The sequence below is a fragment of the Sphingomonas endophytica genome, from assembly GCF_014199415.1.
GTDB classification, from domain to species: Bacteria; Pseudomonadota; Alphaproteobacteria; order Sphingomonadales; family Sphingomonadaceae; genus Sphingomonas; species Sphingomonas endophytica.
In genome coordinates this window covers 450867-562056 of sequence record NZ_JACIJN010000001.1, presented here as the reverse complement: position 1 = coordinate 562056, position 111190 = coordinate 450867, and the positions used below count along the sequence as shown (strand labels likewise).

114 protein-coding genes and 1 tRNA gene (1 of these 115 running past the window's edge) are annotated in these 111190 nt (G+C 68.1%); 56 read left to right on the top strand and 59 right to left on the bottom strand.

Annotated elements, in window-relative coordinates; translation table 11 throughout:
- Positions 1 to 454: 454 nt before the first annotated feature.
- The 6 genes from FHS97_RS02660 to FHS97_RS02635 form a co-directional block, all read right to left on the bottom strand.
- Positions 455 to 1240: an SDR family NAD(P)-dependent oxidoreductase gene (locus FHS97_RS02660; protein WP_184032950.1), complete on the bottom strand. Its 786-nt coding sequence runs from the start codon at positions 1238 to 1240 to the stop codon at positions 455 to 457.
- A 135-nt stretch (positions 1241 to 1375) separates the two neighbouring features.
- Entirely contained in the window at positions 1376 to 2554 is a 1179-nt protein-coding gene (locus FHS97_RS02655) for a zinc-dependent alcohol dehydrogenase (RefSeq protein ID WP_184032948.1), read from the bottom strand.
- Positions 2551 to 3078: an SRPBCC family protein gene (locus FHS97_RS02650; protein ID WP_184032946.1), complete on the bottom strand. Its 528-nt coding sequence runs from the start codon at positions 3076 to 3078 to the stop codon at positions 2551 to 2553. Before FHS97_RS02650 ends, FHS97_RS02655 begins: the two co-directional genes overlap by 4 nt.
- Positions 3079 to 3278: 200 nt before the next feature.
- Positions 3279 to 4277 carry an SDR family oxidoreductase gene (locus FHS97_RS02645; protein WP_184032944.1) on the bottom strand — a complete coding sequence of 333 codons (999 nt, stop codon included), beginning with the start codon at positions 4275 to 4277 and terminating at the stop codon, positions 3279 to 3281.
- A gap of 74 nt (positions 4278 to 4351) precedes the next feature.
- Positions 4352 to 6514 carry a TonB-dependent siderophore receptor gene (locus FHS97_RS02640; protein WP_184032942.1) on the bottom strand — a complete coding sequence of 721 codons (2163 nt, stop codon included), beginning with the start codon at positions 6512 to 6514 and terminating at the stop codon, positions 4352 to 4354.
- A 615-nt stretch (positions 6515 to 7129) separates the two neighbouring features.
- The gene (locus FHS97_RS02635; protein WP_184032940.1) at positions 7130 to 7672 is read right to left on the bottom strand and encodes a hypothetical protein; all 543 of its coding nucleotides are present in this window, start codon (positions 7670 to 7672) and stop codon (positions 7130 to 7132) included.
- A 109-nt stretch (positions 7673 to 7781) separates the two neighbouring features.
- On the opposite strand from FHS97_RS02635, the gene FHS97_RS02630 reads away from it, so the two are divergent.
- Both FHS97_RS02630 and FHS97_RS17605 read left to right on the top strand, forming a co-directional pair.
- Entirely contained in the window at positions 7782 to 8150 is a 369-nt protein-coding gene (locus FHS97_RS02630; protein ID WP_184032938.1) for a PRC-barrel domain-containing protein, read from the top strand.
- A 10-nt stretch (positions 8151 to 8160) separates the two neighbouring features.
- Positions 8161 to 8292: a hypothetical protein gene (locus FHS97_RS17605; RefSeq protein WP_281391592.1), complete on the top strand. Its 132-nt coding sequence runs from the start codon at positions 8161 to 8163 to the stop codon at positions 8290 to 8292.
- A gap of 184 nt (positions 8293 to 8476) precedes the next feature.
- Here FHS97_RS17605 and FHS97_RS17600 read toward each other — a convergent pair whose 3' ends face one another.
- On the bottom strand, positions 8477 to 9223 hold the full coding sequence (locus tag FHS97_RS17600; protein WP_184032936.1) for an energy transducer TonB: 747 nt from the start codon (positions 9221 to 9223) through the stop codon (positions 8477 to 8479).
- Between the two features lie 223 nt (positions 9224 to 9446).
- Complete coding sequence (gene uvrB / locus FHS97_RS02620) at positions 9447 to 11630, bottom strand: excinuclease ABC subunit UvrB (protein ID WP_184032935.1); 2184 nt, start codon at positions 11628 to 11630, stop codon at positions 9447 to 9449.
- A gap of 98 nt (positions 11631 to 11728) precedes the next feature.
- On the opposite strand from uvrB, the gene FHS97_RS02615 reads away from it, so the two are divergent.
- The 8 genes from FHS97_RS02615 (at position 11729) to FHS97_RS02580 (ending at position 18642) form a co-directional block, all read left to right on the top strand.
- Complete coding sequence (locus FHS97_RS02615) at positions 11729 to 12160, top strand: hypothetical protein (protein WP_184032933.1); 432 nt, start codon at positions 11729 to 11731, stop codon at positions 12158 to 12160.
- 116 nt (positions 12161 to 12276) lie between these two features.
- Positions 12277 to 13107 (top strand): ferredoxin--NADP reductase, encoded by an 831-nt coding sequence (locus tag FHS97_RS02610; RefSeq protein ID WP_184032931.1) that lies wholly within the window; start codon positions 12277 to 12279, stop codon positions 13105 to 13107.
- A 208-nt stretch (positions 13108 to 13315) separates the two neighbouring features.
- Positions 13316 to 13540 (top strand): DUF1272 domain-containing protein, encoded by a 225-nt coding sequence (locus FHS97_RS02605; protein WP_184032929.1) that lies wholly within the window; start codon positions 13316 to 13318, stop codon positions 13538 to 13540.
- A complete protein-coding gene (gene thiD / locus FHS97_RS02600; RefSeq protein WP_184032927.1) occupies positions 13537 to 14364 on the top strand; it encodes a bifunctional hydroxymethylpyrimidine kinase/phosphomethylpyrimidine kinase in 828 nt (275 codons plus the stop codon). The genes FHS97_RS02605 and thiD overlap by 4 nt, the downstream gene beginning before the upstream one ends.
- Complete coding sequence (locus FHS97_RS02595; protein ID WP_184032925.1) at positions 14352 to 14960, top strand: ribonuclease HII; 609 nt, start codon at positions 14352 to 14354, stop codon at positions 14958 to 14960. The genes thiD and FHS97_RS02595 overlap by 13 nt, the downstream gene beginning before the upstream one ends.
- 184 nt (positions 14961 to 15144) lie before the next feature.
- Positions 15145 to 16278 (top strand): site-specific DNA-methyltransferase, encoded by a 1134-nt coding sequence (locus tag FHS97_RS02590; protein ID WP_184032923.1) that lies wholly within the window; start codon positions 15145 to 15147, stop codon positions 16276 to 16278.
- Positions 16279 to 16643: 365 nt separating this feature from the next.
- A complete protein-coding gene (gene folP, locus FHS97_RS02585) occupies positions 16644 to 17702 on the top strand; it encodes a dihydropteroate synthase (protein WP_184032921.1) in 1059 nt (352 codons plus the stop codon).
- A 52-nt stretch (positions 17703 to 17754) separates the two neighbouring features.
- A complete protein-coding gene (locus FHS97_RS02580; protein WP_184032919.1) occupies positions 17755 to 18642 on the top strand; it encodes a bestrophin family protein in 888 nt (295 codons plus the stop codon).
- A 100-nt stretch (positions 18643 to 18742) separates the two neighbouring features.
- Here FHS97_RS02580 and FHS97_RS02575 read toward each other — a convergent pair whose 3' ends face one another.
- Both FHS97_RS02575 and FHS97_RS02570 read right to left on the bottom strand, forming a co-directional pair.
- On the bottom strand, positions 18743 to 19498 hold the full coding sequence (locus FHS97_RS02575) for an SDR family NAD(P)-dependent oxidoreductase (protein ID WP_184032917.1): 756 nt from the start codon (positions 19496 to 19498) through the stop codon (positions 18743 to 18745).
- Positions 19499 to 19517: 19 nt separating this feature from the next.
- Positions 19518 to 20927: a sigma-54-dependent transcriptional regulator gene (locus tag FHS97_RS02570; RefSeq protein WP_184032916.1), complete on the bottom strand. Its 1410-nt coding sequence runs from the start codon at positions 20925 to 20927 to the stop codon at positions 19518 to 19520.
- 154 nt (positions 20928 to 21081) lie between these two features.
- Here FHS97_RS02570 and FHS97_RS02565 point away from each other — a divergent pair, with 154 nt between their 5' ends.
- The 6 genes from FHS97_RS02565 (at position 21082) to FHS97_RS17205 (ending at position 25764) form a co-directional block, all read left to right on the top strand.
- Positions 21082 to 21204: an aa3-type cytochrome c oxidase subunit IV gene (locus FHS97_RS02565; protein ID WP_184032915.1), complete on the top strand. Its 123-nt coding sequence runs from the start codon at positions 21082 to 21084 to the stop codon at positions 21202 to 21204.
- A 7-nt stretch (positions 21205 to 21211) separates the two neighbouring features.
- Positions 21212 to 22345 (top strand): Rossmann-fold NAD(P)-binding domain-containing protein, encoded by a 1134-nt coding sequence (locus FHS97_RS02560; RefSeq protein ID WP_184032914.1) that lies wholly within the window; start codon positions 21212 to 21214, stop codon positions 22343 to 22345.
- Entirely contained in the window at positions 22342 to 22824 is a 483-nt protein-coding gene (locus tag FHS97_RS02555; RefSeq protein WP_184032913.1) for a hypothetical protein, read from the top strand. Before FHS97_RS02560 ends, FHS97_RS02555 begins: the two co-directional genes overlap by 4 nt.
- Positions 22825 to 22838: 14 nt before the next feature.
- A complete protein-coding gene (locus tag FHS97_RS02550; RefSeq protein ID WP_184032912.1) occupies positions 22839 to 23132 on the top strand; it encodes an NAD(P) transhydrogenase subunit alpha part 2 in 294 nt (97 codons plus the stop codon).
- Positions 23133 to 23349: 217 nt separating this feature from the next.
- Positions 23350 to 24840, top strand: coding sequence for an NAD(P)(+) transhydrogenase (Re/Si-specific) subunit beta (locus FHS97_RS02545; protein ID WP_184032911.1), 1491 nt, complete (start codon positions 23350 to 23352; stop codon positions 24838 to 24840).
- Positions 24841 to 24843: 3 nt separating this feature from the next.
- The gene (locus FHS97_RS17205; protein ID WP_221233066.1) at positions 24844 to 25764 is read left to right on the top strand and encodes a winged helix DNA-binding protein; all 921 of its coding nucleotides are present in this window, start codon (positions 24844 to 24846) and stop codon (positions 25762 to 25764) included.
- Positions 25765 to 25769: 5 nt separating this feature from the next.
- On the opposite strand, the gene FHS97_RS02535 is transcribed toward FHS97_RS17205, so the two are convergent.
- From FHS97_RS02535 to FHS97_RS02525, 3 genes are all read right to left on the bottom strand, one after another.
- Positions 25770 to 25845 (bottom strand) — tRNA-Val (locus FHS97_RS02535).
- Between the two features lie 158 nt (positions 25846 to 26003).
- On the bottom strand, positions 26004 to 26702 hold the full coding sequence (locus tag FHS97_RS02530) for a hypothetical protein (protein WP_184032910.1): 699 nt from the start codon (positions 26700 to 26702) through the stop codon (positions 26004 to 26006).
- Positions 26699 to 27904 (bottom strand): toxic anion resistance protein, encoded by a 1206-nt coding sequence (locus FHS97_RS02525; RefSeq protein WP_184032909.1) that lies wholly within the window; start codon positions 27902 to 27904, stop codon positions 26699 to 26701. The genes FHS97_RS02530 and FHS97_RS02525 overlap by 4 nt, the downstream gene beginning before the upstream one ends.
- A 186-nt stretch (positions 27905 to 28090) precedes the next feature.
- Here FHS97_RS02525 and FHS97_RS02520 point away from each other — a divergent pair, with 186 nt between their 5' ends.
- The 3 genes from FHS97_RS02520 (at position 28091) to typA (ending at position 30547) form a co-directional block, all read left to right on the top strand.
- A complete protein-coding gene (locus tag FHS97_RS02520) occupies positions 28091 to 28396 on the top strand; it encodes an ArsR/SmtB family transcription factor (protein ID WP_184032907.1) in 306 nt (101 codons plus the stop codon).
- Between the two features lie 4 nt (positions 28397 to 28400).
- Positions 28401 to 28571, top strand: coding sequence for a metallothionein (locus FHS97_RS02515; RefSeq protein WP_184032905.1), 171 nt, complete (start codon positions 28401 to 28403; stop codon positions 28569 to 28571).
- A 155-nt stretch (positions 28572 to 28726) separates the two neighbouring features.
- Positions 28727 to 30547 carry a translational GTPase TypA gene (gene typA, locus FHS97_RS02510; RefSeq protein WP_184032903.1) on the top strand — a complete coding sequence of 607 codons (1821 nt, stop codon included), beginning with the start codon at positions 28727 to 28729 and terminating at the stop codon, positions 30545 to 30547.
- Here typA and FHS97_RS02505 read toward each other — a convergent pair.
- Entirely contained in the window at positions 30496 to 31632 is a 1137-nt protein-coding gene (locus FHS97_RS02505; protein ID WP_184032902.1) for an alpha/beta fold hydrolase, read from the bottom strand. The two genes, typA and FHS97_RS02505, sit on opposite strands and share 52 nt — an antisense overlap.
- A gap of 533 nt (positions 31633 to 32165) precedes the next feature.
- Here FHS97_RS02505 and FHS97_RS02500 point away from each other — a divergent pair.
- Positions 32166 to 32882: a hypothetical protein gene (locus FHS97_RS02500; protein WP_246346373.1), complete on the top strand. Its 717-nt coding sequence runs from the start codon at positions 32166 to 32168 to the stop codon at positions 32880 to 32882.
- A 19-nt stretch (positions 32883 to 32901) separates the two neighbouring features.
- A complete protein-coding gene (locus tag FHS97_RS02495; protein ID WP_184032901.1) occupies positions 32902 to 33597 on the top strand; it encodes an HAD family hydrolase in 696 nt (231 codons plus the stop codon).
- A 140-nt stretch (positions 33598 to 33737) separates the two neighbouring features.
- Here the strand turns inward: FHS97_RS02495 and FHS97_RS02490 are convergent, their stop codons facing one another.
- Both FHS97_RS02490 and FHS97_RS02485 read right to left on the bottom strand, forming a co-directional pair.
- Positions 33738 to 36077: a TonB-dependent receptor gene (locus FHS97_RS02490; protein ID WP_184032900.1), complete on the bottom strand. Its 2340-nt coding sequence runs from the start codon at positions 36075 to 36077 to the stop codon at positions 33738 to 33740.
- A gap of 191 nt (positions 36078 to 36268) precedes the next feature.
- Positions 36269 to 36661: an EVE domain-containing protein gene (locus tag FHS97_RS02485; protein ID WP_184032898.1), complete on the bottom strand. Its 393-nt coding sequence runs from the start codon at positions 36659 to 36661 to the stop codon at positions 36269 to 36271.
- A gap of 173 nt (positions 36662 to 36834) precedes the next feature.
- Here FHS97_RS02485 and FHS97_RS02480 point away from each other — a divergent pair, with 173 nt between their 5' ends.
- Both FHS97_RS02480 and FHS97_RS02475 read left to right on the top strand, forming a co-directional pair.
- On the top strand, positions 36835 to 37164 hold the full coding sequence (locus tag FHS97_RS02480; RefSeq protein ID WP_246346372.1) for a hypothetical protein: 330 nt from the start codon (positions 36835 to 36837) through the stop codon (positions 37162 to 37164).
- 81 nt (positions 37165 to 37245) lie between these two features.
- Positions 37246 to 37524, top strand: a complete 279-nt coding sequence (locus FHS97_RS02475) for a DUF3297 family protein (protein WP_184032894.1) — start codon at positions 37246 to 37248, stop codon at positions 37522 to 37524.
- A gap of 59 nt (positions 37525 to 37583) precedes the next feature.
- Here the strand turns inward: FHS97_RS02475 and FHS97_RS02470 are convergent, their stop codons facing one another.
- From FHS97_RS02470 to FHS97_RS02420, 11 genes are all read right to left on the bottom strand, one after another.
- Positions 37584 to 39449, bottom strand: a complete 1866-nt coding sequence (locus FHS97_RS02470) for an ABC-F family ATP-binding cassette domain-containing protein (RefSeq protein WP_184032892.1) — start codon at positions 39447 to 39449, stop codon at positions 37584 to 37586.
- A 105-nt stretch (positions 39450 to 39554) separates the two neighbouring features.
- Positions 39555 to 40640 carry an AI-2E family transporter gene (locus tag FHS97_RS02465; RefSeq protein WP_184032890.1) on the bottom strand — a complete coding sequence of 362 codons (1086 nt, stop codon included), beginning with the start codon at positions 40638 to 40640 and terminating at the stop codon, positions 39555 to 39557.
- A 94-nt stretch (positions 40641 to 40734) separates the two neighbouring features.
- Positions 40735 to 41670 carry an oxygen-dependent tRNA uridine(34) hydroxylase TrhO gene (gene trhO / locus FHS97_RS02460; protein WP_246346371.1) on the bottom strand — a complete coding sequence of 312 codons (936 nt, stop codon included), beginning with the start codon at positions 41668 to 41670 and terminating at the stop codon, positions 40735 to 40737.
- Positions 41667 to 42467 carry a LytR/AlgR family response regulator transcription factor gene (locus FHS97_RS02455; protein WP_159759347.1) on the bottom strand — a complete coding sequence of 267 codons (801 nt, stop codon included), beginning with the start codon at positions 42465 to 42467 and terminating at the stop codon, positions 41667 to 41669. Before FHS97_RS02455 ends, trhO begins: the two co-directional genes overlap by 4 nt.
- The gene (locus tag FHS97_RS02450) at positions 42467 to 43618 is read right to left on the bottom strand and encodes a sensor histidine kinase (protein ID WP_184032887.1); all 1152 of its coding nucleotides are present in this window, start codon (positions 43616 to 43618) and stop codon (positions 42467 to 42469) included. Before FHS97_RS02450 ends, FHS97_RS02455 begins: the two co-directional genes overlap by 1 nt.
- A 94-nt stretch (positions 43619 to 43712) precedes the next feature.
- A complete protein-coding gene (locus FHS97_RS02445) occupies positions 43713 to 47114 on the bottom strand; it encodes a TonB-dependent receptor (protein WP_184032886.1) in 3402 nt (1133 codons plus the stop codon).
- Between the two features lie 171 nt (positions 47115 to 47285).
- Positions 47286 to 48512 carry an ABC transporter permease gene (locus tag FHS97_RS02440; RefSeq protein WP_184032884.1) on the bottom strand — a complete coding sequence of 409 codons (1227 nt, stop codon included), beginning with the start codon at positions 48510 to 48512 and terminating at the stop codon, positions 47286 to 47288.
- Positions 48509 to 49435, bottom strand: a complete 927-nt coding sequence (locus FHS97_RS02435; protein WP_184032882.1) for an ABC transporter ATP-binding protein — start codon at positions 49433 to 49435, stop codon at positions 48509 to 48511. Before FHS97_RS02435 ends, FHS97_RS02440 begins: the two co-directional genes overlap by 4 nt.
- Positions 49436 to 49507: 72 nt before the next feature.
- The gene (locus tag FHS97_RS02430) at positions 49508 to 51286 is read right to left on the bottom strand and encodes an ATP-binding cassette domain-containing protein (protein ID WP_184032880.1); all 1779 of its coding nucleotides are present in this window, start codon (positions 51284 to 51286) and stop codon (positions 49508 to 49510) included.
- 199 nt (positions 51287 to 51485) lie between these two features.
- On the bottom strand, positions 51486 to 52853 hold the full coding sequence (locus tag FHS97_RS02425; RefSeq protein ID WP_184032878.1) for an HlyD family type I secretion periplasmic adaptor subunit: 1368 nt from the start codon (positions 52851 to 52853) through the stop codon (positions 51486 to 51488).
- Positions 52854 to 52856: 3 nt separating this feature from the next.
- Positions 52857 to 54626 carry a type I secretion system permease/ATPase gene (locus tag FHS97_RS02420; protein WP_246346370.1) on the bottom strand — a complete coding sequence of 590 codons (1770 nt, stop codon included), beginning with the start codon at positions 54624 to 54626 and terminating at the stop codon, positions 52857 to 52859.
- 343 nt (positions 54627 to 54969) lie between these two features.
- Here FHS97_RS02420 and FHS97_RS02415 point away from each other — a divergent pair, with 343 nt between their 5' ends.
- The 3 genes from FHS97_RS02415 to FHS97_RS02405 are packed head-to-tail and all read left to right on the top strand — an operon-like array spanning position 54970 to position 57120.
- The gene (locus tag FHS97_RS02415) at positions 54970 to 55272 is read left to right on the top strand and encodes a DUF3649 domain-containing protein (RefSeq protein ID WP_184032877.1); all 303 of its coding nucleotides are present in this window, start codon (positions 54970 to 54972) and stop codon (positions 55270 to 55272) included.
- Positions 55269 to 56834 (top strand): PepSY domain-containing protein, encoded by a 1566-nt coding sequence (locus FHS97_RS02410; RefSeq protein ID WP_184032876.1) that lies wholly within the window; start codon positions 55269 to 55271, stop codon positions 56832 to 56834. The genes FHS97_RS02415 and FHS97_RS02410 overlap by 4 nt, the downstream gene beginning before the upstream one ends.
- Entirely contained in the window at positions 56827 to 57120 is a 294-nt protein-coding gene (locus FHS97_RS02405; protein WP_184032874.1) for a hypothetical protein, read from the top strand. Before FHS97_RS02410 ends, FHS97_RS02405 begins: the two co-directional genes overlap by 8 nt.
- Before the next feature lie 48 nt (positions 57121 to 57168).
- On the opposite strand, the gene FHS97_RS02400 is transcribed toward FHS97_RS02405, so the two are convergent.
- The 3 genes from FHS97_RS02400 to FHS97_RS02390 form a co-directional block, all read right to left on the bottom strand.
- The gene (locus FHS97_RS02400) at positions 57169 to 58470 is read right to left on the bottom strand and encodes a cation:proton antiporter (protein ID WP_184032872.1); all 1302 of its coding nucleotides are present in this window, start codon (positions 58468 to 58470) and stop codon (positions 57169 to 57171) included.
- A gap of 67 nt (positions 58471 to 58537) precedes the next feature.
- On the bottom strand, positions 58538 to 58912 hold the full coding sequence (locus FHS97_RS02395; RefSeq protein WP_184032870.1) for a hypothetical protein: 375 nt from the start codon (positions 58910 to 58912) through the stop codon (positions 58538 to 58540).
- Positions 58909 to 59577 carry an EI24 domain-containing protein gene (locus tag FHS97_RS02390; protein WP_184033054.1) on the bottom strand — a complete coding sequence of 223 codons (669 nt, stop codon included), beginning with the start codon at positions 59575 to 59577 and terminating at the stop codon, positions 58909 to 58911. Before FHS97_RS02390 ends, FHS97_RS02395 begins: the two co-directional genes overlap by 4 nt.
- Before the next feature lie 87 nt (positions 59578 to 59664).
- Between FHS97_RS02390 and FHS97_RS02385 the strand changes: the two genes are divergently transcribed.
- The 6 genes from FHS97_RS02385 (at position 59665) to FHS97_RS02360 (ending at position 64982) form a co-directional block, all read left to right on the top strand.
- Complete coding sequence (locus FHS97_RS02385; RefSeq protein WP_184032868.1) at positions 59665 to 60657, top strand: adenosine kinase; 993 nt, start codon at positions 59665 to 59667, stop codon at positions 60655 to 60657.
- 197 nt (positions 60658 to 60854) lie between these two features.
- The gene (hrpB, locus tag FHS97_RS02380; protein ID WP_184032867.1) at positions 60855 to 63275 is read left to right on the top strand and encodes an ATP-dependent helicase HrpB; all 2421 of its coding nucleotides are present in this window, start codon (positions 60855 to 60857) and stop codon (positions 63273 to 63275) included.
- Positions 63276 to 63375: 100 nt separating this feature from the next.
- Positions 63376 to 63813 (top strand): copper chaperone PCu(A)C, encoded by a 438-nt coding sequence (locus FHS97_RS02375; protein ID WP_184032866.1) that lies wholly within the window; start codon positions 63376 to 63378, stop codon positions 63811 to 63813.
- Positions 63814 to 63874: 61 nt separating this feature from the next.
- Positions 63875 to 64084: a hypothetical protein gene (locus FHS97_RS02370; protein WP_184032865.1), complete on the top strand. Its 210-nt coding sequence runs from the start codon at positions 63875 to 63877 to the stop codon at positions 64082 to 64084.
- A 47-nt stretch (positions 64085 to 64131) separates the two neighbouring features.
- Positions 64132 to 64545, top strand: coding sequence for a vgr related protein (locus tag FHS97_RS02365; RefSeq protein WP_184033052.1), 414 nt, complete (start codon positions 64132 to 64134; stop codon positions 64543 to 64545).
- Positions 64542 to 64982, top strand: a complete 441-nt coding sequence (locus FHS97_RS02360) for a hotdog fold thioesterase (protein WP_311770233.1) — start codon at positions 64542 to 64544, stop codon at positions 64980 to 64982. Before FHS97_RS02365 ends, FHS97_RS02360 begins: the two co-directional genes overlap by 4 nt.
- A gap of 32 nt (positions 64983 to 65014) precedes the next feature.
- Here the strand turns inward: FHS97_RS02360 and gorA are convergent, their stop codons facing one another.
- From gorA to pgi, 4 genes are all read right to left on the bottom strand, one after another.
- Complete coding sequence (gene gorA / locus FHS97_RS02355; RefSeq protein ID WP_184032864.1) at positions 65015 to 66364, bottom strand: glutathione-disulfide reductase; 1350 nt, start codon at positions 66362 to 66364, stop codon at positions 65015 to 65017.
- Positions 66365 to 66606: 242 nt separating this feature from the next.
- The gene (gene vapC / locus FHS97_RS02350; RefSeq protein WP_184032863.1) at positions 66607 to 67002 is read right to left on the bottom strand and encodes a type II toxin-antitoxin system VapC family toxin; all 396 of its coding nucleotides are present in this window, start codon (positions 67000 to 67002) and stop codon (positions 66607 to 66609) included.
- Complete coding sequence (locus tag FHS97_RS02345) at positions 66999 to 67211, bottom strand: type II toxin-antitoxin system VapB family antitoxin (protein ID WP_184032862.1); 213 nt, start codon at positions 67209 to 67211, stop codon at positions 66999 to 67001. The genes vapC and FHS97_RS02345 overlap by 4 nt, the downstream gene beginning before the upstream one ends.
- A 44-nt stretch (positions 67212 to 67255) precedes the next feature.
- Positions 67256 to 68746, bottom strand: coding sequence for a glucose-6-phosphate isomerase (pgi, locus tag FHS97_RS02340; RefSeq protein WP_184032861.1), 1491 nt, complete (start codon positions 68744 to 68746; stop codon positions 67256 to 67258).
- Between the two features lie 95 nt (positions 68747 to 68841).
- On the opposite strand from pgi, the gene lepB reads away from it, so the two are divergent.
- Complete coding sequence (gene lepB / locus FHS97_RS02335) at positions 68842 to 69657, top strand: signal peptidase I (RefSeq protein WP_184032860.1); 816 nt, start codon at positions 68842 to 68844, stop codon at positions 69655 to 69657.
- 2 nt (positions 69658 to 69659) lie between these two features.
- On the top strand, positions 69660 to 70355 hold the full coding sequence (gene rnc, locus FHS97_RS02330) for a ribonuclease III (protein WP_343053346.1): 696 nt from the start codon (positions 69660 to 69662) through the stop codon (positions 70353 to 70355).
- Between the two features lie 160 nt (positions 70356 to 70515).
- Here rnc and FHS97_RS02325 read toward each other — a convergent pair whose 3' ends face one another.
- From FHS97_RS02325 to FHS97_RS02310, 4 genes are all read right to left on the bottom strand, one after another.
- The gene (locus FHS97_RS02325) at positions 70516 to 71112 is read right to left on the bottom strand and encodes an opacity protein (RefSeq protein WP_184032857.1); all 597 of its coding nucleotides are present in this window, start codon (positions 71110 to 71112) and stop codon (positions 70516 to 70518) included.
- Between the two features lie 221 nt (positions 71113 to 71333).
- Positions 71334 to 71681: an HNH endonuclease signature motif containing protein gene (locus FHS97_RS02320; protein WP_184032856.1), complete on the bottom strand. Its 348-nt coding sequence runs from the start codon at positions 71679 to 71681 to the stop codon at positions 71334 to 71336.
- A complete protein-coding gene (locus FHS97_RS02315) occupies positions 71666 to 72082 on the bottom strand; it encodes a YbaN family protein (protein ID WP_184033048.1) in 417 nt (138 codons plus the stop codon). Before FHS97_RS02315 ends, FHS97_RS02320 begins: the two co-directional genes overlap by 16 nt.
- 243 nt (positions 72083 to 72325) lie before the next feature.
- Positions 72326 to 75574 carry a glycoside hydrolase family 2 TIM barrel-domain containing protein gene (locus FHS97_RS02310; RefSeq protein WP_184032854.1) on the bottom strand — a complete coding sequence of 1083 codons (3249 nt, stop codon included), beginning with the start codon at positions 75572 to 75574 and terminating at the stop codon, positions 72326 to 72328.
- Between the two features lie 150 nt (positions 75575 to 75724).
- Between FHS97_RS02310 and FHS97_RS02305 the strand changes: the two genes are divergently transcribed.
- The gene (locus tag FHS97_RS02305) at positions 75725 to 77035 is read left to right on the top strand and encodes a sugar porter family MFS transporter (RefSeq protein WP_246346369.1); all 1311 of its coding nucleotides are present in this window, start codon (positions 75725 to 75727) and stop codon (positions 77033 to 77035) included.
- A gap of 59 nt (positions 77036 to 77094) precedes the next feature.
- Positions 77095 to 77472 carry a hypothetical protein gene (locus FHS97_RS02300; protein ID WP_184032850.1) on the top strand — a complete coding sequence of 126 codons (378 nt, stop codon included), beginning with the start codon at positions 77095 to 77097 and terminating at the stop codon, positions 77470 to 77472.
- 82 nt (positions 77473 to 77554) lie between these two features.
- Here FHS97_RS02300 and FHS97_RS02295 read toward each other — a convergent pair whose 3' ends face one another.
- Positions 77555 to 78307 (bottom strand): IclR family transcriptional regulator, encoded by a 753-nt coding sequence (locus tag FHS97_RS02295; protein ID WP_184032848.1) that lies wholly within the window; start codon positions 78305 to 78307, stop codon positions 77555 to 77557.
- Between the two features lie 154 nt (positions 78308 to 78461).
- Between FHS97_RS02295 and FHS97_RS02290 the strand changes: the two genes are divergently transcribed.
- Genes FHS97_RS02290 through FHS97_RS02270 form a run of 5 tightly spaced genes read left to right on the top strand, consistent with a single transcriptional unit; the run spans position 78462 to position 82900 of the window.
- On the top strand, positions 78462 to 79763 hold the full coding sequence (locus FHS97_RS02290; protein ID WP_184032846.1) for an aldo/keto reductase: 1302 nt from the start codon (positions 78462 to 78464) through the stop codon (positions 79761 to 79763).
- A complete protein-coding gene (locus tag FHS97_RS02285; protein ID WP_184032844.1) occupies positions 79760 to 80962 on the top strand; it encodes a UxaA family hydrolase in 1203 nt (400 codons plus the stop codon). Before FHS97_RS02290 ends, FHS97_RS02285 begins: the two co-directional genes overlap by 4 nt.
- Before the next feature lie 3 nt (positions 80963 to 80965).
- Positions 80966 to 81697 (top strand): SDR family oxidoreductase, encoded by a 732-nt coding sequence (locus tag FHS97_RS02280; protein WP_184032842.1) that lies wholly within the window; start codon positions 80966 to 80968, stop codon positions 81695 to 81697.
- Positions 81698 to 81707: 10 nt separating this feature from the next.
- Positions 81708 to 82553, top strand: coding sequence for a fumarylacetoacetate hydrolase family protein (locus tag FHS97_RS02275; RefSeq protein ID WP_184032840.1), 846 nt, complete (start codon positions 81708 to 81710; stop codon positions 82551 to 82553).
- Entirely contained in the window at positions 82550 to 82900 is a 351-nt protein-coding gene (locus FHS97_RS02270; protein ID WP_184032838.1) for an L-rhamnose mutarotase, read from the top strand. Before FHS97_RS02275 ends, FHS97_RS02270 begins: the two co-directional genes overlap by 4 nt.
- Positions 82901 to 83018: 118 nt before the next feature.
- On the opposite strand, the gene FHS97_RS02265 is transcribed toward FHS97_RS02270, so the two are convergent.
- Together FHS97_RS02265 and FHS97_RS02260 are read right to left on the bottom strand one after the other, a co-directional pair.
- Positions 83019 to 84656 (bottom strand): Na+/H+ antiporter, encoded by a 1638-nt coding sequence (locus FHS97_RS02265; RefSeq protein WP_184032836.1) that lies wholly within the window; start codon positions 84654 to 84656, stop codon positions 83019 to 83021.
- A 240-nt stretch (positions 84657 to 84896) separates the two neighbouring features.
- On the bottom strand, positions 84897 to 86084 hold the full coding sequence (locus FHS97_RS02260; protein WP_184032835.1) for a thiolase family protein: 1188 nt from the start codon (positions 86082 to 86084) through the stop codon (positions 84897 to 84899).
- Positions 86085 to 86162: 78 nt separating this feature from the next.
- Between FHS97_RS02260 and FHS97_RS02255 the strand changes: the two genes are divergently transcribed.
- Genes FHS97_RS02255 through FHS97_RS02245 form a run of 3 tightly spaced genes read left to right on the top strand, consistent with a single transcriptional unit; the run spans position 86163 to position 87585 of the window.
- On the top strand, positions 86163 to 86411 hold the full coding sequence (locus tag FHS97_RS02255; RefSeq protein WP_184032834.1) for a hypothetical protein: 249 nt from the start codon (positions 86163 to 86165) through the stop codon (positions 86409 to 86411).
- Positions 86412 to 86419: 8 nt separating this feature from the next.
- Positions 86420 to 87157 (top strand): prepilin peptidase, encoded by a 738-nt coding sequence (locus tag FHS97_RS02250; protein ID WP_184032833.1) that lies wholly within the window; start codon positions 86420 to 86422, stop codon positions 87155 to 87157.
- Positions 87154 to 87585 carry a hypothetical protein gene (locus FHS97_RS02245; RefSeq protein ID WP_184032832.1) on the top strand — a complete coding sequence of 144 codons (432 nt, stop codon included), beginning with the start codon at positions 87154 to 87156 and terminating at the stop codon, positions 87583 to 87585. Before FHS97_RS02250 ends, FHS97_RS02245 begins: the two co-directional genes overlap by 4 nt.
- 54 nt (positions 87586 to 87639) lie before the next feature.
- Here FHS97_RS02245 and FHS97_RS02240 read toward each other — a convergent pair whose 3' ends face one another.
- Positions 87640 to 87798, bottom strand: a complete 159-nt coding sequence (locus FHS97_RS02240; RefSeq protein WP_081668721.1) for a YdcH family protein — start codon at positions 87796 to 87798, stop codon at positions 87640 to 87642.
- A 166-nt stretch (positions 87799 to 87964) separates the two neighbouring features.
- Here FHS97_RS02240 and FHS97_RS02235 point away from each other — a divergent pair, with 166 nt between their 5' ends.
- Both FHS97_RS02235 and FHS97_RS02230 read left to right on the top strand, forming a co-directional pair.
- The gene (locus FHS97_RS02235) at positions 87965 to 88174 is read left to right on the top strand and encodes a DUF465 domain-containing protein (protein ID WP_184032831.1); all 210 of its coding nucleotides are present in this window, start codon (positions 87965 to 87967) and stop codon (positions 88172 to 88174) included.
- A 109-nt stretch (positions 88175 to 88283) separates the two neighbouring features.
- Positions 88284 to 88745, top strand: coding sequence for a DUF1465 family protein (locus FHS97_RS02230; protein WP_184032830.1), 462 nt, complete (start codon positions 88284 to 88286; stop codon positions 88743 to 88745).
- 50 nt (positions 88746 to 88795) lie between these two features.
- Here the strand turns inward: FHS97_RS02230 and FHS97_RS02225 are convergent, their stop codons facing one another.
- Complete coding sequence (locus FHS97_RS02225) at positions 88796 to 89752, bottom strand: NAD(P)H-dependent flavin oxidoreductase (protein WP_184032829.1); 957 nt, start codon at positions 89750 to 89752, stop codon at positions 88796 to 88798.
- A 174-nt stretch (positions 89753 to 89926) separates the two neighbouring features.
- Positions 89927 to 90451, bottom strand: coding sequence for a gamma carbonic anhydrase family protein (locus FHS97_RS02220; protein ID WP_184032827.1), 525 nt, complete (start codon positions 90449 to 90451; stop codon positions 89927 to 89929).
- Positions 90452 to 90533: 82 nt separating this feature from the next.
- Between FHS97_RS02220 and FHS97_RS02215 the strand changes: the two genes are divergently transcribed.
- On the top strand, positions 90534 to 90707 hold the full coding sequence (locus FHS97_RS02215; protein WP_184033075.1) for a hypothetical protein: 174 nt from the start codon (positions 90534 to 90536) through the stop codon (positions 90705 to 90707).
- A gap of 4 nt (positions 90708 to 90711) precedes the next feature.
- Here FHS97_RS02215 and FHS97_RS02210 read toward each other — a convergent pair whose 3' ends face one another.
- Complete coding sequence (locus tag FHS97_RS02210; protein WP_184032826.1) at positions 90712 to 92007, bottom strand: MFS transporter; 1296 nt, start codon at positions 92005 to 92007, stop codon at positions 90712 to 90714.
- 128 nt (positions 92008 to 92135) lie between these two features.
- Here FHS97_RS02210 and pgsA point away from each other — a divergent pair, with 128 nt between their 5' ends.
- The 3 genes from pgsA to FHS97_RS02195 all read left to right on the top strand — a co-directional run bounded on the left by pgsA (position 92136) and on the right by FHS97_RS02195 (position 93512).
- Positions 92136 to 92702: a CDP-diacylglycerol--glycerol-3-phosphate 3-phosphatidyltransferase gene (pgsA, locus tag FHS97_RS02205; protein WP_184032824.1), complete on the top strand. Its 567-nt coding sequence runs from the start codon at positions 92136 to 92138 to the stop codon at positions 92700 to 92702.
- Positions 92703 to 92832: 130 nt separating this feature from the next.
- On the top strand, positions 92833 to 93084 hold the full coding sequence (gene moaD, locus FHS97_RS02200) for a molybdopterin converting factor subunit 1 (protein WP_184032822.1): 252 nt from the start codon (positions 92833 to 92835) through the stop codon (positions 93082 to 93084).
- Positions 93081 to 93512 carry a molybdenum cofactor biosynthesis protein MoaE gene (locus FHS97_RS02195; RefSeq protein ID WP_184032820.1) on the top strand — a complete coding sequence of 144 codons (432 nt, stop codon included), beginning with the start codon at positions 93081 to 93083 and terminating at the stop codon, positions 93510 to 93512. Before moaD ends, FHS97_RS02195 begins: the two co-directional genes overlap by 4 nt.
- On the opposite strand, the gene FHS97_RS02190 is transcribed toward FHS97_RS02195, so the two are convergent.
- Positions 93513 to 94187 carry an energy transducer TonB gene (locus tag FHS97_RS02190; RefSeq protein ID WP_184032818.1) on the bottom strand — a complete coding sequence of 225 codons (675 nt, stop codon included), beginning with the start codon at positions 94185 to 94187 and terminating at the stop codon, positions 93513 to 93515.
- A 116-nt stretch (positions 94188 to 94303) separates the two neighbouring features.
- Positions 94304 to 95206 carry a hydrogen peroxide-inducible genes activator gene (locus FHS97_RS02185; RefSeq protein WP_184032816.1) on the bottom strand — a complete coding sequence of 301 codons (903 nt, stop codon included), beginning with the start codon at positions 95204 to 95206 and terminating at the stop codon, positions 94304 to 94306.
- A gap of 151 nt (positions 95207 to 95357) precedes the next feature.
- On the opposite strand from FHS97_RS02185, the gene FHS97_RS02180 reads away from it, so the two are divergent.
- On the top strand, positions 95358 to 95903 hold the full coding sequence (locus FHS97_RS02180) for a peroxiredoxin (RefSeq protein ID WP_184032813.1): 546 nt from the start codon (positions 95358 to 95360) through the stop codon (positions 95901 to 95903).
- Between the two features lie 158 nt (positions 95904 to 96061).
- Positions 96062 to 96583 carry an alkylhydroperoxidase, AhpD family gene (ahpD, locus tag FHS97_RS02175; RefSeq protein WP_184033046.1) on the top strand — a complete coding sequence of 174 codons (522 nt, stop codon included), beginning with the start codon at positions 96062 to 96064 and terminating at the stop codon, positions 96581 to 96583.
- 127 nt (positions 96584 to 96710) lie between these two features.
- On the opposite strand, the gene FHS97_RS02170 is transcribed toward ahpD, so the two are convergent.
- Complete coding sequence (locus tag FHS97_RS02170) at positions 96711 to 97481, bottom strand: sulfite exporter TauE/SafE family protein (protein WP_184032812.1); 771 nt, start codon at positions 97479 to 97481, stop codon at positions 96711 to 96713.
- A 157-nt stretch (positions 97482 to 97638) separates the two neighbouring features.
- Between FHS97_RS02170 and epsC the strand changes: the two genes are divergently transcribed.
- Both epsC and FHS97_RS02160 read left to right on the top strand, forming a co-directional pair.
- The gene (epsC, locus tag FHS97_RS02165) at positions 97639 to 98331 is read left to right on the top strand and encodes a serine O-acetyltransferase EpsC (protein WP_184032810.1); all 693 of its coding nucleotides are present in this window, start codon (positions 97639 to 97641) and stop codon (positions 98329 to 98331) included.
- On the top strand, positions 98331 to 98675 hold the full coding sequence (locus tag FHS97_RS02160; RefSeq protein WP_184032808.1) for a DUF2794 domain-containing protein: 345 nt from the start codon (positions 98331 to 98333) through the stop codon (positions 98673 to 98675). The genes epsC and FHS97_RS02160 overlap by 1 nt, the downstream gene beginning before the upstream one ends.
- 21 nt (positions 98676 to 98696) lie before the next feature.
- On the opposite strand, the gene FHS97_RS02155 is transcribed toward FHS97_RS02160, so the two are convergent.
- From FHS97_RS02155 to FHS97_RS02105, 11 genes are all read right to left on the bottom strand, one after another.
- The gene (locus tag FHS97_RS02155) at positions 98697 to 99599 is read right to left on the bottom strand and encodes an SDR family NAD(P)-dependent oxidoreductase (RefSeq protein ID WP_184032806.1); all 903 of its coding nucleotides are present in this window, start codon (positions 99597 to 99599) and stop codon (positions 98697 to 98699) included.
- 86 nt (positions 99600 to 99685) lie between these two features.
- Complete coding sequence (locus FHS97_RS02150) at positions 99686 to 100186, bottom strand: hypothetical protein (protein ID WP_184032804.1); 501 nt, start codon at positions 100184 to 100186, stop codon at positions 99686 to 99688.
- Between the two features lie 110 nt (positions 100187 to 100296).
- The gene (gene phoB, locus FHS97_RS02145; protein WP_184032802.1) at positions 100297 to 100989 is read right to left on the bottom strand and encodes a phosphate regulon transcriptional regulator PhoB; all 693 of its coding nucleotides are present in this window, start codon (positions 100987 to 100989) and stop codon (positions 100297 to 100299) included.
- Positions 100989 to 101675 (bottom strand): phosphate signaling complex protein PhoU, encoded by a 687-nt coding sequence (gene phoU / locus FHS97_RS02140; protein ID WP_184032800.1) that lies wholly within the window; start codon positions 101673 to 101675, stop codon positions 100989 to 100991. Before phoU ends, phoB begins: the two co-directional genes overlap by 1 nt.
- A gap of 11 nt (positions 101676 to 101686) precedes the next feature.
- Positions 101687 to 102454, bottom strand: a complete 768-nt coding sequence (pstB, locus tag FHS97_RS02135) for a phosphate ABC transporter ATP-binding protein PstB (protein WP_184032799.1) — start codon at positions 102452 to 102454, stop codon at positions 101687 to 101689.
- Entirely contained in the window at positions 102451 to 103719 is a 1269-nt protein-coding gene (gene pstA / locus FHS97_RS02130) for a phosphate ABC transporter permease PstA (protein ID WP_246346368.1), read from the bottom strand. The genes pstB and pstA overlap by 4 nt, the downstream gene beginning before the upstream one ends.
- A complete protein-coding gene (gene pstC, locus FHS97_RS02125; RefSeq protein ID WP_184032798.1) occupies positions 103712 to 105088 on the bottom strand; it encodes a phosphate ABC transporter permease subunit PstC in 1377 nt (458 codons plus the stop codon). Before pstC ends, pstA begins: the two co-directional genes overlap by 8 nt.
- Positions 105088 to 106152: a substrate-binding domain-containing protein gene (locus FHS97_RS02120; RefSeq protein WP_184032796.1), complete on the bottom strand. Its 1065-nt coding sequence runs from the start codon at positions 106150 to 106152 to the stop codon at positions 105088 to 105090. Before FHS97_RS02120 ends, pstC begins: the two co-directional genes overlap by 1 nt.
- Before the next feature lie 73 nt (positions 106153 to 106225).
- Positions 106226 to 107434 carry a sensor histidine kinase gene (locus tag FHS97_RS02115; protein WP_184032795.1) on the bottom strand — a complete coding sequence of 403 codons (1209 nt, stop codon included), beginning with the start codon at positions 107432 to 107434 and terminating at the stop codon, positions 106226 to 106228.
- Positions 107435 to 107471: 37 nt separating this feature from the next.
- Positions 107472 to 107819, bottom strand: coding sequence for a VanZ family protein (locus FHS97_RS02110; protein ID WP_184032793.1), 348 nt, complete (start codon positions 107817 to 107819; stop codon positions 107472 to 107474).
- Positions 107816 to 108487, bottom strand: a complete 672-nt coding sequence (locus tag FHS97_RS02105; RefSeq protein WP_184032791.1) for an HAD hydrolase-like protein — start codon at positions 108485 to 108487, stop codon at positions 107816 to 107818. The genes FHS97_RS02110 and FHS97_RS02105 overlap by 4 nt, the downstream gene beginning before the upstream one ends.
- 62 nt (positions 108488 to 108549) lie before the next feature.
- On the opposite strand from FHS97_RS02105, the gene glmU reads away from it, so the two are divergent.
- Together glmU and glmS are read left to right on the top strand one after the other, a co-directional pair.
- Positions 108550 to 109896 carry a bifunctional UDP-N-acetylglucosamine diphosphorylase/glucosamine-1-phosphate N-acetyltransferase GlmU gene (gene glmU, locus FHS97_RS02100; protein WP_184032790.1) on the top strand — a complete coding sequence of 449 codons (1347 nt, stop codon included), beginning with the start codon at positions 108550 to 108552 and terminating at the stop codon, positions 109894 to 109896.
- Between the two features lies 1 nt (position 109897).
- Positions 109898 to 111190, top strand: the 5' portion of a protein-coding gene (glmS, locus tag FHS97_RS02095; RefSeq protein ID WP_184032789.1) for a glutamine--fructose-6-phosphate transaminase (isomerizing). The gene runs 531 nt beyond the window's last position; the window shows 1293 of its 1824 coding nt (coding positions 1-1293); it begins with the start codon at positions 109898 to 109900; the stop codon falls past the right edge of the window.

Below are 111190 nucleotides of genomic sequence, written 5' to 3'. Positions count from 1 at the left end.
CCAGCGGCTACTCTCACGCCGCACCGCATCATGCAACGGCAGTAATATTACAATGCGACGAAAAGTCGCCGATTTGGGTTTAAACGGAGATCAAGCTGCAGGCGTGTTCATCGTCTCGTACCCGCCTCGGTCACGATCGAGTCATGATGCTCCTGATCGCCGGCGCCGGAAGTTCTGACGAAGCGTCCGCGCTTTGCAACGAGATGTCATGATGTCGTGGGTGGCGGGCGTAACCGGGCCTGTGCGGTGCGTCATCGTGCGGGCGATGCAGGACGCTGGCGTGCTCGCCCGCTGCACTTCAACGGACCAAATCGCGGAACAGCAGTCCGGAGATGGACACTTGTCCGGCCAGCCGTCAGCGAACGCCGGGGTCCTCGCCGCAGAGCTAGTCCGGGACCAGCGCTCCCCCCTGCCGATAAAGGAGGTGCGAGCCCCGGCCAGGTCCGGGCGGCGGTTACTTCTTGGCCGTGCCCGGCTCGGCCATGTTGCGGTGCTGGTGCGCGGTGACTTCGGGCGGAAGGATGTGCGCGGCGGCGACCTGCAGCTTGTTCTTCCAGCCCGACACGATCGAATGCTTGCCCGCCATCAGCGCGTCCCAGCCGTCCTGCGCGACCTTTGCGGGATCGGACTTGCTGTCCGAAGTGCCGACGTCGGTGTCCATCATGTCGGCGCGGTCGAAGAATTCGGTGTCGACCGGGCCGGGCATCAGCGTCGTCAGCGTGATTCCTTCATGGTCCTTCAGCTCGTCGCGCAGCGCATCGGTGAAGGAGTCCACGAACGCCTTGGTGCCGTTGTAGACCGCCTGGAAGCTCCCCGGAATGAACCCGGCGATCGAGCCGGTGACCAGCACCTTGCCCTGATGCCGTTCGGTCATCTGGCGCAGCACCTTCTGGAGCAGGTAGAGCGTGCCGGTGATGTTGGTGTCGACCACGCGCCGCCAGTCGGCGACGTCCTGATCGAGGAAGCCGCGGCCCAGCCCCTTGCCGGCATTGGCGCAGAGCAGGTCGATCGGTCGATCCCCTGCGGCGGCGAGCAGTCGGTCGACGCCGTCGATCGTCGACAGGTCCGCCTCGACCGAGGTGACCTCGGTGCCGAATTGCTTGAAGTCGGCGGCGGCGGCGTCGATCAGCGGCTCGTCGGCGACGACGAGGATGTCATAGCCGTCCTTCGCCGCGAGCGAGGCGAGTTCGAAACCGATGCCGGTCGAGGCGCCGGTGATGATCGCGAATTTGTTGGGCATCATGTCTCTCCAAATATGGCCCGTCATTCCCGCGCAGACGGGAATCCAGAACCGCTGACGTCTCGGCTCTTACGAGGACCTGCGCGTCTGGATTCCTCCCCGCGCGGAAATGACGGTTGGGGGCGGTCGTGCGCTTCACATCATCCCCGGCTTGAGCACGATCTTCGTCACGTCATTCTGCTGATCGTGGAACATCTTGTATCCCTCCGGCCCCTTCTCCAGCGGCATGCGGTGGGAGATGAGGAAGGTGGTGTCGATCTTCTCCTCGAGGATCGCGGTCAGCAGCGCGGGGAGGTAGCGCTGGACATGGGTCTGCCCGGTCTTGAGCGTCAGCCCCTTTTCCATGAACGCGCCGAGCGGCCATTTGTCGACGAACCCGCCATAGACCGCCGGCATCGAGACGCGCCCGCCCTTGCGGCACGCGATGATCGCCTGCCGGTTGGCATGCGCGCGATCGGTGCCCGTGAAGGTCGAGACCTTGATCTGGTCCAGCACGTTGTCGACGAAGAAGCCGTGCGCCTCCAGCCCGACGCTGTCGATCACCGCATCGGGGCCGATCCCGCCGGTCATTACCATCAGCGCCTCATAGACCGCGCTTTCCTCGAAGTTGATCGTCTCCGCACCGAATTTCGCGGCCAGCTTGAGCCGGTTGGGGAAGTGATCGATCGCGATCACGCGCTCCGCGCCCATCAGGAACGCCGACTGGATCGCGAACAGCCCGACCGGGCCGCAGCCCCATACTGCAACCGTATCACCGGGTTCGATGTCCGCGTTCTCCGCCGCCATCCAGCCGGTCGGCAGGATGTCGGAGAGGAACAGCACCTTGTCGTCCTCGACCCCGTCGGGGATCACGATTGGGCCGACGTCGCTGAACGGCACGCGGACATATTCGGCCTGACCCCCGGCATAGCCGCCGGTCATGTGGCTATAGCCGAACAGCCCGGCCATCGGCTGGCCGTACAGCTCCTGCGCGATGTCCTGATTGTCGGCGGGCAGCCCGTTGTCGCACGCGGAGAATTGCTGCTTGGTGCAATGATAGCAGCTGCCGCACGAGATCGTGAACGGCACGACGACGCGCTGGCCCTTCTTGAGCGTCGACTTCGCGCCGACCTCGACCACCTCGCCCATGAATTCGTGGCCAAGGATGTCGCCCGACTGCATCGTCGGGATGTAACCGTCGTAGAGGTGGAGGTCCGAGCCGCAGATCGCGGTCGAGGTCACCTTGATGATGCAGTCGCGCGGGTTGACGATGCCGGGATCGTCGACGGTATCGACGCGGACATCGTGCTTGCCGTGCCAGGCGATCGCTTTCACAGCCCCATCTCCTCGAATTGCTTGGCGTTCATCGCGGGGGTGGCGATCTCGCCGGTTTCCAGCAGCTGCTTGAAACGGCGCAGGTCGCGGCGCGCCTGGATCGCGGGCTCGCGCTGGAACATCTTGGCGATCACCTTGCCAATCACGCCGGCGGGCGGGTCATAGTCGATCGTCGCGACGATCACCGTGCCGCGCGCACCAGCGTCGCGGAACTCGACATAACCGCGGTTGGGGATCTCCGCGCCGGGCTCGCTTTCCCAGGCGAGCAGCTTGCCGGGGACCTCCTCGGTGATGCGGGCGTCCCATTCGACATTGCTGCCGCCGGGCGCCTTGACGACCCAGTGCGAGCGGCGTTCGTCATGCACGTCGATTCGCACGACATTCTCCATGAACGCGGGCCAGGCGGCGAAGTCGCGGAAGCGTGAGTAGACTTCGGCGACGGGCTGGTTGATCGTGACGGCGCGGGCGGCAAGCGCGGTCGGCTTGTCGTGTTTGGCGGCGGCGAGCGGGGCGTCATCGGCCATGGCGGCTCCTTTCCTGTCGCGCCGTCAATGGCCGGTCGGGGGAGGGCGTTCCGTGGAAAAGCCGTGCGTTGATCTGGGTCAGTGAGGTTGCCGCTTCACCGTCATCCCCGCGCGGCGGGGATCCAGAACCTTCGAGGTCTGCGCTTCTAGCGATGAACCTGCGCGTCTGGATTCCCGCCTTCGCGGGAATGACGACGTGGTTACGGGTTCCCCTTGCCGCCGTGCGCGCCGACCGCAGTGCCGGTCGAGAAGCTCGTGCCGTCCTCCGCCAGCGCCACATAAAGCGGCGCCAGTTCGGCAGGCTGGCCGGCACGGCCCAGCGGCGTGTCCTGTCCGAACTCACCCATCTTGCCCGGCAACTGCCCGCCCGCGACCTGCAACGGCGTCCAGATCGGGCCGGGCGCGACCATGTTGACGCGGATGCCCTTCTTGGCGAGCTGCTTGGCGAGCCCCTTGGTGAAGATCAGGATCGCGCCCTTGGTGCTGGCATAATCGAGCAATTCCTCGCCGGGGTCGTAGCTGTTGACCGAGCCGGTGTTGATGATGACCGACCCCGGCGGCATCGACGGGATCGCCGCCTTGGCGATGCGGAACATCGCGAAAATGTTGGTCTCGAACGTGCGGACCATCTGCTCGTCGCTAATTTCGGAGATGTCGGCCTTGCTCTGCTGATAGGCGGCGTTGTTGACGAGCAGGTCGAGCCCGCCGAGCTGGCGCACCGCGTCGGCGACCAGCTTCGTGCAGGCTTTCTCGGTGCGAATGTCGGCGGGGAGCAGCACCGCCTTGCGCCCGGCCTGTTCGATCAGCGCCTTGACCTCGCGCGCGTCGGGCTCTTCGGTCGGATAGTAATTGATCGCGACGTCGGCGCCCTCGCGCGCGAAGGCGATCGCGGCGGCGCGGCCGATCCCGCTGTCGCCGCCCGTTACCAGCGCCTTGCGCCCGGTCAGCCGGCCCGAGCCGCGATAGCTGGTCTCGCCGCTGTCGGGACGCGGGGTCATCTCGCCCTGCAGCGCGGGCCAGGGCTGGCGCTGCTCGGGGAAGGGCTGGCTGGTGTATTTCGTCCGCGGATCGCGGAGCGGCACCGGAGCGGCTGGACCTGCGCCGGCCTGTGCCGCTGCGCTGGCCGCGCCGCCGAAGGTAAGTCCGGCCGCGGCTGCGCCGCCCAAGATGGTGCGGCGCGTGGTGCCCTGATCGTCCATGTCGCAAATCTCCCGGTATCCGGGCGCGAACGGGCGGGACGATCAGAGGTTCACCGGTATCGCGTTGATCGCGGTCAGAAACGATAGGCGATCGTCCCCTGCACGACACGGCGGTTGCCGTACCAGCACCACGCGTAATTGGCGAAGCACGAGGTGATATAGGTCTTGTCGAACAGGTTGGAGGCGTTGACCGAAGCGGTCAGCCCCTTGAGCGACGGGCTCAGCCGCTCGAGATCGAACCGCGCCCACGCGTCATAGACGGTGTAGGACGGGCTGTTGAGCGGCGCGGCGGCAGCGGGGTTCTCGGGCGGGGTATAGACGCCGGCATAGACCTCATCGACATGCCGCACCGCGCCGCCCAGCGCGAAGCCGTGGAAGGTGCCGCGCTCGGGCGCCCAGTCGAGGATCAGCGACGCGCCGCCGCGCCCGACCGTCTCCAGCCCGCGCCCGACGCGCGACGGGTCCTGCGGGTCGCTGGTCACGCGGACGCGCTGGCGGCTGTACGCCGCGCGGGCGGTAAAGCCGAGCCCGAGCGGCGCACTGCCCTCGAACTCGACACCGGTCGAGCGCACTTCGCCGGTCTGGCGCGAGATCGAGAAATCGGGGGTCGAGGTGACGACATTGGTCTGGTCGATGCGGAACCACGCGCCCGACAGCAGGATCGGCGTGCCGGGCACACTGAACTTCGCGCCGGCCTCGATCTGCTTGCCAAACGACGGGTCGGCGATCCCGAGTGTCCCATCGCCGCGCCGGACCGTCGACGACTGCGGCTCGAACGAGGTCGAATAGCTGACATAGGGCGCGAGACCGAAGGGCAGGGTGTAGAGCGCCGCGGCGCGCCACGTGAACCTGTCGTCCTTCTTCGGGATGCCGCCGTTCTGCTGGCTCCATGCCCAGTCCTGCCGGCCGCCGAGCGTGACGCGCAGCGCGCCGACCTCGATCTGGTCCTGCGCATAGATGCCCTGCTGACGGAGCCGCGCTGTCAGGTTGAACCGACTCTGGTCGCCCGGCACTTGGCCTGGTGTCCGCGGAACCGTCATCGTCCCATAGACAGGGTTGTAGACGTCGAGCGGAGTCCCGGTCCCGAACTTGCCGTCCTCGGTCGAATGCGCGACCTGCCGGTCGACGCCGAACAACAGCCGGTGCGTCACCGGCCCGGTGCGCACGATCCCGGCAAGCTGATTGTCATAGGTCCAGTTGTTCAGTTCCTCGTCGGTCGCATAGCTGGCACGATTGTAGACGCGCGTGCTGCCCGCCACCGGCGTGCCGCTGACATAGACGAGCCCAAGCTGCGCGGTGACGTTCTGGTAACGGCCCGACGAACGGAAGCGCCAGCCGCCGCCGAAATCGTGCGTGAAGATGTACGTCCCCGCCGCCTGCTCGCGCTGGTAGCGGTTGCCCGCCTCGCCACCGTCGAAGCGCGTCGAAAGCTTGCCGTTGGGGTTGTCGACCAGCGTGCCCAGCGCCGGGAAGACGCCATAGGCGCCGTTGTGCGGATCGTGCGAATAGGTGCCCAGCAGGGTGAAGGTGGTGCGCGAGCCGTTGCCGATCGTCACCGCGCCCGACACCGTCTGCCGCTCGCGCCTGGCGAAGCGCTGCTGCGTGTCGCTGCCGTTCGCGCTGCCATAGACGCGCCACAGCACGTCGCTGGTGCTGCCGCCGACATCGGCATCGACCCGATAAAGGTCGTACTCGCCATAGGTGCCCGCGACCGACCCATAGAGCGGCAGGTCGACCGGCAGCTTGCTCGACTGCGCGATCAGCCCGCCCGGGCTCGACTGGCCGTAGAGCGTCGAGGCCGGGCCCTTGAGTACCTCGAAGCGCGCCAGTCGCGACACGTCGACCTGCGGGATCGCATAGCCGGTGGTGCTGCCGAACTGCTTCAGCCCGTCGAGGAACACCGGCGCGTCGAAGCCGCGCAGCTTGAACTGGTCGTAGACCTCGGCGCTCGATCCGCGCGTCTCGGGGGTGACGCCCGCGACGAAGCGCAGCGCCTGGTTGAGGTTCTGGAGCCCGAGCGCCTCGATCTGGTCGCCGGTGACGACGGTGATCGACTGCGCGGTCTCGGCGAGCGGCAGCGCCGATTTGGTGCCGGCGCTGGCGAGGTCGGGCGCCTGCCGGCCGGTCACGATCACGTCGTCGGGCGTGGTGGTGTCGCTACGCTGCTGCGCCGCCGCCGACGTGGCGGCGAGCAGGACGGCGAGGGTGAGGAAGCTGCTGGAATGACGGACGGACATGGAGACCCCTTTGAATGCAGGGGCCTTTATCGACAGTGCGAGTGAGTATCAATAACCTTTGTCGTCGCCGGGCTATTGTTGTGCTGTCGCTCCTGCGCAGGCAAGAGCCTATGTCTGTGCCGTGCAGCGCACGGTGACATCGGCGGCCGACCTGCTGTGTCAGCTGGTCCGCCTCACGATAGAGACATGGGTCCCTGCCTGCGCAGGGCCGACGATCCGTAACGAACGCGCGCCACACACCAGACATGAGAAGAGGTTGCCGAACGCCCGCGAACGGACGCCCGACAACCCCTTGACATGGTCAGCGGCCGGAGAGCTCCAGCCCGGGAGACCATGTTGGCCTCCAGAAAACGCCGGTCCCGCTACGTTGAAGGGAGGAAGCATCCTCCCGCAGCGGGGCAGCGAGTCCTAGAAGCGCATCTCCCGAACGAACTGAACCGACCCCATTGCTGAACCATGAGACATCGGATCACCTCCTTTCGCTGGTTGATAACAGTTGCGACCGCGTAAGCCGCATCCGTTATGTGAGACGAATGCGGATGCGATACAAGGCTTGTAATGCGTCCGGTTCTGGACGAACATTCCAGACTTCGCGCCCCGGTTCGCCACAGTGGATCAGCCGCGGCAATCCTCGATCACCCGGCCGACTTCCGCCCAGGGCGGCAGCACCAGCGGCGGCGTGCCCGGCTGTTCGATCGTGAAGCGCCCGCGCGTGAACGCCATCGCATCGAGCAACCTGTCGTCGAGCGCGAAACGCGCCACAACCTGCGGGATCGCCCCGGTGGCGAGCTGCGTCGCGACGCTGCGCGACATCGCGCTCGTGCGGATCGTGAAGGGCATCGCGCTGTTCCCCGGCCGCGAGAGCAGCAGCGCGCGCGCGGCGCGGTCGCAGCGCAGCTCCGCCGCGGGTGCCTGCCCGGTCACGCCATAGCGGGCGATTGGGCCGGCGGGCGCGCGCGTGTAGCGCCACGCACCCGGCGTCCACGGCCAGTCCTGCCAGTCGGCGACCGGCGTCGGTGCGGGGAGCGGTGCCGGTGCAGGCGCCGGCGTCGGCGTCGGGGCGGGCGCGACCGGGGCCGGCGGTGCGGCGCGCGGAACGCAGGCGGCGCTCGCCAGCACCAGCAGCGCGAGCGGAAGCGGGGAAAGATAGCGGGTCACCCGCGACGCTATGGCGGATCGCCGCCGCGCGCTCAACCGCCGTACCCGGAACCGCCGCACCGGGATGACGGTTCACCGCGCGAGATCGCTTAACATAGGAGTATCCGCGATGGCCGACGACGCGCCGACCCAGATCCTGGTGCAGTCCACCCTCAGCGACACGATGAAGGTCGACACGCGCGACGGCGATCATCTCGGCACCGTGCAGGCGTTCATGGTGCACAAGTCGACCGGGCGTGCAACGCATGCAGTGCTCAGCCTCGGCGGCTTTCTCGGCATGGGCAAGAGCTATTACCCGCTGCCGTTTTCGTTGCTGCAATTCGATCCGGTGCGGGATCGTTATGTCGTGACGATCGACCGTCGCCTGCTGGAGGGCGGCCCGAGCTGGGCGAACAACGCGCCGATCTTCGATCAGGCGTATGCCGATCGCGTCGCCAGTTATTATCAGGTGCAGGGCGAAAATCTCAACGTCGCATGAGGAGTGAGCCATGAGCGAGCGTAAGGAAAACGACGTCCAGGAAGCGGTCGAGGAACTGCTGACGGATCCGGATGCACCCGACAAGGGCAACAGCTCGCCGCCGCCGCAGACCACCGATGCGGAGCCGGCCGAGAAGCGCTGAGCCACCGCCCCGGACGTGATCGGGGAAAGGAAATAAATCGTTCTTTATTGCGAGCGGAGCGATACACGGCGTGCTGGTCCGGCACTGGCTTGCTTCGCTCCGCTCGCAATGACGGTAGTGTGCCGGGTCGATCAACGCGATCGAACAAGAAGAGGGATCCTGGACCAGGTCCGGGATGACGGCCTCACTGGCCAGCCGAGGGCTCCGCCACGATGATCCATTCGTGGTTCTCGACGATCCACGCCGGCACCGGGCGGCCCTCGGCATCGCGCGACGGGTCGTAACGGAAGCGGCGCTGGATCAGTCGGCAGGTGGTCGCGTCGAGCGTCGCATTGCCGCTGCTCTTCGTGACGTGACAGTCGCGCACGCGGCCGTCGCTCCAAACGAGGTACTTGACCGCTACCGTGCCTTGAAAGCCCGCGTCGCCGAGGTCGCGGGGGTAATCGGCGTCGGTCAGGCGGCCGCGCTTCCAGACCGGCGGCGTCTCGTCGCCCGGGCCACCGTCGCCATCGCCCCAGCCGCCGCTCCCGGTTCCGTCGCCGACGCCACCCGCGCCGGTGCCCGGCCCGACTTTGCTGGTCGCGCCCTGCGTTGCCTCGTTGCCCGCGAACGGCTTGAGCGCGACCGTGATCGGCGGCGGGGGGAGCGGCACCACGACGATCGGCGTCGGGGCGGCGATCTGCGTGGCCTGCGAGCGGATGTTGGGCGGGGCGGCGCGGCCCGAGGGGCGTGACGTGTGCGTGCGTTTTGGCACCACCTTGACCGGCGGTGGCGGCGGGGTCGCGATGCGGAACACCGCCAGCCCCTCCTCGACGCGTTGTGCGAGTGGCGCGCCGGCCAACCCGACGAACAGCGTCCAGCCGAGCGCCGCACACACCGCCGCGGCGGCGATGGCCGGACCGATCCGCTCGCGGGGAGGCTGCGCGTACATGGTGTGGGATATAGGGGCGGGTGGCTGAACCGGGAGTGATTGAGATCACTCGCCTTTGCGCCTTAACCCACCTCTCTCACGTCACCCCGGCGAACGCCGGGGCCCAGTTGGGTAACGTCGCCGCACTATGCGCAGCGGCCGTTCCGCTTCTTCTTCAGGCGCTCCGCGACTGGACCCCGGCCTTTGCCGGAGTGACCCTGAGATGAGGGTGACGGGAAAGCCTCTACCGTTTCCCGAACTTCCGCTGCGTCTTGCCGAAGCGCGTCTTGCGCGTCCCCGGCTTGCCCTCGTTGCTGCGCCCCATCAGCGGCAGCTTCTGCTGCTCGACCGGCAGCCCCAGCTCTTCCTGCTCCAGCGCACGGATCTCGTCGCGCAGCCGCCCGGCTTCCTCGAACTCGAGATCGGACGCGGCCTTGCGCATCTTCTTCTCCAGCTCCTCGATATACGCGCGCAGATTGTGGCCGACCATGTGCGGACGGTCCTCGTCAATCTCGACCGTCACCTGATCCTTCGACGCGACATGCGCGATGATGTCACCGATGCTGCGGCGGATCGTCGTCGGGGTGATGCCGTGTTCGCGGTTGTACGCCTCCTGCTTTTCGCGGCGGCGCGCGGTCTCGTTCATCGCGCGCTCCATGCTGCCGGTGATGCGGTCGGCATAGAGGATCACGCGTCCGTCGACGTTGCGCGCCGCGCGCCCGATCGTCTGGATCAGCGAGGTCTCGGAGCGCAGGAAGCCCTCCTTGTCGGCGTCGAGGATCGCGACCAGCCCGCATTCGGGGATGTCGAGCCCCTCGCGCAACAGGTTGATCCCGATCAGCACGTCATACACGCCCAGCCGCAGGTCGCGGATCAGCTCGATCCGCTCCAAAGTCTCGACGTCGGAGTGCATGTAGCGGACCTTGATCCCCGCCTCGTGCATATATTCGGTCAGATCCTCGGCCATCCGCTTGGTGAGCGTGGTGACGAGCGTGCGATAGCCGAGCGCGGTGGTCTTGCCGCATTCGACGATCAGGTCCTGCACCTGTTCCTCGACCGGCTTGATCTCGACCGGCGGGTCGATCAGCCCGGTCGGGCGGATCACCTGTTCGGCGAAGACACCGCCGGCCTGTTCCATCTCCCACGTGCCCGGCGTCGCCGAGACGCAGACGGTCTGCGGGCGCATCGCGTCCCATTCGTTGAAACGCAAAGGACGGTTGTCGATCGCCGAGGGCAGGCGGAAGCCATATTCGGCGAGCGTGATCTTGCGCCGGTGGTCGCCGCGCGACATGCCGTTGATCTGGCCGATCGTCTGGTGGCTCTCGTCGACGAACAGCAGCGCGTTTTCCGGAAGATATTCGAACAAAGTGGGCGGCGGTTCGCCGGGCAGGCGTCCGGTCAGGAAGCGGCTGTAATTCTCGATGCCGTTGCAGCTGCCGGTCGCGGCGATCATCTCGAGGTCGAAATTGGTGCGCTGTTCCAGCCGCTGGCGCTCGAGCAGCTTGCCCTCGATCTCCAGCTCCTTGAGCCGTTCCGACAGCTCGTGTTTGATCGCCTCGGTCGCCTGCTTCATCGTCGGGCCGGGGGTGACATAGTGCGAATTGGCGTAGATGCGGATCGACCCCAGGCTCGCCGACTTCTTGCCGGTCAGCGGATCGAACTCGACGATCTCCTCGATCTCGTCGCCAAAGAACGACACGCGCCACGCGCTGTCTTCATAGTGCGAGGGAAAGATTTCGAGATTGTCGCCCTTTACGCGAAAATTGCCGCGCTGAAACGCGGCGTCGTTACGCTTGTATTGCAGCGCGACCAATTTGCGGACGATCTCGCGCTGATCGACGCTCTGGCCTTTCTTCAGATCGAAGATCATCGCGGAATAGGTCTCGACCGAGCCGATGCCGTACAGGCACGATACCGAGGCGACGATGATCACGTCGTCGCGTTCGAGCAGCGACCGGGTCGCGGAGTGGCGCATCCGGTCAATCGACTCGTTGATGCTCGACTCCTTCTCGATATAGGTGTCGGAGCGCGGGACATAGGCCTCGGGCTGATAGTAATCGTAATAGCTGACGAAATATTCGACGGCATTGTCAGGAAAGAAAGACTTGAACTCGCCGTACAATTGCGCGGCGAGGATCTTGTTGGGGGCGAGGATCAGCGCCGGGCGCTGCATTTCCTCGATCACCTTCGCCATCGTGAAGGTCTTGCCCGAGCCCGTAACGCCGAGCAGCACCTGATCCTTCTCGCCGGCGCGCGCGGTGTCGACCAGCTCGCGGATCGCGGTCGGCTGATCACCCGATGGCTCATATTCGCTGACCAGCTTGAACGTCCTGCCGCCTTCGACCTTTTGCGGACGGGCGGGACGGTGCGGGACGAACGCCGCATCGGTTTCGGGCTCGGCAAGGTTGGTACGGATCTGGATCGCCATGCGCGGCAATATGGGCGCACCCGCCGCGCAGCGAAAGGGCGCGTTGACGGTGTGTTCCGTCTCGGCTACTGCGAGGCAATCGCAAATCGAGGTGATCCATGTACCGCTTCCTCGACCGACTGCCGCCGAACCTCGATGAGCATTTTCATTTCCTTACCGGCGCGATGCGGCAATGGACCGCCGCGGCGCGTGCCGGACGCTGTCCGTGCGCAGCGCTGGCGCCGGGGTTCGGCTGGCGCGGGGTGATGGCGGCGCTACCCGACTTTACGAAGCTGATGGCGTTGCTCGACGCGCACGCGCTGCGCTGGCTCCACTTCGGGATGCCGGGCGCGAAACACGTCACCGATGCCGAGGCGACGATGCTGGCGATGTTCGCCGCCGCGCTGGACGGCGACGGCACAGCAGCGCGCCGGATCGCCGCGACCCTGGTCGCCGACAGCGGCGCGCCGCGGATCGCCGAGGATCTCGCGACCGCCGCGGAATGGGTGGCGCTGCGCTTCGTCCAGGCGCCGCTGGCCCAGCGCGACTGATCCGCGCCGCCCGCGCCATCTTGCCCGCACCCAAGCCCAGCTATGGTTGACCCTTCCCGCGCCGCAACATAATGCGCGCCATTCGCAAGAAATCCTCATATCAGACCGGATCGCCGATGACCGACCTGCGTGCGCCAGTGCTTATCCCTGAATCGACCGCCTTCAACAGCGTGGCGGTCAAATGGGTGCGCCACTGGAACGAGCATCTGTTCAGCTTCGCGGTCGAGCGCCCAGCGTCGTTCCGCTTTCGCTCCGGCGAATTCGTGATGATCGGCCTGCCCGGTGAGGGCGGCACCGACGACAAGCCCGCCAAGCCGGTGATGCGCGCTTATTCGATCGCCAGCCCGGCATGGGCGGAGGAGCTGGAGTTTCTGTCGATCAAGGTGCCCGACGGCCCGCTGACTGAGCGATTGCAGGCGGTGGAGCCGGGCGATCAGGTCTATCTCGGCAAGAAGCCGACCGGCACCTTGGTGCTCGACGCGCTGCTCGGCGGCAAGCGGCTGTTCCTGCTGTCGACCGGCACCGGACTGGCGCCGTTCCTCAGCGTCGCGCGCGACCCGGACGTGTACGAGCGGTTCGACCAGGTCGTGATCGTCCACGGCGTGCGCCGCGTCAACGATCTGGCCTTCCACGACGAACTCAGCGCGCGGCTGGCCGACGACCCGTTGGTCGCGGACGATGCGGCGACGCGCTTCCATTACGTCCCCGCGGTCACGCGCGAGGATTTCCACACCACCGGCCGCATCCCGGCGCTGATCGAAAGCGGACGCCTGTTCGAGGGGCTGGAGGGCGAGCCGCGCTTCGATCCCGAGACCGATCGCGTGATGCTGTGCGGCTCGACCGCGATGATCCGCGAGATCGCGTCGATGCTCGAACATCTCGGGCTGACCGAGGGCTCGAACGCCAACCCCGGGCAGTTCGTCATCGAGCGGGCGTTCGTGGACTGAAGAAGGGGTGATTCACCACCGCTCGTGCTGAGGAGGCATTGAGCCTGTCGAAATGATCGGGTGAACATGCCCTAAGCATCCTGACCCGATCATCGTCTCGAAGTACGGTTGGCGCGCTGACCCCTCGAGACGAGGCTTCGACAAGATCAGGCTCTCCTCAGGGGAACGGACGGTGGTGGAATCGCGCACGGAACGCTAAACGCCTGCCATGCTCGACATGCGACCCGATTGCGAACGTTGCGGCGTGGACCTGCCGGCCGACGAAGGGGGTGCGTTCATCTGCTCGATGGAATGCACCTTCTGCGCCGACTGCGCCGACGCGCTCGACGAGACCTGCCCGAATTGCGGCGGCGAATTGCTCGACCGGCCAGCGCGGGTCGGCAAGACGCTGAAGACATACCCCGCCGCCGCCGAGCGGCGTTTCCCCTCATGACGATCGCGCGCGTCCTGATCGTCGCCGGGTCGGACTCGGGCGGCGGCGCGGGAATACAGGCCGATCTCAAGACCGTGACGATGCTGGGCGGCCACGCGATGACTGCGATCACCGCCGTCACCGCGCAGAATACGCGCGGCGTGGAAGCGGTGGCGGCGCTGTCGCCGGAGCTGGTGCGGCGGCAGATGACCTGCGTGGTCGAGGACCTCGGGGTCGACGCGGTCAAGATCGGGATGCTGGGTGGCGCCGCAATCGCGGCCGCGGTCGCCGACGAACTGGCGAGCGGCCTGTATGCCGCACCGATCGTGCTCGATCCGGTAATGGTCGCGACCAGTGGCGCGATGCTCGCCGATCCTGCGACGATCGCCGGCTTTGCGCGGCTGGCGCGGATGAGCACGCTCGTCACGCCCAACCTTCCCGAGCTCGCGGCGCTGGTCGACCGTGCGCGCCTCGATGCCGTCGATGTCGAGCCCGCCGCGCGCGACTATGCCGCGACGATCGGCGCGCCGGTGCTGGTCAAGGGCGGCCATGCCGAGGGCGAGACGGTGGTCGACCGGTTGATCGGCGCGGAAGGCGCCATCGCCGAATGGGCCAACCCGCGGATCGACACGCGCCACAGCCACGGCACCGGCTGCACGCTCGCCAGTGCGATCGCGACCGGGCTGGCGGCGGGGCTGACGCTCGAACCCGCGATCGCGCGCGCGATCCGCTACGTCCGCGCCGCGTTGCTGGCCGCGCCGGGGTTGGGGGCGGGGCATGGGCCGATGGGACATGCGCTCGGCGACGCACCGTTCGATCTGTGGGAGCGCGGATGCCCGGCCTGAAGCACGAGCGCGCCTGCCTACCGCCGGTCGCCGGAGTGGACGAGGCCGGGCGCGGGCCGCTCGCCGGGCCGGTGGTCGCCTGCGCGCTGGTGCTGCCCGCCAAAAGCGTCCCGCGCGGGATCGATGATTCGAAGAAGCTCTCCGCCGCCGAGCGCGCACGTCTCTATGCGCGGCTCACCGACTGCGCGGCGTTCGGCGTCGGGATCGTCGAGCCCGGCGAGATCGACACGCTCAACATCTACTGGGCGACGATGAAGGCGATGACGCTCGCGGTCGACCGGCTGGCGGAGGTGCTCGGCTGCGCGCCGGGGCATGTGCTGGTCGATGGCAACCGCCTGCCGCGCTGGGGCTATGCCGCGACCGCGATCGTCTCGGGCGATGCGCACAGCCGCTCGATCGCCGCCGCGTCGATCGTCGCCAAGCACACCCGCGACCAGATCATGATCGCCGCCGCCGAATCACATCCGCATTACGGATGGCACGCCAACAAGGGCTATGGCAGCGCGCAGCACCTCGCCGCGTTGCGCGAGCACGGACCGTCGCCGCTCCACCGCCGCAGCTTCGCACCGGTCGCGCAGTGCATTTTGCCGTTCTGAGTCGTTTCGGCCACACCACCACCGCTTGAGTCTGTCGAGTCGCCCGAGACTCAACATGTAGAAACGGACTCGTCTTGTTCCGCCTTGACAACGAGTGGAACACGGACTCGCTTCGCCGCACGACTCTTGACGGACTCGCGCTTTCCCGCCCTTTTGGGGCTCGCAGACGGGGAGCAGGAATTCGATGGGGGTCATGGAAAAGGTCGTGCGCGGGCGTCGCGCGACGCTGGCGGAGACGCCGGCGGTGTTGCCGCTCGACCAGATCCTGCGCGGCGATTGCATCGCGCAGATGAAGGCGCTGCCCGCGAAGTCGGTCGACATGATTTTCGCCGATCCGCCGTACAATCTCCAGCTCGGCGGCGAGCTGTTCCGCCCCGACGGCAGCCATGTCGACGCGGTCACCGACGAGTGGGACAAGTTCGACACCTTCGCGCATTATGACGCCTTCACGCGCGCGTGGCTGGCGGAGGCGCACCGTATCCTCAAGGACGACGGCACGATCTGGGTGATCGGCAGCTATCACAACATCTTCCGCGTCGGCGCGGCGGTGCAGGATCTCGGCTACTGGATCCTCAACGACATCGTGTGGCGCAAGGCCAATCCGATGCCGAACTTCCGCGGCACGCGCTTCACCAACGCGCATGAGACGCTGATCTGGGCGTCGAAGGGCGAGAAGGCCAAATACACCTTCAACTATCGCAGCATGAAGACGCTGAACGACGAGTTGCAGATGCGCTCGGACTGGGAATTCCCGATCTGCGGCGGCGGCGAGCGGCTGAAGAAGGACGGGGTGAAGGTCCACCCGACCCAGAAGCCCGAGGCGCTGCTGTACCGCATCCTGCTCGCCTGCACCAAGCCGGGCGACGTGGTGCTCGATCCGTTCTTCGGCACCGGCACGACCGGCGCGGTCGCTAAGCGGCTCGGCCGCCGCTGGATGGGGATCGAGCGCGAGGGCGATTATATCGCCGCCGCCGAGGAGCGGATCGCCGCCGCGCTGCCGCTCGACGAATCGGCGCTGGCGACGATGCAGAGCCCCAAGTCGCAGCCGAAGGTCGCGTTCGGGGTGCTGGTCGAGAACGGCTATCTCGCGCCCGGCACGATGCTGGTCGACACCAAGCGCCGCTGGCAGGCGATGGTCCGCGCGGATGGTTCGCTGTCGAGCCCGTGCGGCGCGAACGGGTCGATCCACAAGGTCGGCTCGACGGTGCAGGGCGCGCCGGCGTGCAACGGCTGGACCTTCTGGCATTACGAGGCCGAGGGCGCGCTCAAGCCGATCGACGCGCTGCGCCAGACCTACCTGCTCGCGACGCAGCCGTAATCCCGTCGCCCCTGCGCAGGCAGGGGCCGATGTCTCTGTCGTCGTGGAATGACGTCGACACATAAGCGTCGGCCATGTGTCCACCCGACACGATCGACGAAACAGCCATGGGCCCCTGCCTGCGCAGGGGCGACGGTGGCTTGTCAGGTGTGACGCTGGCGAAAGCTGCTGGACGCTGCTCTCGACATCGCTGTTCGCAACGCCTCCTTGCAAGTCGTCGCCCCTGCGCAGGCAGGGGCCCATGGCTCCATCGTCCGGGCATGACGCCGACACATACAACGGCGCTTATGTGTCCTGAGAAAGCGACCGAGCCGGCGGAAGCGAGTCGGGTTCCGCCACCCGCGCGAAGCCGCTACCGCGGACTCATGACGCTCCACCTCCGCCCGATCCATTTCACCGACGCGCCCTTCGCCTATCCGGACGGCCATGTCGCGCGGCTGGCGGGCGGGTTGCAGTGGTTCGCCGCCTACGAGGTAATCGAGCCCGCCGCCCGCCGCATCGTCGCCGTCGCCGACATCGCGCAGCTCGGCGCGCGCGCCGCGACGCTCCACGCGCGCATCACCGCGCCGCGCGCGCCATGGGTGCTCGGCGAGCGCACCCTGCGCTTCGACCAGCCGCAGGTCGCCGCGATCCTCAACGTCACGCCGGACAGCTTCTCCGACGGCGGCGCGCATGTCGACGATCCCGCCGGCGCGGCGTCGGCGGGCATGGCGATGGCCGCGGCGGGGGCGGCGCTGATCGACGTCGGCGGCGAGTCGACCCGCCCCGGCGCGGCGCTGGTCTGGGAAGAGGACGAGGCACGCCGCGTCGCCCCGGTGGTCGAGCGGCTGGCGCGCGCCGGGGCGCTCGCCTCGGTCGACACGCGCAAGGCGGCGGTGATGGAAGCGGCGCTGTCGGCAGGCGCGGCGATCGTCAACGACCTGTCGGCGTTGCTATGGGACGAACGCGCGCTGGCGATCGTCGCGCGCAGCGGCGCGCCGGTGATCCTGATGCACTCGCCCGATCCGAAGGCCGGCGGCCACGGTCGTCCGGGCTATCGGGACGTCGTCACCGAGGTGTTCGACTGGCTGGAGGCGCGCGTCGATGCGGTGGTCGCGGCGGGGGTCGACCGCACGCGGATCATGGTCGATCCAGGGATCGGCTTCGGCAAGTCGCTCGCCGACAATCTCGCCTTGCTCAACGGGCTGGCGCTGCTCCACGGGCTCGGCTGCCCGCTCATGCTCGGCGCGAGCCGCAAGCGCCTGATCGGCGCGCTCGACCATGAGGCACCGGTCGCCGCACGGCTCGGCGGCTCGGTCGCGCTGGCGATTGCGGGCGCGCAGGCAGGCGTGCAGGTGCTGCGCGTCCACGATGTTCCGGAGACGGTGCAGGCGCTGCGCGTCTGGCGCGGCCTGCGTGATCGCGCGCTCTCCGCGACCTCGTGACGGCAATGAAATGAAATGGTGAACGGAATTTCCTGATGCGCGTTAGCCGGCCATGATCGTTACCGCCGTACCCCGTCTCACCCAGATCGTTCGCGAGGTCTGGAAGCCGCTCGTCATCCTGTTCGTCTGGGACGTGATCGTCACCATCACCTATTTCGTGCTGCCGTTCCACGCCCCCGAACTGCCGCTGACCCTGTTCGGTTCGGCGCTGGCGCTGTTCCTCGGTTTCCGCAGCAACTCCGCCTATCAGCGCTGGTGGGAAGGGCGGTCGCTGTGGGGGCTGATGATCAACGCCAGCCGTAACCTGGCGCGTGCCGCGCGCAACTTCCTCCCCGATCCGGAGGCGCGCGACATGAAGCGCACGATCGTGCTGCGCCAGATCGCCTATGTGAACGCGCTGCGCTGCCAGCTGCGCAAGCAGAAGGTCGACGACGCGGTGCTGCGCTTCCTGTCGAAGGGCGAGGCGGACTTCGCGCTGTCCCGCACCAACACCGCGAACGGCATCGTCGACGGCACCGGCCGCCGCATCAACGAGGCGCGCGAGAAGGGCTGGATCGACACCATCCAGCAGACCTCGATGGAAAGCGTGCTGATCGACATCGCCAACGCGCAGGGCGGGATGGAGCGGCTCAAGAACACGCCGCTACCCAATCAATATCGCTTCTTCCCGACGATCTTCACGCACCTGTTCTGCATCCTGCTGCCGATCGGGCTGGTCGAGACGCTGGGCTTCGCGACGCCGCTCGGGTCGACCGTGGCGGGACTGATGTTCCTCGCGGTGCTGGCGATCGGTGACGATCTGGTCGACCCGTTCGCCAACACCGTCCACGACCTGCCGTTGATTGCGATGTGCCGCACGATCGAGATCGACCTGCTGCAATCGATCGGCGACGAAGCCCCCGAACCGATGGTGCCGGACAAGACCGGGGTATTGTGGTGAGATCGCTCTTGTTCGTCATTGCGAGCCAAGCGAAGTAATCGAGGGCGTCCTGATCCGGCGCTGGATTGCTTCGCTGCGCTCGCAATGACGAGGGACGGGCCTACAGCAGATATCCGCCGTCGCTCACCAACACCGTGCCGGTCACCAGCGCCGCAGCGTCGGACAGCAGGAACCCGACCTGCGCCGCCACCTCTTCCGGTTTGGCGTAGCGCCCGAGCGGCGTCGCCAGCGCGGCCAGCTCGGCGAACGCCGCGTCGCGACCGATTGCCGCGGCGCGCTCGGCGAACATCGGCACCGCGTCCCAGACCGGCGTCTCGACCCCGGCGGGCGCGATCGCGTTGACGCGCAGCCGCTGCGGCGCGCCTTCCTTCGCCGCGACCTTGACGAGCTGGATCAGCCCGGCCTTCGAGGCGCCATAAGCGGCGACGCCCGGCTCGGCCTTGATCCCCGCCGCCGACGCGACCGCGACGATCGCGCCCGCGCGGCCTTCCATCGCGCGCAGCACCGCACGCAGCGTCAGGAACGCGCCGTCGAGGTTGACCGAAAGGATCCGCCGCCATTCGGCGAACGATAGCGACCCGATCGCTCCCGCGCCCGCCACCCCGGCGTTGACCACCGCGCCGTCGATCCCGGTCAGCACTGCCGCCGCCTCGTCCCACAAGGCTTCGTCCGCGACATCGCCGGGCAGAAGGTCGAGCGTGCAGCCGAGATCGAGGCGCGCCAGCGCCGCGGCATCGCGGTCGGCGAGCACCAGCCGCGCCGCGCCGCCCGCCGCCAGATGCTGCGCGCAAGCGAGGCCGATTCCGGAGGCCGCCCCGGTGACGAGATAGGCGCGATCGGTATAGGGCAGGGTCATGCCCGTGATCGTGCCGTCGTCAGGCGGCGGTGTCGATCCCCAGTTCGTTGAGCTTGCGGTACAGCGTCGACCGCCCGATCCCCAGCCGACGCGCGACCTCGGTCATGCGGCCGCGATAATGGCCGATCGCCAGCCGGATGATGTCCGATTCGATTTCATCGAGCGGGCGCAGATGGCCGTCCGGTCCGAACAGCGCCACCCCCGGCATCTCGCCGCGCGTGCGCGGGGCGGGGCGGCTGCCCAGCGCCGCGATCTGCGGGAAGTCGGCGCGGGTCAGCGTGTCGCCCTCGCACAGCACCGCGGCGCGGAAGAGCGCGTTCTGCAGCTGGCGGACGTTGCCCGGCCAGTCGTAGAGCATCAACAGCGTCAGCGCATCGTCGCTGATCCCGAGCTGGCGCAGTCCGGGCTGGCGCGCGATCCGCTCCAGCAAATGGCGCGCGAGCGCGGGGATGTCGCTGGCGCGCTCGCGCAGCGGCGGGATCGGCACGGTGACGGCGTTGAGGCGGAAGAACAGGTCCTCGCGGAACCGACCCGCCGCAACCTCGTCGGCGAGCCGCTTGTTGGTGGCGGCGATCACGCGCACGTCGACCGCCTGCGCATGCCGCGCGCCGAGCGGCAGCACTTCGCCGCTCTGGAGCACGCGCATCAGCAGCGCCTGCGCATCGAGCGGCAGGCAATCGACCTCGTCGAGGAACAGCGTCCCGCCGTGCGCGGCGACGAAGCGGCCCTGCCGCCGCTCGAACGCGCCCGCGAACGCACCCGGCTCGTGCCCGAACAATTCGCTCGAAATTGTGTTGGCCGGCACGGCGCTGCAATTGACGGTGACGCGCTCCAGCGTGTTGCGCGGCGAGGCGGCGTGGATCGCCTCGGCGACCACTTCCTTGCCGACGCCGCTCTCGCCCTCGATCAGCACCGCGACCCGCGCGCGCGCCGCCTTGGCGGCGATCGACAGCGCGGCGCGGAAATCGGGGGCGGTGCCGACGATCTCGTCGAAGCCGAGCATTGCCGGGATCTTCTCGGTCAGCGGGCGCAGCTCGCCCCCGGCGGACGCGCCCACCGCCGCCTCCAGCGCGTGGAGCAGCCGTTCGGGGGCGAGCGGCTTGCTGAGATAATCGGTCGCGCCGGCGCGCATCGCCTCGACCGCGCTGGCGACCGAGGCGTGCGCGGTCAGCAGCAGGATCGGCAGCTGCGGGCGGTAGGCGCGCAATTGCGTGATGACCGGCGCAGGTTCGACATCCGCCTCGGCGTGGTGGAGCAGGATCGCATCGAGCTGCATTCCGTCCTCGGTGGCCAGCGTCGCCAGCGCGCCGGCGGCGTCCTCGGCCATGATCGTCCGCCAGCCACCGCGCGCGGCGATCGTCGCGACCACGCGCCGCTGCGCGGCTTCGGCGTCGATCAGCATCAGCAGACGTTGTCCGTTGCGCGTCATAGTCTGGCCCGGCCCCATGTTTCGTCCGATGCTGCCCTAGCGCCCTTGAGTAAAGGGGGACTTAAACCGGACAGTCATAAAGCGATCACCATATTGCCTGTTGCTGATTGCTTAACTAGTGTCTCAGCCACCGTTCAAGGTGAAGAGGATCATCATGGCCGAACCTGCCGATCTGAAGGTGCATGAGGCAACCTATACGAGCATGATCGGTCTGCTCAAATATGGGGCGGTGGCCTGTTTCCTGCTCGCATTCCTCGTCATCTGGCTCATCTCGTAGTCGCACGGTGAAGATCGCGGTCGTTCGGGAACAGGCAGCCGGCGAGCGTCGCGTCGCCGCCACGCCGGAGACGGTGAAGAAGTTCATCGCTCTCGGGGCGGCGCTGGCGGTCGAGGCGGGGGCAGGGGCCGCCGCGTCCTTCGCCGATGCCGATTATGCCGCCGCCGGCGCCACGATCGGCGACCGCGCCGCCACGCTGGCCGGCGCCGATATCGTACTGGGCGTCCAGGGGCCGGACCCGGCATCGCTCGCCGGGGTCGCACCGGGCGCGTGGGTGGTCGCGGGGCTCAATCCGTTTGGAGCCGGCGAGCATGGGCGCGCGCGGGTCGACGGCTATGCCGCCGCCGGGCTTGAGGCGCTGGCGATGGAGTTCATGCCGCGCATCACGCGCGCGCAGTCGATGGACATCCTGTCGTCGCAATCGAACCTCGCCGGTTACAAGTCGGTGCTCGACGCCGCCGCCGAATATGGCCGCGCCTTTCCGATGATGATGACCGCCGCAGGCACGGTCAGCGCCGCGCGCGTGTTCGTGATGGGCGTCGGCGTCGCCGGGTTGCAGGCGATCGCCACCGCGCGGCGACTCGGGGCACAGGTCTCGGCCACCGACGTCCGCTCGGCGACCAAGGAGCAGATCCAGTCGCTCGGCGCCAAGCCGATCTTCGTCGAGAACGTCGCCGGGATCGAGGGTGAGGGCTCGGGCGGCTATGCCGGGGAAATGTCGCCCGAATATCAGGCGGCGCAGGCCGAGCTGGTGTCGGCGCACATCGCGAAGCAGGATATCGTCATCACCACGGCGCTGATCCCCGGCCGTCCCGCGCCGCGGCTGGTCAGCGACGCGCAGCTTGCGTCGATGCGCCCCGGCTCGGTGGTCGTCGATCTCGCGGTCGAGCAGGGCGGCAATGTCGAGGGTGCGGTCGCGGGCGAGGTGGTCGAGCGCCACGGCGTCAAGATCGTCGGGCACTGCAACGTCGCGGGCCGCTTGCCCGCCGACGCCTCGGCGCTGTTCTCGCGCAACCTCTACAATTTCCTCTCGACCTTCTGGGACAAGGAACAGGGGCGGCCGGTGCTCGACGCCGAGATCGGCGACGCGATCCGGCTGACCCGCGACGGGAAGGTCGTCAACGCGCGGCTGCTGTCGTGAGGCGCGGCTGGGGGGCGCTGGCCGGGCTGCTGCTGGCGACGACGGCCACCGCGGCCGTGCCCGACAAGGCCGATCGTCAGGCGTTCTACGATCTCGTCGATCGCTACCAGATGTTCGTCGTGCCGCATTGCGACCCGGAGGTCATCAACGCCTATCGCGCGCAGCATGCCGCGCGCGACGCCGCCTTCGTCGAGTCGTTGCAGGGCACGAAGCTGGCGGGCATCTATGCGCGCGCGGTGTCGGATCGCGAGAAGCACGATCGCAGAACCGTCTACGACTGCCAGCGCGCCGTGGCGGTGCCGGCGGTCGCACCGCCGCCGCCGCGCACCGCGACGCAGCGCCGCCGCGCCGAGCGCGAGGCGGCGCGGCTGGTCGCGGCCGAGGCCAGGCGCGACCGCACCGAGATCTTCACCGAGGGCGACCGGATCTTCGCCGAGATGGTGGCGCTGCGCGACCGTACCGTCGCGGCGCCGCGCTGAAAGAAGGGGGCAGCATGGACTTCATCGCGATCCTGTCGATCTTCGTGCTGGCGTGTTTCGTCGGCTATTATGTCGTCTGGTCGGTGACCCCCGCGCTGCACACGCCGTTGATGGCGGTGACCAACGCCATCTCCAGCGTCATCATCGTCGGCGCGCTGATCGCCAGCGCGGCGGCGGGCAGCATCGGCGGCAAGTGGCTGGGGCTGCTGGCGGTCGTGCTGGCGAGCATCAACATCTTCGGCGGCTTCGCGGTCACGCAGCGGATGCTGGCGATGTACAAGAAGAAGGAGCGGCCGGCGGCCAAGTGACCGTCGCCCCCGCGAAGGCAGGGGGCCATGGCTGTCGAGTGGAAGAACAGGGTCTGACACAGACACGCGATCCATGTGCCAGACCGCTCGAAGTACGAGACAGACATAGGCCCCCGCCTGCGCAGGGGCGACGTAGAGCGGGGGGAGCATCGCCCTCCGGAGAGACACAGGCCCCCGCCTTTGCGGGGGCGACGTAGAGCGGGGGGAGCAGAGCCTAGTGCCACACGCCGTCAATCCATGGGTCGCCTTCGCGTACCTCGTCGCGGGCGTGTGCTTCATCCTCGCCTTGCGTGGCCTGTCGAGCCCGACCACCAGCCAGCGCGGCAACCGCTTCGGCATGATCGGCATGGGCATCGCGGTGCTGACGACGCTCGTCACGCACGTGCCGACGATCACCGTCCTGGTCGAAGGCTATGATTATGCGGCGCTGCTCTCGGCGATCGACACCGTCGCGGTGTTCGAGATCGTCGCCGCGATCGCGATAGGCGCGGCGATCGGGCTGACCACCGCGCGGCGCATCGCGATGACCGCGATGCCGCAGCTCGTCGCCGCCTTCCACAGCCTCGTCGGGCTCGCCGCGGTGCTGGTAGCCGCCGCCGCGTACCTCAACCCGGTCGCGTTCGGGATCGCACTGCCGGTGCTCACCCCCGATGGCGCGGTCGCGCTCATCAACCCGGTCAGCCGCATCGAGATGGGGCTGGGCGTCGCGATCGGCGCGATCACCTTCTCCGGTTCGGTGATCGCCTTCCTCAAGCTCAACGGCAACATGGGCGGCGCGCCGATCCTGCTGCCCGCGCGCCACGTCATTAACCTCGGCGTGCTCGCCGCGATCGTCGTGCTGGTGGCCTATTTCACGCTCGACCAGAGCCCGTGGGTGTTCTGGACGATCACCGCGCTCAGCTTCGCGATCGGCTTCCTGCTGATCGTCCCGATCGGCGGCGCGGACATGCCGGTCGTGGTGTCGATGCTCAACAGCTATTCGGGCTGGGCGGCGGCGGCGATGGGCTTCACGCTCCACAACAGCGCGATGATCATCACTGGCGCCTTGGTCGGCTCGTCGGGCGCGATTCTCAGCTACATCATGTGCCGCGCGATGAACCGCAGCTTCGTCAGCGTGATCGCGGGCGGGTTCGGCGCCGAGGCGGGCGGCGGCGGGGCAAGTGCCGCCAAAACGGATCGACCGTGGAAGCGCGGTTCGGCCGAGGATGCCGCCTTCCTGATGAGCCAGGCCGAGCAGGTCATCATCGTCCCCGGCTATGGCATGGCGGTCGCGCAGGCGCAGCACGTGCTGCGTGAAATGGCCGACAAATTGAAGGCCGAAGGCGTGCGCGTCAAATATGCGATCCATCCGGTGGCGGGGCGGATGCCGGGGCATATGAACGTGTTGCTGGCCGAAGCGAACGTTCCCTACGACGAGGTGTTCGAGCTGGAGGACATCAACTCCGAGTTCGCGCAGACCGACGTCGCGTTCGTGATCGGCGCCAACGACGTCACCAACCCGGCGGCGAAGACCGACAAGACCTCGCCGATCTACGGCATGCCGGTGCTCGACGTCGAAAAGGCCAAAACGGTGCTGTTCGTGAAACGTTCGATGGGCGGGGTCGGCTATGCCGGCGTCGACAACGACGTTTTCTACAGGGACAATACCATGATGCTGCTGGCCGACGCGAAGAAGATGGTCGAGGAAATCGTCAAGGCGCTCGACTGAGCCATGGCGACCCCGTTCGGCTTTGCCGGCGCGCGCACGACCCCGTTCGTGCTCGCGTCGATGGATGCGCGCGGCGGTGCGGCCGCGCAGGAGGCGATCGCGCTGATCGGCGGTGCGCTGAACGCGCATATCGCGCTGCACGACGCGCCCACGGCGCTGGCCGCGCTGCCTGACCCCGTGCCGGTCGCGGTGTTCGATCTCGACGGTGCGCCCGACGAACTGGCGCATGACGTGGCCGCGATCGTCGCGATGCTCGCGCAGGCGCAGGCGTGGCGGTGCGTCGTCGCGATGGGCGTGGCGCAGATCGATCTGGTGATCGCCGCGCTCGGCGATGCCGCTGACGAGGTGCATCTGCTCTGCGCCCCCGATCAGGCCGAGTGGATCGGCACGCTGGCGGTCGTGGCGGCGAGCGGCGCGGGCGTGGTGCGCGCGGCCGATGGCCAGCGCGAGGAACTCGCGCGGCTCAGCGCCGATGTCGCGCGCATCGCCGAGCTGCTGGCGCGGCTTACCGGCGAGACCGGTGGCGGGCGTGCCGAGGACCATCACCGCGCCTTCGCGCCGGCCCCCGCGAAGAGCGTCATCACCGCGTCGACCGTACGCGACGTGCTGCGCGCGCGGCGGCTGCGCGATCGCTTCTTCGGTGACGGGCTGTTCGAGGACCCGGCGTGGGACATGCTGCTCGACCTGTTCGCCGCGCAGCTGGAGGGCGCACGCGTCTCGGTGTCGAGCCTGTGCATCGCCGCCGCGGTGGCGCCGACTACCGCGTTGCGCTGGATCGGCAAGCTGACCGCCGCGCGGTTGCTCGTCCGTGCGCCGGACCCGGAAGACGGCCGCCGCGCCTTCGTGGCGCTTACCGACGCGGCGAGCGATGCGATGCACCGCTACGTGGCGACGCTGGCCGAGGCGCGGTTGCCGTTCGTGTGAGGGGATGGTGGGCGCTGACGGGTTCGAACCGCCGACCTACTCGGTGTAAACGAGCCGCTCTACCAGCTGAGCTAAGCGCCCGATGCGGTGTTCCCGCCGGAGCGCCTTCCATACAGCCGTCCGGTGGCGGATCAAGGGGGCCTGCCGATCCTTCAACCCCGTCGCCCCGGACTCGATCCGGGGCACCGCTCTTTGATTACCGCATAGAAAAAGCGTGATCCCGCGACGACAGGGGATGATCACTCCCCCGGCGCCGCATCTTCCTCGTATTTGACCTGCAGATAGCGCCGCTTGGTCTCCAGCGCGTCGAGATCGCCCTGCGCCAGCCGCTCGCTGATCTCGCCCAGCTCTCGTTCGATCACGCCGAGCCCTTCGATGAGTTGCTGGTCCGGGGTCATCCCGTTGCGCGGCGTGCTGCGCATCGCCGGGGGCACACGTGCGTAATCCTCCACGAAGCCCGGCAGTTGCTCGCCGACCAGCCGCCGCAGCTCGGCGGTCAGCGGGCTGTCCTCGTCGAGTGTTGCGACCTGCACGCCCAGCGTGTCGAGCCGCACGTCGAGCTGGTCGAGCACCCCCGCCGCCGGCGCGGGCAGCGCCGCGCGTCGCGCGTCAAGCCAGCGCGCCGCCTGCGCGGGCACCGCCTTCACTTCCGACTTAACGATCCGCTCGGGGGTTGGCACCGGGGTGGCGGGCGCGAACAGCACCAGCAGCGTCAGCGCCGCGATCAGCGCCGCCACCGCGACCATCCCGAACGCGCCGAGCCCCATCAGCATCGCAACGGTCAGGACCAGCCCCGCGCCGATCGCCACCACCGCCGCGCGCTTGCGCCGCCCGCCGCGCCCGCGCCGCGGGCGGCGCTGGAGCGGGATCACCGCGCCGCCGCGCCGCCGCTCGCGCGCAACCTGCGCGACCGCGATCGCGTCGTCGACGTCTGTCACAGCGACTCCAGCTTGAACTGCTCGGCCCCGCCCGCGACGCGGTTCTGCGTCGCGCCCTCGGCGCGCGCGATATAGCCGCGCGACTTCTCGACCTCGTTGCCGAGCGTGTCGACCGTCACCTTCATCGTGTCGAGCGCCTTCAGCTTGAACGTGTCGATCGCATCCATCGTGTCATAGATGTTCTGGAACGCGCGTTGCAGCGTCTCCATCGGGATCGTCGACGCCGCCGCCTGCTCATGGATGCGTGCAGTGTTCTGGCGCAGCAGGTTACCGGTCGAATCGATCAGTCCGGCCGTGGTGGTGTTGAGCTGCGTGATCTGCTCCAGCACCAGTTTCTGGTTGGTCAGCGCCTGCGCGACCGTCACCGCGGTGCGCAGCGCCGCGACCGTCGTGGTGCTCGCGCGATCGACGCCCTTGATCAGCTCGACATTGTTCTTCTTGACCAGATCGAGCGCCAGATAGCCCTGCACCGTCACCGCCATCTGCGTCAGCAGGTCCTGCGTGCGCTGCCGCGCGTAGAACAAGGCGCTCTCGCGGATCGCCTTGGCCTTGGCCGGATCGATATGGTCCAGCTCGTTGGCCTTGTCCTCCAGCCGCGCGTCCATCGTGCGCGACAGATGGATCATCTGCTCCAGCCGCCCCATCGCCGACCACAGGTTGGCGCGCTCGGTATCGATCGCGGCATTGTCCATCAGCAGCTCGTCCTTGCCGCTGCCCAGGCTCTTCAGGATCGAGGCGATATGCGTCTGCGACGATTTGTAGCCGTCGAAATAGTTGCGGACCTTGTTGCCGAACGGAATCACCCCGAACAACTTTTGCGGCGTGGTCAGCTTGCCGCGCTTGCCGGGATCGAGGTCCTCGACGACCCGGCGCAGCTCGGCGAGGTCCTTGCCGACCCCGGCCTCCTGATCCATCGCCCGCACCGGACGGTCGAGGAAGCGGTTCGACTGGCCGGCGGCGTCGCGAATCTCCTTCTGCCCCATCGCGGTGATCGCATCGACGCGCTTGCCGAATTCGGGCGAGTTGACGTCCTCGTTGACGAGTTGCTCGACGAACGCGTCGACGCGTCGCTCCAGCTCGCTGCGCTTGGTGTCGTCGACCGGCACCAGCCCGGCGGCCTTTTCGGCGCGGACCTCGGGCACCGGATCGGGCGGGGTGAGCACCAAAGTCGGCTCGGTCGCGTCGTTCGGAGCGGTCGCCATCGTCACGTCATCCTTCTTTCTCGGCACAGCCTTTGTCCCGCGTTCCGGGCGTTTGCACAACCGTGTTATAGATATAACACGCTGACCGGCGTCACAAGTGCATGCGGCAAGCCTGCTGCCGATATATTAGCCTTGACAACTAATAAACAGATGAATATATGAGCATTCGTTCATACATGAGGTGCCATGACACCGGATGAAAGTGCGCAACTGTCGGAGCTGTTCCGGCTGCTCGGAGAACCGAACCGCCTGCGGCTGGTCGCTGCCTGTCTCGACGGGCCGCGCTCGGTGGGCGAGCTGACCGAAGAACTCGGTGTCAGTCAGAGCCTCGTGTCGCAGCATCTACGGCTGCTGCGCGCGGGGCGGCTGCTCAGTCAGAGCCGGCAGGGGCGGAACGTGTTCTACGCGATCCCCGACTGCCACGTCCGCGTCATGCTGACCAACATGATGGACCACGTTCTGGAACCCGAAGACCACAATCACGAGGATTAGGATCATGACCGTCAACGTCGAAATGGTGAAGTGCGGCTGCGCCGATTGCGTGTGCATCGTCACCCCCGGCAAGGCCGTCGAGGCCGAGGGCCGCAGCTTCTGCAGCGATTCCTGCGCCCAGCATCACGCCGATGGCGATGGCTGCGAGCACGCCGGCTGCGCCTGCCACGGCTGATCGCGCGGCGTTTGCTTGCGTGAAGCGGGCCGGTCACTCCTTCGGGGTGGCCGGCCCGTCCGCGTTCTGCGCCAAGGCTGGTCATCGCGGGAACTTTCCGCTATGCGGCGCGGCGAAACTGCCTGCGGACAAGCGGGCCACCCTCAGGAACCCGTATGAACCTGCGCAATATCGCCATCATCGCGCACGTCGATCATGGCAAAACCACTCTCGTCGATCAGCTTTTCCGCCAGTCGGGCACGTTCCGCGACAACCAGCGCGTCGAGGAACGCGCGATGGACTCGAACGACCTCGAAAAGGAGCGCGGGATCACCATTCTCGCCAAGCCGACCTCGATCGAGTGGGAAGGCACGCGCATCAACATCGTCGATACGCCGGGCCACGCCGACTTCGGCGGCGAGGTGGAGCGGATCCTCTCGATGGTCGACGGCGTGATCCTGCTGGTCGACGCCGCCGAGGGCGCGATGCCGCAGACCAAGTTCGTCACCGGCAAGGCGCTGGCGCTGGGGCTGCGCCCGATCGTCGTCGTCAACAAGGTCGACCGGTCGGACGCGCGCATCCAGGAAGTGCTCGACGAGGTGTTCGACCTGTTCGTCGCGCTTGAGGCGTCCGACGAGCAGCTCGACTTCCCGGTCCTCTACGCCTCGGGCCGCAACGGCTATGCCTCGACCGACATGGACCGTCGCGAGGGCACGCTGACCCCGCTGTTCCAGAAGATCGTCGATCACGTCCCGCCGCCCGCGCTGGACCAGGACGCGCCGTTCAGCTTCCTCGTCACGCTGCTCGACCGCGACAACTTCCTCGGCCGTATCCTTACCGGCCGCGTCCAGTCGGGCGTCGTGAAGCTCAACCAGCCGATCCACGCGCTCGATAACCAGGGCAATGTGATCGAAACCGGCCGCGCGTCGAAGCTGATGAGCTTCCGCGGGCTGGAGCGTGTCCCGGTCGAAGAGGCACGTGCGGGCGACATCATCTCGCTCGCCGGTCTCGCGGTCGCGACCGTCGCCAACACGATTTGCGACACCACCGTCAGCGTGCCGATCCAGGCGCAGCCGATCGATCCGCCGACGCTGTCGATGCGCTTCGCGGTCAACGACTCGCCGATGGCGGGGCGCGAGGGCAGCAAGGTCACCAGCCGCATGATCCGCGATCGCCTGATGCGCGAAGCCGAGACCAACGTCGCGATCAAGGTGACCGAGGCCGCCGACCGCGACAGCTTCGAGGTGGCGGGCCGCGGCGAGCTTCAGCTCGGCGTGCTGATCGAGACGATGCGCCGCGAAGGCTTCGAGCTGGGGATCAGCCGTCCGCGCGTGCTGTTCGGCGAGGACGAGGACGGCAAGAAGACCGAGCCGTACGAAACCGTCATCATCGACGTCGATGAGGAGCATTCGGGTACGGTCGTCGAGAAGATGAACCTCCGCAAGGCCGAGATGACCGACATGCGCCCGTCGACCGGCGGCAAGACGCGCATCACCTTCTCCGCGCCGTCGCGCGGGATGATCGGCTATCACGGCGAGTTCCTGTCGGACACGCGCGGCACCGGGATCATGAACCGGCTGTTCGAGAAGTACGGCCCGCACAAGGGCAATATCGAGGGCCGCAAGAACGGCGTCCTCATCTCGAACGGCGCGGGCGAGGCGCAGGGCTATGCGCTCGGTCCGCTCGAGGATCGCGGCATCCTGTTCGTCGGCCACGGCGAGGCGCTCTACGAGGGCATGATCATCGGCGAGAACGCCAAGACGGATGACCTCGAGGTCAACCCGATGAAGGCGAAGCAGCTGACCAACTTCCGCGCGTCGGGCGGCAAGGACGATGCGATTCGCCTGACCCCGCCGAAGAAGATGACGCTGGAACAGGCGATTGCGTATATCGACGACGACGAGATGGTCGAGGTGACCCCCAAGACGATCCGGCTGCGCAAGCGCTACCTCGATCCGAACGAGCGCAAGCGCGCCAGCCGCGCCAAGGCGGCGTAAGGCGAGGCGGCAAGCGGGCAGCAAGCTGCCCGCGAGCGAAAGCCTCGCCCGGCCGGCGGCGCTACAGCGCCGTCCGACGACACGGGCTTCGCCCGTGGCGGGCTAGGAAAGAGAAAGACGGCCACCGCCCACCCGGCGGTGGCCGTTCTCATAACCGCGCCCGCACCCGCGCCACCACCCTGCGGACCTCCGCTCACCAGCACCGGATTTTCCTCGGCGATTGGATGATGGCTCCGCGTCGCCACCACCATCTCGCTGGCGCGCGACAGCTTCATCAGCCGGGCCTGCGCCGCCGGCCATTCGCCCTCGTATTTCGCCGGAACACCCATCCCGCCGGCAAGCCCGTGGCGGACCACGACCAGCGGCCGATCGCCCAGCAAGCCGGGAACAGCCTCCGGTCGATTGACTGCGGGGGTCCGCTCCCAGCGATCGATCGGATCGCGCGCCTGTCCCGGCATCGCGCGCGACCAGACCGCGTCGAACTGCCCGCGCAGATCGGGCGGCAGCGCCTCAACCCACGACGGCACCGCAAAGGGCAGGATCAGCCGAACGATGCCGAGCCGCCAGCCGGCCTGCCACAGCGGGTCGGTCAAGCGCAGCATGGGAAATTCGTCCGGACTGCCACGGAACCACAGCGACGGTTCCGACCCGTCGACCATCACCATGCCCACCACCCGCTGCGGCGCACGACGGAAGAAGGCGAGCGCGATGACGTTGCCGCCCGATTCCGGCACCAGCACGAGCGGCCCGTCGACGCCACCGCGCGCCAGCAAGCGCTCGAGATCGTCGACCTGCCCGCGCAATCCCATGGGCCGCGGTGCGGGATCGCTCCACCCCAGCCCGGCGCGGTCGTAGCTGCACACGCGCGTATCGGCAGCGATCCGGCGCTGCGCGGCGTGCATCGTCACCGATGGCGTACCGTCGCCGGACAGCAGCAGCACGGTCGGTGTGCCGCGACCGACGCACCACAAGTGGAGGCGGTGATCGCCGACCGCGATCAGCCGACCGGGCGCGGGATGGCGCACCGCGTCGATCCGTTCGGCGCGGCGCTCATAGATCACGCCCGTCAGCAGCAGCGCTGTCACGCCGCAGGTGATCCACAAAGCCTTGCGCACTCACGTCCCCCAACGCTGCCGAGGCGTCGGCATCCGATCGCGACATGGCACGATCGCGGCCACTTCAAGACCAAGGCGCGAACTCTTCACCTCCACCGTCGCCCCTGCGCAGGCAGGAGCCCATGCCTGTCTCGTGCGTCAGTGCGGCCGACACACAGATGCCGCGCCTGTGTCACCCGACCCGCATGACGCGACAGTCATAGCCCCCTGCCTGCGCAGGGGCGACGACGCATGAGGCTTGTGGATCGCATGGCAAACGACGAACCAGCCCGACCTGTCCTACGCCGACCACCGCATGATACCGGTCGAACGATGCCAGATGGTCCACCCGCCACGTCCTCATCGCCCCGCTGCGACCCACGAAAGCACCCCGCCAGCGTCTCAACATTCGCAACATTCGCGCCGGCAACCCACTGGACTGGCAACATATCGTCACCGACCATCCATGCTTGCGCCGCGCCACCCAGATAGGACTACGGCTCTCTCTTCCCGCGGAGCTCCCGATGCGTATCGCCACCGCCACGACCCTGCTCGCCATCATGCTCACCGCCGCGACCGGCGCGGCGGCACAGCCCGCGTACCCGGTGATCCCGGAACCGATGATTTTCGACATGATGCGCCCGCTCGGCGCGCAGAAAGGCGAGATGGAGGTCAATGCGCTGGCGATGACCACCTCGCCGTTCCGCCCGCGCGCCGCCGAATGGGCGCCCGAGGTCGAATATGCCTTCGCCGACGGCAAGGCGATTGAGTTCGAGCTGCCGTTCAACGGTGCGAAGCTGGAGGCGTTCAAGCTCGGGCTGCAGGCGGCGTTCGGCGCGTCGGCGGACGGGCGCAGCGCGCATGGCGTGCAATATCTCGGCATCTACGACCGCGAGACCGGGCGCTACAGCAATTCCCTTCTCTATATGGCAGGGCACCGCTTCGATGCGCGGTGGAGCATGATGAACATGGTCGGCGTCGACGATATCGCGCTCCAGCGCCGTAACGGGCGCAACGCGCTGCTGCTCAATCATGCCACCTTCTACGACGTCGCCGCGGGGACGATCGCGGGGGTCGAACTGAACGTCGCGGGCGGGCGCGAGCGGCTGGTGCGGGTCGCGCCACAGTTGCACCAGCGATTGGCCGCCAAGGTCAATGTGCAGGCGGCGGCGGGGGTCGAGAAGCATCGCCATCACCGCGCGCGCCCGACGCTCGGCGTGCGGCTGGTGCGCGAACTCTGACGCCGGTAGAAACGCCGCCATGCCGATCGATCTCATCTGCCTCGATGCCGACGACACGCTGTGGCACAATATGCGCTTCTTCGCCGCGGCGGAGCAGGCGTTCGCCGAATTGGTCGCGCCCTATGCCGATAATGCGGCGGCGCGCGCGCGGATGCAGGCGATCGAGATCCGCAACCTGCGGCACTATGGCTATGGCGCGAAGAGCTTCACGCTATCGATGATCGAGACCGCGCTTGAACTGGCGGGTGACGAATTGCCCGCGGCGAGCGTGCGGCGCATCCTCGCGATCGGGCGCGAATTGCTCGCGCATCCGGTCGAGTTACTCGACGGGATCGGCGAGACGCTGGAGCGGCTGGCGGGGCTGGGGCGGCTGGTGCTGGTAACCAAGGGCGATCTGCTCCACCAGGAGGTGAAGCTCGCCGCCTCGGGGCTCGGGCAATTGTTCACCGGGGTCGAGATCGTCAGCGACAAGCGCGCGGAAACGTTCGTGCGCGTCTTCCACCGCTATGGCTGCGCCCCCGACCATGCGGTGATGGCGGGCGACTCGATGCGCTCGGACGTCCTGCCCGCACTGGAGGCGGGGGCACGGGGCGCGTTTATTCCACAGCCTCTGGCATGGGCGCACGAGGTGGCGACCGCTCCGGTCGATCACCCGCGCTTCCGGCAACTGGCACGGCTGGCGGACCTGCCTGACTGGATCGAGGAGATCGGGTGAGCCTGCCGCTCCGTCATCCCCGCGCCGGCGGGGATCCAGACAAGCTGACGTTTCGGCTCTTACGAAGACCTGCGCTTCTGGATTTCCGCCTGCGCGGGAATGACGGAGGGCGGGGAGGCCGGTGCCTCCCCAATACAGGATCAGTCGAACTTGCCGCTCAGCGAGACGCCGACGATCCGCGGCTCGTTGAACACTGCGGCGTTGTAGTTCTCGATCACGCCCTTCAGGTTCTTCTCGTTGGTGATGTTGCGCGCGAACGCTGCGATCTCATAGCGCCCGTCGGCAGTGGTGAAACCGGCCTTGAGCCCCAGTTCGAGGTTGTCGTTCGCAAAGAACTCGCGGGTCTTGTACAGGACGAAGTTGGTATAGCCCTGCATGTTGACGTCGCTCGCCACGAAGAAGTTGCCGCGGTCCGACAGCGGAATGTCGTAGCGGACCGCCGCATCGACCTGCCACCGCGGCGCGTTCGGCAGCGGATTGCCGTCAATCCGCGCCAGCGTCGCGGGCTGGCCGAAGATCGTCGCGGGGACGGTCTGGTTCAGCACCGTGCACGTCACGCTCGGGCCGAACTGACACACTTGCGCAAAGACGTTCTTGTCCTTGATCTCGGTATGGATCGCACTGCCGCCGAGCGAGAAGGTGATGTTGCGGATCGGCCGCCAGTCCATTTCGGCCTCGACGCCGTACGCATTGGCGTGGTCGGCGTTGAACAACGTGCCGTTGCCGTTCGCGTCATTGCCGTTCAGCTGGATGTCGTTGACGCGGTAGGTGAAGGCGGTGGCGTTGAGGCGCAACTTCGAGGTCGGCTGCGTCTTGACCCCCGCCTCGTACGACATGATCGTCTCGCTGTCGGCGGTCGAGAATGGCGTGTTGAACACCGCCGAACGCCCCTGGATCGTCGGCCCGCGGAAGCCGCGCGCGACACGGGCATAGATGCTCGCGGTCGGGTCGATCTCGTACAGCGCCGACAGATCCCAGCTCGGCTCCTTGCCGGTCAGTTTCACCTGCGTCGGTGCGTTCGGGTTCAGGCGCTTGAACTCGTCGGATGTGCCTGCAGCGTTCCGCCCGGCGCGCACCAGCTGCGTTTCCTTGTCGTCCTCGGTATAGCGTGCGCCGGCGGTCAGCGTCAGCCGCTCGGCAAGGCGATAGCTCACCTGTCCGAACACCGCCCAGCTGGTGTTGACGTTGCGCAGCCGCACCCAGTTGTTGACGTTGCGCTGTGCATCACCCGGCAGCAGGAAATAGCCGCGCTGGTAGAATTCGGTGACGTCGCGGCTGTCGAAATAGAAGCCGCCGAACTGCCACTTGAACGCGCCGTCGCCGTTGCTCGCCAGCCGCACTTCCTGCGTCCACTGATCGAGGTCGCGGATGCGGCCCAGGCTCTCGCCATAGCCGCTGCCGCCGAAGTTGGTCGCCGCGCCGCCGTCGGTATCGCCGCGGCTGTAGCCCGAGGTGGTCTCATAGGCGGTGATCGAGGTCAGCGTTGCCCCGCCGAAATCCCACGCCGCGTTCACCGACCCGCCATAGGTCTTGTACGCCTGCGGGTTGTTCGCGCCCTCGTCGAGCGCGACGCGGTCGCGCGGTTCGAGGTTGATGTTGTTCTGTCCCTTGATCAGCGCGCCGCGGTGGAAGACCGTCGACGTGCCCTCATAGGAGCGGACGTGGCCCGACAGGTTGATGGACAGCGTCTCGGTCGGGGTCAGCAGCACCTGCAAGCGTGCGTCCCGCTCGTCAAAGCCGCCCATCGCGTCGCGACCCGGACGCGTCCCGTCGCGGCTGACGCCGGTGTAGTCGTTATCGACCCAGTCGTCGCGGTGCTGGTACAGACCCGACAGCCGCACCGCGATCTTGTCCTGCACGAGCGGCCCGCCAACGCCGGCGTCGAAGGTGACGGTGTTGTACGAGCCATAGGAGGCGTTGAAGCGGCTCGACCAGGTCTGGCCGGGGCGGATCGTGTCGAACTTGATGATGCCCGCGGTCGTATTGCGCCCGAACAGCGAACCCTGCGGCCCGCGCAGCACCTCGACATTGGCGACATCATAAACCGGGTTCGACTTGAGCACGACATGCTCGAGGACCACATCGTCCTGGATGATCGATACCGGCTGCGACGCACCGAGATAAAAATCGATGTTGCCGAGCCCGCGGATGTAGAAGCGCGGAAAGATGCGGCCGGTCGTCGTCTCGGCGTACAGGCCCGGCACGCGGCCGGCGAGCGCCAGCGCGTCCTCGCCACCCGCCTGGAAGGTGCGCAGGTCGTCGCCGTTGACGACCGCGACCGACACCGGCACGCGGCGCAGGTTCTCGGTGCGGCGCTCGGCCGTCACCACAACCTCGCGCAGCCCGGTGTCATCCGCGTCCGGGGCCACGTCGGCCACGGCAGGCGCGGTGCTGCCGGTCTGCGCGGCGGCGGGGAGGGCGGACAGGGCAACGCCGGCGGCAAGGCCGGCGAGCAGGATCGATTTCGACGAACGACGCATGAGAACCCCTTGTGAAACGACAGGAAGCTCGCCTCGCCGGCACGCCGGCTGCTGCGGCACTTGTTCCGGTGAGGCGCTCGTCTTCCCGTCGCGGCGGCTAGGCGGGGAATGTGTCGAGATCATGAAACATTACGGAATCTTTCCGCCCTTTGCCCGCTGTGCGTCCGATCGGCGGCGGGGAGCGGGAAGCGTCAGGCCATCGCCATGATCGCATCCCATTCGGCGATGCTGACCGGACTGACCGACAGCCGCGACTGCCGGAGCATCGCCAGTGCTTGCAATGCCGGTGCCGCCTTGATCGCCGCCAGCGTGACCGGGGTGTTCAAGGGCGTGCGCGCGGCGATCGCCACCGACACCCACGGCGGGGGCCCATCCGGCTGCGCGGCACGGGTCACCTCGGCGATACCGACCGCGGTCTTTTGCGCGCCGCTGTGATAGATCAGCACCTGATCGCCCACCGCCATGGCGCGCAGATGTGCGGCCGCGGCATGGTTGCGCACGCCGGTCCATTCGGTCGCACGCTCGCGAACCAGATCAACCCAGCCGTAGCTGCCGGGCTCGGTCTTCAGCAGCCAATATGCCACGGGTGTTCCTCGATTAAACCGCGCATGAACGCGCCATTCCGCGCCGGTTCAGCCGTCGCGGCGCATAGCGGTGGCACAGGCTCGCACAGAGATGCGTTCAGTCAACAGGCGAGCGAGTGCAGGAGGTCCGGTTTATGTCTGCGTTGAAGAAGACCGTTTTGGCCACCGGCCTGATGGCGACAGCCCTGGCCAGTGCCGCGCCCGCCGAGGCGCAACGTTACTGGCGGCACCGCGACCGGGGCGGCGACACCGCGGCCGGCGCACTGATCGGTGGCGTGATCGGGCTGGGGCTCGGCGCGGCGATCGCGTCGAGCAACCGCGATCGATACTACGACCGCCGCTATGACGATCGCGGCTATTATTACGACGATCGTTCCTACTATGCGCCGCCGCCGCGCGTGTACTACCGCGAGCGTTATTACGCGCCACCGCCCCCGCGCGTCTATTACGAGCCGCGCGACTATTATCGCGGCTATGACGCGCCCGGCTATTACGGCTGGTAAAGCACCTTCGCGGCGCGGGGACACGATCCCAGCGCCGCTTTTTTTGTGGCCGCGCGCGTCGCTTTGCGGCAAGGGCGCGGCATGAGCGATACTCCTCCCGACCATCTGTCGATCGATCCGTCGAGCCCGTTCTTCGACCAGGACGCCCTGCAACGCGGCGTTGGCATCCGCTTCAAGGGCGTCGAGCGCCGCGATGTCGAGGAATATAGCATGTCCGAGGGCTGGGTGCGCGTCGCGCTCGGCAAGAAGGTCGATCGTCACGGGCGTCCGCTGACGATCAAGCTGACCGGCCCGGTCGAGGCGTATTTCGAGAATGCCGTCGCGGGTGACGACGACGACGCGGATCAGCAAGAGGCGTAAGATCTTCCGACCTTCTACCGTCATCCCCGCCTACGCGGGGATAACTCAACAGAGCAAGTTCACGCCGTCTCCATCGCCTCGCTGGCGGTCATCCACCGCGCTTCCGCCGCTTCGATGCGGTCGTTGAGGTCGGCGCGGCGCTTCATCAACTCGGTCATCGTCAGCTTGGCGAGCTTCGGCTCCGCGGTCGAGGGATCGAACATCGCGCGATCCACCAAGGCGCGCTCGGCGGTCAGTTTCGCGAGTTCCGCCTCCGCGTCGCGCGCTTCCTTCTTCAGCGCCTTGTCCGCCTCGCGCGCGGCGGCCGCCGCCTTGCGGTCCTGCTTGGTGCCCTTCGGCTTGTCCGCGCCCTTGCCGTCGCCGGCGAGGACGAAGGCGATATAATCGTCGAGGCTGCCGTCGAATTCCTTCGCCGTGCCATTGTCGACCAGCACCAGCCGGTCGGCGCTCAGTTCGACCATGTGCCGGTCGTGGCTGACCAGCAGCACTGCGCCGGTATAGGCGTTGAGCGCCTGCACCAGCGCCTCGCGCGCATCGACGTCGAGGTGGTTGGTCGGTTCGTCGAGGATCAGCAGGTGCGGCGCCTCGCGCGTAACCAGCGCCAGCGCCAGCCGCGCGCGCTCGCCGCCCGACATGCTGCCGACGCGCGCGGTCGCGCGCTCACCGGAGAAACCGAACCGCCCGAGCTGCCCGCGCACCGCCGCCGGTGTCGCGCCCGGCATCACCCGCGTCATATGCGCAAGCGGGGTGTCGTCGGCTTCCAGTTCCTCGACCTGATATTGGGTGAAATAACCGACCTTCATCTTGCCGGTCGCGTTCATCTCGCCCGCCAGCGGCGTCAATTGCGCGGCGAGCAGCCGCGCCAGCGTCGTCTTGCCGTTACCGTTACGACCGAGCAACGCGATGCGATCCTCGGGGTCCATCCGCAGGTTGAGCCGCGACAGGATCGGCGTGTCGCCATAGCCGACGGCGGCGTGATCGAGCGTGATGAGCGGCGGCCGCAGCTCGGTCGGGTTCGGGAAGTCGAAGCTGAGCGTCGGGTCGTTCACCGCCTCGGCGATCGGCTGCATCTTCGCGAGCATCTTGGCGCGGCTCTGCGCCTGCTTCGCGGTCGAGGCGCGCGCCGAGTTGCGCGCGACATAATCCTGCAGCTTGGCGCGTTGCGCATCCTGGTTGGCCTTGGCCGCCGCCAACTGCGCGAGCCGCTCGGCGCGCTGCCGCTCGAACGCGTCGTAGCCGCCGGGGTAGAGCGTCGTCTTCCCGCCCTGCAGATGCAGGATGTGATCGACGACGTTGTTGAGGAAGTCGCGCTCGTGGCTCACCACGACGATCGTCGCGCGATAGCTCTTGAGGAAGTCCTCCAGCCACATCACCGCCTCGAGATCGAGGTGGTTGCTGGGCTCGTCGAGCAGCAGCAGGTCGGGCTGCGAGAACAGCAGGGCGGCGAGCGCGACACGCATCTTCCAGCCACCCGAGAAGCTGTCGAGCGGACGGTTCTGCGCCTCCTCGTCGAAGCCCAGCCCGACGAGAATGCGGGCGGCACGCGACGGCGCCGCATAAGCGTCGATCGCGATCAGCCGGTCATGGACCTCGCCGAGCCGGTCCATGCAGCCGGTCCCGTCGAACGCTTCGGCTTCCTCGAGCAGCGCGGCGCGTTCGGTATCGGCGGCGAGTACCGTCTCCAGCGGGGTGGCGTCACCGGCGGGTGCTTCCTGCGCAATGTAACCGATCCGCGCGCCGCGCGGCATATCGGCCGAGCCTTCATCGGGTTCGAGCAGGCCGGCGATCACGCGCACCATCGTCGACTTTCCCGCGCCGTTGCGCCCGATCAGCCCGACGCGGCTGCCGGGGGGAAGGGCGGCACTGGCGCGATCGAGGATCGTGCGCCCGCCGAGCCGCACGGTGATGCCGTTGAGAGAAAGCATGCGCGCGCCTGTAGCGGATCGCGCGGGAAGGGGGAAGGGCGGCGGCAATCATACGGTCGGCCGCGAAAGACGCCCGCGGTCGGCGGAGCGAAACGCCGGCCGGGGTTAGCCGGCACCCTCCTCCACGGCAGGGATCGCCACCCCGCGCTGCTCGCTCAGGATCGTCCATCCGGTCAGGAACAGCGCTGCCACCACCGGACCGACGACGATCCCGCTCAAGCCCAGCACGTCGATACCGCCAAGCGTCGTCACCAATACCAGCCAGTCGGGCAATCCGGTGTCGCGACCGACCAGAATGGGGCGCAGCACGTTGTCGGCCAACCCGATCACGAACACGCCGGAGACGATCACCACCACCGCCTGCCAGATCGCACCGGTCGCGAGCAGATAGATGGCGACCGGCCCCCAGATTATCGCCGGCCCAACCGCGGGCAGCAGCGCGGCGATCGCCATCAGCACGCCCCACAGCAATGCCGCGGGGAGGCCGACGATCCAGAAGGTGATCGCGCCCAGCGCTCCCTGCACCAGCGCCACCACGCCCGACCCCTTGATCGTCGCGCGCACCACCGCAACGAACTTCTCCGCGAGCCGCTCGGCCACCGACCGTTCCAGCGGCAATGCGCGCACGATCGCCGGGCCGATCCGCTCACCGTCGCGCAACAGGAAGAAGGTGACGTACAGCCCGACGCCGAACGCCAGCAGAAATGCCGCGGCGTTGGCGCCGATCGACAAGGCCTGCCGGGTGAGGACACTCGCGCTGTTGCTCAGCGTCGCGGTGACTCGCGCCTGCGCGCGTTCGAGGCTGTTCAACCCGGCGCTGTCGAGCAACTGCTGCAAGCGCGACGGCAGCGCATCATGCACCTGCTTGAAGTACATCGCAAAGTCGATCTGACCATTGCGCATCTGCTCGTACACGCCTGCGGCCTGGTCGACGATCATGCTGCCGAGGATCAGCGCCGGGATCACGACCGCGAAGGTGATGACCAAGAGCGTCAGCGCCGCCGCCATGTTGCGCCGCGCTGGCCAGTGCCGAGCAACGCGTTGGAAGATCGGCTGGAACAGCAAGGCAGCCAGCGCCGCCCAGAGCAAGGCGCCGAGAAATCCCGAGACGACCAGCAGCAACCCGACTGACATCAGCAGCAGGAAGAGGATCAGCCCGCCATTTGCGACGCGCTGTCGATCAATCGTCATCTACGAAGCCCCCGGAGCCGTCATGTCGTTACACCGGGGAAACGCTATCGATCTGGATTAGGTCCGACCGTTTTCATGTCGCCAGCGAGCGCGATCAGTCCTGATCGAACCGCTTCCCGACATGCGCTTCGCCGCGCGCCGCCGCCAACCGCTCCTGGCGGTGGCGTTCGGCATAGCCGGTGCGTTCTTCGTCGCTCCGTTCACCGACGCACGCGGGGCAGCTCACCCCCTCGACATAGGCCGACGAGGTGCGATCCGTGGCGCTGACCGGCATCCGGCACGCAAAGCAAAGAACATGCGTACCGGGCGCGAGCCCGTGCCCGACTGCGACCCGCTGATCGAACACGAAACACTCACCTTGCCACGCGCTCGCGGCCGCCGGCACCTCTTCAAGATAGCGCAGGATGCCGCCGTCGAGATGATGCACCTGCTTAATGCCCTCCGCCTTCAGAAAGGCGGTCGACTTCTCGCAGCGGATGCCGCCGGTGCAGAACATTGCCACCCGCTTCTTGCCCGCCAGCAACGTCTCGCGCCGGGTACGGAACCAGTCGGGGAAGTCAGCGAAACCGGCGGTTTCGGGATCGACCGCGCCGGCGAACGTGCCGACCGCGACCTCATAATCGTTGCGGGTGTCGATCACCAACGTTTCGGGATCGGCGATCAGCGCGTTCCACTCGGCCGGGGCGACATAGGTGCCGGCGTCGGTCAACGGATCGACCGTCACGCCCATCGTCACGATCTCGCGCTTCACCTTCACCTTGAGCCGGTGAAACGGCATCGCCGCTGCCCAGCTATGCTTGAGCGACAGCTCGGCGCAGCCGGGCAGCGCGCGAATGTGCGCGATCACCGCATCGAGCGCAGCGGGCGTACCCGCGATCGTGCCGTTGATCCCTTCGCCCGCGAGCAACAACGTACCCTTGATCCCCGCCGCCCGCGCCGCGGCGAGCAGCGGTTCGCGCAGCGCGTGCGGATCGTCGAAGCGGGCGAAACGATAGAGTGCCGATACCCTGGTGTTTCCGGGCGTGATCAATGGACGAAGCGCGCCACCACGTCGCGGTAGCTGCGGCTCACCTTCACGTTCGCGCCCGAATCGAGCACGAGGAAGCATTCACCGTTGGTGTGCGGCTTGACCTGCTTGACGAGATCGAGGTTGACGATCGTCGAGCGGTGGATGCGCTGGAACCGCCGGGGATCGAGCCGCTTCTCGAGATCCTTCATCGTCTCGCGCAGGATCAGGTTCCGGTCGCCGGTGTAGATCACCATATAATCGCCGGCGGCGTCGATGCGCTCGATCGTATCGACGTCGACGCGGAAGATCTGGCCCTGATCCTTGATATTGATCATTTTCTCGAAGCGGCTGGCGTTCACCGCGTCGCCGCCGTCGGCCATCTCCGCCGCCGCTTCGGGCGCATGCTCGGCGAGCGCCTCCTTGAGCTTCTCGGCCTCGCCCGCGCTCTGCCGCTCGGAGAGCCGCTGGCGGACGCGGTCGAGCGTGTCGGCCAGCCGCGATTCCTCCACCGGCTTCATCAGATAATCGGTCGCCTGCGCCTCGAACGCACGGATCGCATGATCGGAATAGGCGGTGACGAAGACGAAGAGCGGCGGCTCGACATCCATCAGCCCTTGCACGACCGAAAAGCCGTCGAACCCGGGCATCTGGATGTCGAGGAAGACGAGGTCGGGCTTGTGGGTCTTGATCGCGCTGATCGCCTCGCGGCCGTTCTGGCACTTGGCGATAATTTCAACGTCGTCGTGCGCCTGTAGCCGCAGTTCGAGCCCCTGGATCGCAAGCGGCTCGTCGTCGACGAGGATGGTACGAATGGTCATCACACCTCTCTGTTCGGTACTTCGAGCTGGTACGGGATCTCGATCTCGACCCCGAACCCGCCCGTCGGCATGGCCCGCACATCGAAGCGGTGGTCCGGCCCGTAAGCCTGCGCCAGCCGCTCCCTGATATTGGCGATGCCCACGCCGGTTGAAAGGCTTGGCCGCGATTTCGTCGGCATCAAACCCGGACCGGTATCGGATACGCCGAGCAGCACCCTGTCGCCGACGAGCCGAATGGCGACGCAGATCTCCGCGCCATCCTCCTGCGGCGTCACGGCATATTTGATCGCGTTTTCGACCAGCGGCTGGAGCAGCAGCGAGGGCAGGCGGGCCTTTTCCGACGCCGGGTCGATGTCGAATTTCGGACGCAGCCGGTCCTCGAACCGCATCTTTTCGATTTCGAGATACAATTTCAGTGTCTCAACCTCCTGCGCGACCGTGACATGCGCGGTCGGTTCGTTGGCGAGCGTGTAGCGCAGGAACGACGAGAGCCGGCTCAGCATCGCGTTTGCACGCTCGGTCTGCTTCAGCAGTACCAGTGTCGAAATCGAGTTGAGCGTGTTGAACAGGAAATGCGGGTTGAGTTGGTAGCGTAGCATCGCAAGCTGCGCCGACGAGGCCTGATTTTCCAGATGCTCCATCTGGTCGATCTGATCCTCGAGGATGAGGTAGAAGTTGATCCCGAAGTACAGCGCTGACCAGCCGGCGAGCGTGGTGAAGCTAAGGAACAGCGCGGCAAGCAGCAGGGTGAGGTCGACGCCGGGCGCGGCAAGCCGGATCAGGCTGAACGAGAAGGCGTAGAGCGTCGCATAGAGGAACGTCGCCGCCGCGAGCGTGAAGATCGACAGCAGGATGCCGGTGACCCGCGGCAGCTGTCGATAATGGCCGTACAGCACCGACAGCAGCAAGGTGATGCAATAGCCGATGATCGACTCGATCAGCACCGAGCCGATCACCTGCAGAGAGGCATTGCTGCTCAGCGACGAGACGAGCCGCAGCACCAGATAGCCGGTCCAGCCGACCGCCTGGAGCTTCCAGAACGCCGAGGCCTTGTTCTCGAAGAACGGTCGGACAAACAGCGGGCGCTCCGGCGTGCCGGCATGAGCGGACGGGGCAGGAGCAGCGGAGACGGAAGTCGCGGAAGTCGCCATTCCGTCCTCTCTACACCCACCGGCTGCCGCGCGCAAAAAGAAGGGCCGCCGTGCCCGAAGGAACGGCGGCCCGCTGTGGGTCGGCGATGGGCGATCAGAAGCTGAAGCGCGCGCCGATCCGTACCGAGTAGAGCGACTGACGCGACGAGATCACGTTCTGCTGATCCGGCGCGACGCGGGGTGCGGTGTAGCGATATTGCGCGCACGCCTGCGATGAATTCGCTGTGGTCTGAGCGCTGCTCGGGTTTGTGCCGGTCGCAACGGCGGTCTGCAAGCACTGCACCTGAATCGCCGCGGTGGTGTACGGGAACGAATATTCGCGGATCTGACCCCAGTTCTTGTTGATCAGATTGCCGACATTCTCGACATCCGCGAACAGGGTGACGCGGCTGCCACCGAGCCCGGTAGGAATTTCCTGCGAGATGTGCAGGTCGATCTTTGTAAACCATGGCGAGTTGAAGGCGTTGCGCGGCGCGATCTTGCCGCGGAACTTGGATAGGCCACTCGAATTGATCAACGCGTCGAGATTGGCGGCTGTTTGCGCGGCGGTCTGCGTTACGATGCCGTTCACGACCGTGTTGCCGTAGCTGACCAGCGGATCGGTCGGCGAAACCGGCACATACATAAGGTAGCGCTGCTGTGTGCCGACGTTGCCGAAGATCGGGCTGCGGTTCGACGACGTGTCCTGCATCGTGTAGCTAAACGGCTTGCCGATGCGCGTCTCTCCGAACAGCGCGATATTGGTCTTATAGTCGCCGAAGAAGGCGTGATCGAATGTGACACCATATTTGATCAGGTGACGGACCTGATCGTTCGAAATGCCGTACGCCGCGCCCGAGCCGTCGAAGAACGCGCCATTGGCATAGTTCGAGCCTGCCGTCGACGAGGTGGCCGGCGTCTTGTCCTTCACGTCCTGATAGGCGTAGCTCGCCGAGAAGCTGAGCCCCACGTCGAATGACTTGTCGAACCGCGCGACACCGATCAGCGACCGGCCGCGGCTCGTGTTATTCAGGACGATGTCCTGGAAGCGATCGGCGAAGCTCGTAATGGCCTGATAGCGCGGGCGACCATCGGGCGTGGTCAGCCCGCTGGCGACGACGCGATAGTCTGCGAAATAGACCTGATCGCGCACGTCCGACCACAGGAAGTCCGCACCGAGATGCCATCCGCCCCCCAGGAAGCCGCCGAAGTCGGTGTCGTAATCGGCCGACAGCGTTCCGCGCCATTGTGACGGCAGGCGGAAGTTGCGGTCGAGCGCGTTGGTCGGCGCGTTGGTGGTGTTGGTGGGGCTGGTCACCAGATCGTTGGCCGCAGTGGGTATGGTCGTCCCGTTGACGTTGCTCAGCACCTGCGCCCCAGTGCCCACCGAATAGCTGCCGTTGTTCGACTGGGTGACGTCGATGCTGTTGGTCAGGAAGCCGGTATTGGAGAAGCTGTTCGAAACATAGACGTCCGGCGAGCCACCCGAGAAGATGCCGATCCCGCCGCGGAAGGTCAGCTGCGATGTCGGCTTGAAGTCGAAGCCGATGCGCGGCTGGAACACCCCACGACCCGAGATGTAGGTCTGGTTGGTGAAGCCATAACGGCTGACGAAATTCTGGTTGAGCGCCGGACGGCTGTGACCGCCGTACATGTCGTAGCGGGCGCCATAGGACAACGTCAGCAGGTCACTGATCCGCCAATTGTCCTGAATACCGAACGCATACGATTGATACTGGAACCGCGCTGCACCGCCGATCGGATCAAGCTTCGGAACGGCGTTTTGATAGCGGAGGCGCTGCGCGTTGCCGGCAGCGAAGTCGGCGATGGAATCGAAATAATAATCGCCGGCGCTGCGCTGCACGAACAGGTTGACGATCTTCGTATCCGACATTTCGCCAAAGATACGAAGGTCATGATCGTCGCGGGTCAGGCGTGCCTGAACGGTGCCGCCCCAGGTGCGGCTGGTCAGCTCGTTCGACTGGCGCGAGATATCCGGACCGAAAGAGACCGTGCCCGAGCCATTGGCGCAGTTGGTCGAAAGATCAATGCCGGTCGCGGCGCTGCCCACGCCGGCGAAGCCAGCACGGTCGGATTGCGCCGCGGTGCAGACCTGGAACTGCGCGAAGCCACGTCCCAGGATCGGATCCTGACCCCGCTTGTAGTCCTTGTAGAAGCCGCGGACTTCGGTGGAGAATTCGTCCGACCAGTCGGAGTTCAGCTGGACAACGCCGGCATGCAGGCGGTTGGAGCCGACGTAGCCGTTCGAGGCGAGGCCGAGCCCTGGCGCGTTCGCGGTGCCCGACGCCGGTCCAACCTGAGTGTTCTGGTTAAACCGGATCGCGTCCTTGGTGTACATGTACGTCACCGAGGCGCGCTGGGTGTCCGAGAGGTTCGCGTCGAGCTTTGCGACGAGGCGATCGTCACGATCGTCCGAATTGTTGAGCACGCCGCCGGTGTCGTAGCCGTAGCGGCTCTTCGCGATCTCCCGGATCTGCGCGACCGCGGCATCGGTGATGTTAGGAATGATGGTGCCGGCGTTGTTACCGGGTGTGCCTTCGGTGATCGGCGTGCCGGCGCGGATGCGCTCGCCCGCGACCATGAAGAACAGCTTGTCCTTGATAATTGGGCCCGACAGCTCGGCGCCATAATTCTCGTATTTAAAATCGGGTACGGTCACCCGGCCGGTCGGCACGCCCGGTCCGGCCTTGGTGCGCTTGCCAGTCAATTCATCGGCCGAATAGGCATAGAAGCCGGTACCGTGGAACTCGTTGGTGCCAGATTTCAGGATCGCGTTGATCGCGCCGCCCTGGAAATTGCCTTCGCGGACGTCATAGGGTGCGACCTTGGTCTGGAACTGACCGATCGCGTCGAAAGGCACCGGCGAGCGGCGCGTGGGCAGGCCATCGGGGTTGAGGCCGAAATTATCGGTGACCGGCACGCCGTCTACCGAGAAACGGTTGAAGCGCGCATTCTGGCCGGCGAAGCTCACCGCGCGGCCATTGCCCTCCGAATAGTCGAGCCGCGCGAAGGGATCGCGGCGCATGAGGTCGCGTACGTCGCGGTTGACCGAAGCGACGCTGGCGATCTGCGCGGCCGAGAGGACGGTTGCTGGACCTTGGCTCAGGTTGCGAGCGTTCGGCAGGCGCGACGCGGTCACGACGATGTCCCCGCCGCCCGCGCTCTCCGCCGTCAATTCAATCGGCAGCTCGAAACTCTGCGCGACAATCGTCTGAATATCGGTGACTTGCGTCGAGGCGTAGCCAGTCGCGGTGACCGTAACGGTGTACGGACCGCCGACGCGCAAACCCGTGGCGTTGAAGCTGCCGCTGGCATCGGTCGTGACCGTGGTCGTGGCACCGGTCGGGACGTTGAGGATCGCCACCGTCGCGCCAGCCACCGGCGCACCATTGGCGGTGACCGTGCCGCGGATCGATGAAGTGGTTTCTTGCGCCATCGCAGCGACCGGCATAACCAGCGCGACCGCGGCCACGCCTACGAACAGATTGTTCCGCATCGGAAAATTTCCCCTTTTCGCCGCAGCGCGACCCGCGACGGCTTCGTCGTTGGGGCGCCGATGGCCGCACTATGTGAAGGTTGCGTGACAGTTGCGAGTCGATTGCTGCGCCGCTGCAAGACTCTATTGCGGCGTTGCAAAAAAGCGACAGGAGCCTTGTCTCGCCCCCGGTCAGCGCCGGGCGAAAAGCCGCTTCCAGGCGGGTTTGGCGCTGCCGGATTGCAGGACGCCACGTCGGAAGAGCCGGGCGCCGATCGTGATGAACACCGCTACCCAAAGCAACTGCCATGCCAGCGCGGCGAGGTGCGGCCACCATTGCGCGCCCGAGGCGGCGCGGCCGGCCATCGCAAATGGCGAGGATAGCGGGAACAATTCGGAGGCGGTCGTCAGCGCGCTGCCCGGGTGCGAGACCGCGGAGGAGGCGAGTCCGAACATCGCGACCTGGATGATCGTGATCGGCAGCGAGAGCATCTGGACCTCGCGCATCGTCGCGGCCTGCGCGCCAACCCCCAGAAATACCGAGCCTAAAAGCAGGAAGGCCGTGGTGAAATAGGCGGCGAACAGCACCGCGAAGGGCAGGAGGCCGATTGCCGGGCGCAATTGCCGGATATCGGCCCCGACATCGCCGGGCAGGAGCATCCCGATCTGGCTGAGCACCGTACCCCAGAAGGCAACGAACAGCATCGCGACGCCGTACATGCCCAGCAGCTTGCCGAGAAATACGCTCTCCAGCGGGACGGCAGCGGCAAGGATTTCAATGACCTTGTTGTTCCGCTCCTCGGCCATCGTGCCGACCACCTGACCCGAGAGGAACAGCGTCAGGAAGAAGATACCGAAGACCGCAAAGAAGGCCGCGGCGTTGCGGCCGCCGACGGTCGGCGCGGTGGTGGCGATGCGTTCCATCCGCACGTCCGGGGTGGCGGCACCGGCGCGCTGAAGCAACGCGGCCTGGCGTGCGACGGCGGCGAGATAGCGCGCGTCGGCACGATTGGCCGTGCCATAGGCGATCACCGGTTGCGCCAGCGTGCCGTACAGGACCGCGTTGACGTCGGTTTCATGCGCGTCGAGCATCGCGCGGGCCACGTTCGGTGCGGACCGGACCGCCGGATGGAGCGTCAGGGGCGGCGGCGTCGCATCTCCGCGCACCAACGGACGTAGCTGCGCGTCGGCCGCACGCACGACCGCCGCCGACCCCTCGGGCAGCATCGCCACCAGCCGCGACTTGTCGGCCGAGCCTTGCGTGACCGACGCCGCGCCCATGCCGCCGATCGCGCCGAACGAGGTCATGATGACCGGCGCGAAGAGGAAGAGCAGGAAGATCGGCGTGAACACCGTTGCGGTGAAATCCCGCCGGGCGATCGTCAGCGTCTGGCGGATCTGGCGATGCAGCGGGCTCATGCCTTCGCCTCCGGAACGGCCTGCCCGACGATCCGCACGAACGCGTCATGGAGGCCGGGGCGTTCGATCGACAGGCCCTTGATGCCGTAACCGGCGTCGATCAGCCGGCGGAGCAATCCCTCGATCCCTTCCTGTGGCAACGCGAACCGCCAGCCTTCCGCCTCGCGACGCGCGGTGGGCGGCAGCATCGTGGCGAGTTGCGCATCGCCGTGGCTCGGGACGTAATGCACCTGTTGCGGGAGCAGCGCACGCGCCTCGTCGACCGTGCCCTCGAAACGGCGCTGCCCGCCGGCGATCACCGCCAGCCGGTCGCACAGCCGTTGCGCGTGCTGCATGACGTGGGTCGAGAACAGGATCGTCGCGCCGCGGTCGCGCTCGGCGAGGATCAGCGCTTCGAGCCGCTCCTGATTGACCGGGTCGAGCCCCGAAAAGGGCTCGTCGAGCACCAGCAGGTCGGGGCGGTGGACGACCGCGCCGAGCAACTGCACGAGCTGCGCCATCCCCTTCGACAGCTTGCGGATTTTCTCGTCGATGGCGTGGCCGAGCCCGGCGGCCTCCAGCATCTCGGCGGCGCGCGCGCGACCGGTCTGCCAATCGAGCCCGCGCAGCGCGCCCATGAAGGCGACCGCTTCGCGCGCCTTCATCGACGGATAGAGCCCGCGCTCCTCGGGCAGATAGCCGACGCGGTCGCCGACATCGCGCGGGTGTGCGCCGTCGAGCAACGTGCGGGCGCCTTCATCGGGTTCGATGATGCCGAGCGTCATGCGCAGCGTCGTCGTCTTGCCCGCGCCGTTCGGGCCGAGCACGCCGTAGATCATCCCCTTCGGCACCGTCAGGTCGACCCCGTCGACCACGCGCCGCTCGCCGTAACGTTTCACCAGTCCGTCGGCGACGACGGCGTAATCAGTCGATGCCACGCGCATTTCCCCTTGTCGCAGCGCAGCGTAGCGTCACCGGTCCGCGCCGCCAATCGCTATCGCCCGGGGTGGCCGGCATCAGGCGGCGGCGCGCGCTCCGGCGTCGTCGTTGGCAGCCGGGGTGCTGAGCCCGCCGTCCTGCGCCAGCTTCGCGAACGCGCCGCCCGCCGCCAGCAACTCGTCGAAGCCACCCTGTTCGACGATCCGCCCCTGATCGAGCACGACGATCCGGTCGGCGGCGCGTACCGTCGAGAGGCGGTGCGCGATGACGAAGGTAGTCCGGCCCTGCCGCAGCCGCTCGAGGCTTTCCTGAAGCCGTGCCTCCGTGGCGACGTCGAGCGCGCTGGTCGCCTCGTCGAGGAGCAGGATCGGCGCGTTCTTCAGCAAGGCACGCGCGATCGCGATCCGCTGCCGCTCGCCGCCCGAAAGCCCTGCGCCACGGTCGCCGACCGCGGTGGCGAAGCCGTCCGGCTTGCGCATGATGAAGTCATAGGCACCCGCAATGCGCGCGGCATCCTCGATCTGTTCCATCGTGGCGTCGGGATTGCCCATCGCGATATTCTCGGCGATCGAGCGGTTGAACAGCCCGGCCTCCTGGAACACCACCCCGGTCGCGGCGCGCAGCGAGGCGAGCGTGACACCGCTGATATCCTGCCCGTCGACGAGGATGCGGCCCTTCTCCGGATCCCAGGCGCGCTGGAACAGGCCGAGCGCGGTCGACTTGCCCGAGCCGGTCGGGCCGACGATCGCGACCGTCTCGCCGGGGGCGACCTCGAAGTCGAGATCGTGGACCGCGCCCGAGCCGCTCGGATAGCGAAACGAGACGTTCTCGAAGGTGACGCGGCCGTCGGCGACCGCGAGCGGCACCGCGTCGGCGGCTTCGGTGATGTGGCTCTGCTGGTCGAGCACCTCGAAGAACTGGCGGAGCGCGGGGAGGCGCTGCGCGACATTGACGATGAAGCCGGTGACCGTCTCCAGCCGCGCGATCATCAGCGTCGCAAAGCCGACGAACGACACGACATCGCCGATCGTCGCCAGCCCGCGCTCGATCAGCGCCGCGCCGAAGCCGAACACCGAGACGATCGCGATCGACGAGGCGCCGCGCGTCAGCACCGCCGACACCGCCCACCAGTTGAGCACCGGATATTGCGCATGGAGCAGATCGTGGAGCGAGCGGCGGACGTTGCCCATCTCGCCGGGCACCGCGAGGAAGCTCTGGAGCACGGTGACGTTGCCGAACAGGTCGCCGAGATTGCCCGAGATGTCGGTAAAGCGATCCTCGACGCGCGCCTGCCCGGTGGCGGTGTGGCGCATCACGACCAGGTTGACCGCCGAATAGACGAGCATCAGCACGACCAGCACCAGACCTAGGCGCCAATTGGTCATCATCGCGATCGGGAGCAACAGCGCGAGGATGCCGATGTTGGTGATCTGGTCGCGCAGCAGCGGCAGCCACAGGTTGAACAACCCCTCGCAGCCCGAGATCATGATGCGCATCAGCCGCCCCGAGCGCGCCTGCGTGTGAAAGGCGGGGGGCAGCGCGAGCAGATGCTCGACATAGGTGGACATCGCGATCAGCCGTCGGCGGTGCGTCATGCGGTCGGCAAGCAGCGCGATCACCACGCCCGCGGCGAAGACCGTGACGCTGATCGCACACCACAGGCCGACGTAGCGCATCGGGTTGGCGCCGGTGGTCAGGCCGTTGACCGCCTTGCCGAACAGCAACGGCTCGGCGACCTGCAGCAACGCGACCAGCGCGCCGGCGCCGAGCAGCGAGCCGGCCTTCAGGCGCTCGGGGCGCAGCAGCTTGAGCGCCCGGAGGACGATGGGGAACGAGGGCTCGGTGGACGTGGGCATGGCCAACTCACGAATCGACAAAGGAGAGCGCGCCGGTGCCGCGTGCGGCGACCGACGAGGGCCGCTCTAGAGGACGATGGTTAACGGAAGGTGTGAGCCGGGATCCCGCTTCTTCCTGCGGTGGCCAGGAAAAAGCGGGGCCACGGATCATGTCCGGGGCGATGCAGAAGAGGAAGGCCGCCGCCCGAAAGCGTCGGGCTCAATGCTCCCGGAACGAGGACCAGAAGGCGCCCACCAGCGGTTCCAGCGCGTAATCGAGCGCGGTACGCTTGCGCAGCGGGATCAGCACCTGCGCGGGCATTCCGGGGCGCAGCTTGAACTGCTCGCCGCGGAAGCGCGCCAGGACATGCAGCTCCTCCGGCGGCACCGTGACCTCGGCGGTGAAATAGCTCACGCCGGTCTTCTCGTCGGTGAAGCTGTCGGCCGACAGGCGGGTCATCGTGCCGTTCAGCGGCGGGATGTCGCGTTCGTGGAGGCTCGGGAATTTGACGGTGGTATGCTGGCCGACCTTGAGGTCGTCGGCATCGTCGGGCGAGATGCGCGCCTGGATGCGCAGCGGCGCCTCTTCGGGGACGATGTCCATCAGCTTCTGACCGGGCTGGATCACGCCGCCGGGGGTGAAGACGGTCAACCCGACCACCGCGCCGGTCGCGGGCGCGCGGATCTCGGTGCGCGCCAGTTGCTCGCGCGCCGCGCCCAGCTTCGGCATCAGCTCGCCGAGCCGCACCTCGACGTCGCGCAGGTCGGCGGCGGTGCGTTCGGTGAAGGTGCGCTCGGCCTCGAGCCGCTGGATCTGGCTTTCGCGGGCGGCCTCGCGGGTCTGTGCGACGCTGGCGGAATATTGGCCGCGCTGGCCCTGCAGTTCGGCGCGCATCCGCTCCAGCTCGCGCAGCCGGGTCTGCGAGACGAAGCCCTTGGCGGCGACCGGGCGAAGCGCGTCGAGCTGCGCGTCGAGCAGCTTCAATTGCTCCTGCGCGGACACGACCTGCTCGCCATAGCCGCGGCCCTGTTCGTTCGACTGCGCCGCGCGTTGTCCGAGCGCGTCGCGCTGCGCGGTGAGCGTCGCGGTGCGGGCGCTCAGCTCGGTCTGCTGGAGCCGCATCGCCAGCGCGGCCTCGGCGCGATCCTCGTCGTTGAGCGTCGCGAACTCGCGCGGCTGTGGAATTCTCGACTGGCCGAGCTGTTCGGCCTGGAGCCGCGCGCGCTGCGCAAGCAGGCGGATGACCTGCGACGCGAGCGCCCGCTCGCTGGCATAGACTTCCGGCGAGCCGAGCCGGATCAGCAACTGTCCCTGACGGACGCGTTGTCCGTCGCGGACGAAGATCTTCTCGACCACCCCGCCGTCGCGATGCTGGACCGCCTGCCGCTGCCCCGACACCGCGAGCACGCCCTCGGCATAGGCCGCCGCATCCAGCCGCGCGAACGCGGCCCAGCCGAGAAAACCGATGAAGAACAACGCCGCGACGATCAGGCCGGCGCGAATGTCGCTGCGCGGATCGGCGGGCAGGTGGACCGCATCGTCGCCGGTCGCGGCGAGCGGGGCGGCGGAAAGGGGCAGGGTGGCCATGGCTCAGGCGCTCGCGCTGGGGGCGGTGATCGTGGGGGCGGGCTTGGCAGGGGCGGCGGGCACCGCGCGCGGGCGCTGCGGCGCGATCTTGGGCAACACCTCGTCGCGCGGCCCAAACATCTCGACGCGACCGCCGCGCATCACCAGCAATTTGTCGACCACCGGCAGGATGCCGAGCTTGTGGCTCACCACCAGGATCGTGTGCCCGGCCTTCTTGTAATGATCGATCGCGGCGAGCAACGCGCCGTCGCCCTCGGCGTCGAGATGCGCATTGGGCTCGTCGAGGATCAGCACCGCCGGATCGCCGAACATCGCGCGGGCGAGCGCGACGCGCTGCGCCTGACCCGCCGACAGCCCGCGCCCGCCGGGCTTCAGCTCATGGTCGAAGCCGCCCGGCAGGCGCTGGATCAGCTCGCGGGCGCGGGCGCGCTCGGCGGCCTTGATCGCGGCGGCGTCGATCGCGGCGGGATCATGCGCCAGCTCGGTGCGGAAGCGCGCGATATTCTCCTTCACCGTTCCCGCGAACAGCGACGGATCCTGCGGGAGATAGCCGATATGCTCGGCGAGCTGCTCGGGATCCCAGTCGGTCGCGTCGGCGCCGTCGATGCGGACGCGGCCACGATCGGGGCGGATCGCGCCGGCGATGATCCGCGCGAGCGTCGACTTGCCCGCGCCGCTCGGCCCGACGATCGCGATCACCTCGCCCGCCGCGATCGGCAGCGAGACGTCGCTGATGATCGTGCCGTCGCGCGTGTCGTTGAACAGCGTGACATTCTCGAGCCGCAGCGTGCCCTTGGGAGCAGGGAGCTGCGTGACCGCGCCGGCCGTCTGCGTCTCGGTCAGCAATTTGTCGAGCCGCAGGTAGCTGCCATGCGCCTGCGCGATCCCCTTCCAGCTGCCGATCAGCATCTCGATCGGGGCGAGCGCGCGCGAGATGAGGAACGAGGCGGCGAAGATCGACCCGCCCGATATCTGGTTGTCGATCGCCAGCAACGCGCCGAGCCCGAGCGCGAGGCTTTGCAGCGCGAGCCGGACGAACTTGGTGGCGGTCATGTAATTGCCGCCGGTGAAGCCGGCGCGGGTCTGCAGCGCCAGCATCGTCTCGCGATAGCGCAACTGCCGGGTGACCATCGCGCGGCGCATCCCCAGCGCGCGCACCGCCTCCGCGCCGCCGAGCATCGCTTCCTGGCTGGCGTAGCTGGTGGTGGCGGCGATCTGCGCCCGTTCAAGCGCGGTGCGCGTGCCCTTTTCGTTGCGCCACGCGATCAGCGGCAGGATCGTCCCGCCGACCAGTGCGACCACCCCGAGCACCGGATGGACGAGAAAGCACACGCCGACATAGATCGGCGTCCACGGCGCGTCGAACAGCGCAAGCACGCCGGGGCCGCTGAGCGTCTGGCGAACGTTGTCGAACTCGCGCAGCGCCTGCCGCGCGACCGGTTGGTCGGGGCGGCCGATCGTCGCGTCGAGCAGCAGCGGCGCCAGCGTCGCATCGAGCCTTACCCCGGCACGGACCAGCAAGCGCGTGCGCACCCGGTCGAGCATCGACAGCGTGACGAGCGCGAACAGCAATACCGCGGTCAGGAACCACAAGGTCAGCCGCCCATGTGTCGGCACCACGCGGTCATAGACCTGCAACATGTAGAGCGTGGGCGCGATGTAGAGGATGTTTACCAGGGCGCTGAACCCGAACGCCGCCACGATATGGCGGCGGCACAGCGACAGCGCCGCCCGCATCGGACCTTCGGCACCCGGATTCGTGGTTATCATCATGGAACCAACGCCTAGCATCACCGTTTCGTCAAAGCGACGGGTACGTGCGGCCCGCATCCTTACTCCGGATCGCACCGCACGCTGGTCTGGTGTTCCCTTTCCCGTCGCCCACATCGCAGTAATGGTTAAACAAATCGCTACCATGGCGTGGCCGGACCGCTGCGGCGGTGCGGATCGCGTCGCCTGGGGCATGCGGGCGGCAGGCGCGCCTCTTGGAAGTCGCATCGGCGAGTCGAGGAAAATATCGCGTCACTATTGCTAGTCAGTCGCAATCGCTGATATAGCCGCGCCACCTTGGGGTGAAAGGAGGTGGCGAATGCTGATGCAGCGGGTGGAGCGGCCCATGATGCCCGCAGCGCGCACGCGCCACATCCGTGTGGCCGCGCTGGCAATGGTGGCGCGCTGTTTCACCGCATTCTTCGGCGGGTACGCGCTCGCCGCGCTGGTCGCGACGCTGGTTGCGCGGCTGCTGCCGATCGCGCGAGTCGATGCGACCGTCTGGGCGATGATTCCGGGGTTCCTGTTCTACGCGGTGGTAGGATTGTGGTGTTTCCACGAGCCGCGGCTTGCGCGCGTCGCCGGTGGAGTCTGGGGCGCGGCGATCCTCGCCGGAGCGGCGGTCTGGCTACTGGGCGTGCGGCCGTGACGCGCTCGCTGCGTCAGTCGATGGCATGGATCCACAGCTGGCTGGGGCTGCTCGCCGGCTGGATTCTCTTTGCGATGTTCCTGACCGGCACCGCCAGCTATTTCCGCCCCGAAATTACGCGCTGGATGCAGCCCGAGCTGCCGATGAACCGTACCGCGGGCGATGTCGCGGCGCAGTCGGCGGTCGCGCAATTGTCGCGTGACGGCATCCGCGACCAGCAATGGTTCATCCAGCTCCCCAACGACCGCGATGTCGTCACCCATGTCTATGCGACTCCCAAGCCGGATGCCGCGGCGAAGGACGCCAGGCCGGGCAAGCGGCGCAAGCGCCTCGCGGAGCAGGTGCTCGATCCCGCGACGGGCGCGCCGATCCATGCCCGTGACACGCGCGGCGGCGAGCATTTCTACCGCTTCCACTTCCAGTTGCAGCTCCCGCATCCCTGGGGACGCTGGCTGGCCGGGGTGTGCGCGATGTTCATGCTCGGCGCGATCATCTCGGGCGTGGTGACGCACAAGCGGATCTTCGCCGATTTCTTCACCTTGCGCTGGAACAAGGGGCAGCGGAGCTGGCTCGACGCGCACAATGTGTCGGCGGTGCTGGCGCTGCCTTATCATGCGGTCATCACCTATACCGGGTTGATGACGCTGGTGCTGATGTACCTGCCCTATCCGATCGCGATCAATTACAAGCAGCCGCTCGACTTCGGGCGCGAGGCCTATGGCCTGCCGCGCGACGCCGAGGCGAGCGGGCGACCCGCGCCGCTGGTGCCGATCGCGCCGCTGGTGCGCGATGCCGAAGCGCGGCTGCACATGCCCGCCGCGCGCGTGGTGGTGCAGCAACCCGGCGACGCCGCCGCGACCGTCGCGGTCAGCGGCGCTGCCGAGTCGAGCCTCAACGCACGGGCGGGCACGGTCGTCTATTCAGGGGTGTCGGGCGCGCTGCTCCAGCCGCCGAGCGGCGCCGGCGCGGCGGTGTCGACGGCGGGAGTCATGCTCGGGCTGCATCTTGCGCACTTCGCCGCGCCGGCGCTGCGCTGGTTATTGTTCCTGCTCGGGCTGACCGGGGCAGCGATGGTTGGCACGGGGCTGCTGCTGTGGACCGCGGCACGGCGCAAACCGGGCGCCAAGCCCTTCTTCGGGTTGCGGCTGGTCGAACGGTTGAACATCGCGACGATCGCCGGGCTGCCGATCGGGATGGGTGTGTATCTGCTCGCCAATCGCGTGATCCCGGCAGCGGCGGAGGGCCGCGCCGACGTCGAGGTCGCGGCGATGTTCTATGGCTGGGGCGCAGCCGCGGTGCTGCAAGTGCTGCGCCCGGCGAAACAGGCGTGGGCGATCCTCTTCGCGATCGGCGCCGCGGTCTATGTCGCGATCCCGGTCGCCAACGCGCTGACCACGTCGCGCGGGCTGCTGGCGTCGTGGCGCGCCGGTGACGGGCTGTTCATGGGTTTCGATCTAGCAATGCTGGGCGTGGCGGCGCTGCTCGGCATCGCGGCGTGGCGCGCGGCGCGGCCGCAAGCCGTACGCACGGCGCGCCGGACTCGGGAGGTGGTGCATGTTTGAAGGGGTGTTGCTGTGCGCGCTGGCGTTCGTGCTGCTGGCGGCGGCGTCGTACAAGTTCCGGCGTGAGGCGGGGATCTCGGGCGAGCGCGCGGTGCGTGCGCTGCGCAGCGGCGCGGCGCTGCTGATCGCGCTGGCGCTGGTGCGGGTCGGCACGCCGATGGACGGCGAACGCTGGGTGCGGCTGCTGACCTGCGCGTCGATCGCGGCGGTGGCGGTGGTGCTGGCGCTGTCGATCGCCCCCGGCGCGGTCTTCTATCCGGTCCGTCGGGTGCTGCGCCGCTCCTGAGCGCCGAACCGAGGTTCTTTCCTACGGGCCGAGACGGAGGCGACACGCTTACGAGAGCGCCCGCTGCGCAGCGGGCGGCGCGGCTTCCTCATCGAGCGCCCCCAGTTCGCCCCGCGCGCGTGCCTTCCGTCCGTAAACGTATTCGAACAGCGGCGCGGTCATCAGCGTCGTCGCGATCGCCATCAGCACCAGCATCGAAAACAGCGCCGGCCCGATGATCCCGCGCGCCAGCCCGATGTTGATGATGATCAGCTCCATCAACCCGCGCGCGTTCATCAGCGCGCCGACGCCGAGCGCGGTGGCATTGTCCTGCCCGGTCAGTCGCGCCGCCGCCCAGCACGCGCCGCCCTTCGCGACGATCGAGGCGGCGAGCACAACCAGCGTGACGACGAGCAGTGCCGGATCGGCGACCAGCGCCAATTGCGTGTTGAGCCCGCTGAAGGTGAAGAAGCATGGGAGCAGCAGCAGCACGGTCATCGGCTCGAGCTGCCGCCGGAGCCCCTCGGCGAACGCGCCGCGCGGCATGACGACGCCGAGCAGGAAGCCGCCGAACACCGCGTGCATCCCGACCGCGTCCATCGCGAAGGCGGCAAGCAGGAACAGCATCAGCGCGATGCCGGTCTCGGTCTGGCCGACCACCCCGGTGCGCGCGGCGCGCGTGCCCAGCGGGCGCAGCACGCGCGGCCCGATGCCGAGCACCACGACCGCGAACACCGCCGCGCCGCCAATTGCCTTGATCGCCACGCCCGCGCCGTCGCCGAACGTCGCCAGCACCACCGCCAGCACCGTCCATGCGCCTGCGTCGTCGATCGCGCCCGCGGAGAGCGACAGCGTCCCCAGCGGGGTGCCCGACAGCCCGCGCTCGTGGATGATGCGCGCGAGCATCGGGAATGCGGTGATCGCGATACACGCGCCGGTGAACAGTGCCGCCTGCGTCGCGGTGACGGTCGGACCGAACAGCCCGGGGATCGACCGCAGCCACGGTGCGAGCACGATCGCCACTGCGAACGGCGCGATCATGCCCGAGAGCGAGACCACGGTGGCGCTGCGCGCGTTGCTGCGGAAATGGTCGGCGCGGAAGCCGAGCCCGACGATGAACATGTACAATCCGACGCCGAGCTGCGCGACCGCATAGAGCAGCCCGCGCGTCTCCTTGGGGAACAACAGCGCCTGCCATTCGGGGGCGAGCAGCCCGAGCAGCGACGGCCCGAGCAGCACGCCCGCGATCATCTCGCCGACGACCTGTGGCTGCCCGAGATAGCGTTTCGCCAGCCAGCCGACCCCGCGCGAGACCGCGACGATCGCGAACAGCTGCATGAAGAAAATGACGCTGAGCTGCGCCGGTGCCATCGCGAATCCCCACCCGTTTTGGGCAGGCTAGCCGGCGGGCGCGCCGCGCTCAACGGCGATGTCGGCGCTATCGGCCGCCCGTGCGACGGTTGAGCGCGGCGACGCAGCTCGCGCGGTCGATGCTGCTGCCGTCGCGCTGACGCGCGTCGACCCAGGTGACGCGCGGCTCGCCGCGGTCCGCGGCCGGGTAAAGATAGGCGTCGAGGATGCAGATCGCGCTGGAGAATTGCAGCTTGCGCGCGCTGCCCTCGCGAACATCGGCATCGGGCTGCCCGAAGGTGCGCGTCAGATGCGCGGCATCCTGTCCCATCACCGCCTCCAGCCCGAGCGTCGGCAGCGCGACCGGGATCGCGCGCGCCACCGCCGGACGCTGCGCGGTGGTGGTCGCGCACCCCGCCAGCACGGGCAGGAGCAGCAGCGCAGCGGGAGCGAGGGGCTTCATCGGCGGGTCCCGTGGAAGAGGTGTGTCGCCATCGCCGCGCCCAGCACGGGCGCGAGGATGTTGAGCAGCGGAACCACGAACAGCCCGGTCGCGGCAAGTCCCAGCGCGAAGCGTCGTCCGGCGGTCGCCGCACGCCAGTCTCGCATCGCCGCAGCGGGAAGGTGACGCGCCGCAACCATCTCACCGAGGTCGCGCCCGAGCAGCCAGCCGTTGACGACGAAGAACGCCGCCGCGGTGCCGACCCCGGTGACGAGCAGCGCGACATAGACCGGCGCGGCAAGCAGGTTGACCGCGATGAACCGTCCCGCCGAGGCAAGCCCCATCCGCAGGCCGCGCCCCAGCGACACCGCGCGCGCGCTCGCCAGCGCCTGCGGGTAGTGGCGCCGCTCGACCGCCGCGACGATCGTGTCGGCGAACAGCCCGATCACCAGCATCGCCACCGCGCGGAACAGCAGCCAGCCGCCGAGCACGGTCAGCAGCGTGGCGGCCACCCCGGCGAGCGTGGCGTGCCAGCTCACCCCGGCCAGCGCATCGTCGATCAGCCACCACACGCCCGCGCCGAGCGCGACGAAAAGGCCGAGCGTGATCGCCAGCGACAGCGCGAGCACGCGCAGCAGCGCGGGGTCGCCGAGTTGCCGGACCGAGAGCCAGAACGCACGCACCATCAGCGCGGGATGCGCCGCGCTTGGCCGTTGCGCAAGCCGCAACCGCACTCTAGGCGGGCGCTTTCCCTGCTGCCAGGAACCGTGATCTTGACCGAACCCCGCTATGACGTGGTCGCGATCGGCAATGCCATCGTCGACATCCTCTCGCCCGCCACCGACGCGTTCATCGCCGACAACGGCATGACCAAGGGTGCGATGGCGCTGGTCTTCTCGCCGGAGGAAGCCGACGCGCTCTATGCGAAGATGGGGCCGGGACAGGAAGTGTCGGGCGGATCGGCCGCGAACACGATCGCAGGGATGGCGGCGCTGGGCAGCCGGTGCGCGTTCATCGGGCAGGTCGCCGACGACCAGCTCGGCGAGGTTTTCGCGCATGACATCCGTGCGGCGGGCATCCGCTTCGACACCGCCTCGCGCGCCGGGGCGCCGACGACCGGCCGCTGCCTGATCTTCGTGACACCCGACGGGCAGCGCACGATGAACACCTTCCTCGGCGCGTCGCATTATCTGCCGGCCGAGGCGCTGGACGCCGCGCTGATCGCGGACGCGCGCTATCTGTACCTCGAAGGCTATCTGTGGGACCCGGAAGAGCCGCGCGCCGCGATGCGCGCCGCGATCGATATCGCGCGCGGGGCAGGGCGCAAGGTCGCCTTCACGCTGTCGGCCGAGTTCGTGATCGACCGGCATCGCGATGCCTTCCACGCGCTGATCGATCAGGGGCTGATCGACGTGCTGTTCGCCAACGAGACCGAGATCATGTTCCTGACGCAGACCGACTCGGTCGATGCGGCGGTCGCGGCGGTGCAGGGCAAGGTGCCGCTGGTCGTCGTCACGCTCGCCGAGCGCGGCGCGATGGCGGTCGCGGGCGGCGAGCGCACGGTGGTGCCCGCGCAGCCGATCGACAAGGTGGTCGACACGACCGGCGCAGGCGATCTGTTCGCGGCGGGCTTCCTCCATGGGCAGGCGCAGGGCAAGTCGCTGGAGGCGTCGCTGACGCTCGGCGCGATCTGCGCCGCCGAGGTGATCCAGCATTTCGGCGCACGGCCGATCGTCGACCTGAAGGCGATCACCGCGGGGGTTTGATCGGCGATTAGTCCCGTCGCCCCTGCGCAGGCAGGGGCCCATGTCTGTTTCGTCGGGTTGTGACCTTGGACACAGGCACGTCGTCTTTGTGTCAGCGTCCTACTCCCACTCTACAGCCATAGGCCCCTGCCTGCGCAGGGGCGACGGGGTGGGGGAAGCGGTTCTCAACCTCGCCTCGATCTGGCAGAGGTCCGCGCGTGACCTCGTTGCCGATCCATGCTGTCCTCCCCGACCTGCTCGCCACGCTGCGCGCGCGGTCGTCGGCGGTGCTGGTTGCGCCGCCGGGGGCGGGCAAGACCACCGCGGTCGCGCCTGCGCTGATCGGTGAGCAATGGTGCACGGGCGAGGTGCTGGTCACCAGCCCGCGCCGGCTCGCCGCGCGCGCCGCGGCGGAGCGGATGGCGGCGCAGGTCGAGGAGCCGGTCGGGCGTACCTTCGGCTATGCGACGCGGCTCGACACGAAGCGGTCGGCGGCGACGCGCGTCACGGTCGTGACCGAGGGCATCCTGACCGCGCGGTTGCAGGACGATCCCGAACTGAACGGCGTGTCGGCAATCCTGTTCGACGAGGTCCACGAACGCAGCCTCGACGGCGACTTCGGGCTCGCGCTGGCGCTGGATGCGCAGGCCGGGTTGCGCCCTGATCTTCGCGTGGTCGCGATGTCGGCGACGCTCGACGGCGCGCGGTTCGCGGCGCTGATGGACGATGCACCGGTAATCGAGAGCGAGGGACGGAGCTATCCGCTGGACCTGCGCCACATCGGTCGAGCCGCCGAGGCGCGGATCGAGGATGCGATGGCAGCGGCGGTGCGGCGCGCGCTGGCCGAGGAGACGGGCGGCGTGCTCGCCTTCCTGCCCGGCGTTGCCGAGATCGAGCGCACCGCCGAGCGGATCGGCGACGTGCCCGGCGTGCGGCTCCACCGGTTGCACGGGAGCCTCGATCCGGCGGCGCAGCGCGCGGCGATCCGCGCCGAGCCGGATGGCGCGCGCAAGCTGGTGCTGGCGACTTCGATCGCGGAGACGAGCCTGACGCTCGACGGCATTCGCGTGGTGGTCGACAGCGGGCTCGCGCGCCGCCCGCGCTACGATCGCGCCGCCGGGATGACGCGACTGGTGACCGAGCGCGCGAGCCAGGCGGCGGCGACGCAGCGCGCAGGGCGCGCGGCGCGGCAGGGGCCGGGGGTCGCGTACCGGCTGTGGGAGGCGGCGGCGACCGCGGGCATCCCGCGCTTCGACCCGCCCGAAATCCTTGAGGCCGATCTGTCGGCGCTGGTGCTGGCGTGCGCCTTGTGGGGTATCGCCGATCCGCGGGCGCTGCGCTGGATCGATGCGCCGCCGGTGGTGGCGATCGACGAAGCGCGTGCTCGGCTGTCGGCGCTTGGGGCGATCGATGCGGACGGGCGGCCGACCGCGCATGGTCGCCGGATCGCGCGGCTGCCGATGACGCCGCGGCTGGCGCATATGCTGCTGAGTGCGGGCGACAAGCGGCTCGCGGCGGAGATTGCGGTGCTGTTGCAGGAGCGTGGGCTCGGCGGGCAGGATGCCGACCTCGAATTGCGGCTGCAACGCTGGCGCGGCGAGCGCTCGCCCAAGGCGGAAAATGCGCGCGGGCTGGCGAAGCGCTGGGCGGCGAGCGCGGGGCGCGACGGTAGCGGTGATACGATCGCGGCGTGCGTGGCGCTCGCCTTTCCGGACCGCGTCGCGCGGCGCCGCGATGCGAGCGGCGAGCGCTGGGTCTCGGCCGGCGGGCGTGGGTTCCGGCTCGATGCGACGTCGTCGTTGGCGCGCGCCGAGTGGCTCGCGGTCGCGGAGACGCAGGGGATGGCGGCGGGGGCGCGCATCCTGTCGGGCGCGGCGATCGATGCGGGCGAGGTCGAGGCGCTGTTCGCCGAGCGGATCGAAACGCGCCGGACCGCGGTGTTCGATCCGGCGACCGGCGGCGTCCATCCGCTGCGCGAACGGCGGATCGGCGCGATCCGCGTGTCGAGCGGGCCGGACAGCCAGGCCGACCCGGCTTTGGTGGCGGCGGCGCTGGTCGAGGGCGTGCGAGCGCATGGCGTCGATCTGCTGCCATGGTCGGAGGGCGCGCGGGCGTTGCGGACGCGCGCGGCCTATGCGGGCGTGGCGCTCGCCGACGAGGCGCTGGTCGAGCGGCTCGACGAGTGGTTGCCGGCGCTGGTCGCGGGCAAGCGCCGGCTCGATGCGGTCGCGCCGGGCGCGCTGGCCGAGGCGTTGCGCACGTTGCTCGGCTGGGATGCGTTGCGACAGATCGACCGGCTGGCGCCGGCCGATTTCACCAGCCCGGCGGGATCGACCCATGCGATCGACTATGCCGCCGAGGCGGGGCCGACCGTCGAGCTGCGCGTGCAGGCACTGTTCGGGCTGGCCGAGCATCCGGTGGTCGGCGAGCGGCGCGTGCCGCTGGTACTGTCGCTGACCTCGCCGGCCGGGCGGCCGATCCAGACGACGCGCGACCTGCCCGGTTTCTGGCAGGGGAGCTGGCGCGACGTCGCGCGCGAGATGCGCGGGCGCTACCCGCGGCATCCATGGCCCGACGACCCTGCCGCAGCCGCGCCGACGCTGCGCACCAAGAATGCGGATGCGCGCCGCAACAAGTGACCGACGGGCGGCGGCTGACGCGACGTACGGGTGCGGACGACGGCGCTTGCCCGCGTTGGTGGGCGACCGTACATCCGGGTACAGGACGGGGGAGACGGTCATGCGCCGCTTGATGATGGCAGTTACAGTGTTCGCGGCGGGATGTTCGGCGCAGGGCGCGGCCCCGGTGGCGGAGGATGGCTATATCCGGCTGGCGGCGGTGCCGGGGCGACCGGCGGCGGGCTATTTCGCGCTGCACGGCGGAGCGAAGGATATGACGCTGGTGCGCGTCGAGGCGCCGGGCGTCTCCCGTGCCGAGATGCATGGCAGCAAGATGACCGCGAACGGGACGGTGACGATGGAGTCGCTGGCGACCGTGCCGGTGCCGGCCAGGACCGATGTCGCGTTCGCGCCGGGCGGGCAGCACGTGATGTTGTTCGACGTGCCGGGCACAGTGATGCCGGGATCGCGCCTGCCATTGACGTTGCGCTTCGCGGATGGTGCCTCGACGCAGGTCGAGGCTAAGGTGATCGCGGCGGGCGATGTCGCCCCGGAGTGAGCCGCGGTTCCGGCCGCCGGATGGAACGCCGAGCGGGGCGGAGGCGGTTCTTCGTTTCGTCGTGACGCTTCTCGCCCAATTGGTCGCTGGGTCGATCGCGGTGCTGGTGGCGCTTCATTACGGCAATCGCGAGGTGATCGGCATGCTTGCGGCGCCCGGTATCGCCATCCCGGTGGTGATCGGCGGCTTGTTGATCTTGTGGCTGGAGCATTCCTGTGATCGGTGCATTGGAACGAGTCCGTTCCTGCTGCTTGCGGAGTTTTGGATATAGTTGGTCGGCGATCCCTGACGGCAGCGGAGGTGGCGCTGGCGCAGTCGATGTACGGCAATGCGATCGATTATGGGGCGGTGCGGCTGGCGAACCGTAAATGGGCGTTCTTCCAGCCGCGCGACGTGGTGATGGCGCCGCGCGGTTGTATTCACTTCCACCCAAAGGGCGACCTGTGGTGCGATGACTTTGCCGCCACCTCGCTCGACAGGCAGGGGCTGTTCATCCATGAAATGTGCCACATCTGGCAGCACCAGCAGGGCATTTTCCTCCCGCTGAAGCGTCATCCGTTCTGCCGCTACGATTATGCGATCCGGCCCGGCTGGCGGCTGGAGCGTTATGGCCTCGAGCAACAGGCCGAGATCGTTCGCCACGCCTTTCTGTTGCGGCATGGCGCGGTCGTGCCGGGCGCGCCGGAGCTGGCACGCTACGAAACCATCCTGCCGTTCGGAGAGCATGCGTGAGTATCTGGCATTCCCCTCTCGATCTTGGTGCCCTGACCGCGGGCTGTGCGGGGTCGATGCCCGGCCTGCTCGGGATCGAGTTCGTCGACGCCGGGGATGACTGGCTGCGCGCGCGGATGCCGGTCGACCAGCGGACTCGGCAGCCGTACGGGCGGCTGCATGGCGGCGCCTCGGTCGCGCTGGCCGAGACGGTCGCCTCCGTCGCGGCGATGGCGACGCTCGATCCGGCGACCTCCGCGGCGGTCGGCATGGAGATCAACGCCAACCACCTGCGGCCGGTCGGCGAGGGGTTCGTCTACGCCACCGCGATCAGCGAGGCGCGCGGGCGGTCGTCGCAGGTGTGGACGATCCGGGTGACCGACGAGGCGGAGCGGCTGGTGTGTCTCGCGCGGATGACGGCGGCGGTGATCCCGGCGGGGCGGGGCGGGGTGGGGTGATCCCGCCCCGCCCCGTCATTTCACTTGCCCGCCTATTTCAGCAGCACCAGTTCCTCGGCCATCGTCGGGTGGAGCGCGACGGTCGCGTCGAACTGCGCCTTGGTCAGCCCCGCCTTCACCGCCACCGCGGCCGACTGGATGATCTCCGGCACATCCGGCCCGATCATGTGGATGCCGACGACGCGGTCGGTCTCGCCGTCGCAGACCATCTTATAGAGCGCGCGCTCGTCGCGGCCGGCCAGCACGTTCTTCATCGGGCGGAAGTCCGACGAATAGACCTTGACCGAGCCGAGCTTCTGCCGCGCCTCCGCCTCGGTCATCCCGACACCGGCGAGCGGCGGGTGGCTGAACACCGCGGAGGGCACGCAGTCGTAATCGACCTTGGTCGACTTGCCGCCGTACATGTTGTCCGCGAACGCCTGCCCCTCGCGGATCGCGATCGGGGTGAGCTGGATCCGGTTGGTGACGTCGCCGACCGCATAGATCGATGCGCAGGTCGAGCGATTGTCGTCGTCGACCTTGATCGCGCCGTGGTCGTCGAGTTCGACGCCCGCGGTTTCCAGCCCGAGGCCGTAAGTGTTCGGCTTGCGCCCGGTTGCGAACATCACGAGGTCGACCGTCACCGGCTCATGGTTCGACATATGGACGGTCAGGCAGCCGTCCTCGCCCTTGTCGATCCCCTGGAAGGCGGCGTCGAAGCGGAATTCCAGCCCTTTCATCATGCTGATCTGGAGGAGCCGGTCGCGGATCTGCAGGTCGTAGCCGCGCAGGATTTCCTTGGTGCGGTTCATCAGGATGACGTGCGCGCCGAGCTGGTGGAAGATACCCGCGAACTCGTTGGCGATATAGCCTGCACCCGCGATCAGGATGCGCTTGGGGACGCTATCGAGATGGAACGCCTCGTTCGAGGTGATGCCATGTTCATGGCCGGGGCATTCGGGGATGCTGGGGTGCGCACCGACCGCGATCAGGATCGTCCTGGCGGTCTTCCGCGTGCCGTCGGCCAGCGTGACCTCGTTGGGGCCGGAAACCGTCGCGCGCTGGTGGATGATCTCCGCGCCCGAGCTTTCGATCGTCGTGGTGTAGGCCGTGTTGATGCGGTCCACTTCCTTCATCACATTGTCGCGCAGCCGCGGCCAGCTGAAGGCGCAGTCATCGGGCACGTCCCAGCCGAAGTGGCGGGCGTCGCGCAGATCCTCGGCGAAATGCGCGCCGTAGACGAGCAGCTTCTTGGGAACGCAGCCGCGGATCACGCAGGTGCCGCCGACGCGATATTCCTCCGCCACCGCCACCTTCGCGCCGTGCGCCGCCGACACGCGCGCCGCGCGCGTGCCGCCGGAGCCGGCGCCGATGACGAAAAGGTCGTAGTCGAAGTCGGACATGGAACGGGCTCCGTGGGCGCGAATGTTGCGAATGTTGAGACGATCGCGGGTTGGATTTGAATCGTGAACCAGCGGCGGGCCGGATGGTGCCGCTGTTAGCAGGGCAGGGTGGCGTAGGACAGGGCGGGGTTTCCTCGTCATTGCCGCGCAGGCGGGAATCCAGAACCTCCGGCGGTTGCGGCGCTATCGAGAAACCTGCGCATCTGGATTCCCGCCTCCGCGGGGATGACGAAGGCGAGAGGTTACGTCATGGCGGGGCGCAAGCCGAGATGCGCGACGAAGGGGTCGAAGTCGCGGTCGCTGTAGAGGAGCGGGATGCCGTCGACGATGCAGCGGGTCGCGATCAGCGTGTCGATCGTCTTGCGGATCGTAACGCCAAGCGCCCGCAGCGTGCGATAGTTGCGGGCCGCTTGCAGGGCCACGTCCGCATCGACGATCGGCATGGAGCGGAATTTGGCGAGAGCGGTGCGCAGCGTCTCGAATTGCCGGTCGGTGCGGCACCCTTGCAGCACCTCCACGAGGATCAGGTCACCGATCAGGAACCGGCGACGGGACAGTTGCGCATCGAGCCACTCAGCCTGTGCCGTGCGTCCACCGCCGAAATAGTCGATCCACACGCCGGAATCGACAAGGATCACGTGTCCGCCGGAAGGTACTTGCTGGTGCGCATGTCATCGAGATCGCCGACCCAGTCGATCGTGCCGCGCAGGCGGCGGATGGTGGCCTGCTGGTCGAGCTCCACGAGGCGCGCCAAGGCTTCATGGACGGCATCGCGCTTGGTGGTCTTTCCCGTGATCCGCATGGCCTCCGCCATGAGCTGATCATCTATCTCAATATTGGTCCGCATGTGTATGGCTCCGCAGAGCCACACACATAAGCAGCCGCGCGTGCCTACGCCAGACCGGCGCGCGCGATCAGGTCGGTGGTGGAGGGGTCGAAGTCGCCGCCGCCCTTCGCCGCCGCCTTGGCCATTTCCTTGCCCAGCTCGACGCCGAACTGGTCGAACGAGTTGATGCCGAGCAGCACGCCGTTCACGAACACGCGGTGCTCGTAGAAGGCGATCAAAGCGCCGAGCGTGCGTGCGTCGAGGCGGTCGAGCAGCAGCGTCGAGGACGGGCGATCGCCGGGATAGCTGCGCGCGGGATCGTCGACCTGCTTGCCCTTCATCAGCGCCGCGCCCTGCGCGAAGGCGTTGAGCAGCAACTGGCGGTGGTGCTCCGCCGGAAGGGTGTCGCCCGCCTCGATCACCGCGAGGAATTCGACGGGAACGAGGTGGGTGCCCTGGTGGAGCAGCTGGAACACCGCATGCTGCGCATCGGTGCCGACTCCGCCCCAAGTGATCGCGGCGGTCGGACGCCCGACCGGCTGGCCGTCGACCGTCACGCCCTTGCCGTTCGATTCCATTTCGAGCTGCTGGAGGTAGCTCGGGAGCAGCCGCAATCGTTCATCATAGGCGAAGGGCGCGCGGGTCTCGGCATGGCGGACCTGCGTGTAATAGAGGTCGGCGAAGGCGGCGAGCGCCGGCGCGTTCTCGTGGAGCGCGGTCAGGCGGAAGTGGCGGTCCATTTCCGCCGCACCATCGAGCAGTTCCTCGAACTGCTCCCAGCCGAGCTTGATCGCCGCCGGGAAGCCGATCGACGACCAAAGCGAGTAGCGGCCGCCGACGCCTTCGGAGAAGGGCAGGATGCGCGTTTCGTCGACGCCCCATTCAATCGCCTTCTCGGGCGAGGCGGTCAGCGCGATGACACGGCCATAGGGGTCCTCGACGCCCGCACCGGTCATCCACGCGATGACGCTCTCGGCATTCATCATCGTCTCGGTGGTGGTGAAGGTCTTCGAGGCGACGACCAGCAACGTCGTCGCCGGATCGAAGCGGTCGAACACGTCGTCGAGCGCCATGCCGTCGACGTTCGAGACGATCGCGACGTCGTAGCGGTCGCTGTCGCGGCCGAGCGCATCGATCAGCAGATGCGGACCGAGCGCAGAGCCGCCGATGCCGACGTGGAGGACGCTGCGGATCGGGCCGAACGCATCGGCCTCGATCGCGTCGATCACCGCGCGCATCCGCGCGTGATAGGCGGCGGCGCGCGCCACGCTCTCGTCCTTGCCCTCGCCGCGTTCGGCGGTGTGCTCGACCGGGCGATCCTCGGTGACGTTGACGTTCTGGCCGGCGAACATCGCCTCGCGCTTGCCGGCGAGATCGGTTTCCTTCGCCAGCGCCTCGAAGGCGGCGACCGCCTCCGGGGTCAAATGCGTCTTCGACCAGTCAAAATGGATGCCGGCGACGTCGAGCGACAGCTTCGCCAGCCGATCCGCGTCGTTCGCGAACAAGGTCTCCAGACGCTCTTTCGGGAGCGCTTCGATCTTCGACCAATCCGCCATCTGCATCTTCCTTCCGACCAATTGCGGGGCATAACCGTTCGCGCGAGCCAAGGCTCCGCTTGACGAAGGCGAGCGGTTGCGCGACGCGGTGCTTCATGGCCACCCCCGCTGCCCCCGGCAAGCCCGCGCGTTCCGAAACCAGCGAGACGATCCGCTTCCTGCTGAAGCTGGCGTTGTTCGTGTTCGTCCTGCGCAGCTTCATTTTCTCGCCGTTCTCGATCCCGTCCGAATCGATGCTCCCGCGGCTGCTGATCGGCGACTATCTGTTCGTGTCGAAGTGGAATTACGGCTATTCGCGCTGGTCGCTTCCTCTGGGCATTCCGTTGATCCCCGGGCGGATCTTCGCGAGCACGCCGACGCGCGGCGATACGGTGGTGTTCCGCTCGCTCGGGCCGGACGATCATGACGTCATCAAGCGCGTGATCGGGCTGCCCGGCGATACGATCCAGATGCGGAACGGCCAGTTGTTCCTGAACAACAAGGCGATCCCCAAGCAGCGGGTCGCGGACTTCATCGTGCCGCTGACCCCCAATTTCCCGGCCGAGAAGTGCGGCGCGGAGTTTCAGGACGTCGACAAGGCCGGGCAGCCGATCTGTCGCTATCCGCGCTTCCGCGAGACGCTGCCGGGCGGACGCAGCTACGAGGTGCTCGATCAGGGCGACCTGCCGATCGCCGACGACACCGACGTGTACACCGTTCCGGCCGGTGACGTGTTCCTGATGGGCGACAATCGCGACGACAGTGCCGACAGCCGCTTCGCGCCCCCGGAGGGGATGGGGTACATCCCGATGGAGCGTATCCAGGGCAAGGCGCTGGTCACCTTCTGGTCGACCGACGGCTCGGCGGAATGGATCAAGCCGTGGACCTGGGTGTCGGCGGCGCGGTTCAGCCGGATCGGGCACGGCTTCTGAGCGTGAGCGACGATGTCGCGTCATGGGTGAACGAGGTTCTGGGGGTTCGGCCTGACGACCCGGAATTGTTCAAGCGCGCGCTGACGCATTCGAGCCATGCCGGCGAGAGCTACGAGCGGCTCGAATTTCTCGGCGATCGCGTGCTCGGGCTCATCATGGCCGAGTGGTTGAGCGAGGTGTTCCCCGACGAGCCCGAGGGGCAATTGTCGAAGCGCTTCAACGCGCTGGTGACGGGCGCGGTCTGCGCGGAGGTGGCGCGCGGGATCGGCGCGGTGGCGCATGTCCGGCTCGGCAAGCAGGCGCGCGACGATGGCGCACAGCATGGCGACAATTTGCTCGGCGACGTGATGGAGGCGCTGCTCGGCGCCGTGTATCGCACCGCCGGGCTCGATGCGGCGCGCGCGGCGGTGCGTCGCCTGTGGGCGGATCGCATCCACAGCGACGACAAGGCACCGCAGCACCCGAAATCGGCGTTGCAGGAATGGGCGGCGGCGAACCGGCGCGCGGTGCCGGCCTATGAACTGGTCGATCGCGCCGGCCCGGGCCATGCGCCGCGCTTCACGGTCCGGGTGGCGGTCGGCAAGGACGAGGTCAGCGCCGAGGGGACCAGCAAGCAGGAGGCCGAGACCGCGGCCGCGCAGGCGCTGCTGGACGTGTTGAGCACGCAGGCTGCGCCGCGGCGCAAGCGGCGGCGGTAAGCCGACGCTCCAACGCGTCGTGCGCGACCAGCGATGTTGACCGCACAAGGAAAAGGGCGAGGCCATCCGGCCCCGCCCTTTTCTCCCCGCACGAAACGCAACTGGTGCGGCCCGATCGTCCAAGGCTCCCTTCGACGATCGGAAACCTGTCGTCAGCGCATCAGAAGTGCGCGACGATGCCCAGCGTCGGACGGAAGCTGTTGGTCCAGCCGTAGCTCGACACTTCGCCACGCAGACGGATGCCCGAGTTGCTGGTGATGCCGCCGAGACCGATGTCCTTCGGGCCGACCTCGAAGCCGATGCCGTAGGTCATGTCGTGGAAGTCACGATCGGTGTTCACGCGCTTGTCGAAATTGACCCACTGGTAGCCGACCTTGCCGTAGATCAGGCCGCTGTCGCCGGCGCGGAAGCCGAAGCGGCCGGCGGCGCCATACTGCCAGTCGATGTCGCCCGACACGCCCTTGGCAACGTTGCCTTCGGCGCCGACGAACACCGGCCCGAGCGGAATGTTCACGCCGGCCAGACCCTCGACCAGCGAACCGTTCAGCTTGTTCTGACGCGGGGCGCCCGGAACGCTGTCGCTCTGGAACTCTTCCCAGCCGCCGCGCACCGCGACATACGGCTCGATCCCGAATGCGCGGGTGCCGTCCGGCGCGGTCGCGGTGGTGGTGTCGGTGGTCGACATGTCCTGCGCGAGCGAGGGGGTGGCGACGAACGCGGCGGATGCGGCAACGGCCGCAAGAACGAGCTTACGCATATTATACCTCAATACAGTTTCGTTGCCCGGTTTGTCGCAGCACCAGGTGCGGCCGGGCCGGGGACTGCTCTAACCACGCCTCCCCCGCTTGGTTGCGCCAAAAAACGCCATTCTGATGTGGAACCCGTGCAGTGTTGCTTCAAAGACACGCAATCTGTCGAGAAGATGAACATCAGTGCCGCATCACGGCCACAGTCGGAATGCTGCGCCGCAATGCGGCCTTATTGCAGCGGATCGCGGCGACGACGGGTGGGCGCGTGGAAGTCGGCGGGCTTGTCCGCGATCCAGCGCAGGAAGCGACTCAGCGGTGGCAGATCGCGGATCGCGTCGAGCGTCCCGGCGCGCGCGAGCGTGGCATTGTCGGCGGCGGCATGGATCGCGCGGTGACAGATTGGGTGGAGCGGAACGGTGTCGGTGCCACCCTCGCTGCGCGGGATGACGTGGTGCCATTCGACGCGGGTGCCGAGCGGGCGTGCGCAAAGCGCGCAGAGTGCGGGTGCCGTATCGACCCTGCGCGCGCGCGCGTCGGCTTCGGCGAGCCCGGCCTTGCGCCTTATGCGTCCGACCATGCGGCGGGCGACGGGCGCGAGAGGATGAAGAGCGCGCACGCCGCCATCGCCGCGGCGACGATCAAGGCGAGCGGCAGGCGCGGATGCGCGGTGACGAGGAAGATCACGTAGCCGGCGGCGATGCCGTTGCAGGCGAGCCACTTGGCGCGGCGCGGGATCGCGCGGTCGCGTCGCCACGCGCGCAAGGTTGGGCCGAAGCGCGGATGGTCGAGCAGCCACGCCTCCAGCCGCGGGGAGGAACGCGCGAAGCAGCCCGCGGCGAGGATCAGGAAGATCGTGGTCGGCATCAGCGGCAACAGCGCGCCGATCACGCCGAGTGCGACGAAGAAGAAGCCGAGCGCCAGCCAGCCATAACGCGCCGCGGCGTGGAGGCGGCCGGGCTTGATCGGGTCGGTGGGCAGGTCGGTCACGATCGTCGCGGTTCCTCTGCGGTGGGCGGGGAACGTCCCGGGTGGTGGAACGGTGCCGTGCCACCACTATTACCGTCATTCCCGCGAAGGCGGGAATTCAGAACCTCTGACGTTGCTGCTCTTACGACGACCTGCGCGTCTGGATCCCCGCCTGCGCGGGGATGACGGATTGTGGATCGCGCGCCTTACTCACGCTCGTCGCCCCGGCTTACGGCCGGGGCGACGCGACGTCTCTTATTCCTCCCCGGTCGCGCTGGCCGGCTTCGCGCCGGTGCCATGCGCATCGGTGGGAACCGGCGACAGCGTGAAGCCGTAGCGCAGCGGCGCGAGCTTGATGCGATATTGCGGGAGCGGACGGCCCCAGTCGCTCCATTGCGTGTCACCGCCGATCCCCGACTGCACCGCATCGACCAGCAGGCTGCCGTTCGCGCCCGGAACGATGTCGGTGCTCTTGCGCGTACCGGGGGTGCGGCGGTTGAGTTCGGTGTAGGGGAAGGCGAGCGCGTTCATCGACAGCGGCTGGTCGCCGGTGACGCGCAGGCCGCCATCGGCCCCGCGCACCAGCTCCATCCAGCGCACGTCGACCTTGTTGCCGGTTTCCTGCGGGCGGAGGTAATCGTGGTTCTGCGCCGCGATGTCGCCGCGCCACAGGCCGATCGGCGCCGAGGTCTTGCGGTCGCTGTAGCTCTCGTGCGGCCCGCGCCCGTACCATTGCACGGTCTTGTACTCGCGTGGGGTGACGTAGGACAGGCCGATGCGGAGCGGATCGCCGAGCGTTGTGTCGAGCGGCTGGAAGTCGCCCGTCACCGCGACACTGCCGTCCGCCGCCATCTGGTAGCGGGTCGAGAAGCGCGCGACATCGCCGCCGGTCAGCCAGCGGACGGTCACCGCCGCGCCGCCGCCCGGCAGCTTCTGCGTGTCGATGCCCTCGACGACGCGCTCGTCGGTGGCGCGCTGCCACGGCACGTTGCGCTTCTCGCTGCCGACGCCGAGATCGTTGTCGGTCAGCGCGCGGGTGAAGTTGGGCGCGCCGCCTGACAGCAGCACACGCCCGCCGGTCGCATAGCGATCGACCAGCCCGGTCTTGCGGTCGATCACCAGCTCGGTGTCGCCCGCCGAGAGACGGACGGTGCCGCCGCGATTGTCGAGCTTGACCGGGCCGTTGTCCGCCGCCGCCACGGCGGTCGGGGAGGCACCGAGCGGGAATTGCTCCCAGCCCACCAGCGTGCCCGCCGCGACGCCGGGGGTTGTGCCGGCCTTCGCGCGGTAGCTGACGGTCAGGAAATATTCGGCGTCGGGACGGCGCGTGAAGCCGGTCGGCGCCAGCGCGACGCGCGCGCTCTGATGAGCGGCGACGGTCGGGGCCGCCAGCGTGCCGCGCGCGACCGCGACGCCATTCTCCAGCACTTCCCAGCTATAATCATAGGCGTCCGCGCCGAGGAAATCGTGGCGGTTGGAAACGGTCAGTTGGCCGGCGTTCGCGTTATAGCCGGTGAACTGAACGGGCGCGTAGACCTTGCGGACCTCGTAGAGCTGCGGATTGGGGGTGCGGTCGGCCTGGAGCATCCCGTCGCCGAACTCGATGTCGCCGCCGGGGTTCGGGCCGTATTCGCCACCGTCACCCCAATAGCGTCGCCCGTCCTTGGTGTAGCGATACATCGCCTGATCGACCCAGTCCCATGCGAAGCCGCCCTGCAGCTTGTCGGGGTGCGCGTAGATCGTGTCCCAATATTCCTTCAGGTTGCCGCCGGAATTGCCCATCATGTGCGCATATTCGCACTGGATCATCGGCTGCTTGTAGTTCCAGTTGGTGGCGTAATCCTCCATCTTGGCGACCGGATCGTACATCGGCGCGTAGATGTCGGCGAACCAGTTCGGGCGGTGCTGCTGCACGCCCTCATAGGTGCCCCAGCCGAGATAGCTGATGAGCCGGCCCGGATCGCGCGTCTTGGCGGCGGTGCCGGCGGTCGCGAAATTGGGCCCGATCCCGGCCTCGTTACCGAGCGACCAGAAGATGATCGAGGGATGGTTCTTGTCGCGCTCGACCATGTTGAGCACGCGGTCGACATGCGCCGACTGCCAAGCGGGGTCGAAGCCGAGCTGATACACGCTGCGCTGGCGGGGATGGTTGTTGCCCATCTCCATATAGGCGTGGCTCTCGATGTTGGCTTCGTCCATGACGTACAGGCCGTAGCGGTCGGCGAGTTCGTAGAGATACGGGTCGTTCGGATAGTGCGAGGTGCGCAGCGCGTTGATGTTGTTGCGCTTCATGAGCTGGATGTCGTGTTCCATCGACTCGCGGCTGACGACGTGGAAGGTTTCCGGGTCGTGCTCGTGGCGATTGACGCCGCGGATCGTGATCGGCTTGCCGTTGACGCTGACGAGGCCGTTCTTCATCTCGACGGTGCGGAAGCCGATCCGCTGATAGGTCGACTGGATGATCGCGCCCCTGGCGTCGTACAGTTCGACCAGCAGCATGTAGAGGTTGGGCGTCTCCGCGCTCCACGGCTTCACCCCCGCGACGGTGGCGGAAAGCGTCGTCTTGCGATCGGCGTCACCGGCGGCGAGCGGGGCGCGGCCCTGCGAGACGATGTGGTCGCCGTCCATCAGCACGTAGCGCGCGCTGACCGCGGCGCCCGGCGCGACCGACAGATCGACCGCGAGCTTGCCGTCGCGGTAACTCTCGTCGAGCCCGGCGTGGACGAAGAAGTCGCGGATGCGGGTCTTCGGCGCTGCCATCAGATAGACCTCGCGCTCGATCCCCGAGACGCGCCAGAAATCCTGATCCTCGAGATAGCTGCCGTCCGACCAGCGAAACACCTGGATCGCGACGGTGTTCGCGCCCGCCTTGACGAAGCGGGTGACGTCGAACTCGGAGGGGAGCTTGCTGTCTTCGGAATAGCCGACCTGCTGGCCGTTGACCCACACCTTATACGCCGAGCCGGCCGCGCCGATGTGCAGCACCACGTCCTGCCCGGACCAACCGGCGGGCAGGTCGATAGTGCGGCGGTACGAGCCGACCGGGTTGGTGGCGTGCGGGATCAGCGGGCGGTTGGGGGGGAAGGGATAGGTGATGTTGTTGTAGCGCGGCTGGTCATAGCCTTCGGTCTGCCAGTCGGCGGGCACCTTGATCGTCTTCCACTGGGAGGCGTCGAAATCTGGACGCTCGAAGCCGGTCGGGAGCGTGTCGGCATTGGGCGAGAAGCTGAATTGCCATTGGCCGTTGAGCGACAGGAAGCGCGACGATTGCGTGCGGTGGCCGGCGAGCGCCTTGTCGCGCGTCTCGAACGGGAAACCGGTGGCGTGCGCCGGCATCCGGCCGATGTAATTGACGCCGGGGTTTTCCCAATCGGGCCGCTGCGGGTCGATCTGCGGCTGGAGCGGCACCGGCGGCGCGCCGTTCTGCGCGGCGGCATGGCCCGAGACGCCGGCGAGCAACGCTGCGACAAGAACAGCGCTCCGGCGCTGGCCGACATGATGCATGATAACCCTCCCGATTAAGTCATTTTGTAAGACAAGTACCGGCTGCGCCCCGCTTTGCCAAGAGCGTGCGGGTTGACGGCGCCCGCACTTTGCGGTCCCTGTGCGAAACCGGGCCGCGCGGGGCGGACGATGCGGGCGGAGCACGATCTTTTGAACACGACCTTGCTGCGCGGCGTGCTGGTGGGCGGACTGGCGGGGCTGTTGTTCGGCTTCGATACCGCGGTGATCGCGGGGACGACCGAGGGGATCCGCAACGCCTTTGCGCTCGACGCGAGCGGAGTCGGGATCACCGTGTCGGCGGCCTTGTGGGGGACGCTGGCGGGGGCGTTGCTCGCCGGGTTGCCGGGCGATCGCTATGGCGCGCGCAATGCGCTGAAGGGGATCGCGCTGCTCTATTGCCTGTCGGGGCTGGGATGCCTGATCGCGTGGAGCTGGCCGGCGTTGATCGTGTTCCGCGTGATGGCGGGGCTGGCGGTCGGCGCGTCGTCGGTGCTCGCGCCGGTCTATCTCGCCGAGATCGCGCCCGCCGAGCGGCGCGGGTTGATGGTGGGAACCTTTCAGCTCAACATCGTGCTCGGCATCCTCGCCGCGTATCTGAGCAATGCGGTGGTCGGCAGCTTCGATCTGGGCGCGGGCGACTGGCAGGTGAAGCTGGGCATCAGCGCGGTGCCGGCGCTGCTGCTGCTGTCGTTGATGTTCACGATCCCCGACAGCCCGCGCTGGCTGGCGGCGAAGGGGCGCGAGGACGAGGCCGAGGCGGTGCTGGTCGGGCTGGGTGTCGCCGATCCGCGGCACGAATTGGACAGCTATGCGCGTGCCGCCGCGGCGGTGGCGGTGGGCAGCGCGCCGCGGCTGTCGTGGGCGCGGCACCGCAAGCCGATCCTGCTCGCCTTTGCGGTGGCGTCGTTCAACCAGCTCTCCGGGATCAATGCGATCCTTTATTACCTCAACGATATCTTCGCGGCGGCGGGCTATGACGCGGTGTCCGCCGACCGGCAGGCGGTGACGATCGGCTTGTGCAATTTCGTGTTCACCGCGCTGGCGCTGCTGGTGATCGACCGGCTGGGGCGGCGGACGTTGCTGCTGATCGGGTCGGTCGGGCTGACGCTGGCGCTGGGCGGGACGGCGGCGGTGTTCCTGAGCGGGCAGGGGCAGCAATATCTGCTCGCGCTCCTGATCGCGTTCATCGCCTTCTTCGCGTTCAGCCAGGGTGCGGTGATCTGGGTCTATATCAGCGAGATCTTCCCAACCGACGTCCGCGCGCGCGGGCAGGCGCTCGGTTCCTCGACGCACTGGGCGATGGATGCGGTGATCGCGATGGCCTTCCCGGTGATCGCGGCGCACACGCGCGGGCTGCCGTTCGTCGTCTTTGCGGCGATGATGGCGGTGCAGTTCGTGGTAGTGCTGATGTTCTTCCCGGAAACCAAGCAGCGCTCACTGGAAGCGATTGGTGCGGATTGATCTATTAATAATCATTCGCATGTAGGCTATGGGCTGGTTCCGGTCGTGGAGGGTCAGGCATGAGCATCGTCGCACCACCTTTGTCGCCGTCGTCGCGCGGGATCGCCTGTCTGTTACCGACGCTCGCGCGCGGGTGGCGCGCCGCGCGCGACCGGCATGCCTGTACCCAGCAACGGCTGCACCGGCTGCTCGCGCCGCATCACGCCGGGATGCTGGCACCGGTGTTCGACAGTCTGATGACGCTGTACGAGACGGCGCTGGGGCGAGCGTTCCGGGTCGGGACGGTGACGGCCCTGTCGGCGGACGAGCGGATGCTGATCGATCTGCTCGACGGCGCGCGTCCGCAACGCGCGTGCATCACCTGTCCGGAGGGCGCGGCGCGCGCGCTGCATTGTTCGCTGTGTTCGACCCGGATCATGCTCGCGATGCTGGGCTGACTCCGCCCGGTGCTTCCGCGCCGCGCGTCGCGAACGGCGGGGGTCCCGGATTGGCGCGGCCTGGCGGTGAAAGAAGCGCCGTTCAGTCGATCGTCGGCTGAAGCTGCGCGCTGATCGAGCGGACCGCGTCGCGGAGCAGCGTGCGCGTCTCGTCGAGCGATACCCGCGCCGCGCGCCCGGCGACGAATGGGACGGTCAGCGCCGCGCGCGCGGCGCCATGTTCGAGGACCGGCGCCGACAGATCGGTGATGCCCTCGAGCATCGGGCTGGGTGTGACGGCATCGCCTTCTGCAACCAGCGCGTCGAGGCGTGCGTCGAGCGTCGGGTCGATGTCGCCGCCGGTCTCGCGCACCTCGGTCATCATCGCCGCGCGGATCGACGCCGGCTGAAAGGCGAGCAGCACGCGTCCCGAGTTCGAGCGGTGGAGCGGGCGGCGATAGCCGACGCGGACCGCGAAGCCGGACAGGCCGGGCGCCTCGACCCCGGCGATCACCACCATCTCCGCGCCCGAGGCGACGGCGAGGTGGCAGCTCTGCCCGGTCGCGCGCGCCAGCCCCTGCATCACCGGCAGCGCGGTGACGGTGAGATCGCGGACCGGCGGGCGGCCCATGCCGAGCGCGAACAGCCGGTTGGTCAGCCGATAGCCATCATCGTCGCGCGCGATGTAGCGATGCTCCTCGAGCACCTGCAGCATGCGGAAAATCTCCCCCACCGATCGGCCGAGCGCGCCGGAAATGTCCGACATGGTCAGCGCCTGTTCGGACGTGGCGAGCAGTTCGAGGATCTCCAGCCCTTTTTTGAGCGCGGGAGCCTGATAGCGAGGCGGATTGGTCATGGTCGGCGCACCCTAGCCACAGGCGCGCGCCCGCGCCAGCACCGAGCAGTTCGCGCGAATGAAAGCATTTTTCACATTTCAATTGCGTTGTGCCTGTCCTAGGTTGCCGGTGCGGCGATCGCGCGACAAGGTGGCGCCCAGAGAGGAAGCATGCATGTTCCAGGACTTGACCCCCAGTTCACCGCCGCTCGACCGGGTCGGCGATGTACTGCCGCGGTTTGGCATGGGAACGGCGGCGATCGGCAACCTCTATCGCGCGATCGATGACGCGACTGCCGACGCGACGGTCGCGGCGGCGCTGGACGCGGGCGTGCGCTATTTCGACACCGCGCCGCATTATGGCTTCGGGCTGGCGGAGCGGCGGCTCGGCGCGGCGCTGGCGCAGCGCGATCCGCGGCGGACGTGCCAGATTTCGACCAAGGTCGGGCGGCTGCTCACGCCCACCGACGCGGCGGGCGCCCGTCACGGCTTCGTCGACGCCGATCCGTTCGAGCCGGTGTTTGACTATACCGCCGATGGCGTGGCGCGCTCGTTCGAGGCGAGTTGTGCGCGGTTGGGGCGTGACCGCGTCGACGTGCTGCTGGCGCACGATCTCGGGCGGCTGACGCATGGCGAGGCGCATGAGCGCCACCTGCGCGATTTCCTGGACGGCGGCTATGCCGCGATGGTGGCGTTGCGTGACGCCGGCACGGTCGGTGCGATCGGAGTCGGCGTCAACGAGGTCGCGGTTTGCGAGGAATTGCTCGACCGGGTGCCGCTCGACGTGATCTTGCTCGCGGGACGCTATACGTTGCTCGATCGCAGTGCGAAGCCGTTCCTCGATCGCTGCGCTGCGGAGGGCGTGCGCGTCATCATCGGCGGGGCGTACAACAGCGGCATCCTGGCGCGCGACCCCCACGAGCAGGACCCTGCGCAGTCGCATTACGATTACGCCGCCCCGCCCGCCGCGCTGGTCGAGCGGACGCGTGCGCTCGCGCGGACCTGCGCCACCGCCGGCGTGTCGCTGCCCGCCGCCGCGATCCAGTTTCCGCTCCGCCACCCGGCGGTGGCGTGCGTGCTCGCCGGGCTCGGCAGTCCGCAGGAGGTCGCCGACCTGCGCGCGCGGATCGACGCGCCGATCCCCGACGATTTGTGGCCGACGCTGGAGGCGCGCGCGCCGCAGCAACTGATCCTGCTCCACCCCGACGACAATGTGATGATCTGCGTCGCGCCGATCGCGGCGGGCGACCTGCTGCCGGTGTCGGGCGGGACGATCCCGGCGCGTGAGGGCGTGACCGTCGGGCACAAGATCGCACGCGCCGAACTGAAGCCGGGCGACAAGGTCATCAAATATGGCGCGCCGATCGGGTCGATGACCGACGCCGCGGCCGCCGGACAATGGGTCCATATGCACAATATGAAGAGCGACTATATCGCCAGTCACACGCGCAGCACCGTGACGGAGCAGCGCGCGTGATCGACGCATGGCAGCGCGCCGACGGGCGCAAGGGCATCCGCAACACCGTCGCGGTCGCCTATCTGGTCGAGTGCGCGCATCATGTCGCGCGCAAGATCGTCGACAAGGCCGATGACGCCGACGTGCATCTGATCGGCTTCCCTGGCTGCTATCCCAATGCCTATGCGGCGCGGGTGATGGAGGCGGTGACGACGCACCCCAATGTCGGCGGGGTGGTGATCGTGTCGCTGGGCTGCGAGAGCTTCGATCGCGAGCGCCTGCAACAGGTGATCCGCGACAGCGGTCGCCCGGTCGAGCTGTACGTCATCCAGCAGACCGGCGGCACCGCGGCGACGATCGCCGCCGGGCTGGAGGCGGTCGCGCGCGTCAAGGCGCAGATCGCCGACGTGCCGCGCGTGCCGATGCGCGTCGACGAACTGATCGTCGGGACAATCTGCGGCGGATCGGACGGCACCAGCGGGATCACCGCCAACCCGGCGGTGGGGCGCGCGTTCGACCGGCTGGTTGCGGACGGCGCGACCTGCATCTTCGAGGAGACCGGCGAGCTGGTCGGGTGCGAGGGGATCATGGCCGATCGTGCGCTGACCCCCGAGCTGGGCGAGGAGATCATGGCCTGCGTCCGCAAGGCGGAGGAATATTACACGATCATGGGCTTCGGCAGCTTCGCGCCCGGCAATGCCGAGGGCGGGCTGACGACCCAGGAAGAAAAGTCGATGGGGGCCTATTCCAAATCGGGATCGTCGCTGATCAGCGGGATCATCAAGCCCGGCGACGTGCCGCCGGCGGGCGGGCTGTATCTGCTCGACGTCGTGCCGGACGGCGAGCCGCGCTTCGGTTTCCCAAACATCTCCGACAATGCCGAGATCGTCGAGATGATCGCCTGCGGGTGTCACCTGACCTTGTTCACCACCGGGCGCGGCTCGGTGGTCGGGTCGGCGATCGCGCCGGTCATCAAGATCTGCGCCAATCCGGAGACGGCGCGGCGGCTGGCGGCGGATATGGACATCAATGCCGGGCGCATCCTCGAAGGCGAGGCGACGCTCGACGAGGTCGGCGACGAGATCGTCGACGCGATCATCGCGGTGGCCGGCGGCCAGCCGAGCGTGTCCGAGGCGCTCGGGCATCGCGAATTCATCCTGACCTACAAGGCGTTCGACCCGGTCGGGCCGGCGTGCCTTCCGGTCGCTGCACGGAGTTAATGAATGGAAGGCCGGTTGAAGGGCAAGGTCGCGCTGATCACCGCGGCGGGCAACGGGATCGGGCGTGCCGCGGCGCTGCGCTATGCCGCCGAGGGTGCGCGGGTGATCGCGACCGATATCGATGCGGGCGCGCTGGCGGGGCTCGACGGGTGCGAGCAGCACGCGCTCGACGTCACCGATGCCGCGCAGATCGCCGCGCTGGTGAATGAGGTCGGGCGGATCGACGTGCTCGCCAATATCGCGGGGATCGTTCACGCGGGCACGATCCTCGACCTGACCGACGCCGAATGGGATCAGGCGGTCGCGATCAACATGACCGCGATGACACGCACGATCCGCGCGGTGCTGCCGGGGATGCTGGCGGCGGGCGGCGGCGCGATCGTCAACATGTCGTCGATCGCCAGCTCGGTGAAGGGCATCCCCAACCGCTTCGCCTATACCGCGACCAAGGCGGGGGTGATCGGGATCACCAAGGCGGTCGCGGCCGATTTCGTCGGGCAGGGCATCCGCTGCAACGCGATCTGCCCCGGAACGGTCGACACGCCGTCGCTCCAGCAGCGGCTGCGCGACACCGGCGATTACGAGGCGGCGCAGCAGGCGTTCGTCGCGCGGCAGCCGATGGGCCGGCTGGGACGCGCTGAAGAGATTGCGGCGCTGGTCGCCTATCTGGGCAGCGACGACGCCGCCTTCACGACCGGGGCGGTGCATGTCATCGACGGCGGCTGGGTCAACTGAGGAAAAGCGCATGAAGCTGGTACGTTACGGGGCGCCGGGCGCCGAGAAGCCGGGGATGGTCGACGCGCAGGGGCAGGTCCGCGACCTGTCGGCGCATGTCGCCGATATCGCGGGCGCGGCGCTGGGCGATGCCGAGCTGGCGCGGCTGGCGGCGATCGACCCGGCGACGCTGCCGGTGGTGGCGGTCGATCGCTACGGTCCGTGCGTTGGCACGGTCGGCAAGTTCCTGTGCATCGGCCTCAATTATTCGGACCACGCCGCCGAGACCGGCGCGACCGTGCCGACCGAGCCGGTGATCTTCACCAAGGCGACCAGCGCGATCATCGGCCCCGACGACAACGTCGAAATCCCGAAGGGCTCGACCAAGACCGACTGGGAGGTCGAACTGGGGATCGTGATCGGCACCGAAGCGCGCTACGTCGACGAGGCCGATGCCGAGCGGCACATCGCGGGCTATTGCGTCATCAACGACGTGTCCGAACGCGCCTTCCAGCTCGAGCGGCAGGGGACGTGGGACAAGGGCAAGGGCTGCGACACGTTCGGGCCGATCGGGCCGTGGCTGGTGACGCGCGACGAGGTCGCCGATCCGACCGCGCTGGCGATGTGGCTGGAGGTCAACGGCCATCGCTATCAGGACGGGTCGACGTCGACGATGGTCTACAAGCCGGCGTTCCTCGTCAGCTATGTCAGCCAGTTCATGTCGCTGCAGCCCGGTGACGTGATCTCGACCGGGACGCCGCCGGGTGTCGGCATGGGGCAGAAGCCGCCGGTGTTCCTGAAGGCCGGCGACGTGATGGAACTGGGGATCGACGGGCTGGGGCAGCAGCGCCAGACCGTCGTGGCGTACAAGGCGTGACCGAACGCCACGTCCTGCTGGTCGATATCGCCGACGAGCCCGAGGCGGTCGCGGCCTATGAGGCGTGGCATGCGCCCGGCGCGGTGCCCGCGCCGGTCGTCGCGAGCATCCGCGCGGCGGGGATCACGGCAATGGACATCTATCGCACCGGCGGGCGGCTTGTGATGGTGATGGAGACCGACGCTTCGTTCGACGCCGCGGCGAAGGCGGCGGCGGATGCGGCCGATCCCGCGGTACAGGCGTGGGAGGCGAAGATGGACGCTTACCAGCGGCGCCTGCCGTGGGCCGAGCCGGGGGTCAAGTGGGTAGAGGCGCGGCGGATCTTCTCGTTGGCGGAGCAGGGGTAACCGCTTCTTTGTCATTCCCGCGAAGGCGGGGATCCAGAACCCCGGACGTTGATGGCGCTCACGATGGCCTGCGCATCTGGATTCCCGCCTTCGCCGGAATGACGGAAGGGGGGAGCCATTATCCCCGCAATCGTCCTTCCAGCAGGTCGAGCTCGCGGGTCAGCCGGTGCGCGGTTTCGCTGCCGATTGCGCGGGCGCGTTCCAGCCGGAACACCTCCTCGCGCTCCGCCCGGATTGCCGCCAGCCGCAGCACGCGGTCGATGCGCTCGTTCTGCTGGATCACCGCCAGTTCGGGCTCGCCGTCGACGCGGACGCGGATCCGCTCGCGGTAGAGGTCCATGATCCGCGTCGCCGCCTCGGCATAGACGTCGACGTCGTCGCGGTCGCGCGACAGATCGTGTTGCGCGCCGTCGACGGCGCGGATCGCGGCGCGGGCGGCGGCGACGCGCGCGCGATTTTCCTCGCCCTGTTTCGACGGCTCGGGCGGCAGCGCGAGGCCGCGCAGGACGAGCGGCAGCCCGATGCTCGCCGCGACGAGCGACACGATGATGACGCCGGCAGCCAGCGCGATCGCAAGATCGCGCGCCGGGAAGGGCGAGCCGTCGCTGAGCACCAGCGGCAGCGTCAGCACGCCCGCCAGCGTTATGACCCCGCGCACCCCGGCAAGCGACATCGCCGCGAACACCCGCCAGTCGGGGCTGCGGAGCGGCGAGTCGTCGACGCTCCGGCGCAGCACCGTCAACCGGAACGACAGCCACACCCAGACGAAGCGCAAGCCCGCGAGCACCGCGACGATCGCGAGCACGTAGAGCGCCAGCCACCAGGGATTGTCGTGGTTGGTCAGCCGGACCGTCTCGCGCGCGCCGGCGAGGATCACCGGCAGTTGCTCGCCGAGCAGCACGAAGATGATGCCGTTGAGCGCGAACTGGATCGTGTCCCACACCGAATTGCGGCGCATCCGCGTGGCGGGCAGTGCCTGCCGCGACAGCTCGGCGAAGGTCATCGTCACCCCCGCCGCGACCACCGCGAGGATGCCCGAGGCGTGGACATGCTCGGCGGCGATATAGGCGATGAACGGGATCAGCAGGCTGACCAGCACCTGCGACCCGGTGTCCTCGCCGAAGCGGCGCGACACCCAGGCCTTGGCGCGCGTGATCGCGACGGTGGTGACGACCCCGATCGCGATCCCCGCCGCGGCGAGCCACACGAAGCTGGCCGCGGCATCGGCGAGCGAAAAGGCACCGGTGAGTGCGGCGGCGATCGCGAAGCGCAGGCAGACGAGACCCGACGCGTCGTTGAGCAGTGCCTCGCCCTCGAGGATGTGCATCATGCGGCGCGGGATCGGGACGCGCGCCGCGATCGCCGACACCGCGATCGGGTCGGTCGGCGAGACCACCGCGGCGAGCGCGAACGATACCGCCAGCGGCATGGCGGGGATCAGCCAGTCGATGAAGAAGCCGATGCCGATGACGGTGGTCAGGACGAGCCCGAGCGCCAGCTCGACGACGACCGGCACGTCCTTGAGCAACTCGTCCTTCGGGATTCGCCAGCCGTCGATGAACAACAAGGGTGGCAGGAAGACGAGCAGGAAGATCTCGGGATTGAGCGTCACCCGCAGGTCTGCCGCCATGCCGATCGCCGCGCCGAACGCGATCTGCACCAGCGGGGCGGGAATGTTGATCGGCAGGATGCGGGCGATCGCCCCGCTAATCACGACGGCAAACAACAACAACAGAACGACCGAGACGACTTCCAAGGCGCGCAACCTCCTTCGGGATAGGGACAGGGAGGGGATCGCCGGAAGTGGCGCGTGGTGCAACCGTTCAGGGTGCCGATCCGGGTCGGTGCAACGTTTTGTCGCGGGAAACGGGGCCCGCTCGCGCGTCAATGCGAGCGCAGCGGAGCAATTCAGCGTCGGACCAAGCCGCCCTGGATTACATCGCTACGCTCGCAATGACGATCTACGTCCGGCGAAGGGGCGCGCCTAGGGCGCCGCTCAGTTCATCAGCTCGACCGCCATCGCGACGCCTTCGCCGCCGCCGATGCAGAGCGAGGCCACGCCGCGCTTCTGCCCGGTCGTTTGCAGCCCGCCGAGCAAGGTGGCGAGGATGCGCGCGCCCGATGCGCCGATCGGATGGCCGAGCGCGCAAGCGCCGCCGTTGATGTTGAGCTTTTCGTGATCGAGCGCCAGTTCCTGCATCGCGATCATCGCGACGCACGCGAACGCCTCGTTGACCTCCCACAGATCGACGTCGCCGACCGACCAGCCGGCCTTTTCCAGCGCCTTGCGCATCGCGGGCACCGGGGCGGTGGTGAAGCGCGCCGGGGCGTGCGCGTGCGCGGCGTGGCTGACGATCCGCGCCACCGGCGCGATGCCGAGCTTCTCGGCGACCGAGAGGCGGGTCAGCACCAGCGCCGCCGCACCGTCGGAGATCGACGAGGCATTGGCGGCGGTGACGGTGCCGTCCTTGGTGAAGGCGGGGCGCAGCGTCGGGATCTTGGCCGGATCGCTCTTGCTCGGCTGCTCGTCCGCCGAAACGGTGGTGGTGCCCTTGCGGCCCTTCACCTCGACCGCGACGATCTCGCGCTCGAACGCGCCCGATGCCTGCGCCTTTTGCGCGCGGGTCAGCGAGGCGATCGCGAATTCGTCCTGCGCCTCGCGCGTGAATTGATATTCGCGCGCGGTGTCCTCGGCGAACACGCCCATCGCGGTGCCGGACTGATAGGCGTCCTCGAGCCCGTCGAGCGCCATATGGTCGAACAGCCGGTCGTGCCCGAAGCGCGCGCCGCCGCGGTGCGCCTTCGACAGATAGGGCGCGTTGGTCATGCTCTCCATGCCGCCCGCGACCAGCAGGTCGATCGACCCCGCGCCGAGCGCCTCGGCGCCGAGAATCGCGGCCTGCATCCCCGAGCCGCAGACCTTGTTGAGCGTCGTCGCCTCGACATGCTCGCCGAGACCGGCATGGATCGCGGCCTGGCGGGCCGGGGCCTGGCCGACCCCCGCCGACAGGACATTGCCCATATAGATGCGCTCGATCGCGGCGGCGTCGACCCCGGCGCGCTCGACCGCGGCCTTCACCGCGGCCGCGCCCAGCTCACTGGCCGACAGCGCAGCGAGACTGCCCTGCATCGAGCCCATCGGGGTGCGCGCATAGGACAGGATGACGATGGGATCGGTAGCCATGATTTCGCGGTTCCTCGCTTGATCTCGATCGGCATGTAAGCGCTCGTCCGGCAGGGCGCAAACGACTAGGCGAGCTTTATGCAGAGCCTTGCCGAAGCGCTGAAATGGTATGCGGCGCTCAGCGGGATCGCGGCGGCGTTCATGGTCTCGCTCGACAATGGCCGGCGGGTGACGGGCTGGGGCATGGCGATCTTCGTCACCTCGTCGATCGCGTGGATCACCGGCGCGTGGCTGACCGGCGACGAGCCGCTGGGCGTGCAGAACGGCGTGCTGCTCGGCATCAACAGCTTCGGCGTGTATCGGTACCTGATTCGCAAGCAGGGCTGAGACGGTGGATGTGGGCGGTGGTGTTGGGCGTGCTGGGGGCCGTCGTCGGCAGCTTCCTCGCGACGATCGCGCTGCGCTGGCCGCAGGAGCGATCGATCGTGCACGGGCGCTCGGCATGCGACGGGTGCGGGCGGACGCTGCGGGCGACTGAGCTGGTGCCGTTGCTCTCATGGCTCGTCGCGCGCGGGCGCTGCCGGACCTGTGACGCGCGGATCGATCCGCTCCATCCGCTGGTCGAGGCCGGCTGCGCCGCTGTCGGCGTCTCCGCGGCGCTGGTCGCGCCGGGGCCGGTTGCAATGGCAGGGGCGGGGTTCGGGTGGCTGTTGCTGGTGCTGGCGGTGATGGACGCGCGCGACTTCTGGCTGCCCGATCCGTTGGTTGCCGCGCTGGCGCTGGTCGCGGCGGTGGGAGCGTGGATCGCGCCGCCGGCGCTCGGCGAACGACTGGCCGCCGGCGTCGGTGGCTTTGCGGTGCTGTGGCTGATCGGCGCCGGCTATCGCTGGTGGCGCGGACGCGAGGGGCTGGGCGGGGGCGATCCGAAATTGTTCGGCGCGATCGGGCTGGCGCTGGGGTGGCGGATGCTGCCGGCGGTGTTGCTGGTCGCCGGACTGGTCGGGGTCGGCTGGGTGCTGTTCCACAAGCTGCGTGGACGGGCGGTCGCCGCCGATGACGCGCTGCCGCTCGGCACGCTGCTCGCGATCGCGGCTTACCCGGCGTGGCTGCTCATGATAGGCATGGCGGCATGAAGTTCGCGTTTCTGCTGCTCGCGGCGCAGGCGGCCGCGCCGGCCCCCGGCATCGACGGGCTGCCGATCGGCGCCCTCCCGCAACAGGCGCTGCCCGCGCGCGGCTGTGCGGCCTATCTCTTCTCGACCGGGACGACGCGGACGCTGGCGGCGATGGCGACCGCCGACCCTGCGACGCTGCGGCTGGTGCTCGACGGCAAGACCATCGATCTGCCGCGCACCGGGGCGACGGGCGCTGCGCAGCTCGGCCTCAATGCGGAAAGCGTCTATCGCGCGGGCGATGTGGTCGCGACGGTGCAGATGACCGTGGAGTTGCGCCAGAACCTGACCGCGGGGGCGGCGGTGCCGGTGGCGACGTTGCGGCTGGATCGGGAGGGGCGCGACACGGTGGTGGTGCCGCTCGCCGGACTGGTCGGCTGCGCGGGCTAGGCGAAAAGCAAAGCGCCCGGCGGAACGTGTCCACCGGGCGCCACCTTGCTCAGCCTAGTGCGAGGAGGTGATTTCCTCCTTCAACCGCAGTTTCTGCTTCTTCAGGTCCGCCAGCACGATCGTATCGGGCACGGGACGTTGCGACTCGGCGGCAATCCGCTGGTCGATCGTCGCGTGCTTGGCCTCCAGGGCCGAGATGTGCGCGGTCTGCATGGCAGTCTCCTTCGTGGTTGAGAGGGAGCGAAAGGAAATCACGAAACGGGCGTGATGTCCCCTTACTTTTGCTTATTCACGATCATCTGCGACTTTCGTGGGACGGGTCGCGCCGATCGGATGCGGCCGCTATGCAGGCACGACTCAGGCGTCGGAAGGGCGGGCGATGAACGACATCGGTGGTGAGGCGGACGTGACGGCGCGCGTCGAGTCGCTGCGCGTCGAGCATCGCGACCTCGATGCCGCGATCGCCGCACTGGCGGAGGGCGGCGTGTCCGACCAGTTGCAGCTCATGCGGCTCAAGAAGCGCAAACTGCGATTGCGCGACGAGATCGCACTGCTGGAAGATCAGATGATCCCCGACATCATCGCCTGACGCCCGCCCGGAAAATGGCGCGTTTCGGGACGGTTCGGCAGCTCGGGCGAGGCGCAAACGTGATGAACGCGCTTGGCGGCCGACCGGCGGTCGTGGCAAGGACGCGGGCATGGCCGACCACGCCCATGACCCGCGATTGCATCGCCGCCTGATCGACTCCTTCTATACGGAGGCGATGGTGCTCGCGGACGAGGCGCGGCATTATTTCGACGAGGGCGGGCGCGTCGAGCGCGAGGCGCTGCCGCCGATGGAGCGCGTCGCGTTCAGTTGCGAGTCGCTCAAGGTGACGACGCGGCTGATGCACGTCATCGCCTGGCTGCTGACGCAGCGCGCGATCGCGGCGGGGGAATTGCCGCCGACGCAGGCGCTCGATCCGGCCCGACGACTGGGGGACGCGCCGACCACCGACGCCGGGATGCTGGCGCGCTTTCCGGCGCAGGCGCGCGGGCTGATCGCGAGCAGCGTCGACCTCCACCGCCGCGTCGCGCTGCTGGACGCGGCCCATGCGCGCGAGATGCCGGTGGTGAGCCCGGCGCGCTCGATGCTCGACCGGCTGGCGACCGCCTTTTAGCGTTCGATCCACGTACGTGAAAGCGGGCCAGTCACGGGGCGGCGAGGACGTTATCGGCCCAGCAAGCGCGCGCGGGCAGCCCGATATTCCTCCGCCAGTTGCGCGACCCGAGCGGCGGCGGGGACGACGGTGTCGATCGCGCCGATCCCCTGACCCGAACCCCAGATGTCGCGCCACGCCTTGGCCGCGCCGCCCGAGGCGAAGCTCATCGTCTTGAGATCGCCCTGCGGGAGATCGTCGGGGTCGAGCCCGGCGGCGACGATCGACGCGCGCAAGTAATTGCCGTGGACGCCGGTGAACAGGTCCGAATAGACGATATCCGCGGCACGCCCGTCGACGATCGCCTGTTTGTAGCGCGCGTCGGCGTTGGCTTCATCGGTGGCGATGAACGCCGAGCCGATATAGGCGAAGTCCGCGCCCATCGCCTGCGCGGCCAAGACTGCATCGCCGCTGGCGATCGCCCCCGACAGCGCGAGCGGGCCCGCGAACCAGCTGCGAATTTCCTGTACCAGCGCGAAGGGAGAGAGGCGACCGGCGTGGCCGCCGGCGCCGGCCGCGACCGCGATCAGCCCGTCGGCGCCTTTCTCGATCGCCTTGCGCGCGAAGCGGTCGTCGATGACGTCGTGGAGCGTGACGCCGCCCCACGCATGCACCGCCTGGTTGAGTTCCTCGCGGGCGCCGAGTGAGGTGATCGTGATCGGCACCTTCCACTTGGCGCAGACCGCGAGATCGGCCTCAAGCCGGTCGTTGGACTTATGGACGATCTGGTTGACCGCAAACGGTGCGGCGGGCGCGTCGGGATGCGCGCGATCGTAGGCGGCGAGTTCCTCGGTGATGCGGTGCAGCCATTCGTCGAGCATCGCCGCCGGACGGGCGTTGAGCGCCGGGAACGATCCGACGATCCCCGCCTTGCATTGCGCGATCACCAGATCCGGGTTGGAGATGATGAACAGCGGCGACCCGATCACGGGGAGACGCAGGCGCGACAGGAGCGGGGGGATCGACATGACCGGGTTATGTGGGGCGGGCCAGGGCGTGGCAAGATTGACGCAACGTCAGGTGGCGCGGGTTTTTTCGGCACCGTTATCCCGCGCAAATTGGAATCCGGAACCGCTGACGGCGCGGTTCTTATGCAGACCTGCGCGTCTGGATCCCCGCCTGCGCGGGGATGACGGAGGCCCTTATTCTATCCGCTCCAGCCCCTCGGCCGCCGCGCGCGCATTCTCCACATAATGCGCCGCCGATAGTCTGAGCCCTGCGACCGTTGCGTCATCCAACTCGCGCACCACCCGCGCCGGGCTGCCGACGATCAGCGAGCGCGGCGGGAAGACCTTGCCCTCGGTGACCAGCGCGCCGGCCCCGACGATACAGTCCGCGCCAATGATCGCGCGGTTGAGGACGATCGCGCCCATGCCGATCAGCGTGCGGTCGCCGATCGTGCAGCCGTGGAGCACCGCATGATGGCCGATCGTGCACTCGGTGCCGATCGTCAGCGGCACGCCGGGATCGGAGTGGAGCATCGCGCCTTCCTGGACGTTGCTGCGCGCGCCGATCGCGATCGTGGTGTTGTCGCCACGCACCACCGCGCCGAACCACACGCCGACCTCCTCGCCAAGCACGACATCGCCGATCACGTCGGCGCTGGGAGCGACCCAGGCGGAGGGCGCGCGGGTCGGGCGCTGGCCCTTGAAGGCATAGAGCGGCATCTTCTCTCTCCCTGCTGTCCCGCGGCGATACATGCATGCGCGCGGTCGATGGTAGCCGAAAATGTAAACAGGACGTTAAGACATGGCCATGCAACGCCGACTTGTCCTGACGAACGAGGGTGCCGGACACCCTTTCCGCCGCACGCTGCCGCCGCCCCCCGCCGCGCAACCGGCCGCGGCGGGCGATCAGGACGTGCGGCTGTTCCTGCTCAGCTTCGCCGCCTTCTTCGTCACGTTTTCGACGATGATCTTCTAGGCGCTCAGTCGCACGCGCGGTGCAGGCGCTGCGCGATCATCGCCGACACGACGCACATTCCGACCACGACCAGCAACAGCTCCGAGGGCGTGACGCCCAGCGCGGTGATCCCCGCGACCGCGATCGAGCCGAAGGTCATCGCCCCGGCGTTGACGACGTTGTTGGCCGCGACGGTCCGCGCGGTATGGTCCTTGGTCACCGTGGTGGTCAGGAACGCGTAGAGCGGCACCACGAACATTCCGCCGAAGATCGCCACCCCCAGCAACGCCAGCAGCACCAGCACGGCATGAGGCTGCCGGATGAAGCCGGCCATGTCGAACAATTGCCCCTCCGGGGCCGGCGTCCAGAGCCCGACCACCCACCAGAAGGCGAGCACCGTCAGCCCCATCGCGATCACCGAGGCGGGCGAGAAGCGCGCCGAAATCTGCCCGCGCAGCATCAGGTTGATGACCACCGACCCGATCGCGACACCAATCGAGAACACCGCGAGCACGAGGCTGGCGACGCTGGCGTCGGCGGTCAGCACGTTCTTCACCAGCGGCGGAAAGACGATGATGAGCACCGAGCCGATCGTCCAGAAGAAGCTGATCGCGCAGATCGCGAGGAACAGCCGCGGGATATGCATCGTCTCGGCGATCAGCCGCCACGAGGCGCGGACCGGATTATAGTCGAGCACCAGCTTCGGCCCGAGCCGCGGCGCGGGCGGCACCGCGCGCGCGGTCAGCCAGCCGAGCAGCGCGACCGCGAGCGTCAGCACCGTCACCAGCACCGGCGAGCGATAGACGAAGCCGGCGAGAATCGTGCCGAGCAGGATCGACAGATAGGTACCGGCTTCGACCAGCCCGGTGCCGCCGAGCACGTCCTCTTCGTCGAGATGCTGTGGCAGGATCGCGTATTTGATCGGGCCGAAGAACGTCGAATGGATGCCGAGCCCGGTGACCGCGGTGAGCATCAGCACCAGCGGCAGCGTCACCGCACCCGTGCGCGCGAGCATCAGCCCGGCACCGCCAACCGCCATGATCGCGATCTCGACCGTCTTCACCAGCCGGATGATCCGCGCCTTGTCGCTCGAATCGGCGAGCTGCCCCGAGAGCGCGGACAGCACGAAGAACGGCAGGATGAACAGCGCCGCGGTCAGCGCGTTGAAGAAACTCTCCTGCGTCTCGTCGGCGAAGATCTCATAGGTGGCGAACAGCACCATCGAGGTCTTGAAGAGATTGTCGTTGAAGGCACCGAGAAATTGCGTGGTGAACAGCGGCAGGAACCGCCGCCGTTTAAGAAGCCCGAGGGCATTGATCATGACGCGGGACCCGGCCCCCGGATTGTTGGCAATTGTTCGAGCCATAGCCGCTGCCCCGCTACGATCCAACGGCGATTTTCGGTCGACGGGCGCTTGCGCTGCCTGCGTCACGGGTCCACGTCGCACCCATGCTGTCCCTGCCCAACATCCTGACGCTGTCGCGGATCGTCGCGGTGCCGCTGCTCGTGGCGTTCCTCTGGTGGCCGAGCTGGCGGTTCGGTTTCGGGGTCGCGTTCGGCCTCTACTGCCTGATGGGGATCACCGACTATTTCGACGGCTATCTCGCGCGTGCGCAGGGGACGGTGTCGAAGCTCGGCGTGTTCCTCGATCCGATCGCCGACAAGATCATGGTCGCGGCGGTGATCCTGATGCTGGTGGGCACGCGCCACGACGATGTCGCAGCGATTACCGGGGTGCATATCATCGCCGCGTTGGTGATCCTGCTGCGTGAGATCGCGGTCAGCGGCTTGCGCGAGTTTCTTGCCGGATTGCAGGTGTCGTTGCCGGTGTCGCGGCTGGCGAAGTGGAAGACGACGTTGCAGCTCGTCTCGCTCGGCGGCCTGATCCTGTCGGGTGCGCTGCCGGCCGAGGCGTGGATCAAGGTCGCGAGCCTCGCCAGCCTCTGGGGCGCGGCGGCGCTGACGATCGTCACCGGCTGGGATTATCTGCGGGTCGGTTTGAAACATATGGATTGAGCGACTTCCGTTCGCCTCGAGCATAGTCGAGGCGGCTTGTCGGGAAGGTGCTGGGCGGCACCATCTCTCGACAGACGGGTTCTCGACTTCGCTCGAACCCTGCTCGAGACGAAGGGCGTGATGGGACGATATGAAACTGCTGTATTTCGCCTGGGTGCGTGAACGGATCGGGCTGGCCGAGGAAGACGTCATGCCGCCCGCCGACGTCGCCACCGTCGCCGATCTGGTCGCGTGGCTTGCGCCGCGCAGCCCCGGCCATGCCGCCGCCTTTGCCGATCCGGCGCGGTTGCGCGCGGCGGTCGATCAGGCGTTCGTGCCGCTCGACACGCCGGTCGCGGGCGCGCGCGAGGTGGCGATCTTTCCGCCGGTGACGGGCGGATGATCCGGGTTCTCGTCTCCCGCGACGCGATCGATATCGCTGCCGAGGTGGAGCGGCTGGAGCAGGGCGGGGCGGTCGCGACCTTCGCCGGGCTGGTGCGCGCCGACGACGGCGTCGCGACGCTGGAGCTGGAACATTATCCCGGCGCGACCGAGGCGGCGCTGACGCGGCTCGCCGAAGACGCGACCGCGCGCTGGTCGCTGACCGCCGTGGCGATCGTGCACCGGGTCGGGCCGATGGCGCCGGGCGAGCGGATCGTGTTCGTCGGTACCTGCTCGGCGCACCGTGCCGCCGCGCTGGAGTCCTGCGCGTTCCTGATCGACCGGCTCAAGACCGACGCACCGTTCTGGAAGCGCGAGACCGTCGAGGGCACCACTCGCTGGGTGGAGGCGCGCGCCGCCGACGAGGATGCGGCGGCGCGCTGGTCCTGATTATCGCGGCAACTGCCACCGGATTCGATCGGTGAAGGTGCCGGCGATCGGCGTTCCGGCCTCGTCGTGCGCCGGGGTGAAGCGCGCACGGCGCTGGTAGAGGCGGCAGGTCGCCTGATCGAGCGCGGCATGGCCGCTCGGCGCGGTGACCGTGCAGGACTCGACCCGTCCATCGGCGCCGATCCGCATCGAGATGGCGACCACCCCGTCCTCCTCGGCACGCAAGGCTGAGGGCGGATAATCGTCGGTGCTGATCCAGTCGTTGCGGTTGCCGCGCGCGAGCACGCCGCGCGCCTTGCTGACCGTGGCGGGCTGGGCGGGCGGGTCGACCGTCACGGTGGCGGTGCCGAAATCGACAGGTGGCAGCGGCGGGGTGATGACGACCACATTGTCGCTGCTGGTGCGGCTGGGGACGATCGGCGTGACGGTGGTGAGCGGCGGCATCGTCGTGGTTGGTTGGTGCGGCGTCACCTTTTCCAGCTTCGGCGGCGTGATGTCGGGCGGCGGCGGGGTTTCGATCGGGATGTTGGTGGTGACGAACGGCTTCGACACCGACTGGACGAAGCTGGTCGCCATGCCGCTGATGAAGACATAGCCGATCAGGCCATGGATCGCGGCGACCCCCGCGATCGTGGTGAAACGCCGTGAATTGTCGATCCGATTTGCATAAGCCATGCGACCAACCTCCCGACCGGAGGCGCCACGACGGACACGATGCCCGACGAACGACGAGCTCCAGACCGCGAGGCTGCGCCGTTTGCGACTGCGCGTCAATCGCGGTGATGGCCCGTTCAGGCTGCGGCCTTGAGCACCTCGCCGAGCAGGTGGAAATCGCGCTCGCGCGGGGAGGCGCGGCGCCAGACCAGCGCCAGCGTGCGGACCGGCGCGGCGGCGTCGAGCGGGCGCGCGACGACCTTGGTATGGTCGAGGATGCCGGCGTCGAGCGCGATCTTGGGCAGCATCGTGACGCCCAGCCCGTTGTCGACCATCTGCACCATCGTGTGCAGCGAAGTGCCGAGCATCGTCGCCTCGGCGCGCAGCTCGGCACGGTTGCACGCCGCCAGCGCATGTTCCTTGAGGCAATGGCCGTCCTCGAGCAGCAGCAGCCGCGTCTCGTCGATCTCATCGGGGCGCACCGCCGACAGATCGGCCGGCATCTCGCCCTCCGGAAAGGCGAGGAACAGGTGGTCGTCGAACAATTTGAGCACCGTCACCTCGCCGCAGGCATAGGGTAGCGCGAGCAGGACGCAGTCGGTGCGGCCGTTGTGGAGCGCCTCGCACGCCGGGCCGCTCGGTTCCTCGCGAAGATAGAGCTTCAGATCGGGATAGTCGCGGCGCAGGCGGGGGAGGATGCGCGGCAGGAGGAACGGCGCGATCGTCGGAATTACGCTCAGCCGCATCTCGCCCGACAGCGGGCGGCCGGCGGCGCGCGCCAGGTCGCCCAGTTCCTCCGCCTCGCGCAGGACGACGCGCGCCTTGGTCGCGATCTGCTCGCCGAGCGGGGTGAAGCGCACGACGCGGCGGGTGCGCTCGACCAGCGTGACGCCGATCAGCGTTTCCAACTCGCGCAGCCCCGCCGACAGGGTCGACTGGGTGACGAAACACGCCTCGGCGGCGCGGCCGAAATGACCGTGGTCTTTCAACGCAACCAGATATTGCAGTTGCTTGAGCGTCGGGAGGTAGGTGGCAGCCATTCATCGTCTCCATCGATCACAAGAGGTGGAATAGACGATTTGCTCGATCACGCGAAGCCCCCTATATCGGTGCGGCATCGAGAGGCGGCGCAGCGACGCGGCCCCGGCAGAGAGGATGACTGGAACTCCGCATTTGCAACAGGAGCCAGACATGCTGACCATCGGCGACACCTTTCCCGCCATCACCGTCCCCGTCCAGCAGGGCACCAGCGCGCTGCCGAACGGCGAGACGCTCGACCTGACCACCGCCTATCCGGGCAAGTGGAAGGTGCTGTTCTACTGGCCGAAGGACTTCACCTTCGTCTGCCCGACCGAGATCGTCGGTTACAGCCAGATCAAGGGCGACTTCGAGGATCGCGACGCGGTGCTGATCGGCGCCTCGACCGACACCGCGCACGTCCATCTCGCGTGGCGCAAGTCGGACCCGGATCTCGCCGCGGCCGACTTCCCGTGGCTGGCGGACAACGGCCGCAAGCTGGCCGACGCGCTCGGCATCGTCGACAAGAACGAGCATGTCGCGTTCCGCGCCACGTTCATCGTCGATCCGGACAACGTCATCCAGGCGGTGCAGGTCAACGGCCTGAACGTCGGTCGCAACCCGGCCGAGACGCTGCGCGTGCTCGACGCGCTGCAGACCGATGAACTGTGCCCGTGCAACTGGAACAAGGGCGACGACGTCCTGCAGGTCGCGGCCTGATTTACGGGGGCGGGGCCGGTAGGTCCCGCCTTCTACTTCCTGAAATCTATCGCCCCTCCGTCATTGCGAGCGCAGCGAAGCCATCCAGAGCGTCATGCGCTGGGCTCTGGATTGCTTCGCTGCGCTCGCAATGACGGGGCGTGGCTGGAGACACAAAGATGGCGCTCAAGGAATTCGCGGGCACGTTGCCCGATTTCGCCAAGGACATCCGCCTCAACGTCGGCTCGTTGCTGAACGAGACGGTGCTGAACGACCAGCGCAAGTACGGCACGCTGCTCGCCTGCGCGCATGGCTCGGGCCACAAGCCGCTTGTCGAGGCGACCGAGGCCGAGGTCGCGGACAAGCTGTCGCCCGAGGCGGCGACCGCGGCGCGCGCCGCGGCGGCGGTGATGGCGATGAACAACGTCTATTATCGCTTCACGCACCTCGCCAGCAACGAGGAATATGCCCGGATGCCGGCGAAGCTGCGCATGAACGTGATCGGCGCGCCGGGGATCGACAAGGTCGATTTCGAGCTGTTCAGCCTTGCGGTCAGCGCGATGAACGGTTGCGGCATGTGCATCGACAGCCATGAGCAGGTGCTCAAGAAGGCGGGCGTCACCGCCGAGGTGATCCAGACCGCCGCGCGTATCGCGTCGGTGATGAAGGCGGTCGCGACGGTTCACGCGATCAGCGCGTAACGTCGCTCGCGTCATCGCCGCGAAGGCGGGGATCCAGAAGCGCGAACGTTGCGGCTCTTGCGAGCACCTGCGCGTCTGGATTCCCGCCTTCGCGGGAATGACGGCGATGGCGCATGTCGCAGCCGAGCTACATTAGCACCGCGCGCACGAAGCCATAGGTGCTGGTGATCGTCAGCACGGTGCCGACCATCACCAGCATCACCTTCATCGGGATGCGCTTGGCAAAAAACGCACCGAGCGGCGCGGCGAACACGCCGCCGATCAGCAGCCCGACCGTGGCGGTCGCGAAGTCCTTCACCCCGAGATGGTAGATGAAGGTCGCCGAGACGACCGCGGTCAGGAAGAACTCGACGGCGCTGACCGTGCCGACCACCTTGCGCGGCTCGACGCCCTGCACCAGCAGGTTCGAGGTGACGATCGGCCCCCATCCGCCGCCGCCCGCCGCGTCCATGAAGCCGCCGATCAGGCCGAGCGGCTCGACCACCTTGGGCTTGCTGACCTTCGGCGGGAACATCAGCCCGCGCACCAGCAGGTAGACACCGATCGCGACCAGATAGGCGAGCACGAACGGCTTCACGACCGCGCCGTCGATGTTGGTGAGCAGATAGGCGCCCGCGACGCCGCCGATCACGCCGGGGACGAGCAGCCGCAGGAACAATCCCTTGTCGATATTGCCGGTGATCGCGTGGCTGATCCCGGAAATCGCGGTGGTGAAGGTCTCGACGATATGGACGTTGGCCGACGCGCGCGCCGGGGGCAGGCCGATCACCGCGACGAGCAGGGTGTTGCAGATGACTCCGAACGCCATGCCGAGCGCGCCGTCGACGAGCTGCGCGCCAAAGCCCACCGCGATGAACGGCCACAAGGCGGAAAAGTCGAGTTGCGTCAGCGCCTGCATCCGGTCTCCCCTGCGCCATCGCAACGATCGCGCGGCTTCCTCATCGGTCATATCCCATAATGGCGATAGGAAAATACGGTTTCTCACGCGATAGCGCTGCTTATGGAAACGCGCGCGCCGACGTTCTATCTTGGGCCGAGAAGAAGAGGGAACGCGGATGTCGCGACTGACCACATATCTGGATTCGATCCGCGCGCGCGACCCGGCGCCGCATTCGCGTCTTGAAGTACTCACCTATCCCGGCGTCTGGGCGCTGGCGTGGCACCGTGTCGCCAACCGACTGTATCGCGCGGGTTTCTATCTGCCCGCGCGGATCGTGAACCATTTCTCGCGCGCCGTAACCGCGATCGACATCCATCCCGGCGCGACGATCGGGCGCAATTTCTTCATCGACCATGGTTTCGTGGTGATCGGTGAAACCGCCGAGATCGGCGACGACGTCACCATCTATCAATGCGTGACGCTGGGCGGCACCAGCCCCGACAATGGCGTCGCAGGCAAGCGCCACCCGACGATCGCGGACGGTGCGATCATCGGTTCGGGCGCGCAGGTGCTGGGGCCGATCACGGTCGGCCCGCGCGCGCGGGTCGGCGCGAACGCGGTGGTGACGCGCGACGTGCCGGCAGGCGCGGTGATGGTCGGGATTCCGGCGCGCCCGACCGTCGTCGAGGGCGGGGCCGCGCCCGAGCCGCGCTTCGTTCCTTATGGCACGCCCTGCCGTGAGCTGTTCGATCCGGCAACGCAGCGGGTCGAATCGCTGCGCTGCGAGCTGGAGGCGATGAAGAAGCGGCTCGACGCGCTGATCGAGGAACAGACGCATGGCGCCGGGCAGGAGCGCGACCGCGCCTGATGGGGATCGTCACACCCTTTCCGGCCGGCGCCGGACAAGCACGACAGGTGGCGTTCGATCGCGCCGAGCTGATGCGGATCCTCGATCTGTATGGTCGGATGGTCGCGGCCGGGCATTGGCGCGACTATGCGATCGATCTGGGGCGTGAAGCGGCGGTGTTCTCCGCGTTTCGCCGCGCCACCGAGCGGCCGGAGTTTCGCGTCGAGAAGCGCCCGGCGCTGCGCAACCGGCAGGGAATGTGGGCGCTGGTCGGCGAGGCCGGGCAGGTGGTGCGCCGCGGGCATGAGCTCGGCCCGGTGCTCGCGCCGGTCGAGCGGCGACTGATGAAGCTGGTCGAGGAATGAACGGCGCGATGCGGACCGACGTCAGCGGTCCGCCTGCAACGTCCGCCCGATCAGCATCGCCTGCTCCGCGCCCGTGCCGGGGACGATCTCGCCGCTGCGGTCGGTGATCGCGTCCCAGTGATGCGCGACACCCTCGGGCGATAGCGCATCGCCGTGCAGCGCGACGCCGGGTGTCAGCGTGATATAGCTTGCCTGCACGACCCCCGCGCCCGCGCCGACGATCTGCCCGGACGGCGCATCCTCGCTGACCAGGTAAAGTGCGGCGGGGGCGACCTTCTCGGGGGCGAAGGCGGCAAACGCCACGTCGGGGAACAGCCCTTCGGTCATGCGGGTGCCGGCGGTCGGCGCGATCGTGTTGACGCGAATGTCGTGCTTCGCGCCCTCCAGATGCAGGGTGCGCGCGAGCCCGGCGATGCCGAGCTTGGCGGCGGCGTAATTGGCCTGCCCGAAATTGCCGAACAGCCCGGATGACGACGAGGTCATCAGCACGCGGCCGTAGTTCTGCGCGCGGAACGTCTCCCAGCACGCCTTGGTCGCGTAGGCGCTGCCGAGCAGATGGACCTGCACGACAAAGGCGAAATCGGCCGGATCCATCTTGGCGAACGACTTGTCGCGCAACACCCCGGCGTTGTTGATGAGGATATGGACGCCGCTCCAGGCCTCGACGGTGCGCGCGACCATTTCCGCCATCTGATCATAATCGGCGACGCTGGCGCCGTTCGCCATGGCGGTGCCGCCGGTGGCGCGGATTTCCTCGACGACGGCCTGCGCGGCGTCGGAGGCGCCGGTGCCGCTGCGATCGCCACCGAGATCGTTGACGACGACCCGCGCGCCGCGTCGGGCGAGTTCGAGCGCATAGTGTCGGCCGAGGCCGCCACCCGCACCGGTGACGATGGCGACGCGATCGTCGAAACGGATCGACATGGAAAAGGCGCTCCCTCCTGCACGGATGAAGCGCCTTCCATACCTAGACTTCGAACGGGCGCAATGCCCGCCCGGACGCTTTCGGCTTAGCGACGGCGGCGCGGCGTCTTGCGTGCGTCGCTCGCCTGCATGCAGCCGTCATACTGACCCTTTTTGCAGATCGGGTAGCTTTCCTTGGCCGCGGGCGCCGGGAAGGCCTGCGACGGGGAGGGGGCCGGCTGGAAGCGGACGGTCGCGCCCGGCTGCGGCGTGCCCGACACGGCCGGCTGCGACGGCTGGTAGCCACCCGCGCTCTCGGTGCCCATGCCACCACCCGACTGGGGCGTCATCGCGCCGCCGGCCGGCGGGGTCATCGGCGCATTGGCCTCCGGGGCCGGCGCAGCGGGGTCGGCCTGCGTGGTCGGCGCCGGCATCGTGGTGTCGGTCTGCGGCGCGGCAGCTGGATCGGCGGCCATGCCCGGATCAGCGGTGGTCGCCGGGGCTGCGCCGGTGTCGGGCGCGGTCGTCGTGGTCTGCGGCGTGTCCTGCGCGATCGCGGTCGCGGGGATGGCGATCACGGCCGCTGCCGCGAGAAGAATGGCCTTCATCTTATCTTTCTCCTGCCGTGTGCGTTCGGTCAGAAACGCGTTGTTCATTACGCGGTCCGGGCAACGCCCCACGACAGAAAAAAGGTCCCTCGTTGCGAAGACGCAAAGACTCAATGGCCAGTGTCGAGCGCGTAACCCGCTGATCTCACGGTACGAATAATGTCGGGGCGTCCGCCTTCGTTGATCGCCTTGCGCAAACGGCGGATATGGACGTCGACGGTGCGGCTTTCGATGTCGCTGTCGTGCCCCCAGACACTGTCGAGCAGGCGTTCCCGCGAGAAGACATGCCCGGGATGTTCGAGGAAGTGCTTGAGGAGACGGAATTCGGTCGGCCCGAGCGCCACCACGTCGCCGCCGCGCCGGACCTTGTGACCCACCGTATCCATCTCGAGATCGGCATAGGTGAGCTGCTCGCCGGCCAGCGCGGGGCGCACGCGGCGCAGCACCGCACCGACGCGCGCGACCAGTTCGCGCGGCGAAAACGGCTTGGTGACATAATCGTCGGCGCCGGTTTCGAGCCCGCGGACGCGATCCTCCTCCTCACCACGTGCGGTGAGCATGATGATCGGGACGTTCTGCGTCTCGGCGGCGCGGCGGAGGCGGCGGCAGACCTCGATCCCCGAGATCCCCTCGACCATCCAGTCGAGCAGGACGATGTCCGGCGGGGTCTCCTTCGCGAGCAGCAATGCCTCCTCGCCGTCGATCGTGTGCTGGACGTCGAAATGCTCGCGGGTGAAATGCCACACCAGCAGCTCGGCGAGGCTGGCGTCATCCTCCACCAGCAACATGCGGGCCTTGGCCATCAATCGACTCCTCTTTCGCGTTCCACGAGCCGCACCCCGGTTGCGGCGAAATAGACCATCTCGGCGACGTTGGTGGCGTGATCGCCGATCCGTTCGAGATTCTTGGCGACGAACAGCAGTTGCGCGCACTCGCTGATCGTCTTCGGGTTCTCGACCATGAAGGTGACCAGGGTGCGGAAGATGCTGTCGTAGAAATCGTCGAGCGCATTGTCGCGCTCGCAGACCGCCAGCGCCGCTTCCGGATCGCGCGCGGCGAAAGCGTTGAGCACGTCATGCACCATCGCGGCGGCCATTCGCCCCATCGCAGGCAGGATCGACAACGGCTCGATACGATGCTCGCTCTCGATCCGCGGCACGCGGCGCGCGATGTTCTTGGCATAGTCGCCGATCCGCTCGATCACGCTGGCGATCTTGAGCGCGGCGACGACTTCGCGCAGGTCGTCGGCCATCGGCGCGCGCAACGCGATGATGCGGACCGCGGTGCGCTCGACCTCGGTTTCCATCGCGTCGATCCGCTTGTCGTCGGCGGCGATCCGCTCGGCCAGCGTCGCGTCGCCGCGCTGCAGCGCGATCATCGCGTCGGCGATCGCGCTTTCGGCCAGCCCGCCCATTTGCGAGATCAGCCCGCGCAGCTGGCCGATGTCCTGATCGAAGGCCTTGACGGTATGTTCCTGTGTCTGCGGCATATCTGCGATCCTCAGCCGTATCGGCCCGTGATATAGTCTTTGGTGCGATCCTGCCGCGGGTTCGTGAAGATGTCGGACGTGTCGCCATATTCGACGAGCTGGCCGAGATGGAAGAAGGCGGTACGCTGGCTCACGCGCGCCGCCTGCTGCATGTTGTGGGTGACGATCACGATCGCGTAGCGGCCGCGTAATTCGTGGATCAGCTCCTCGATCTTGGCGGTGGCGATCGGGTCGAGCGCCGAGCATGGCTCGTCCATCAGGATCACCTCGGGATCGACCGCGATCGCGCGCGCGATGCACAGCCGCTGCTGCTGGCCGCCCGACAGCGCCGTGCCGCTGTCGGAGAGCCGGTCCTTGACCTCGGCCCACAGCCCGGCGCGGGTCAGCGAGCGTTCGACGATCTGCGCGAGATCGGCCTTGGAGCGCGCGAGCCCGTGGATGCGCGGGCCGTAGGCGACGTTCTCGAAGATCGACTTCGGAAACGGGTTCGGCTTCTGGAAGACCATGCCGACGCGCGCGCGCAACTGCACCACGTCCATCGCCTTGGCGTATATGTCCTCGCCATCGAGCCGGATGTCGCCCTCGACGCGCGCGCCGGGGATCGTGTCGTTCATGCGGTTGAGCGTGCGCAGGAAGGTCGACTTGCCGCAGCCCGACGGGCCGATGAAGGCGGTGACATCCTCGCGCCGGACGTCGATCGAAACGTCGCGGATCGCCTGCTTGCGCCCATAGAAGACGTTGACGCCCGAGGCGGTCATTTTGGGCGCGGCGTTGCTCATTTCCAGCGAGTCTCGAAACGGTTGCGAAGATAGATGGCGAGCCCGTTCATGGCGAGCAGCACCACCAGCAGCACGATGATCGCCGCCGAGGTTTTTTCGACGAACCCGGTCTGCACATCGTCGGACCACAGGAAGATCTGCACCGGCAGCACGGTGGCGGGATCGGTCAGCCGGCCCGGCGGCGCGGCGATGAAGGCGCGCATCCCGATCATCAGCAGCGGCGCGGTCTCGCCGAGCGCGCGCGCCATGCCGATGATCGTGCCGGTCAGGATGCCGGGCAGCGCGAGCGGCAGGACGTGGTGGAAGACGACTTGGATCGGCGAGGCGCCGAGCGCGCGCGCGGCGTCGCGGATCGACGGCGGCACCGCGGTGATCGCGTTGCGCCCGGCGATCACGATCACCGGCATCGTCATCAGCGCAAGCGTCAGCCCGCCAACGATCGCCCCCGAGCGCGGCATGTGGAAGGTGCCCAGGAACACCGCCAGCCCGAGCAGGCCGAAGATGATCGACGGCACCGCGGCGAGATTGTTGATCGACACCTCGATCAGGTCGGTCCAGCGGTTCCGCGGCGCATATTCCTCCAGGTACAGCGCCGAGAGCACGCCGATCGGGAAGGCGAGCGCGAGCGTGACGAGCATCGTCAGCAGCGAGCCCTTGAGCGCACCCCAGATCCCGGCGCGGGTCGGGTCGGTGGCGTCGGCGCCGGTAAAGAAGCTGACGTTGAGCCCGCGCGACAGATGCGTGCCGAGCGCGGCAACCGCCGCCTCGCTCTCGGGTGTGCCGATCCCTTTGTACGCCATGTCGATATCGGTGGCGACCGGGACCGGGATCGTCACCGGCGTGGCGAGCAGCCGCGGGTGGCGCTTGATCGCGTCGCGGACGCGCAGCCACGCACCGTCCGACAACAGGGCCTCCCCGCCCTGAGCGGGGAAGGCGCGATCGGCGGCAGCGTCCACCGCATTCTCCAGCCCGGCGCCGGCCAGCGCGAGATCGGCGGCCGCGCCGTTCAGTTGCGCCCGGGTGACCGTGACGTGGCCGCGCAGGTCGAGCGGCAGCGCGAGCCGCGTCTCGGTGAAGCCGCTTGCCCCCTGCGCGATCATCGTCGCGAGCAGGTAGAAGAGGAACGCCGCCGAGGCGCACACCGCCGCCAGACCGAGCAGGCGAAACCGTCGCTCCGCCGCATAGCGTCGGCGGACGTGGCGTTGCATCGCGGGCGTCTGCCAGTCGGTCGGCTGGCGCGCGACAGGGGCGGCGCGCTTATTCATAGGCTTCGCGGTAGCGGCGCACGACGATCAGCGCGACGACGTTGAGCAGCAGTGTGATGACGAACAATGTCAATCCGAGCGCGAAGGCGGCAAGCGTCTTGGCCGAGTCGAACTCGGCTTCGCCCGTCAGCAGGTCGACGATCTGCTTGGTGACGGTGGTGGTGCTCGCAAACGGGTTGAGCGTCAGCGCAGCGACCCCCGAGGCGGCCATGACGACGATCATCGTCTCGCCGATCGCACGGCTGACTGCGAGCAGAACGCCGCCGACCACGCCGGGCAACGCCGCGGGGACCAGCACGCGGCGGATCGTCTCCGAACTGGTCGCGCCCATTGCGAGGCTGCCGTCGCGCATCGACGCCGGCACCGCCGACAGCGAGTCGTCGGCCATCGACGACACGAAGGGAATGATCATCACCCCCATTACGACCCCGGCGGCGAGCGCGCTTTCGGACGAGGCCCAGCGCACCCCGAGCGCGACGCCAAGGTCGCGCACCGCCGGCGCGACGGTGAGCGCGGCGAAATAGCCGTAGACGACGGTCGGCACGCCCGCGAGCACCTCGAGGATCGGCTTCATCCAGCGGCGGGTGGTCTGCTGCGCATATTGGGTCAGATAGATCGCGCTCATCAGCCCGAGCGGCACCGCGACCGCCATCGCGATGATCGCGCCGATGAAGAACGTCCCCCAGAACAGCGGCACCGCGCCCAGCGATGCGCCGGGGTTGCGGGCGTCGATCACCTGCGGGCTCCAGTGCGTCCCGAACAGGAATTGCGTGATCGGCACGATCCGGAAAAAGCGCGCGCTCTCGACCAGCAGCGAGGCGACGATCCCGATCGTCGTCAGGATCGCGATCAGCGAGGCGAAGAGCAGCAACCCCATCACCACCCGCTCGACCTGCGATCGCGCCGAAAAGCCGGGGCGCACGCGCAGGAAGGCGACCGCGCCGCCCGAAAAGGCCAGCAGCAACGCGATCGTGGTGGCGATCCAGTCGAAGCGCGATTGCGCGGACGCGTAAGCGGGGGCGAGCCGCTCCGACAGCGGGTGGAACGCGCCCCAGGCATCGCCATTGGCGAGGTTGCGCGCCTCCGACAGGATCGCGGCGCGGTCGAGGCCCGGGGGCGGCAGCGCGGCGGCCGGCGGGGTGGCGAGCACCGCGTCGGTGACCAGGGCGGGCGCGACCGAATGCCAGACAGCGAGGAACACCAAGGCGGGCAGCAGCGTCCACATCGCCACATACCAGCCGTGATGCTGGGGCAGCGAGCTGAACCGCCGGGTGGTCGCGCTGCGGAAGCGAATGGCGCGCGCGCGGGCGACGACCCAGCCGATCAGCCCGAGCGCCGCGATCAGGAAGAGAAGCGCGAGCACAGACATCAGTGCAGCACGCGCGGGTCGAGCGCGACTTCGTGCGCGATGATTGCGGCGGCGCGACGCTGCACCGCGGGCGGCGCGGCGATCAGCCCGCGTTTCACCAGCGGCCCGCCGGCACTCCACAGCGCGGAATATTGGCGGAGAAACGCGCGCAACCCGGGGATCGCGCGCAGATGCGCCTTCTTGGCGTAGACGAACAGCGGGCGCGCGCCAGGATAGGCGCCGCTGGCGATCGTTGCATAGGTGGGCGCGACGCCGCTCAGCGGGATGCCACGCACCACGCCGGCATTCTGTTCGAGATAGCCATAGCCGAAGATGCCGAGCGCATTGGGATTGGAGCGCAATTTCTGAACGATCAGATTGTCGTTCTCGCCCGCGTCGACATAGGCGCCGTCCTCGCGCAGCCGTTGGCAGCGTGTGGCGAAGGCGTTGGGATCGCGTTGGTGCATCCCCAATGTGTCGGGCTCGACCGCTTCGCAGCCCTTGGCGAGGATCAGCTCGGCAAGCGCGTCGCGTGTGCCGCTGGTCGCGGGCGGTCCGTACACCTGGATCGGGATCGCCGGAAGCGCCGGGTTCACGTCACGCCACAACCGCGCCGTGTTGCGGCGACCGAGCGGCGCGGCGGCGAGCGCGCGATAGATGTCGGCGGGGGTCAGCGCCATGCCGGGCCCCTGCAGCGCCTCGGCGAAGGCGATGCCGTCGATGCCGATCTGCACCTCGAGGATCTGGTCGACGCCGTGGCGCGCGCATTCGGCATATTCGCCGCGGCGCAGGCGGCGCGAGGCGTCGACGAGGTCGGGGTGCGCCGCACCGACCCCCGCGCAGAACAGGCGGATGCCCGCGCCGGTGCCGGTCGACTCGATCACCGGCGGGCGCGCATGCGGCACGGTGGCGAGGAAGCGTTCGGCGACGATCGTCGTGAACGGATAGATGGTCGACGAGCCGACTGCGCGAATCTGGTCGCGTGCGCCCGCGCCGCCACCCGCCGCCTGATCGACGCACGCCGCCAGCCCGCACGCCAAAGCGAGCGGCAGCATGGCTGCAAGCGCCTGAACGAAGCGCGACATGGATCCCCCGCACGGGCGTTCGCCGACACGGCAGCCCTCATCCAGCGCGCCGTGTGACATAGAGGTTACGCCTTCATGACAGCGGCTTCGGCGTCGGGGTCGGCAGCGTGACCGTCACGCGCGTGCCGACGCCGACGGTGCTGGCGATGTCGAGCCGGCCGCGGTGGCGCTCGACGACATGTTTGACGATCGCGAGCCCGAGTCCGGTGCCGCCGATCGACCGGCTGCGGCCGGGATCGACGCGGTAGAAACGCTCGGTGAGGCGCGGCAGATGCTCGGGCGGAATTCCATCGCCTTGATCGGCGACGCGCAGGCAGACATTCTGCGCCTGCGTCCACAGCGACACCTCCACCGGGGTGCCGGCGCGGCCATATTTCATCGCATTGCCGATCAGATTGTGGATCAGCTGGGAAAGCTGCACCGGATCGCCGGTGACAGGCGGCAGCTGCTCGGCGATGTCGAGCCGGATGTCGGCGCCGCGGTCGCCATGCGTGGTGGTCAGCGTGTCGCACGCCTCCTGCGCGAGAACGGCGAGGTCGACCGCGGCGCGCAGCTCGCGGAACTTCTCGGCCTCGATCCGCGACAGGCTCATCAGATCCTCGACCAGCCGCTCCATCCGGCGCGCCTCGTCGAAGACGATTGCGAGGAAGCGCTTACGCAGCCCCGGATCGTCCCCGGCCTCGTCGGCCAGCGTCTCGACATAGCCGAGGATCGAGGCGAGCGGAGTGCGCAGCTCGTGGCTGGCGTTGGCGACGAAATCGACGCGCATCTTCTCGGCAGCGTGCTGACCGGTGCGGTCGACGAGCTGCACGAGCCGCGCATTCTCGCCGATCGGCGCGGCGCGCATCTCCCAGCGCTGGTCGAGCGCGCCGATCCCGACGAGATCGACCGGCTGCGTCACGCCTTCCGCCAGATGCGCGGCGGCGCCGGGATGACGGATCGCGACGCGGGCATCCTCGCCGACGATATGCGCGCCCAGCAGCGTCCGCGCGGCGACATTGGCGAGCGCGACCCGGCCACCGCGCAGCACCAGCACCGGCTCGGCGACCGCCTCGACGATCGCGGCGGCGGGCAGCTCATGCGACGGCGCGGGTGCCTCGTCGTGCGCGGCGGCCTGCTCCTCCGGGATGGTGGCGATGATGACGACCAGCGCGGCGCCGCCCGCCAGCGCCGCCAGCCCGGCCTGACCATCGCGCGACAGCAGCCAGACCATTGCCGCCGTCGCCACCGCGATCGTCACCGCCAGCCAGGTGCGCAAGGGAAGTTCGTCGATCACGCGCATGAGGATAGCGCAGCTATGTGACGAAAGGCAGAGCGTTTCAGCGTCGTCGCACGCTGCGCCCGAGGCGCACCACCACGAGTACGCCGACGATGATCGTGGTGTCGGCCATCCAGTCCATGATGTCGCAGTCACGGTGGAGCGACGGGATCGACTGCAACACCTCGATCATCGCGCCGAGGAACGACAGCCGCTCGCCGATCCGCAGCAGCGACGCGCGCGGGAAGGCCAGCACCGACAGCAGCGTCAGCGTGCCGAACGCCGCCATATGCTGCCATTTGTCGCCGACCTCGACGATCGGCACCGGATGCGGCATCAGCGCCATGCCGACCGCGAACGAGGTCGCGACGATCAGCGCGAAGAACCAGGGGACGCGCACCTCGGTCATGCCAGTCGCTCCAACGCGGGGATCAGCTCGGCGAAGCTGTCGATCACCAGCTCGGCCCCCAGCTCTTCGACCGGCTGCATCAGGAAGCCGAACGAACAGGCGATCGCGGGCAGCCCGGCGGCATGCGCGGCAGTGATGTCGTAGATCGAATCGCCGATGAACGCGGCGCGGCCACCGCCGCAGCGCGCGACCATCGCGTCGATCGGCAGTCGCGACGGTTTGCCGTTGCCCGGCCCCATCGTGTCGCCGCCGATGATGGCCGCGAAGCGATCGGTGAGCCCGAGCTCGGCGAGTATCTGGCGGGCGAGCGCCTCGAGCTTGTTGGTGACGACCGCCAGCGTGACGCCGCGCGTGGCGAGCTGGTCGAGCGCGTCGAGCGCGTGCGGGAAGGGTCGGGTGAGGACCGCGATGTTCGCCTGATAATGATCGAGCAGCCGACGTTGCAGCACATTGAGTTCGGCGTCGGTGCAGCCGCCGGTCGCCGCCATGCCCTGCGCGAGCATGTGGCGCGCGCCGCCGCCGATCATCGGCTTGACCTGCTCGACCGACAGCGTCGGGCGGCCGGCGCTGGCGAGCGCGTGGTTGAGCGCCGCGGCGAGATCGCCCGACGTGTCGAGCAAGGTACCGTCGAGATCGAACCCGACGATGCGGAAGGGGAAGTCAGTCATCGGTTGCGGGCGTTGCCGTGCGCTACTGGAATTGGCAAGCAAAGGGTGGCAGGGCGGTCGCCATGTCGAGCCGCAACATCGCCGTCGTCGTCCTCGCCGCGGGCAAGGGCACCCGCATGAAATCCGACCTGCACAAGGTGCTGCACCCGATCGCCGGGCGACCGATGCTGCTTCATCTGCTCGCCTCCGCCGCGACGCTGTCGCCCGAGCGGACGGTAGTGGTGACCGGTGCGGGACGCGAGCAGGTCGAGGCGGCGGTGATGCCGCTCGGCGCGAAGATCGCGGTGCAGCGCGAACAGCTCGGCACCGGCCATGCGGTGATGCAGGCGCGCGAGGCGCTGGCTGGGTTCACGGGCGACGTGCTGATCCTCTATGGCGACGTGCCGCTGGTGCGCGCGGAGACGATGCGCGCGATGATCGAGCGGCTCGACGCCGCGGATGCGCCTGCCGTCGTGGTGCTCGGGTTCCGGCCCGCAGACGCCGGGGCCTATGGCCGGCTGATCGTCGCCGAGGGTGGCGACCGGCTGGAGAAGATCGTCGAGTTCAAAGACGCCGATGCCGCCGAACGTGCGGTGACGCTGTGCAATTCCGGGCTGATGGCGGCGCGTGGCGAGCTGCTGTTCGACCTGCTTGCGAAGCTCGGCAACGACAATGCGGCGGGCGAATATTATCTGACCGATGTCGTCGAACTGTCGGGCGCGGCGGTGGTCGTCGAGGCGAGCGCCGCCGAGGTGACCGGCGTCAACAGCCGCGGCGAACTCGCGGCGGTCGAGGCGATGTGGCAGCAGGCGCGGCGCGCGCAGGCGATGGCGAACGGCGCGACGCTGATCGCGCCGGAAACGGTGTGGTTCGCGCATGATACACGGCTGGGGCGCGATGTGACGATCGAACCGAACGTGGTGTTCGGCCCCGGCGTCTCGGTCGCCGACGGCGCGACGATCCGTGCGTTCAGCCATCTGGAGGGCGCGACGGTCGGCGCGCGCGCGGAGGTCGGTCCGTACGCTCGGTTGCGGCCGGGCGCGGTGCTGGCGGAGAGCGCCAAGGTCGGCAATTTCGTCGAGATCAAGAAGGCGAATGTCGGGGTCGGCGCGAAGGTCAACCACCTGTCGTATATCGGCGATGCCGAAGTCGGCGCGCGCGCGAACATCGGCGCGGGGACGATCACCTGCAATTACGACGGGTTCTTCAAATATCGCACCGTCATCGGCGAGGGCGCGTTCGTCGGATCGAACAGCGCGCTGGTCGCGCCGGTGTCGGTCGGTGCGGGGGCGATCGTCGGGGCAGGTTCGGTTGTTGTCCGGGACGTTACCGCGGATTCACTTGCCCTGGCACGCGGCCGGCAGGAAGAGCGCGGCGGTTGGGCGAAGCGCTTTCGCGACGCGATGACGGCCAAGAAGAAGGGTCAGTAAGATGTGCGGTATCGTCGGTATCCTCGGCCATGACGATGTGGCCGATCGCCTCCTCGACGGGCTGAAGCGGCTCGAATATCGGGGTTATGACTCGGCCGGGATCGCGACGATCGTGAATGGCGCTATCGAGCGGCGGCGCGCGTCGGGCAAGTTGGTCAATCTCGGCAAGGAACTCGCCGCGCATCCGCTCCCCGGCACGACCGGGATCGCGCACACGCGCTGGGCGACGCATGGCGGGCCGACCACCAACAACGCGCACCCGCACGCGACCGACGAAGTTGCGGTCGTTCACAACGGGATCATCGAGAACTTCAAGACGCTGCGCGAGGAATTGCAGGCGCGCGGGCGCGTCTTCACCAGCGAGACCGATACCGAGGTCGTCGCGCATCTGATCAGCGAGCAGGTCGAGGGCGGCAAGTTGCCTGACGAGGCGGTACGCGAGGTGCTGCCGCGCCTGCACGGCGCGTTCGCGCTGGCGATCCTGTTCCGCAGCCACCCGGAATTGCTGATCGGTGCTCGGCTCGGCTCGCCGCTGGTCGTCGGTTACGGCGAGGACGAAACGTATCTCGGCTCGGACGCGCTGGCGCTGGCGCCGCTGACGCAGCGGATCGCGTATCTCGACGAGGGCGACTGGGTGGTCTGCGCGCGTGACGGCACGCAGGTCTATGATCGCGACAACCAGCCGGTCGAGCGGCCGGTCACGATCTCGGGCGTCACCGGAGCGTTGATCGACAAGGGCAATCATCGCCATTTCATGCAGAAGGAGATCTACGAACAGCCGATCGTGGTCGCGCAGACGCTGCGCAGCTATCTGCAGCGGTTCGAGGGCAAGATCGTGCTGCCGATCCCTGACTTCGACCTGTCGGGCATCAAGCGCGTGACGATCGTGGCGTGCGGGACAAGCTTTTACGCCGGGATGGTCGCGAAATACTGGTTCGAGCAATTCGCGCGCGTCCCGGTCGATCTCGATGTCGCGAGCGAGTTTCGTTACCGCGCGCCGGTGATGGAAGAGGGTGGGTTGGCCTTGTTTATCAGTCAGTCAGGTGAGACTGCTGACACGCTGGCTGCACTGCGCCACGCGCGATCGGAGAAGCAGACGATCGCCGTCGTCGTCAACGTGCCGACCAGCACGATGGCGCGCGAGGCCGACCTGCTGCTGCCGACCCACGCCGGGCCGGAGATCGGCGTCGCCTCGACCAAAGCCTTCTCTTGTCAGCTTTCCGTGCTGGCGGCGCTGGCGGCGAACCTCGCCAAGGCGAAGGGGTGGCTGAGCGAAAGCGAGGAGCGCAACATC

Bases quoted from the DNA above. Each gene is read 5' to 3' on its own strand.
- FHS97_RS02160 (WP_184032808.1), top strand. From the start codon at position 98,331: ATGGGGATCGTCACACCCTTTCCGGCCGGCGCCGGACAAGCACGACAG.
- typA (WP_184032903.1), top strand. From the start codon at position 28,727: ATGAACCTGCGCAATATCGCCATCATCGCGCACGTCGATCATGGCAAA.
- FHS97_RS02480 (WP_246346372.1), top strand. From the start codon at position 36,835: ATGGCGACAGCCCTGGCCAGTGCCGCGCCCGCCGAGGCGCAACGTTAC.
- FHS97_RS02455 (WP_159759347.1), bottom strand. From the start codon at position 42,467: ATGACCATTCGTACCATCCTCGTCGACGACGAGCCGCTTGCGATCCAG.
- FHS97_RS02575 (WP_184032917.1), bottom strand. From the start codon at position 19,498: ATGACCCTGCCCTATACCGATCGCGCCTATCTCGTCACCGGGGCGGCC.
- FHS97_RS17205 (WP_221233066.1), top strand. From the start codon at position 24,844: ATGGCGACCCCGTTCGGCTTTGCCGGCGCGCGCACGACCCCGTTCGTG.
- FHS97_RS02610 (WP_184032931.1), top strand. From the start codon at position 12,277: ATGACCGACCTGCGTGCGCCAGTGCTTATCCCTGAATCGACCGCCTTC.
- FHS97_RS02515 (WP_184032905.1), top strand. From the start codon at position 28,401: ATGACCGTCAACGTCGAAATGGTGAAGTGCGGCTGCGCCGATTGCGTG.
- FHS97_RS02595 (WP_184032925.1), top strand. From the start codon at position 14,352: ATGCCCGGCCTGAAGCACGAGCGCGCCTGCCTACCGCCGGTCGCCGGA.
- FHS97_RS02230 (WP_184032830.1), top strand. From the start codon at position 88,284: ATGGCCGACCACGCCCATGACCCGCGATTGCATCGCCGCCTGATCGAC.
- FHS97_RS02445 (WP_184032886.1), bottom strand. From the start codon at position 47,114: ATGCGGAACAATCTGTTCGTAGGCGTGGCCGCGGTCGCGCTGGTTATG.
- FHS97_RS02405 (WP_184032874.1), top strand. From the start codon at position 56,827: ATGTTTGAAGGGGTGTTGCTGTGCGCGCTGGCGTTCGTGCTGCTGGCG.
- FHS97_RS02210 (WP_184032826.1), bottom strand. From the start codon at position 92,007: ATGATCAATGCCCTCGGGCTTCTTAAACGGCGGCGGTTCCTGCCGCTG.
- FHS97_RS02415 (WP_184032877.1), top strand. From the start codon at position 54,970: ATGATGCCCGCAGCGCGCACGCGCCACATCCGTGTGGCCGCGCTGGCA.
- FHS97_RS02300 (WP_184032850.1), top strand. From the start codon at position 77,095: ATGAGCATCGTCGCACCACCTTTGTCGCCGTCGTCGCGCGGGATCGCC.
- FHS97_RS02525 (WP_184032909.1), bottom strand. From the start codon at position 27,904: ATGGCGACCGCTCCGAACGACGCGACCGAGCCGACTTTGGTGCTCACC.
- lepB (WP_184032860.1), top strand. From the start codon at position 68,842: ATGGCCACCCCCGCTGCCCCCGGCAAGCCCGCGCGTTCCGAAACCAGC.
- FHS97_RS02295 (WP_184032848.1), bottom strand. From the start codon at position 78,307: ATGACCAATCCGCCTCGCTATCAGGCTCCCGCGCTCAAAAAAGGGCTG.
- FHS97_RS02615 (WP_184032933.1), top strand. From the start codon at position 11,729: ATGTACCGCTTCCTCGACCGACTGCCGCCGAACCTCGATGAGCATTTT.
- FHS97_RS02115 (WP_184032795.1), bottom strand. From the start codon at position 107,434: ATGCGCGTGATCGACGAACTTCCCTTGCGCACCTGGCTGGCGGTGACG.
- FHS97_RS02430 (WP_184032880.1), bottom strand. From the start codon at position 51,286: ATGCCCACGTCCACCGAGCCCTCGTTCCCCATCGTCCTCCGGGCGCTC.
- FHS97_RS02450 (WP_184032887.1), bottom strand. From the start codon at position 43,618: ATGGCGACTTCCGCGACTTCCGTCTCCGCTGCTCCTGCCCCGTCCGCT.
- FHS97_RS02550 (WP_184032912.1), top strand. From the start codon at position 22,839: ATGGACTTCATCGCGATCCTGTCGATCTTCGTGCTGGCGTGTTTCGTC.
- FHS97_RS02105 (WP_184032791.1), bottom strand. From the start codon at position 108,487: ATGACTGACTTCCCCTTCCGCATCGTCGGGTTCGATCTCGACGGTACC.
- FHS97_RS02150 (WP_184032804.1), bottom strand. From the start codon at position 100,186: ATGAAGGCCATTCTTCTCGCGGCAGCGGCCGTGATCGCCATCCCCGCG.
- FHS97_RS02325 (WP_184032857.1), bottom strand. From the start codon at position 71,112: ATGCGTAAGCTCGTTCTTGCGGCCGTTGCCGCATCCGCCGCGTTCGTC.
- FHS97_RS02490 (WP_184032900.1), bottom strand. From the start codon at position 36,077: ATGCGTCGTTCGTCGAAATCGATCCTGCTCGCCGGCCTTGCCGCCGGC.
- FHS97_RS02195 (WP_184032820.1), top strand. From the start codon at position 93,081: ATGATCCGGGTTCTCGTCTCCCGCGACGCGATCGATATCGCTGCCGAG.
- FHS97_RS02320 (WP_184032856.1), bottom strand. From the start codon at position 71,681: ATGGTCGGACGCATAAGGCGCAAGGCCGGGCTCGCCGAAGCCGACGCG.
- FHS97_RS02120 (WP_184032796.1), bottom strand. From the start codon at position 106,152: ATGTCGCGCTTCGTTCAGGCGCTTGCAGCCATGCTGCCGCTCGCTTTG.
- uvrB (WP_184032935.1), bottom strand. From the start codon at position 11,630: ATGGCGATCCAGATCCGTACCAACCTTGCCGAGCCCGAAACCGATGCG.
- FHS97_RS02365 (WP_184033052.1), top strand. From the start codon at position 64,132: ATGTACGGCAATGCGATCGATTATGGGGCGGTGCGGCTGGCGAACCGT.
- FHS97_RS02580 (WP_184032919.1), top strand. From the start codon at position 17,755: ATGATCGTTACCGCCGTACCCCGTCTCACCCAGATCGTTCGCGAGGTC.
- FHS97_RS02660 (WP_184032950.1), bottom strand. From the start codon at position 1,240: ATGCCCAACAAATTCGCGATCATCACCGGCGCCTCGACCGGCATCGGT.
- FHS97_RS02280 (WP_184032842.1), top strand. From the start codon at position 80,966: ATGGAAGGCCGGTTGAAGGGCAAGGTCGCGCTGATCACCGCGGCGGGC.
- FHS97_RS02185 (WP_184032816.1), bottom strand. From the start codon at position 95,206: ATGGCTGCCACCTACCTCCCGACGCTCAAGCAACTGCAATATCTGGTT.
- FHS97_RS02290 (WP_184032846.1), top strand. From the start codon at position 78,462: ATGTTCCAGGACTTGACCCCCAGTTCACCGCCGCTCGACCGGGTCGGC.
- glmU (WP_184032790.1), top strand. From the start codon at position 108,550: ATGTCGAGCCGCAACATCGCCGTCGTCGTCCTCGCCGCGGGCAAGGGC.
- pstC (WP_184032798.1), bottom strand. From the start codon at position 105,088: ATGTCTGTGCTCGCGCTTCTCTTCCTGATCGCGGCGCTCGGGCTGATC.
- FHS97_RS02500 (WP_246346373.1), top strand. From the start codon at position 32,166: ATGCGTATCGCCACCGCCACGACCCTGCTCGCCATCATGCTCACCGCC.
- FHS97_RS02375 (WP_184032866.1), top strand. From the start codon at position 63,376: ATGCGCCGCTTGATGATGGCAGTTACAGTGTTCGCGGCGGGATGTTCG.
- FHS97_RS02345 (WP_184032862.1), bottom strand. From the start codon at position 67,211: ATGCGGACCAATATTGAGATAGATGATCAGCTCATGGCGGAGGCCATG.
- FHS97_RS02155 (WP_184032806.1), bottom strand. From the start codon at position 99,599: ATGTCGATCCGTTTCGACGATCGCGTCGCCATCGTCACCGGTGCGGGT.
- pstB (WP_184032799.1), bottom strand. From the start codon at position 102,454: ATGAGCAACGCCGCGCCCAAAATGACCGCCTCGGGCGTCAACGTCTTC.
- FHS97_RS02395 (WP_184032870.1), bottom strand. From the start codon at position 58,912: ATGAAGCCCCTCGCTCCCGCTGCGCTGCTGCTCCTGCCCGTGCTGGCG.
- FHS97_RS02235 (WP_184032831.1), top strand. From the start codon at position 87,965: ATGAACGACATCGGTGGTGAGGCGGACGTGACGGCGCGCGTCGAGTCG.
- FHS97_RS02420 (WP_246346370.1), bottom strand. From the start codon at position 54,626: ATGATGATAACCACGAATCCGGGTGCCGAAGGTCCGATGCGGGCGGCG.
- FHS97_RS02640 (WP_184032942.1), bottom strand. From the start codon at position 6,514: ATGTCCGTCCGTCATTCCAGCAGCTTCCTCACCCTCGCCGTCCTGCTC.
- FHS97_RS02110 (WP_184032793.1), bottom strand. From the start codon at position 107,819: ATGACCGAGGTGCGCGTCCCCTGGTTCTTCGCGCTGATCGTCGCGACC.
- FHS97_RS17600 (WP_184032936.1), bottom strand. From the start codon at position 9,223: ATGTACGCGCAGCCTCCCCGCGAGCGGATCGGTCCGGCCATCGCCGCC.
- FHS97_RS02170 (WP_184032812.1), bottom strand. From the start codon at position 97,481: ATGCAGGCGCTGACGCAACTCGACTTTTCCGCCTTGTGGCCGTTCATC.
- FHS97_RS02565 (WP_184032915.1), top strand. From the start codon at position 21,082: ATGGCCGAACCTGCCGATCTGAAGGTGCATGAGGCAACCTATACGAGC.
- FHS97_RS02630 (WP_184032938.1), top strand. From the start codon at position 7,782: ATGGCCGACGACGCGCCGACCCAGATCCTGGTGCAGTCCACCCTCAGC.
- ahpD (WP_184033046.1), top strand. From the start codon at position 96,062: ATGGCGCTCAAGGAATTCGCGGGCACGTTGCCCGATTTCGCCAAGGAC.
- FHS97_RS02240 (WP_081668721.1), bottom strand. From the start codon at position 87,798: ATGCAGACCGCGCACATCTCGGCCCTGGAGGCCAAGCACGCGACGATC.
- FHS97_RS02650 (WP_184032946.1), bottom strand. From the start codon at position 3,078: ATGGCCGATGACGCCCCGCTCGCCGCCGCCAAACACGACAAGCCGACC.
- FHS97_RS02180 (WP_184032813.1), top strand. From the start codon at position 95,358: ATGCTGACCATCGGCGACACCTTTCCCGCCATCACCGTCCCCGTCCAG.
- FHS97_RS17605 (WP_281391592.1), top strand. From the start codon at position 8,161: ATGAGCGAGCGTAAGGAAAACGACGTCCAGGAAGCGGTCGAGGAACTG.
- FHS97_RS02440 (WP_184032884.1), bottom strand. From the start codon at position 48,512: ATGAGCCCGCTGCATCGCCAGATCCGCCAGACGCTGACGATCGCCCGG.
- pstA (WP_246346368.1), bottom strand. From the start codon at position 103,719: ATGAATAAGCGCGCCGCCCCTGTCGCGCGCCAGCCGACCGACTGGCAG.
- FHS97_RS02260 (WP_184032835.1), bottom strand. From the start codon at position 86,084: ATGGCTACCGATCCCATCGTCATCCTGTCCTATGCGCGCACCCCGATG.
- FHS97_RS02255 (WP_184032834.1), top strand. From the start codon at position 86,163: ATGCAGAGCCTTGCCGAAGCGCTGAAATGGTATGCGGCGCTCAGCGGG.
- FHS97_RS02245 (WP_184032832.1), top strand. From the start codon at position 87,154: ATGAAGTTCGCGTTTCTGCTGCTCGCGGCGCAGGCGGCCGCGCCGGCC.
- FHS97_RS02435 (WP_184032882.1), bottom strand. From the start codon at position 49,435: ATGCGCGTGGCATCGACTGATTACGCCGTCGTCGCCGACGGACTGGTG.
- FHS97_RS02520 (WP_184032907.1), top strand. From the start codon at position 28,091: ATGACACCGGATGAAAGTGCGCAACTGTCGGAGCTGTTCCGGCTGCTC.
- FHS97_RS02475 (WP_184032894.1), top strand. From the start codon at position 37,246: ATGAGCGATACTCCTCCCGACCATCTGTCGATCGATCCGTCGAGCCCG.
- FHS97_RS02390 (WP_184033054.1), bottom strand. From the start codon at position 59,577: ATGGTGCGTGCGTTCTGGCTCTCGGTCCGGCAACTCGGCGACCCCGCG.
- FHS97_RS02190 (WP_184032818.1), bottom strand. From the start codon at position 94,187: ATGGCTTATGCAAATCGGATCGACAATTCACGGCGTTTCACCACGATC.
- pgi (WP_184032861.1), bottom strand. From the start codon at position 68,746: ATGGCGGATTGGTCGAAGATCGAAGCGCTCCCGAAAGAGCGTCTGGAG.
- FHS97_RS02215 (WP_184033075.1), top strand. From the start codon at position 90,534: ATGGCCATGCAACGCCGACTTGTCCTGACGAACGAGGGTGCCGGACAC.
- FHS97_RS02645 (WP_184032944.1), bottom strand. From the start codon at position 4,277: ATGGACGATCAGGGCACCACGCGCCGCACCATCTTGGGCGGCGCAGCC.
- FHS97_RS02570 (WP_184032916.1), bottom strand. From the start codon at position 20,927: ATGACGCGCAACGGACAACGTCTGCTGATGCTGATCGACGCCGAAGCC.
- FHS97_RS02220 (WP_184032827.1), bottom strand. From the start codon at position 90,451: ATGCCGCTCTATGCCTTCAAGGGCCAGCGCCCGACCCGCGCGCCCTCC.
- phoB (WP_184032802.1), bottom strand. From the start codon at position 100,989: ATGGCCAAGGCCCGCATGTTGCTGGTGGAGGATGACGCCAGCCTCGCC.
- FHS97_RS02465 (WP_184032890.1), bottom strand. From the start codon at position 40,640: ATGACGATTGATCGACAGCGCGTCGCAAATGGCGGGCTGATCCTCTTC.
- FHS97_RS02225 (WP_184032829.1), bottom strand. From the start codon at position 89,752: ATGTCGATCCCCCCGCTCCTGTCGCGCCTGCGTCTCCCCGTGATCGGG.
- FHS97_RS02425 (WP_184032878.1), bottom strand. From the start codon at position 52,853: ATGGCCACCCTGCCCCTTTCCGCCGCCCCGCTCGCCGCGACCGGCGAC.
- moaD (WP_184032822.1), top strand. From the start codon at position 92,833: ATGAAACTGCTGTATTTCGCCTGGGTGCGTGAACGGATCGGGCTGGCC.
- pgsA (WP_184032824.1), top strand. From the start codon at position 92,136: ATGCTGTCCCTGCCCAACATCCTGACGCTGTCGCGGATCGTCGCGGTG.
- epsC (WP_184032810.1), top strand. From the start codon at position 97,639: ATGTCGCGACTGACCACATATCTGGATTCGATCCGCGCGCGCGACCCG.
- folP (WP_184032921.1), top strand. From the start codon at position 16,644: ATGACGCTCCACCTCCGCCCGATCCATTTCACCGACGCGCCCTTCGCC.
- FHS97_RS02310 (WP_184032854.1), bottom strand. From the start codon at position 75,574: ATGCATCATGTCGGCCAGCGCCGGAGCGCTGTTCTTGTCGCAGCGTTG.
- FHS97_RS02605 (WP_184032929.1), top strand. From the start codon at position 13,316: ATGCTCGACATGCGACCCGATTGCGAACGTTGCGGCGTGGACCTGCCG.
- thiD (WP_184032927.1), top strand. From the start codon at position 13,537: ATGACGATCGCGCGCGTCCTGATCGTCGCCGGGTCGGACTCGGGCGGC.
- FHS97_RS02275 (WP_184032840.1), top strand. From the start codon at position 81,708: ATGAAGCTGGTACGTTACGGGGCGCCGGGCGCCGAGAAGCCGGGGATG.
- FHS97_RS02250 (WP_184032833.1), top strand. From the start codon at position 86,420: ATGTGGGCGGTGGTGTTGGGCGTGCTGGGGGCCGTCGTCGGCAGCTTC.
- FHS97_RS02400 (WP_184032872.1), bottom strand. From the start codon at position 58,470: ATGGCACCGGCGCAGCTCAGCGTCATTTTCTTCATGCAGCTGTTCGCG.
- FHS97_RS02470 (WP_184032892.1), bottom strand. From the start codon at position 39,449: ATGCTTTCTCTCAACGGCATCACCGTGCGGCTCGGCGGGCGCACGATC.
- FHS97_RS02590 (WP_184032923.1), top strand. From the start codon at position 15,145: ATGGGGGTCATGGAAAAGGTCGTGCGCGGGCGTCGCGCGACGCTGGCG.
- gorA (WP_184032864.1), bottom strand. From the start codon at position 66,364: ATGTCCGACTTCGACTACGACCTTTTCGTCATCGGCGCCGGCTCCGGC.
- FHS97_RS02495 (WP_184032901.1), top strand. From the start codon at position 32,902: ATGCCGATCGATCTCATCTGCCTCGATGCCGACGACACGCTGTGGCAC.
- phoU (WP_184032800.1), bottom strand. From the start codon at position 101,675: ATGCCGCAGACACAGGAACATACCGTCAAGGCCTTCGATCAGGACATC.